Origin of the sequence: Bacteroides clarus YIT 12056, assembly GCF_900129655.1 — a bacterium.
Taxonomy (GTDB): domain Bacteria; phylum Bacteroidota; class Bacteroidia; order Bacteroidales; family Bacteroidaceae; genus Bacteroides; species Bacteroides clarus.
The window spans coordinates 230,686-346,028 of the sequence record NZ_FQWK01000001.1 but is presented as its reverse complement, the minus strand read 5'-3'; the positions used below and the strand labels follow the sequence as shown (position 1 = coordinate 346,028).

At 46.1% G+C, this 115,343-nt stretch carries 87 protein-coding genes and 1 tRNA gene (1 of these 88 running past the window's edge); 51 read left to right on the top strand and 37 right to left on the bottom strand.

From position 1 onward, the window contains the following. Positions 1–155: 155 nt before the first annotated feature. The 3 genes from BUB52_RS01325 to BUB52_RS01315 all read right to left on the bottom strand — a co-directional run bounded on the left by BUB52_RS01325 (position 156) and on the right by BUB52_RS01315 (position 874). Positions 156–428 carry a hypothetical protein gene (locus tag BUB52_RS01325; protein WP_009123100.1) on the bottom strand — a complete coding sequence of 91 codons (273 nt, stop codon included), beginning with the start codon at positions 426–428 and terminating at the stop codon, positions 156–158. Next, the gene (locus BUB52_RS01320; RefSeq protein ID WP_009123099.1) at positions 425–673 is read right to left on the bottom strand and encodes a hypothetical protein; all 249 of its coding nucleotides are present in this window, start codon (positions 671–673) and stop codon (positions 425–427) included. Before BUB52_RS01320 ends, BUB52_RS01325 begins: the two co-directional genes overlap by 4 nt. A 128-nt stretch (positions 674–801) precedes the next feature. Then, a tRNA-Arg gene (locus tag BUB52_RS01315) sits at positions 802–874 on the bottom strand. 217 nt (positions 875–1,091) lie between these two features. Between BUB52_RS01315 and asnA the strand changes: the two genes are divergently transcribed. Both asnA and ung read left to right on the top strand, forming a co-directional pair. Continuing rightward, entirely contained in the window at positions 1,092–2,129 is a 1,038-nt protein-coding gene (gene asnA, locus BUB52_RS01310) for an aspartate--ammonia ligase (protein WP_022218330.1), read from the top strand. Between the two features lie 128 nt (positions 2,130–2,257). Next, positions 2,258–2,920, top strand: a complete 663-nt coding sequence (gene ung, locus BUB52_RS01305) for a uracil-DNA glycosylase (RefSeq protein WP_009123097.1) — start codon at positions 2,258–2,260, stop codon at positions 2,918–2,920. A 119-nt stretch (positions 2,921–3,039) separates the two neighbouring features. On the opposite strand, the gene BUB52_RS01300 is transcribed toward ung, so the two are convergent. The 3 genes from BUB52_RS01300 to BUB52_RS01290 all read right to left on the bottom strand — a co-directional run bounded on the left by BUB52_RS01300 (position 3,040) and on the right by BUB52_RS01290 (position 8,174). Beyond that, positions 3,040–5,841: a putative LPS assembly protein LptD gene (locus tag BUB52_RS01300; RefSeq protein WP_009123096.1), complete on the bottom strand. Its 2,802-nt coding sequence runs from the start codon at positions 5,839–5,841 to the stop codon at positions 3,040–3,042. Positions 5,842–5,920: 79 nt separating this feature from the next. Next, complete coding sequence (locus BUB52_RS01295; RefSeq protein ID WP_009123095.1) at positions 5,921–6,457, bottom strand: HD domain-containing protein; 537 nt, start codon at positions 6,455–6,457, stop codon at positions 5,921–5,923. A 1-nt stretch (position 6,458) separates the two neighbouring features. Then, positions 6,459–8,174 (bottom strand): ArnT family glycosyltransferase, encoded by a 1,716-nt coding sequence (locus tag BUB52_RS01290; RefSeq protein WP_009123094.1) that lies wholly within the window; start codon positions 8,172–8,174, stop codon positions 6,459–6,461. A 93-nt stretch (positions 8,175–8,267) separates the two neighbouring features. Here BUB52_RS01290 and BUB52_RS01285 point away from each other — a divergent pair, with 93 nt between their 5' ends. Both BUB52_RS01285 and BUB52_RS01280 read left to right on the top strand, forming a co-directional pair. Further along, entirely contained in the window at positions 8,268–8,645 is a 378-nt protein-coding gene (locus tag BUB52_RS01285; protein WP_009123093.1) for a GtrA family protein, read from the top strand. Between the two features lie 92 nt (positions 8,646–8,737). Then, positions 8,738–9,685, top strand: coding sequence for a glycosyltransferase family 2 protein (locus BUB52_RS01280; protein ID WP_009123092.1), 948 nt, complete (start codon positions 8,738–8,740; stop codon positions 9,683–9,685). A 29-nt stretch (positions 9,686–9,714) separates the two neighbouring features. Here the strand turns inward: BUB52_RS01280 and BUB52_RS01275 are convergent, their stop codons facing one another. Next, entirely contained in the window at positions 9,715–10,665 is a 951-nt protein-coding gene (locus BUB52_RS01275; RefSeq protein ID WP_009123091.1) for a transporter, read from the bottom strand. Positions 10,666–11,066: 401 nt separating this feature from the next. Here BUB52_RS01275 and BUB52_RS01270 point away from each other — a divergent pair, with 401 nt between their 5' ends. The 3 genes from BUB52_RS01270 to dnaA all read left to right on the top strand — a co-directional run bounded on the left by BUB52_RS01270 (position 11,067) and on the right by dnaA (position 14,945). Continuing rightward, positions 11,067–12,293 carry an N-acetylmuramoyl-L-alanine amidase family protein gene (locus tag BUB52_RS01270; protein WP_009123090.1) on the top strand — a complete coding sequence of 409 codons (1,227 nt, stop codon included), beginning with the start codon at positions 11,067–11,069 and terminating at the stop codon, positions 12,291–12,293. 12 nt (positions 12,294–12,305) lie between these two features. Continuing rightward, complete coding sequence (locus BUB52_RS01265) at positions 12,306–13,199, top strand: MlaD family protein (RefSeq protein ID WP_009123089.1); 894 nt, start codon at positions 12,306–12,308, stop codon at positions 13,197–13,199. A gap of 351 nt (positions 13,200–13,550) precedes the next feature. Then, complete coding sequence (dnaA, locus tag BUB52_RS01260; RefSeq protein WP_009123087.1) at positions 13,551–14,945, top strand: chromosomal replication initiator protein DnaA; 1,395 nt, start codon at positions 13,551–13,553, stop codon at positions 14,943–14,945. Positions 14,946–15,152: 207 nt separating this feature from the next. Here dnaA and BUB52_RS01255 read toward each other — a convergent pair whose 3' ends face one another. Then, a complete protein-coding gene (locus tag BUB52_RS01255) occupies positions 15,153–15,887 on the bottom strand; it encodes an NADPH-dependent oxidoreductase (RefSeq protein ID WP_009123086.1) in 735 nt (244 codons plus the stop codon). A 341-nt stretch (positions 15,888–16,228) separates the two neighbouring features. Here BUB52_RS01255 and BUB52_RS01250 point away from each other — a divergent pair, with 341 nt between their 5' ends. Together BUB52_RS01250 and BUB52_RS01245 are read left to right on the top strand one after the other, a co-directional pair. Then, positions 16,229–18,766, top strand: coding sequence for an adenosylcobalamin-dependent ribonucleoside-diphosphate reductase (locus BUB52_RS01250; RefSeq protein WP_009123084.1), 2,538 nt, complete (start codon positions 16,229–16,231; stop codon positions 18,764–18,766). A 130-nt stretch (positions 18,767–18,896) separates the two neighbouring features. Then, on the top strand, positions 18,897–21,587 hold the full coding sequence (locus tag BUB52_RS01245) for a 4-alpha-glucanotransferase (protein WP_009123083.1): 2,691 nt from the start codon (positions 18,897–18,899) through the stop codon (positions 21,585–21,587). A gap of 174 nt (positions 21,588–21,761) precedes the next feature. Here the strand turns inward: BUB52_RS01245 and BUB52_RS01240 are convergent, their stop codons facing one another. Beyond that, a complete protein-coding gene (locus BUB52_RS01240) occupies positions 21,762–22,538 on the bottom strand; it encodes a class I SAM-dependent methyltransferase (protein WP_009123082.1) in 777 nt (258 codons plus the stop codon). A 335-nt stretch (positions 22,539–22,873) separates the two neighbouring features. Between BUB52_RS01240 and folB the strand changes: the two genes are divergently transcribed. Continuing rightward, on the top strand, positions 22,874–23,233 hold the full coding sequence (gene folB, locus BUB52_RS01235; RefSeq protein WP_022219022.1) for a dihydroneopterin aldolase: 360 nt from the start codon (positions 22,874–22,876) through the stop codon (positions 23,231–23,233). Between the two features lie 8 nt (positions 23,234–23,241). Here the strand turns inward: folB and BUB52_RS01230 are convergent, their stop codons facing one another. Genes BUB52_RS01230 through mtaB form a run of 4 tightly spaced genes read right to left on the bottom strand, consistent with a single transcriptional unit; the run spans position 23,242 to position 27,076 of the window. Further along, positions 23,242–23,760 (bottom strand): methylglyoxal synthase, encoded by a 519-nt coding sequence (locus BUB52_RS01230; RefSeq protein ID WP_009123080.1) that lies wholly within the window; start codon positions 23,758–23,760, stop codon positions 23,242–23,244. Positions 23,761–23,807: 47 nt separating this feature from the next. Further along, positions 23,808–24,824 (bottom strand): glycosyltransferase family 2 protein, encoded by a 1,017-nt coding sequence (locus BUB52_RS01225; protein WP_009123079.1) that lies wholly within the window; start codon positions 24,822–24,824, stop codon positions 23,808–23,810. Next, on the bottom strand, positions 24,817–25,716 hold the full coding sequence (locus tag BUB52_RS01220) for a lysophospholipid acyltransferase family protein (RefSeq protein ID WP_039951083.1): 900 nt from the start codon (positions 25,714–25,716) through the stop codon (positions 24,817–24,819). The genes BUB52_RS01225 and BUB52_RS01220 overlap by 8 nt, the downstream gene beginning before the upstream one ends. Before the next feature lie 22 nt (positions 25,717–25,738). Next, entirely contained in the window at positions 25,739–27,076 is a 1,338-nt protein-coding gene (gene mtaB, locus BUB52_RS01215; RefSeq protein ID WP_009123077.1) for a tRNA (N(6)-L-threonylcarbamoyladenosine(37)-C(2))-methylthiotransferase MtaB, read from the bottom strand. 84 nt (positions 27,077–27,160) lie between these two features. Between mtaB and BUB52_RS01210 the strand changes: the two genes are divergently transcribed. Both BUB52_RS01210 and BUB52_RS01200 read left to right on the top strand, forming a co-directional pair. Then, entirely contained in the window at positions 27,161–28,834 is a 1,674-nt protein-coding gene (locus tag BUB52_RS01210; RefSeq protein WP_039951082.1) for a long-chain fatty acid--CoA ligase, read from the top strand. Positions 28,835–28,991: 157 nt separating this feature from the next. Then, positions 28,992–29,198 (top strand): hypothetical protein, encoded by a 207-nt coding sequence (locus tag BUB52_RS01200; protein WP_009123074.1) that lies wholly within the window; start codon positions 28,992–28,994, stop codon positions 29,196–29,198. A 235-nt stretch (positions 29,199–29,433) separates the two neighbouring features. Here BUB52_RS01200 and rplI read toward each other — a convergent pair whose 3' ends face one another. Genes rplI through rpsF form a run of 3 tightly spaced genes read right to left on the bottom strand, consistent with a single transcriptional unit; the run spans position 29,434 to position 30,518 of the window. Continuing rightward, positions 29,434–29,883 (bottom strand): 50S ribosomal protein L9, encoded by a 450-nt coding sequence (rplI, locus tag BUB52_RS01195; RefSeq protein WP_009123073.1) that lies wholly within the window; start codon positions 29,881–29,883, stop codon positions 29,434–29,436. A 15-nt stretch (positions 29,884–29,898) separates the two neighbouring features. Next, positions 29,899–30,171, bottom strand: coding sequence for a 30S ribosomal protein S18 (gene rpsR / locus BUB52_RS01190; protein ID WP_004288442.1), 273 nt, complete (start codon positions 30,169–30,171; stop codon positions 29,899–29,901). A 2-nt stretch (positions 30,172–30,173) separates the two neighbouring features. Next, a complete protein-coding gene (gene rpsF / locus BUB52_RS01185) occupies positions 30,174–30,518 on the bottom strand; it encodes a 30S ribosomal protein S6 (protein WP_004288441.1) in 345 nt (114 codons plus the stop codon). 148 nt (positions 30,519–30,666) lie between these two features. On the opposite strand from rpsF, the gene BUB52_RS01180 reads away from it, so the two are divergent. Then, the gene (locus BUB52_RS01180) at positions 30,667–31,113 is read left to right on the top strand and encodes a MarR family winged helix-turn-helix transcriptional regulator (protein ID WP_009123072.1); all 447 of its coding nucleotides are present in this window, start codon (positions 30,667–30,669) and stop codon (positions 31,111–31,113) included. A 247-nt stretch (positions 31,114–31,360) separates the two neighbouring features. Further along, complete coding sequence (locus tag BUB52_RS15690) at positions 31,361–31,537, top strand: hypothetical protein (protein WP_005657360.1); 177 nt, start codon at positions 31,361–31,363, stop codon at positions 31,535–31,537. Positions 31,538–31,619: 82 nt separating this feature from the next. Here BUB52_RS15690 and rprY read toward each other — a convergent pair whose 3' ends face one another. From rprY to BUB52_RS01150, 6 genes are all read right to left on the bottom strand, one after another. Further along, a complete protein-coding gene (gene rprY / locus BUB52_RS01175; protein ID WP_009123069.1) occupies positions 31,620–32,321 on the bottom strand; it encodes a response regulator transcription factor RprY in 702 nt (233 codons plus the stop codon). A 5-nt stretch (positions 32,322–32,326) separates the two neighbouring features. Then, a complete protein-coding gene (locus BUB52_RS01170; protein ID WP_009123068.1) occupies positions 32,327–33,868 on the bottom strand; it encodes a sensor histidine kinase in 1,542 nt (513 codons plus the stop codon). 261 nt (positions 33,869–34,129) lie between these two features. After that, positions 34,130–36,286: an elongation factor G gene (locus tag BUB52_RS01165; RefSeq protein WP_009123067.1), complete on the bottom strand. Its 2,157-nt coding sequence runs from the start codon at positions 36,284–36,286 to the stop codon at positions 34,130–34,132. Between the two features lie 639 nt (positions 36,287–36,925). Beyond that, the gene (nagB, locus tag BUB52_RS01160; RefSeq protein ID WP_009123066.1) at positions 36,926–37,738 is read right to left on the bottom strand and encodes a glucosamine-6-phosphate deaminase; all 813 of its coding nucleotides are present in this window, start codon (positions 37,736–37,738) and stop codon (positions 36,926–36,928) included. A 40-nt stretch (positions 37,739–37,778) separates the two neighbouring features. Next, entirely contained in the window at positions 37,779–38,978 is a 1,200-nt protein-coding gene (locus BUB52_RS01155) for an FprA family A-type flavoprotein (protein WP_039951079.1), read from the bottom strand. A 63-nt stretch (positions 38,979–39,041) separates the two neighbouring features. Then, positions 39,042–39,968 (bottom strand): tRNA modification radical SAM protein MnmL/YtqA, encoded by a 927-nt coding sequence (locus tag BUB52_RS01150; RefSeq protein ID WP_009123064.1) that lies wholly within the window; start codon positions 39,966–39,968, stop codon positions 39,042–39,044. A gap of 335 nt (positions 39,969–40,303) precedes the next feature. On the opposite strand from BUB52_RS01150, the gene BUB52_RS01145 reads away from it, so the two are divergent. The 6 genes from BUB52_RS01145 (at position 40,304) to BUB52_RS01120 (ending at position 47,637) form a co-directional block, all read left to right on the top strand. Continuing rightward, complete coding sequence (locus BUB52_RS01145; RefSeq protein WP_009123062.1) at positions 40,304–41,263, top strand: ROK family protein; 960 nt, start codon at positions 40,304–40,306, stop codon at positions 41,261–41,263. Further along, on the top strand, positions 41,256–42,407 hold the full coding sequence (locus tag BUB52_RS01140; protein ID WP_009123061.1) for an MFS transporter: 1,152 nt from the start codon (positions 41,256–41,258) through the stop codon (positions 42,405–42,407). Before BUB52_RS01145 ends, BUB52_RS01140 begins: the two co-directional genes overlap by 8 nt. A 23-nt stretch (positions 42,408–42,430) precedes the next feature. Then, entirely contained in the window at positions 42,431–43,192 is a 762-nt protein-coding gene (locus tag BUB52_RS01135; protein ID WP_009123060.1) for a sugar isomerase domain-containing protein, read from the top strand. A 185-nt stretch (positions 43,193–43,377) separates the two neighbouring features. Further along, positions 43,378–45,594, top strand: coding sequence for a S9 family peptidase (locus BUB52_RS01130; RefSeq protein ID WP_009123059.1), 2,217 nt, complete (start codon positions 43,378–43,380; stop codon positions 45,592–45,594). Beyond that, positions 45,595–46,464 carry a lipoyl synthase gene (gene lipA, locus BUB52_RS01125; RefSeq protein ID WP_009123058.1) on the top strand — a complete coding sequence of 290 codons (870 nt, stop codon included), beginning with the start codon at positions 45,595–45,597 and terminating at the stop codon, positions 46,462–46,464. 54 nt (positions 46,465–46,518) lie between these two features. Beyond that, on the top strand, positions 46,519–47,637 hold the full coding sequence (locus tag BUB52_RS01120) for a hypothetical protein (protein WP_009123057.1): 1,119 nt from the start codon (positions 46,519–46,521) through the stop codon (positions 47,635–47,637). Here BUB52_RS01120 and BUB52_RS01115 read toward each other — a convergent pair. Beyond that, the gene (locus BUB52_RS01115) at positions 47,603–48,307 is read right to left on the bottom strand and encodes an SAM-dependent methyltransferase (protein WP_009123056.1); all 705 of its coding nucleotides are present in this window, start codon (positions 48,305–48,307) and stop codon (positions 47,603–47,605) included. The two genes, BUB52_RS01120 and BUB52_RS01115, sit on opposite strands and share 35 nt — an antisense overlap. Before the next feature lie 139 nt (positions 48,308–48,446). Next, a complete protein-coding gene (locus BUB52_RS01110; protein ID WP_022218190.1) occupies positions 48,447–49,304 on the bottom strand; it encodes an enoyl-ACP reductase FabI in 858 nt (285 codons plus the stop codon). A 334-nt stretch (positions 49,305–49,638) separates the two neighbouring features. Here BUB52_RS01110 and BUB52_RS01105 point away from each other — a divergent pair, with 334 nt between their 5' ends. From BUB52_RS01105 to BUB52_RS01090, 4 genes are all read left to right on the top strand, one after another. Continuing rightward, entirely contained in the window at positions 49,639–51,240 is a 1,602-nt protein-coding gene (locus tag BUB52_RS01105) for a glycoside hydrolase family 28 protein (RefSeq protein ID WP_009123054.1), read from the top strand. A gap of 108 nt (positions 51,241–51,348) precedes the next feature. Continuing rightward, on the top strand, positions 51,349–52,578 hold the full coding sequence (locus tag BUB52_RS01100; RefSeq protein ID WP_009123053.1) for a DUF4861 domain-containing protein: 1,230 nt from the start codon (positions 51,349–51,351) through the stop codon (positions 52,576–52,578). A 23-nt stretch (positions 52,579–52,601) separates the two neighbouring features. Then, positions 52,602–54,278: a glycoside hydrolase family 43 protein gene (locus BUB52_RS01095; protein ID WP_009123052.1), complete on the top strand. Its 1,677-nt coding sequence runs from the start codon at positions 52,602–52,604 to the stop codon at positions 54,276–54,278. A gap of 54 nt (positions 54,279–54,332) precedes the next feature. Beyond that, the gene (locus tag BUB52_RS01090; protein ID WP_009123051.1) at positions 54,333–54,986 is read left to right on the top strand and encodes an HAD family hydrolase; all 654 of its coding nucleotides are present in this window, start codon (positions 54,333–54,335) and stop codon (positions 54,984–54,986) included. A gap of 73 nt (positions 54,987–55,059) precedes the next feature. Here BUB52_RS01090 and BUB52_RS01085 read toward each other — a convergent pair whose 3' ends face one another. Next, positions 55,060–56,745: a pectate lyase family protein gene (locus BUB52_RS01085; RefSeq protein ID WP_009123050.1), complete on the bottom strand. Its 1,686-nt coding sequence runs from the start codon at positions 56,743–56,745 to the stop codon at positions 55,060–55,062. Between the two features lie 189 nt (positions 56,746–56,934). Here BUB52_RS01085 and BUB52_RS01080 point away from each other — a divergent pair, with 189 nt between their 5' ends. From BUB52_RS01080 to BUB52_RS01065, 4 genes are all read left to right on the top strand, one after another. Continuing rightward, complete coding sequence (locus BUB52_RS01080) at positions 56,935–59,418, top strand: glycoside hydrolase family 95 protein (protein ID WP_009123049.1); 2,484 nt, start codon at positions 56,935–56,937, stop codon at positions 59,416–59,418. A 214-nt stretch (positions 59,419–59,632) separates the two neighbouring features. Next, on the top strand, positions 59,633–62,866 hold the full coding sequence (locus tag BUB52_RS01075; RefSeq protein WP_009123048.1) for a SusC/RagA family TonB-linked outer membrane protein: 3,234 nt from the start codon (positions 59,633–59,635) through the stop codon (positions 62,864–62,866). A gap of 20 nt (positions 62,867–62,886) precedes the next feature. Then, positions 62,887–64,794: a RagB/SusD family nutrient uptake outer membrane protein gene (locus tag BUB52_RS01070; RefSeq protein WP_009123047.1), complete on the top strand. Its 1,908-nt coding sequence runs from the start codon at positions 62,887–62,889 to the stop codon at positions 64,792–64,794. 21 nt (positions 64,795–64,815) lie between these two features. Further along, positions 64,816–66,480 carry a DUF5123 domain-containing protein gene (locus BUB52_RS01065; RefSeq protein WP_009123046.1) on the top strand — a complete coding sequence of 555 codons (1,665 nt, stop codon included), beginning with the start codon at positions 64,816–64,818 and terminating at the stop codon, positions 66,478–66,480. A 121-nt stretch (positions 66,481–66,601) separates the two neighbouring features. On the opposite strand, the gene BUB52_RS01060 is transcribed toward BUB52_RS01065, so the two are convergent. Then, complete coding sequence (locus BUB52_RS01060) at positions 66,602–67,240, bottom strand: HU family DNA-binding protein (protein WP_009123045.1); 639 nt, start codon at positions 67,238–67,240, stop codon at positions 66,602–66,604. Positions 67,241–67,569: 329 nt separating this feature from the next. On the opposite strand from BUB52_RS01060, the gene BUB52_RS01050 reads away from it, so the two are divergent. The 4 genes from BUB52_RS01050 to pelA all read left to right on the top strand — a co-directional run bounded on the left by BUB52_RS01050 (position 67,570) and on the right by pelA (position 75,089). Further along, complete coding sequence (locus BUB52_RS01050; RefSeq protein ID WP_009123043.1) at positions 67,570–68,790, top strand: VapE domain-containing protein; 1,221 nt, start codon at positions 67,570–67,572, stop codon at positions 68,788–68,790. Between the two features lie 309 nt (positions 68,791–69,099). Then, positions 69,100–72,258: a SusC/RagA family TonB-linked outer membrane protein gene (locus BUB52_RS01045; RefSeq protein ID WP_229097161.1), complete on the top strand. Its 3,159-nt coding sequence runs from the start codon at positions 69,100–69,102 to the stop codon at positions 72,256–72,258. Between the two features lie 12 nt (positions 72,259–72,270). Beyond that, positions 72,271–73,983 carry a RagB/SusD family nutrient uptake outer membrane protein gene (locus tag BUB52_RS01040; RefSeq protein WP_009123041.1) on the top strand — a complete coding sequence of 571 codons (1,713 nt, stop codon included), beginning with the start codon at positions 72,271–72,273 and terminating at the stop codon, positions 73,981–73,983. An 11-nt stretch (positions 73,984–73,994) separates the two neighbouring features. Continuing rightward, positions 73,995–75,089 (top strand): pectate lyase, encoded by a 1,095-nt coding sequence (gene pelA, locus BUB52_RS01035; RefSeq protein ID WP_009123040.1) that lies wholly within the window; start codon positions 73,995–73,997, stop codon positions 75,087–75,089. 302 nt (positions 75,090–75,391) lie between these two features. Here pelA and BUB52_RS01030 read toward each other — a convergent pair whose 3' ends face one another. After that, positions 75,392–79,870, bottom strand: coding sequence for a hybrid sensor histidine kinase/response regulator transcription factor (locus BUB52_RS01030; RefSeq protein ID WP_009123038.1), 4,479 nt, complete (start codon positions 79,868–79,870; stop codon positions 75,392–75,394). 78 nt (positions 79,871–79,948) lie between these two features. Here BUB52_RS01030 and BUB52_RS01025 point away from each other — a divergent pair, with 78 nt between their 5' ends. Further along, positions 79,949–81,112, top strand: coding sequence for a dienelactone hydrolase family protein (locus BUB52_RS01025; protein WP_009123037.1), 1,164 nt, complete (start codon positions 79,949–79,951; stop codon positions 81,110–81,112). 46 nt (positions 81,113–81,158) lie between these two features. Here BUB52_RS01025 and BUB52_RS01020 read toward each other — a convergent pair whose 3' ends face one another. Continuing rightward, positions 81,159–82,481, bottom strand: coding sequence for an acetylxylan esterase (locus tag BUB52_RS01020; RefSeq protein ID WP_009123036.1), 1,323 nt, complete (start codon positions 82,479–82,481; stop codon positions 81,159–81,161). Positions 82,482–82,500: 19 nt separating this feature from the next. Further along, positions 82,501–84,267 carry a pectinesterase family protein gene (locus BUB52_RS01015; RefSeq protein ID WP_009123035.1) on the bottom strand — a complete coding sequence of 589 codons (1,767 nt, stop codon included), beginning with the start codon at positions 84,265–84,267 and terminating at the stop codon, positions 82,501–82,503. A 59-nt stretch (positions 84,268–84,326) separates the two neighbouring features. On the opposite strand from BUB52_RS01015, the gene BUB52_RS01010 reads away from it, so the two are divergent. After that, positions 84,327–84,674 carry a cupin domain-containing protein gene (locus BUB52_RS01010; RefSeq protein ID WP_009123034.1) on the top strand — a complete coding sequence of 116 codons (348 nt, stop codon included), beginning with the start codon at positions 84,327–84,329 and terminating at the stop codon, positions 84,672–84,674. Positions 84,675–84,681: 7 nt separating this feature from the next. On the opposite strand, the gene BUB52_RS01005 is transcribed toward BUB52_RS01010, so the two are convergent. Both BUB52_RS01005 and BUB52_RS01000 read right to left on the bottom strand, forming a co-directional pair. Continuing rightward, entirely contained in the window at positions 84,682–85,650 is a 969-nt protein-coding gene (locus BUB52_RS01005; RefSeq protein ID WP_009123033.1) for a pectinesterase family protein, read from the bottom strand. Further along, a complete protein-coding gene (locus BUB52_RS01000; protein ID WP_039951076.1) occupies positions 85,650–86,873 on the bottom strand; it encodes a glycoside hydrolase family 88/105 protein in 1,224 nt (407 codons plus the stop codon). Before BUB52_RS01000 ends, BUB52_RS01005 begins: the two co-directional genes overlap by 1 nt. A gap of 291 nt (positions 86,874–87,164) precedes the next feature. Here BUB52_RS01000 and BUB52_RS00995 point away from each other — a divergent pair, with 291 nt between their 5' ends. The 3 genes from BUB52_RS00995 to BUB52_RS00985 all read left to right on the top strand — a co-directional run bounded on the left by BUB52_RS00995 (position 87,165) and on the right by BUB52_RS00985 (position 91,127). Beyond that, positions 87,165–88,538, top strand: coding sequence for a PTS galactitol transporter subunit IIC (locus BUB52_RS00995; RefSeq protein WP_009123030.1), 1,374 nt, complete (start codon positions 87,165–87,167; stop codon positions 88,536–88,538). Between the two features lie 47 nt (positions 88,539–88,585). Beyond that, a complete protein-coding gene (kduI, locus tag BUB52_RS00990; RefSeq protein ID WP_009123029.1) occupies positions 88,586–89,542 on the top strand; it encodes a 5-dehydro-4-deoxy-D-glucuronate isomerase in 957 nt (318 codons plus the stop codon). 142 nt (positions 89,543–89,684) lie between these two features. After that, positions 89,685–91,127 (top strand): MFS transporter, encoded by a 1,443-nt coding sequence (locus tag BUB52_RS00985; RefSeq protein WP_009123028.1) that lies wholly within the window; start codon positions 89,685–89,687, stop codon positions 91,125–91,127. Positions 91,128–91,424: 297 nt separating this feature from the next. On the opposite strand, the gene BUB52_RS00980 is transcribed toward BUB52_RS00985, so the two are convergent. The 5 genes from BUB52_RS00980 to BUB52_RS00960 form a co-directional block, all read right to left on the bottom strand. Beyond that, the gene (locus BUB52_RS00980) at positions 91,425–94,847 is read right to left on the bottom strand and encodes an AAA domain-containing protein (protein ID WP_009123027.1); all 3,423 of its coding nucleotides are present in this window, start codon (positions 94,845–94,847) and stop codon (positions 91,425–91,427) included. Further along, positions 94,844–95,668: a twin-arginine translocase subunit TatC gene (gene tatC, locus BUB52_RS00975; protein ID WP_009123026.1), complete on the bottom strand. Its 825-nt coding sequence runs from the start codon at positions 95,666–95,668 to the stop codon at positions 94,844–94,846. Before tatC ends, BUB52_RS00980 begins: the two co-directional genes overlap by 4 nt. Before the next feature lie 62 nt (positions 95,669–95,730). Beyond that, positions 95,731–95,943: a Sec-independent protein translocase subunit TatA/TatB gene (locus BUB52_RS00970; RefSeq protein WP_039951075.1), complete on the bottom strand. Its 213-nt coding sequence runs from the start codon at positions 95,941–95,943 to the stop codon at positions 95,731–95,733. A 133-nt stretch (positions 95,944–96,076) separates the two neighbouring features. Next, the gene (locus BUB52_RS00965; protein ID WP_009123024.1) at positions 96,077–98,563 is read right to left on the bottom strand and encodes a bifunctional UDP-N-acetylmuramoyl-tripeptide:D-alanyl-D-alanine ligase/alanine racemase; all 2,487 of its coding nucleotides are present in this window, start codon (positions 98,561–98,563) and stop codon (positions 96,077–96,079) included. After that, positions 98,539–99,528: a GSCFA domain-containing protein gene (locus BUB52_RS00960; RefSeq protein WP_039951074.1), complete on the bottom strand. Its 990-nt coding sequence runs from the start codon at positions 99,526–99,528 to the stop codon at positions 98,539–98,541. The genes BUB52_RS00965 and BUB52_RS00960 overlap by 25 nt, the downstream gene beginning before the upstream one ends. A gap of 169 nt (positions 99,529–99,697) precedes the next feature. Here BUB52_RS00960 and dxs point away from each other — a divergent pair, with 169 nt between their 5' ends. From dxs to BUB52_RS00890, 14 genes are all read left to right on the top strand, one after another. Beyond that, positions 99,698–101,605, top strand: a complete 1,908-nt coding sequence (gene dxs / locus BUB52_RS00955; protein ID WP_039951156.1) for a 1-deoxy-D-xylulose-5-phosphate synthase — start codon at positions 99,698–99,700, stop codon at positions 101,603–101,605. A 91-nt stretch (positions 101,606–101,696) separates the two neighbouring features. Then, complete coding sequence (gene trkA, locus BUB52_RS00950; protein ID WP_009123021.1) at positions 101,697–103,037, top strand: Trk system potassium transporter TrkA; 1,341 nt, start codon at positions 101,697–101,699, stop codon at positions 103,035–103,037. Positions 103,038–103,042: 5 nt separating this feature from the next. Further along, entirely contained in the window at positions 103,043–104,494 is a 1,452-nt protein-coding gene (locus tag BUB52_RS00945) for a TrkH family potassium uptake protein (RefSeq protein ID WP_009123020.1), read from the top strand. A 102-nt stretch (positions 104,495–104,596) separates the two neighbouring features. Next, positions 104,597–104,968, top strand: a complete 372-nt coding sequence (locus BUB52_RS00940) for a hypothetical protein (RefSeq protein ID WP_022218226.1) — start codon at positions 104,597–104,599, stop codon at positions 104,966–104,968. 75 nt (positions 104,969–105,043) lie between these two features. Then, complete coding sequence (locus BUB52_RS00935) at positions 105,044–105,394, top strand: NADH-quinone oxidoreductase subunit A (protein WP_009123018.1); 351 nt, start codon at positions 105,044–105,046, stop codon at positions 105,392–105,394. Then, on the top strand, positions 105,385–105,972 hold the full coding sequence (locus BUB52_RS00930) for an NADH-quinone oxidoreductase subunit B (protein WP_009123017.1): 588 nt from the start codon (positions 105,385–105,387) through the stop codon (positions 105,970–105,972). Before BUB52_RS00935 ends, BUB52_RS00930 begins: the two co-directional genes overlap by 10 nt. A gap of 2 nt (positions 105,973–105,974) precedes the next feature. Continuing rightward, positions 105,975–107,570 carry an NADH-quinone oxidoreductase subunit D gene (locus BUB52_RS00925; protein WP_039951154.1) on the top strand — a complete coding sequence of 532 codons (1,596 nt, stop codon included), beginning with the start codon at positions 105,975–105,977 and terminating at the stop codon, positions 107,568–107,570. Between the two features lie 64 nt (positions 107,571–107,634). Then, positions 107,635–108,711 carry an NADH-quinone oxidoreductase subunit NuoH gene (nuoH, locus tag BUB52_RS00920; RefSeq protein ID WP_009123015.1) on the top strand — a complete coding sequence of 359 codons (1,077 nt, stop codon included), beginning with the start codon at positions 107,635–107,637 and terminating at the stop codon, positions 108,709–108,711. After that, positions 108,711–109,214, top strand: a complete 504-nt coding sequence (locus BUB52_RS00915) for a NuoI/complex I 23 kDa subunit family protein (RefSeq protein WP_009123014.1) — start codon at positions 108,711–108,713, stop codon at positions 109,212–109,214. Before nuoH ends, BUB52_RS00915 begins: the two co-directional genes overlap by 1 nt. 29 nt (positions 109,215–109,243) lie before the next feature. Next, the gene (locus tag BUB52_RS00910) at positions 109,244–109,756 is read left to right on the top strand and encodes an NADH-quinone oxidoreductase subunit J family protein (protein WP_009123013.1); all 513 of its coding nucleotides are present in this window, start codon (positions 109,244–109,246) and stop codon (positions 109,754–109,756) included. A 5-nt stretch (positions 109,757–109,761) separates the two neighbouring features. Then, positions 109,762–110,070 (top strand): NADH-quinone oxidoreductase subunit NuoK, encoded by a 309-nt coding sequence (gene nuoK / locus BUB52_RS00905; RefSeq protein WP_009123012.1) that lies wholly within the window; start codon positions 109,762–109,764, stop codon positions 110,068–110,070. A gap of 76 nt (positions 110,071–110,146) precedes the next feature. Next, positions 110,147–112,063 (top strand): NADH-quinone oxidoreductase subunit L, encoded by a 1,917-nt coding sequence (gene nuoL / locus BUB52_RS00900; RefSeq protein WP_009123011.1) that lies wholly within the window; start codon positions 110,147–110,149, stop codon positions 112,061–112,063. 69 nt (positions 112,064–112,132) lie between these two features. Next, a complete protein-coding gene (locus BUB52_RS00895) occupies positions 112,133–113,620 on the top strand; it encodes a complex I subunit 4 family protein (RefSeq protein ID WP_009123010.1) in 1,488 nt (495 codons plus the stop codon). Positions 113,621–113,654: 34 nt separating this feature from the next. Continuing rightward, positions 113,655–115,094 carry an NADH-quinone oxidoreductase subunit N gene (locus BUB52_RS00890; RefSeq protein WP_009123009.1) on the top strand — a complete coding sequence of 480 codons (1,440 nt, stop codon included), beginning with the start codon at positions 113,655–113,657 and terminating at the stop codon, positions 115,092–115,094. 150 nt (positions 115,095–115,244) lie between these two features. On the opposite strand, the gene BUB52_RS00885 is transcribed toward BUB52_RS00890, so the two are convergent. Next, positions 115,245–115,343, bottom strand: the 3' portion of a protein-coding gene (locus tag BUB52_RS00885) for an AraC family transcriptional regulator (protein ID WP_050792291.1). The gene runs 771 nt beyond the window's last position; only the last 99 of its 870 coding nucleotides appear in the window; its start codon lies off the right edge, out of view — the gene reads right to left on this strand; the stop codon is at positions 115,245–115,247.

Here is a 115,343-nt window from a genome sequence, read left to right as displayed (position 1 = left end):
TATCTTAGTTATTTTTATAGCAATAACTAATAAACCAAAGTAGTATAAAGGTTTCTGAATCTCCTAATGAGCGCAATTTGGTGTAAGAATTGAATCCATAAACCTAAATACAGACTTTGGTTAAAAGAAAAAGAGCCTACTATAAAAGTAAGCCCTCAAATATTCTCCTTCATCCAATCAAGTATGTTACCTTGAATTTTATATGTAGCCCAAGCAGAATCTGTTATGTTTATCACAACTATTTTCCCCTTCCCTTCAATCGCGTCAGACAATTCATCCCTAACCTTTTTGGAAGAATGTGATGTTTTTATCATCCACACACGGGCGAACAACTTTGCCCAATTTGGATAACGCTTCAACCGAGAGCTTATTTTATTATAAGATTCTGTTGAATCATCTAATGTATATGTGACTAAAAATGTACTCATTCTTTTGATGCCTTAAAATAGTAACCGACAATAAAACCAAGAGGTCCAGATAAAACACCCGAAACGGTCACGAGCATATCCTTAAACTCATCAACCTTAAAGCATTTATATACCCCTACCGCAAAAACGATTAGAATAACTCCGAAGAATGCACAAACATATATCATTGCAATCCAACTTCGTGTATTCTCTTTAGGGTCGGAACTAACCTTTGAGCTTACCTCTGACTTATCATTCTCTGCCATATATTCGAATTTTATTTGCAAAAATAAGCAGAAAATCTCATCTATCAGTTATCTTTATTAAAATAACTAATTATACGCCTAATTTGTTTAGGTTATAATTGTATATAATTACGGAGTTTTTTATTTAGTGACCCCGGTGCGATTCAAACGCACGACCTTCAGAACCGGAATCTGACGCTCTATTCACTAAGCTACGGAGCCTTAATTCGGATGCAAAAGTAGAAAAAATCTCCGCATATTCCTAATCTTCACGCGTTTTTTCTATCTGTTTCACACAGAATGCTCTCGATATTATTTTGAGAGCAGCAAAGCAACATACACATACATTTTGTTATTTTTTCACTCAAAATAGAAGCAAGTATCAATATTATTCCTATCTTTGCCGAACAAATTAATAGAAGTTATAGAGATTAAACCTATGAGCTACCTGATAAAACCCGAAGGATATAAACCTTTATTGGACTTAAAACAAACGGAATTAGGTATTAAACAGATTAAAGAATTCTTCCAGTTGAACCTTTCTTCCGAGCTTCGCCTGCGTCGTGTCACCGCCCCTCTTTTTGTATTGAAAGGCATGGGTATCAACGATGATTTAAACGGTGTGGAACGGGCGGTATCTTTTCCCATCAAGGATTTAGGCGATGCGCAAGCAGAAGTGGTACATTCGCTTGCCAAGTGGAAACGTCTGACACTTGCCGAATACCATATAGAGCCGGGATACGGAATCTATACCGATATGAACGCCATCCGCGCGGACGAAGAATTAGGCAACTTACATTCTTTATATGTAGACCAATGGGATTGGGAGCGTGTTATCACCGAACAAGACCGTAATATAGACTTTCTGAAAGAGATAGTCACCCGTATTTATGCGGCGATGGTTCGTACAGAGTACATGGTATACGAAATGTATCCGCAAATCAAGCCTTGCCTGCCACAGAAACTGCACTTTATCCATGCGGAAGAACTCCGGCAGATGTATCCCAATCTAGAACCGAAATGCCGGGAGCATGCCATCGCCAAGAAGTTCGGAGCCGTATTCATCATCGGTATCGGTTGCAAACTGAGCGACGGTAAAAAACACGACGGACGCGCCCCGGACTATGATGACTACACAACTCCCGGCTTGAACGGCCTGCCCGGCCTAAACGGCGACTTACTGCTATGGGACGATGTGCTTCAGCGCAGTGTGGAATTATCCTCAATGGGTATCCGCGTAGACAAAGAAGCCCTCCAGCGTCAGCTCAAACAGGAAGGTGAAGAAAAACGTTTGGAACTCTACTTCCACAAACGCCTGATGGGAGACGCTCTGCCCCTGTCTATCGGCGGCGGTATCGGCCAGTCCCGGCTGTGTATGTTCTACTTGCGCAAAGCGCATATCGGAGAGATACAAGCCAGCATCTGGCCTGAAGACATGCGCGCGGAATGCAAGGCGCACAACATACATCTAATCTGAATATAGCCTGTAAACGATATAAAGTCCCGCAGAGTCTCAAAGGAAAAAGCAAAAACTCTGCGGGACTCTTTGTATACTATGGTGAAATATTTGTATCTTAGCATCGTAAACCACTAACACTTCCTATTATGAACGTTCAAATCGAAGATAGCTGGAAAGCCCATTTGCAGCCTGAATTTGACAAAGATTACTTTTATACATTAACGAACTTCGTTCGTGAGGAATATGGTAAATATGCCATATATCCACCGGGAAAATTGATATTCAACGCTTTCAACTTATGTCCTTTCGATAAAGTAAAAGTTGTGATTATCGGCCAAGACCCATATCACGGTCCCGGACAAGCCCACGGATTGTGTTTCTCCGTAAATGACGGCGTACCCTTTCCGCCTTCTTTAGTCAACATCTTCAAAGAAATCAAAGAAGATATCGGAACGGACGCGCCACCCACCGGTAACCTGACCCGCTGGGCGGAACAAGGCGTATTATTGCTCAATGCCACCCTCACAGTACGTGCCCATCAGGCCGGCTCCCATCAAAACCACGGCTGGGAAACATTTACGGATGCCGCCATCCGCATCCTTGCCGAGGAACGTGAACATTTGGTCTTCATATTATGGGGAGCTTATGCGCAACGAAAAGGCGCCTTTATAGATCGCAACAAGCACCTGGTATTGACATCCGCACACCCTTCTCCCCTTTCCGCATACAACGGCTTTTTTGGAAACAAGCATTTCAGCAAAGCCAATGAATATTTGAAAGCGCACGGAGAGGAAGAGATAAAATGGTAAAGCGGCACCCGTAAATGGAGTTGCGTCAAAATGTATTTGATGATTTTTCAGGTACGGACGACACGGATTGCACGGAAAAAGAATAAAATGAATCCGTGTCATCCGTACCTAAATTATAATTAGTACCACTGGATATTACTCTGCGTCTGGCTTCTCTGCTCCCATTTCAAGTCTTGCAAGATACTTGCGTTGGCGCGGATAGTGAAATTATAATATTTCCACTGCCCGAAAGGAGACAAACTGGCCGACATGCTGAAACAGTGCAGGTCGCGCGTGATATTAAAGGTGGTCTGTACTATCTTCTTAGCTTCAAAATCGTAACCGGAATTAAAGCTGACCGCCCACTTATTGGAAAGTTTTATATTACCGGAAGCGCTCAGGTTATGAGTATAGCGATAGGGATAACGCATCGTTTTCCGGTTGATAGGCTTTGAGGTATCCTCAGATATATTAAAACTATAATTAAAGTTCAGAGACCACGGCATTTTGAATACTTGATAGCCGTCGGAATCGACAGCGGCTTTTTCAACTTTCTTCTTAGGAATACCGGTATCATCGGAACCGTCTTCCGTGCCCTCTCCTTCTTCAGAGGCCGCTTCGTCTTTTTTCTCCTTATCGGAATCGCCGGTACCGCTCAGTTTCTCTTTCCACTTTTTCCACGTATCATTATTAAATGTATAGCTGAAAGAAGAACCGTACCCCTGGAATATACCAAAACGTCCATACGACCATTCCGTACGGTCATTAGGCACCACATTACCATTCTTATCGAATTTATAACCGTATGTTTTGAATGAAGAGCTCATACTGAATGTATAGTTCTTACTCAACTTCAAACGTAAATTCAAACCGAGGTCACTCCAAGGACGCGTTGCGGCAGCCATATTATAACTGATATTGGCGCCCAATTCATCAATCAAGCTAACCTTCTTTACAGTATCTTTCTTACTGCTGTAATATTTCATTTCCAAGTTATTGGATATGCTAAAGGTTATATTTCCCTGTTTGCCTCTTCCCGGCACATCAAATGCTTGTCCCGAATAGGGAGAATACGTCACGGTATCCCGTCTTCCGTCCGCATAATTCCTGATGTAAGACTCGTAATACCCATAGCGTGAAGAACCGAAATCCGGAGCGGCGCTTATGCTCACCGACGGAGTTATGACATGACGAATCTGTATCTTCTTTTTAGGCAGGAATATAGGATTATACATACCGTATATCTTCGTATTGATACCCAAACTGGCATTGTAATTATATACGCGATGGAAACCGTAAATCGTATCGGTAGCCACTTCTTTGCCGCTGCCACCGGCGGCATTGGGATCCCAATCTTTCATCACCTTACGCGTGTACCAACGCTCCGTATAGCTGACAGAAGGAGTTACATTAAAGTATTTGAATAATGTAAAAGTAGCGCTGACCGGTATTTCATGCTTCATACCGTTCTTCCAGTCCTTTATCAGATTGGACTTAAACAGAAGATTGTCTTTTGTCTGAATACTGTTGGTCAAACGTCCCGTATACCGAATCGAGATTTTCTCATACCATCTTTCCTCGCCTGCCGCTTTCTTGCGTTTAAAAGGATAAAGCGTAGACAAAGAGATATTTAAGTCGGGCAAAGTGACATTGACCGAGGAGTCCCTCATGGTCTGTGCAATATTGGTGGTTGCCGCAACCGTCAGTTTCCTGTCAAAGAAATAGCGGGAATAGCTGACACTTGAGGTCTTCGTATTCTGCGACATGGCATTCGAGTTGTACATGTTTCCGATATTGGTACGTTCATAACTGCTGGTCGCAAAATTCACGCTGGCAGAGAACGTCTGATTCGGATTGGCCTTCGCGTCCTGTCTGTGAGACCAGACAATCTTGAAGTCTTTTGCAACGGAATAATCCGGTAATCCTTTATCACCGGTCTTGGTTACCTGATAGCTTGCCTGGAACAAGCCGGAATATTTGTATCTCTTGATATAATTAGACTCTGCATTCAACGCCCAGGAACCTTTCGTAAAGATATCGGCCCGCAGCTTCAAATCCATCTTGTCACTGATAGCAAAATAATACCCGCCATCCGTCAAACCGAAACCGCGGCTGGAGTCATCCATGTATGTAGGCATAAGGAAACCGGACGAATAGCTGCTCGAGAACGGAAAAAAGAAGAACGGCACGGCCAGCGGCAAAGGAACGTCCTCAACCACCAGATAGGCAGGACCCGTCACAACATTCTTTTTAGGGCGTACTTTCGCGTAAGTCATCTGCATATAAAAGTGGGGATGCTCGTGGTGGTCACAAGTCGTATATCGGCCGCTCTTCATATACAGCTCGTCATTAGTGCCTTTCTTCGCATTGTTTCCGGTCACATATCCCTCTCCCTGCTGACTGACCACATTACTTATAATACCCTTCTTGCTCTTGAAGTTATAGCGAATCGTATTAGTCTCATACGGAGTTTCCCCGTCCTTAAAAACCGGAGTTCCCTTCTTCACCCCCAACGAATCCTCTACCCCATGGGCATATACCGTGCTGCTATCCATATTCATGGTAATAACATCGGCCGCCAATTCTATCTGCTGATAATTTACTTTTCCCTGGCCATACAGATGCGCATATCCGCCTTGGGCAAACACAATAGAGTCGTTGGCTTCATAGGTCACCGGAGCATCCAGAGGCTGCTTTTTCTTGCCGGGGGCAGCCAGCGTATCCATCTGCAAAGAATCGGCTTGCAAGGTATCGCGCACGCCTCTCCTGTGAGAAGACGCAATCCTCTGTCCGAGCGAATCGCCCCGCAAAGAGTCCGCTTGCTGTCTTTCGGGCGGCACAACACCTCGCCGACGACGTTGCGAAGCAGCCTCACCGGAAAGAAGAAGTAAGACGAATAGTAGTATGAATGATATGAATGTATTTGCTTTCAATGGCGTCATTAACTAACAGTTTACGCTTGAAAGGGCAAAAGTACGTAATTTATACGGATAATCTCCCTTTTTAAAGAAATTTAGATTGCTACAAAAACAGTTCGCACCAATGGTCAAAGCGTTGCAGACCGGCTTCGCCATAGCGCTGTAAACTCTTCCGCGCTTTCTCCACGCTTTTTTCCCGTTCCAGATGCGTCTTGGAGTAAAACTTATCGGCAAAACAGACAACCTGCTCCTCCATGCTTACCGGAAGCATATCACGGTGGGGAACAGGCAGATTTTGCGCAATGATATCTTCCAGCGAAAGCCCTGCTCCCGTATGCCTTTCACATACCAAAGCATGACGCGGGTAACCTTCCGAACGCACCAAATCCGCTCCTAAATAGCCATGGCAGATATAAGGTTTATCGCCGAAGCAACAGATACCGTCGGCATCCGTCAGGAATATGCCTATATCATGCAGCATGGCCGCTTCATACAGAAAGTCTCTGTCTAAAGACAATTCCGGATGATTGTCGGCAATCCATAAAGCCTTATCAGCCACCGAACGGCTGTGCGTCAGCAGAATATGTTTCAGTTCATCCGCTTCCGGATAATATTTGTCAATCAACTCGCGAGGGCACATTTTATTTCTTGCTGAATTTATAAACGATGACTTTCCTACGCAAATCACAACTGCGCAAAGGAGTACGATGCACTTCTTCCAACCGGTAGGAATCTTTATTCTCCTGCAAGAACTTTTCCTGTAGCTCATCCGTCACCAATACATACCCCTCGGCAGGCCGCATTCTATCAAAGATACGTACGCGGTCGCCCAAATAATAGTTTATGCCATAGAATTTCACCCAGTCGCCATACGAATATACCGTGCCCTGAGGCTCCAATTCATTCAAGCGTACAGCCAGATGCTTGTCCGACTTCACCGCCAGTATATTGGGTTGGTAAACTCCGTCCAATGACACAAAAATACATAATACGCATCCCGCCGTACCATATAACAGCGAACGCGTATCCGCACGCTTCACCAGCATGTACAGCAGGCAGACAGCAGCCACAAGCGGCAAGAACACAATCAGCCATTTCGGTAATGAAAGCTGTACGGTCTGCAACGCATGCGTAAACGCTATATTCTCGGCGGCGTGCCTGCCTGTGCCCCAAATGCTTTCGGGAATCATTCCCAGACGTACCGCAAAGAAAGTAACGGTAAGCAATATAGCCAATGAAGCAAAAATCCAGGCGGAAATCCTAAACACTTTCGCGCCCCGTTGCACCAATGCCAGCAGGTATTCGGCAAGCAACATTCCCATAAACGGGTAGATAGGCAGTAAATATACGCTGCGTTTACTCTTGGGGATACAGTAAAAGATGAAAATCGTTAAGATTACCACCCACGCAAAAAGCTGCAACGGCGACTGAGAACGGAATTTATTCCACCCTTTCTTCAAACGTTCACCCACGGAAGCCCCTTCCGGCAGGATATGCATCTTTTTCCATTTCAGCCCGAACAAGGAAATAAGCAGTACCAAAGTCCAGGGAATCCATCCCCAAATAATAGTCAGGAAGTTATACCATATCGGGTTCTCATGTGACGCATAGGACATTTTCCGGAAAAAGCGTCCGGTATTCTCTTCCAGCATCAAATTGACAAACGACTCCCCGCCTTGCTGATAAGCCGCCCAAAACCAGACGCCCAAAGGAATGAGGGATAACAATCCGATACCCAGCAGCGAAAAGAAAGTCTTTCCGAACGAACGTCCGCGCAATAACTGATACACACCGATACCCAGGCAAGGAAAGATGGAGCCGACCGGCCCCTTCGTCAATGTAGCGCATGCCATCAACAACACGGCCAGCCAGGGGATTCCTTTGCAGTTCTTCTCGTCCCACCGGAAAAGCAGGCACAATGAAATCACGATGAGGGAAACTTGCAACATATCCAGCCGGCAAGCTACCGCCGCGCGGTGTACTTCAAAAGAAGACAACAGAAGGATAGAGGTCAGGAACGCCGTCTTTACGTCCTTACGTTTGGCAACGAAACTAAAGAAAACCAACTGCATAGCCAGAAAAGCGAGCGCCGACGGCATACGTGCCGAAAACTCCGAGACTCCCCCCAAGACGGATGAAATAACGGCTATCGTCCAATAAAGAAAAGGCGGTTTATAAGCTATTTCCACTCCATAGTTCATCGGAAGTATCCAGTTACCGCTTTCCAGCATGGTATACGCAACTATCGCTTCACGAGGTTCCCCTTTCGAATAAAAAATGGTTTCTCCTAAAAAGGGAACCAATACGAGCACACTTAACAGTGCAATAAACCAGAACGCTATCTTTCTGTCTGACATATATTTTCGTTTTTACATTTTCACGCTGCAAAAATACGAATTATTCTATAACAATACCTAACTTTGCCGCCTCAATGATAGTGTAAACCTAAAATGAAGCAATTAAAAAGACTTCCCGAATTCATACGTTTTGTCATGGTGGGCGTTTTTGCGACCGCCCTGCACTACGGAATATACTTCTTACTGCAAAAATTCATCAATGTAAATATAGCTTACACCCTCGGTTACGTCCTCAGCTTTATCGCCAATTTTTACCTTACCGCCTACTTTACGTTCGGCAAAAAGCCGTCATGGAGCAAAGCGTTCGGTTTCGGCGGGGCTCATTTATTCAATTACCTGTTGCACATCGGACTGCTGAACACCTTCCTGTGGCTGGGACTTTCCAAGGCTATCGCTCCCATTCCGGTATTCGCCATAGCCATTCCGGTCAATTTCTTATTGGTGCGCTTCGTTTTCAAACGAAAAGGTTGATGTACTCAAATCGATGTTTTTTTAAGTAATATTGTTCAAAGCTTCCTTAAATATAATATATTTGCGAAGTATTTATCATACCCACTTGTGAAATGAAGAAAGTAACCTTACTGATTCCGGTCTACAACGAAGAGGCTATGCTCCCCGCTCTCTATCAACGTTTGATAGAGCTTATCAACCGCAACGATACCTATGAGTGGGAAATCTTGTTTATAAATGACGGCAGCAGCGACCAGACGCTCGACGTCATCCGCCAACTCAGACAAACGGACAACAGGGTGAACTTCGTAAATCTTTCACGCAACTTCGGCAAAGAAATCGCCATGCTGGCAGGATTCGACTACACGACCGGAGACTGCTGCGTAATAATGGATGCCGACCTGCAAGACCCGCCCGAGCTCGTAGACCGGATGTTGCAATATTGGGAAGAAGGCTATGACGACATTTACGCCAAGCGCCGCAGCCGTGGAGAAGAGAGCTGGTTGCGCCGCCGGCTGTCGCTTGCTTTCTACAAAATTCTGCAGAACATGAGCCGGATAGACATCCTGCCGAACGTAGGTGATTTCCGCCTGCTCGACCGCCGCTGCGTATTGACGTTAAGGCGTCTGCGGGAACAAGAGCGATACACCAAAGGATTATTCTGCTGGATAGGCTACCAAAAGAAAAGCATAGAGTTCGACCGGGGCGACCGCCTCGCCGGACATTCATCCTGGAGTTTCTTCAAACTATTGAACCTGGCCATCGAAGGGATCACCTCATCTTCCACCGCTCCCTTACGTATCGCCACCGTATGCGGGATTCTCTGCTCTATTTCCAGCTTTATCTACGCCATCTATTTCCTGATAAAGACTATTATATACGGTGACCAGGCTGCCGGCTTCCCCACTTTGATAGTCGTTATCCTATTCTTGGGCGGTATTCAGCTGTTCTCATTGGGTGTCATAGGAGAATACATCGGACGTATCTTCAAAGAAACCAAAAGGCGCCCCGCCTATATCGCATCGGATTATAACGAGAAGAAACTGGGGTACGACGAATAATGTCTTGACATGCTCCTTACCCTGAGGGCTTAGGATTCTCTCTTTCTCTTTTTCCAGAGCTGATAACTGTTAATGATATTCTGCCACAGTACATACGACCCCGGCCCCACGGAGGACAACGGATTCAAATAAGTATAGGACATCCAGATGGCAAGTACCGTATTTTTCTGCCCCAACGCCTGTCCGCCACTGATACGGTCATTGTAGTGCCCGCCGATTCTCTTCCCCAGATAGAATTGGACACAGCAGGCTATCAAACCTGCTAAAGCAATCAGGACTTCCACAAACACCGGCGCATCGCTATTCACCAACGAGCGCACCGTCTGCCCCGACACAATGGCAAGCGCCACCGCCCACAAATAAAAAGCCGCATCATGAAACTCCAATAAATACCGGTGCACCTTCTTGACAAACACCCGCAGAAACCATGCTATAAAGAAAGGCAGGAGCAACAGCGGAAACACCTTGCTCAGTATTTTCAGGAAAGCCGCAAAGAAAGTTATGTCGGCATGCGGCTCTACCCAAGGAAACACCAACGGCACAGCCACAGCAGCCAGAAGATTGGATAACAAAGTATACGTGGTAAGGCTCGACGCACTTCCGCCCAGTTTGCCGGTAATCACCGCAGCAGCAGTAGCCGTAGGACAGATAAGACATACCATAGCCCCTTCAAAGACTTCCCGATACATCTCTTTCATGGGGCAGCACACCAGCAAAGCCGCAACAGCCAGACACGAAACCGTCTGAAACAGCAACAGCCAACCGTGCCATGCCTTCGGTTTCAGCTCGTGCACCTCCACTTTACAAAAAGTCAGTAGCAATTGCGCAAAAATCAAAGCCGGAGTAAGGAGAGCTATCAGCCCGTTCAGACAGGGCTTTGCCGGCGCAAGCAAAGGAATTCTTGCAAAGAAAAAGTACCCTGCGGTACCCGCAAGCATTGCCAAAGGCAATGTCCAATTCTTTATAAAACGAAGAAGCATACCTGTATCTACCTATTAATATTTGCGCGCAAAGTTACGGATATTATCAACAAGTAGGCTCATCGCAGAAAATAAAAGGGAAAAAAGAGTTGAATAAACGGGAAATCCGGCACTTTTAATTCGTTAGACAATTGTCATCCTTACGTCAGACAGCCGTTGCCCTTTCGTTAGACAGTTGTCTAACGAAAGGGCAACGGCTGTCTGACGAATTATTCGCTACTGACCGTAAACCAAACGCAGGCATAGAAAAACTATAAATTTTGCAAACGTAAAGACTAAATCTCCCTAAAAAGAAGCTGTTACAAATAAAACTTGAAAGCAAAGTGTGAGTTTTCTATAAAATTACACTACATTTGCGGAGCGAAAATAGACCTTTGCACTATCTTTGCAATGTTTTTTATATGAAACTGTATAGACGATACATATTATATATAGGTATTTGCTTGGGGCTGCTCACCTCTCCTTTTTGTAGCGGCAGTGCTGAAGCGAAGGATTTTGTCGTCGTTATCGATGCCGGACACGGGGGACATGACCCCGGCGCTATCGGTAAGATTTCCAAAGAAAAGAACATTAATTTGAATGTAGCGCTCAAACTCGGCAAACAGATACAAAAGAATTGTCCGGATGTAAAAGTCGTCTATACCCGTACGCGGGATGTCTTTATCCCATTAAACCGACGTGCGGAGATAGCCAACGACGCCAAAGCAGACCTTTTTATTTCAATCCACACCAATGCGCTTGCCAACAATCGTACCGCCAAAGGCGCATCCACCTGGACATTAGGTCTTGCAAAATCGGACGCCAACCTCGAAGTGGCCAAGCGGGAAAACTCGGTTATTCTCTATGAAAGCGACTATAAAACACGCTATGCGGGGTTTAATCCCAATTCCGCCGAGTCCTATATCATCTTCGAGTTTATGCAGGATAAGTATATGTCGCAAAGTGTACATCTGGCGTCGCTCGTACAGAAGCATTTCCGTAATACGTGCCGACGGGTAGACCGGGGGGTGCATCAGGCAGGTTTTCTGGTACTGAAAGCCAGTGCCATGCCAAGCATTCTGGTGGAACTCGGCTTCATCTCCACTCCGGAAGAAGAACGCTATTTAAATACGGATGCGGGAACCACCACCCTTGCCAACGGCATCTTCCGCGCTTTTCTCACCTATAAGCGCGAGCAGGAAATCCGATTGAACGGAAGTAGCCAGACCATTCTGCCGGAAGACATACCGCAACCGGAAGAAGAGGCAACCGCATCTACCGGCGCGGCATCCAAAACAGAAAAAAAAGCAGCCGGCCAAAGCGGCAAGCCGACACCTCAACGTTCGGAAAAAGCCGCCGTTGCGCAAACAGAAGACAATGCCCCCGTGTTCAAGATACAGATACTCACCTCTTCCCGTCCGTTGGCAAAGAACGACAAACGATTGAAAGGGCTGAAAAATGTGGATTATTACAAGGAAGGCGGTTTATACAAATACACCTATGGCGCATCTTCCGATTATAACAAGGTGTTACGTACCAAACGCTCCATTACGGCACAATTCAAGGATGCTTTCATCATAGCTTTCAAGAATGGTAAAAAGGTGAACGTCAACGCTGCCGTCAACGAATTTAAAAACAAAAAGAAATAAATAAAATACATCATGAAGTATATTACCAAAGAAGTCAGAATAGGAATTGCAGGAATAGCCGCGCTCTGCATATTAGTATATGGCATCAATTATCTGAAAGGCATCAACATGTTCAAGCCTTCCAGCTATTTCTATGTCAAATTTCACAATGTCAACGGACTCACCAAATCAAGCCCCGTCTTTGCCGACGGTTTCCGCGTAGGTATCGTACGCGACCTGTATTACGATTATACCCAACCCGGAAAGGTTATTGCCGAAATAGATGTCAATACCGACCTGCGTATTCCCAAAGGAAGTACGGCAGAATTGGCCGCAGAAATGTTAGGAGGCGTCAAGATGAACCTTCTCCTTGCCAACAACCCCCGCGAGAAATATCAGATTGGAGATACGATTCCCGGCACCCTCAACAACGGAATGATGGAAAAGGTAGCTTCCATGATGCCGCAACTGGAAAAGATGCTGCCCAAGCTGGACTCCATCCTCGGCTCTTTAAACACAGTATTGGCAGACCCGGCCATACCGGCCACCCTGCACAATGTGCAGAACCTGACAGCCAACCTGGCCGTAACCAGCGGGCAGCTGCAAACATTAATGAACAAGGATATTCCTCAGCTCACCGGAAAGCTGAACACCATCGGAGATAACTTCGTGCTTATTTCCAATAATCTGAAAGAGATAGACTACGCAACAGCCATGCAAAGCATAGACTCTACATTGGCTAACGTAAAAATGATTACAGACAAATTAAACCGTAAAGACAATACCGTCGGATTGTTATTGAACGACCCGTCACTTTACAATAATCTAAATGCCACAACGGCGAATGCGGCGAGCTTGTTGGAAGACCTGAAATCGCATCCTAAACGCTACGTTCACTTCTCGTTGTTCGGCAAAAAAGATAAGTAGATTTTTCGCTTATATAGATTTTGTCTAAATAATAAGACTTATCTGTTTGGGGAAAGAAAGCCCTTGATAAGTCTATGTATAAAGTAAAAAAGAGGTTTATATTCACTCTGCCCGCAGAGGATATAAAGGCCCGCAAACAGACGATAATCCACTACATTACAGGCTATTATATAAAAGCAAGAGCTCCTATAAAGGCATAGGTTTCATGTATTCCGATAAGTAGCTGAAAGTAAAGAGATTATTATTTTCTTGAGAAACACAAGAAAAAAGAGATTTGTTTTTTTCAAATAAGATTGCCAATTTTGCAAACGTAGAAGTTTTGCTTAAATAATAAATGTATTAGTAGCCGTTATGAGTGAACAGGATCATGTCGGATTATGGAACCGCTGTCTTGAAATCATCAGAGACAATGTTCCGGAACAGACATATAAAACTTGGTTTCTCCCCATCATTCCCTTAAAATATGAGGACAAAACGCTCGTTGTACAAGTTCCCAGCCAGTTCTTTTACGAATTTCTGGAGGATAAATTTGTAGACTTGTTGCGTAAGACCCTTTATAAGGTAATCGGAGAGGGAACAAAGTTGATGTATAATGTTATGGTGGACAAAAGTTCACGGCCTGAAAAGACCGTAAACTACGAGTCTACCCACCGTACTATTATACCGCAAAAACAGACGATAGATAAAGCCATTCCGCAGATACCTGTTCCCGACCTGGATCCGCATCTGAATCCGGAATACAACTTCGACACATTTATCGAAGGATATAGCAACAAACTTTCTCGCAGCGTTGCAGAAGCGGTAGCGCTCAATCCGGCGAAAACCATCTTCAATCCGTTGTTTTTGTACGGGGCGTCAGGTGTGGGGAAAACTCACCTTGCCAATGCCATCGGTACAAAAATCAAGGAATTATATCCGGAGAAACGCGTATTGTACGTATCTGCGCATCTATTCCAGGTACAATATACCGATTCCGTACGCAACAACACAACCAACGACTTCATCAACTTCTACCAGACAATCGACATTTTGATTATTGACGATATCCAAGAATTTGCAGGCGTTACCAAAACGCAGAACACGTTCTTCCACATCTTCAATCATCTGCATCAAAACGGCAAACAACTCATCCTTACTTCCGACCGTGCTCCCGTACTGCTTCAAGGTATGGAAGAACGCCTGATTACACGTTTCAAATGGGGAATGGTAGCGGAACTGGAAAAGCCCACGGTGGAATTGCGCAAAAACATCCTGCGGAATAAGATACATCGTGACGGTTTACAATTTCCGCCGGAAGTTATTGACTATATAGCCGAGAATGTAGGCAACAGTGTGCGTGATTTGGAAGGCATCGTCATCTCCATCATGGCTCATTCCACCATATATAACAAGGAAATCGATCTGGAATTGGCGCAACGCATTGTACGCAAAGTCGTGAACAGCGAAAGCAAGGCCATAACCATCGATGATATAATCACCACCGTATGTAAGCACTTCGGTTTGGAAAATGCCGCCATACATACAAAATCGCGCAAACGCGAAGTGGTGCAGGCACGCCAAATAGCCATGTATTTAGCCAAAAATCATACGGACTTCTCTACTGCAAAAATAGGTACGTTAATCGGGAACAAAGACCATGCTACCGTACTGCACGCTTGCAAAACAATCAAGCAGCTGAAAGAAGTCGATAAATCATTCCGTGCTGAAATCAAAGAGATTCAGACCGCATTGAAAAAAGGAAACTGAAATACTGAAATTAAATATAAGGTATAAAAGCATAGGTAAATATTAAAAATTACTATCTGTCATTCAGAGCGAAGCGAAGAATCTCTTCTCTTTATGTATTTAAAAAGGGAGTAGGTTCTTCGCTTCGCTCTGAATGACAGGTAGCATAAGCCGATTATGTGTATTTACTTATGAAAAACGCAACATACGATTATATTTCATATTTCATCAAAACCCTTGCGCTTTCATCGCTTTCCAAAGCGTTTCGGACATGGCTTCGCTGTCTTTCTTCGTATAGCGCACATCTGTAAAGACCTGAGCCAGCGTTTCTTTATTATTTTCGACAATAAACCGTTTATTTTCGGGTAAAGATTCCTTGTATGCATAAAGGCGGTCGATATCCTCGGGAGTATAGTCATGGTAAGTTTCTTCATGGACAATGGCCTCCAAAGGCAGGCGGTCTACTTGCGCAGGCGTTTCCGCAGGCCAGCCCACGGTAACGGTGGTGATAGGAAAAACCAATTCGGGCAATTCCAACGCTTCAATAATCATTTGGGGATTGTAGGTGGTAGTACCCAAATAACAGATGCCCAGACCTTTTTCTTCGGCTGCCACACAGAATGTTTGCGCTGCCAATAAGGCATCCACAGACCCGGTAACGAACCATTCAAAATTGTTATATCCCGGCTCCGCCTTCCGCAGCTCACACCATTTGCTAAAACGACGCAAGTCAATGCAAAAAGTAAGGACTACCGGCGCTGTCTGCACCATAGGCTGATTGAAATGCGCCGGCGCCAACTTGGCCTTACGCTCAGCGTCACGAGTTACAACCACACTATAAACCTGCATATTTCCAACCGTAGAAGCACGAAAAGAGGTTTCAAGCAAATCATTTAACAAATCAGAAGAAATATCTTTCTGCTGATATTTACGGATTGTTCTCCTTTGTTTTAAGCTTTCCATTCTTTCTTTTTTCTGCAAATATATAAAAAGAAATACAGAGTATCATTTAATACCCCCGAATATGTGCACCCATATTTTCTAAAAAGAGCAAGCCACCTACGCAGCAATCATCTGTGCAATTTTCTTTTTGGAAAACTTTTTGTTCATTTTAAAAAGTTATTTTTATGTAAATCAAACTATTAACTAATAAAAACGGAAAACTTATACTCCGTTGATAAAAACATCTCTTTTTATTTTGCAATAACAAAAAACATTCATAGATTTGCAATCACATTTGTTAGCTGTAAGTACGACTTCTACACTTTTACTTATTTACAATTAAATCTAAGAGATATTGCATCGTGGAAAAGAAAATTTATTCTTATGACGAAGCCTACGAAGAATCTTTACGATACTTCCAAGGCGACGAACTGGCTGCAAGAGTTTGGGTGAACAAATATGCAGTCAAAGACTCTTTCGGAAATATTTACGAAAAGTCTCCGGAAGACATGCATTGGAGAATAGCCAATGAAGTAGCCCGTATTGAGGCCAAGTACCCTAACGCACTGACTTCCGAAGAGCTCTTCGACCTGCTGAACCACTTTAAATACATCGTTCCGCAAGGAAGTCCGATGACCGGAATCGGAAACAACTACCAGGTAGCTTCCCTCTCCAACTGCTTTGTAATAGGCGTGGATGGTGAAGCCGACTCTTACGGTGCAATCTTCAAAGTAGACGAAGAACAAGTACAGCTAATGAAACGTCGCGGCGGTGTGGGACACGACTTGTCTCATATCCGTCCGAAAGGTTCTCCCGTAAAGAACTCCGCTTTAACTTCAACCGGACTGGTTCCTTTCATGGAACGCTACTCCAACTCTACCCGCGAAGTGGCTCAAGACGGCCGTCGGGGCGCGTTGATGCTAAGCGTATCTATCAAGCATCCGGATTCGGAAGCCTTCATAGACGCAAAGATGACAGAAGGAAAAGTTACGGGCGCCAATGTTTCCGTTAAGCTGACCGACGCATTTATGCAAGCCGCCATCGATGGTACGCCATTCGTACAGCAATATCCCATTGACGCTACGGAGCCTGTATTCAAGAAAGAAATCAGCGCAGCCGATTTGTGGAAGAAAATCGTGCACAACGCATGGAAGTCCGCCGAACCCGGCGTACTCTTTTGGGACACTATCCTAAAAGAATCCGTGCCCGATTGCTATGCAGATTTGGGCTACCGTACGGTATCCACCAATCCCTGCGGTGAAATACCGTTGTGCCCCTACGACTCTTGCCGTTTGCTGGCCATCAACCTATATTCATACGTGGTCAATCCGTTCAAGCCGGACGCTTACTTCGACTTCGACCTGTTCAAGAAACACGTTGCACTGGCTCAACGCATCATGGACGACATCATCGACCTGGAGCTGGAGAAGATAGAGCGCATCATGGCCAAGATTGATTCCGACCCGGAAAACGAAGATGTAAAACATACTGAAAGCGTTTTGTGGCAGAAGATATATAAGAAGAGCGGTCAAGGCCGTCGTACCGGTGTGGGCATCACCGCCGAAGGCGATATGCTGGCAGCGTTAGGATTGCGTTACGGAACCGAAGAAGCAACCGAATTTGCTGAAAAAGTACATAAGACGGTAGCGCTGAGCGCCTACCGTTCTTCCGTGGAAATGGCAAAAGAGCGTGGCGCTTTCGAAGTGTACGACAGCGAACGCGAGAAGAACAACCCGTTCATCAACCGCCTGCGTGAAGCCGATCCCGAGTTGTACGAGGAAATGAAGAAATACGGACGTCGCAACATCGCCTGCCTCACCATTGCGCCGACAGGTACGACAAGCCTGATGACGCAGACCACCTCCGGCATCGAGCCCGTATTCCTGCCCGTCTACAAACGCCGCCGCAAAGTCAATCCGAACGACGCCAACGTACATATCGATTTCGTTGACGAAACCGGAGACGCTTTCGAAGAATACATCGTATTCCATCCCAAGTTCGTTACATGGATGGAAGCGGAAGGCTACGATCCCGCCAAACGCTATACACAAGACGAGATAGATGCGCTCGTTGAAAAGTCACCTTATTATAAAGCGACTTCCAACGACGTAGACTGGCTGATGAAAGTCAAGATGCAGGGACGTATCCAGAAATGGGTAGACCACTCTATCAGCGTTACCATCAACCTGCCGAACGATGTGGACGAAGAACTGGTAAACCGCCTGTACATCGAAGCGTGGAAATCCGGTTGCAAGGGCTGTACGGTTTATCGCGACGGTTCGCGTTCCGGCGTGCTGATTTCCGCCAAGAGCGAAAAGAAAGAAGAGCTTCCGCCGTGCAAGCCGCCTACGGTTGTCGAAACCCGTCCTAAGGTACTCGAAGCGGATGTGGTACGCTTCCAGAACAACAAGGAAAAATGGGTGGCATTCGTCGGTTTGCTGGACGGACATCCTTACGAAATATTCACCGGTCTTCAAGACGACGATGAAGGTATCATCCTTCCGAAGAATGTTTCAACAGGACACATCATCAAGAACGTCGATGAAAACGGAAACAAACGTTACGACTTCCAGTTCGAGAACAAACGCGGCTACAAAGTCACCATCGAGGGACTGTCCGAGAAGTTCAACAAAGAGTACTGGAACTACGCCAAACTCATCTCCGGCGTATTGCGCTACCGCATGCCTATCGAGCAGGTAATGAAGCTGGTAAGCTCACTGCAACTGGACAGCGAGAACATCAACACCTGGAAGAACGGCGTGGAACGCGCACTGAAGAAATACGTAACGGACGGAACGGAAGCCAAAGGCAAGAAATGCCCGAACTGCGGCAACGAAACGCTGGTGTATCAAGAAGGCTGCCTTATCTGTACCACTTGCGGCGCATCCCGTTGCGGATAAGTCTCAGGCAAACACAAACGTTTGCATAGGAATTTAAATGAGATAGCTGACAATAGCTGCATGATTATGAGGAATATTTTTTATACTTGCATAATCATTGCAGCTATTGTTATTTCTAAATCTAATATATATGACTTTATCATTTAATATCGAGTACAGAACCAATTGGGGTGAAGGAGTCAGAGTTTCAGGCTCCATACCTGAACTCGGAAACGAACATCCCGACCAAGCATTACCGTTACAAACCGTAGACGGTATTCACTGGACTGCGGAAGTCGACATCGCATTGCCGGAAAACGGATTTGTCCAATACAACTACTATATCTTCCGCGACGGCCGGCCTACACGCACAGAGTGGAACAGCCTACCCCGCACACTTTACCTTTCCGGCACCTCCAAGAAAGTCTACCGGATACAGGATTGCTGGAAAAACCTGCCGGAACAGCAGTATTTCTATACTTCCGCCTTTACGGAATCTCTCCTGGCACACCGCGAACGCAGCGCGGCACCCAAAGGCCACAAGAAGGGACTGTTGATAAAGGCGTATTCCCCCTGCATCGACAGCGACCACTGTCTGGGCATCTGCGGAAACCAACCGATGTTCGGAGACTGGAATCCGGACAAAGCCGTGCTTATGAGCGACGCCAATTTCCCGGAATGGCAGACAGAGGTAGATGCCGCCAAAATCAGCTTCCCGCTGGAATATAAATTCATTCTGTATAATAAGAAAGAACGCCGTGCCGTTTGCTGGGAAAACAACCCGAACCGCTATATGGCGGATCCGCAAACAGGTGCAAACGAGACGGTTGTCATCGGCGACCGCTACGTATATTTCAACCTTCCCGCCTGGAAAGGCGCAGGCGTTGCCGTACCCGTATTCTCGCTCCGTTCCGAGAAGAGCTTCGGCGTAGGTGACTTCGGCGATCTGAAACGCATGATTGACTGGGCAGTAAGTACCAAGCAGAAAGCCGTACAGATTCTGCCCATCAACGACACCACCATGACGCATACGTGGACGGACTCCTATCCTTATAACAGTATCTCCATCTACGCTTTCCACCCGATGTACACCGATTTGAAACAACTGGGTACATTGAAGGACAAAAAAGCCATGGCGGAATTCAACAAACGGCAGAAAGAGTTGAACGCCCTGTCCGCCGTCGATTACGAGGCAGTCAACAAAACCAAATGGGAATACTTCCACCTCATCTTCAAGCAAGAGGGAGAAAAGGTACTGGCCTCGGCGGCTTTCCGTGAATTCTTTGAAACAAACAAAGAATGGTTACAGCCTTATGCCGTTTTCAGCTACCTGCGCGACGCTTACAAAACGCCCGACTTCCGCGAGTGGCCCAAGTACGGCAGCTACGACGCCGCAGAAATTGAGAAGCTCTGCCAACCGGAATCTGCCGATTACCCGCACATCGCCATCTACTATTACATCCAGTTCAACCTGCATCTGCAATTGCTCGCCGCCACCGGACACGCGCGTGCCAACGGTGTCGTGCTGAAAGGCGATATACCTATCGGCATCAGCCGCAACAGCGTAGAGGCATGGACAGAGCCCCACTATTTCAACCTGAACGGACAAGCCGGCGCTCCGCCCGATGATTTCTCCGTCAACGGACAGAACTGGGGCTTCCCCACCTACAACTGGGATATCATGGAGAAAGACGGCTATGCATGGTGGATGAAGCGTTTCCGCAAAATGGCGGAATACTTCGACGCCTATCGCATCGACCACATCCTCGGTTTCTTCCGTATCTGGGAAATTCCCATGCATGCCGTGCATGGCTTGCTGGGACAATTCGTGCCCGCCCTGCCCATGACACGTGAGGAAATAGAGAGCTACGGCCTCTCCTTCCGCGAAGAATTCCTGAAACCGTACATACACGAGTATTTCCTGGGACAGATGTTCGGCCCGCATACCAACTACGTAAAGCAGACCTTCATCGAACCGACGGACACCTGGGAAATCTACCGGATGCGTCCCGAATTCGACACCCAGCGCAAGGTAGAAGCCTACTTTGCCGGTAAGACGGATGAGGACAGCATTTGGATACGCGACGGTTTGTACGCGCTTATCAGCGACGTACTGTTTGTACCCGACCGCAACGACCCGTACAAGTACCACCCGCGCATCGGCGTGCAGCACGACTACATCTACCGTTCCTTGAACGATTGGGAGAAAGCCGCTTTCAACCGCCTGTACGATCAGTATTACTACCACCGCCACAACGAGTTCTGGCGTGAGCAGGCCATGAACAAGTTACCGCAACTGACGCAATCCACCCGGATGCTGGTATGCGGTGAAGACCTGGGCATGATTCCCGATTGCGTGGCATGGGTGATGAACGATTTGCGCATCCTCTCTTTGGAGATACAGCGTATGCCCAAAGACCCGGCACAAGAGTTCGGACATCCGGACTGGTATCCGTACCGTTCCGTTTGCACCATATCCACACACGATATGTCCACGCTGCGCGGCTGGTGGGAAGAAGACTTCCTGCAAACGCAACGTTACTACAATACCATGCTCGGACATTACGGCGCCGCTCCGGCGGTGGCCACGCCCGAACTTTGCGAAGAGGTTGTACGCAAACACCTGTACAGCAACTCTATCCTCTGCATACTCTCCTTGCAGGACTGGATGTCGATGGACGGTAAATGGCGCAACCCGAATGTACAGGAAGAGCGCATCAATGTTCCCGCCAACCCGCGTCACTATTGGCGCTGGCGCATGCACCTGACACTGGAACAACTGATGAAAGCCGAAAGCCTGAACGAAAAGATTAAAGAACTTATCGCGCAAACCGGACGATAAGCCAATCACAACAAGACAAGTAAAATCATCTCGTGAGATAAAATTATTCATCCCGCGAGATGATTTTTTTCGTCTCACGGGATGAATCTATCCGTTCCGTAAGACGAATGTATTTGTCTTACGGAACGGTTTTGCCCTGTGCCTGCATCCGGTCACGGATATCTCAGGCAATCATCAATCCACTCTCTTTGCGATGAAGAATGTATAGCCGTAGAATCTTTTATATTTTCCGTACAGTTCTTCCTCATCGGCCTGAAGCGCACTGAACTCCTCGGCAATCTTATTTCCGGCATATTTGGAAAGAAAAACTTCCTGAGCCGCACGCTTGGGAATGAAGTAATGTTCCGTCCAGCAATTTTCCGGCAAAACAAACGTAGCGACAGGCAGATACCCTGCTCCGTGCACCTTAGCCACCTGATTAGGAATCGTATCTATTTCGGGATACGCATCCATCCAATAATCGTTAATCTCCGCAGGACGTTCGTCCGTAAACCACGAGCTCTCGGATACGGCGATATAGCCGCCCGGCTTCAGATACTTACGCCACTCGTTCAGCCCACGCTCAAAACCGATATTGTAGATAGCTCCTTCCGACCAAATCAAGTCCAGCTCCCCTTCTTGGAAAGGAAGATTATCCATCGAGCCGACAATCCCTTTCACCCGGTCTTGCAGAGCGGCCTGCCTTGCGTTGCGATTAAAGATATCGACAAAACCGGGGAGAAAATCAAGTCCCGTAATCTTCCCGGGCGCATGCTCTGCCAGTACCATTGTTTGGCCGCCTGTTCCGCAACCGAGGTCGGCAATGAGAGACTTATCCGTAAGATTATCGATAAAGCTCAATGCTTTCAGCGTTACTTCGGGACTTCCGGGCCCCTGACGTTTCATGGTGGAAAAGAAATCGCAGATTAAGTTAAGTTCGAAATCATGAATTGTTTTATTTTCATTACTCATTTTCGTAATATATTTCGCATACACGGAAAGCCTTGCAATGCTCCCGGCACCGTATGCAGATTAAACTTGAATTATAATCATAGGAAAACACTCCCGAAAGGAAATCATCCGAGAGTAAACGAAAGGACAATCCGCATCGATGATACAGATTGTTTACTACACCAAATCCGATTTAAACATTGTTGTCATGCCGCAAAGATACACAATATTCCGGCGTGCGGAAATATATAATGGACAAAAAGAAGATTTTCGTAAAGACAGACGGTTATTGCACTTCTGCAATTACAGAAGAAAGATTTTACCTATATTTGCACTCTAAAATATACCCATTGCGCATGACCAGCTACATATTCTTGAATCAGGTACACTTCTTTGCCCATCATGGTGTCGGCGGGCAAGAAACCATAGCAGGCAATGATTTTATCATTGATTTACGATTAAAGACCGACATCGCCCGTGCCGCAGAGACGGACGATGTGGCCAATACGGTGAGTTACGCCGATGTGTATGAAGCGGTAAAGGAAGAGATGGCCATCCCTTCCAAATTATTGGAGCACGTGTGCGGACGCATAGTTAAGCGTTTGTTTCACGACTTTCCTGCCGTTGAAAGTATAGACTTGAAACTATCCAAACGCAATCCGCCTATGGGTGCCGATTTGGACGCGGCAGGCGTGGAAGTGCATTGCGACAGATAGGCTTCCCGTCATTTCTTTTTCTTCCGTCTCTTTGCCGATTCAACAGCTTCGGCAACCACCTGCTTGTTCTCGAACCTCTTGGCGTAGTTGCTGTAATCGGGAACGGTACGTTCGTAAGCAGGATCAAGGAAGAGCGGACTCGAAATGATATGGTCTGCCGTGCTGCGGTTACAACAGAAAACGATGTTCTCCACACCGGCAAGACGGGTCAAAGCTTTGACGTCCGTGTCGTGCGGCTGCAGAGTCATGGGATCCGTAAAGAAGAAAAGATAATCAATCTCTCCGTCCACAATGCGCGACCCCATCTGCTGGTCGCCACCCAAAGGACCGGACTTGAGGATGGTAAAATCCCATTCCACATCGGGATGCTTCTCTTTCAGCGCCGCAAGAATAAGGGTTCCCGTAGTGCCCGTACAATAGAATTTATGTCCCATAAGCAGTTCCGAATTCCAAAGCACCCACTCGATGAGGTCTTTCTTCATGGCATCATGCGCCACCAAGCCAATCTTTCTAACCAATTTTTCCATAAGCTAATAACTTTAACAAATAAACAATCGGAAACAGATAACAGTTCTTACAATCGAGAGAAACGTTTCTTCCCGCGCAGATAAAACTGTACCAAGATACTGCTTTCTGTCCGTTCGGGAATCATCGGAAGGGATGTTTTTTTCAGGTTCTCCCTACGGGCGTCCGCAAACGAGGGACGAAGCAAACGGAATGCACGGCGTGCGCGAATCACCGCCCACATATTGGGAAACTGCCCTTTCAGCAGAAAACTCAGAGCTGCCACATAATCAAGAACCGCACGCACACGCATCACAAAGGCCAACTCTTCCTGCGGCAGATTCTTATAGAGCATTACAAGATTATTACGAAAATTAAGAAAGGTCTTATGAGGGTTCTCTTTCTTCAAGGTTGCACCGCCTACATGATAGACGGTACTTTGGGGCACGCAAACCAGCATCCGTCCACGGGCGCGAAGCCGCCAGCACAAGTCAATCTCCTCCATGTGGGCAAAGAAGCGGCCATCCAGTCCGCCGGCATCCCGATAGTCTTTCTGACGGATAAACAGGGCGGCTCCTGTAACCCAAAACACCGGAATGACAGTATCATACTGCCCGTTGTCCTTCTCCACTACACCCATTATCCGTCCCCGGCAGAAGGGATAACCGTAGCGGTCTATAAATCCGCCGGCTGCTCCCGCATATTCAAACAGTTCTTTTTGACGCCAACTCCGGATTTTAGGTTGGCACGCCGCAACCTCAGGATGAGCGTCCATATAGTTTATGAGTGGCGCCAACCAGTGTTCGGTCACTTCCACATCGGAATTAAGCAACACCACATATTCGGCGGATACTTGTTGCAAGGCAAGATTATATCCCTCGGCAAAACCGAGATTTTCTTTTAATATAATAAGGTGTACGGACGGGAATTCTTGTCGAAGCATATCGACGGAAGCATCCGTCGAACCGTTATCCGCCACATAAATTTCCGCGCCTTCCGTTTTGGAACAGCGTATTACGGAAGGAAGAAACGAACGAAGCATTTCACATCCGTTCCAGTTTAATATGACAACGGCTGTCTTATCCATGTTGTATGGTATCTTCACGCTTTAGTTTCCAACGCTTATGCGACCAGAACCAATAGGGCGGTTCCCTACGAATTGTCTGCTCCAAACGGCGGGCAAAACATTCCGTTATCTCACCGTCGGCAGTTGCCTTCGGCGTTTCGGTTATCAAGTCAAACCGGACACGGCAATAGCCCCTCCCCTGCTTCTTCAATTCGCAATAGAATACGGGGAAGTCCATGAGTTTCGCTATACGCTCGGCACCGTCCATAAAACCGGTATCCTGATTCAGGAAGGTTGTCCAATGATGCGCCTCGTTAGGATTGGGAGACTGATCGGTTATCATTCCCACCGCCACACGTTTATTGTCACGACGCAGTTTGATAATTTCACGCGCCGTAGAATGTTTGGGCACATTGTAACCGCCGAAGCGGGCACGGATGCGTTTAAACATCGCATCCATATATTTATTGTGCAGCGGTTTATAGATTTGTACCGGTATATCTCCCTCTTGCATAATACTGCTCATTCCCGTAATCCACTCGAAATTAGCGTAATGCGGTATGAGCAACACAATGCCGCCATGTTTCTCGATCATGGCAAGGTACTCTTCCTTATTGTCATATTCCATGCGCCGGCAGAGTTCCTTGAAAGACATGCGCAGCATCTTCACCTCTTCCAGCATATAATCGCAGATATAACGATAGAACCCGCGTTCTATATCCCGCAGTTCCGTCTCGGACTTTTCGGGAAATGCATGGCGCAAATTAGTGCGTACCACTCTGCGCCGATAGTGCACGACGTGATGCATCAAAAAGCAAAGCCCGTCGGATAGCGCATAAAGCGCCTTAAAAGGCAATAAGGCCAACAGCCACATGCCTGCATAAGTCAACCAATAAATCAATCTCGATTTCACCTTGTCAATTCCTTATTACTGATTACTTATCTGCCAATCCCTTATCGCCAAGCACTCCCAAAAGAGCCGTGCCTTCTTCATTAAAATTACCCATACGCGCCGGAATTACCTGATTATCCAACGCATCATCATGCGGTACTTCCACCCGGATATAATTCGGAGTAAAGCCGTGCATAGGTGTTCCCGGTTTAGAGCGCTCCAACAGAACCGGCATTGTCTGCCCGATATGGCGGGCGTAAAACGCGCGTGTCTTTTCGTCCGACAATTCCAGCAGAAGCTGGCTGCGTCTGTGCTTTTCCTCGGAGGATACCACATGGTCTATCTTCAAGGCCTGCGTGCCCGGACGTTCGGAATAGCTGAACACATGAAGCTGCGTCACATCCAGGCCTTGAATAAACCGGTAGGCCTGTTCAAAGTATTCTTCCGTTTCTCCACGGGTACCCACAATTACGTCCACGCCGATAAAGGCATCAGGCATCACTTCCTTTATCCGCCTCACTTTAGAAGCAAATAAAGCCGTATCATATCGCCTGCGCATCAGTTTCAACACTTCATCGCTACCCGATTGCAACGGGATATGGAAATGAGGCATGAACCGCTTGGAACGGGATACGAACTTAATGATTTCGTCCGTCAGCAAGTTAGGCTCGATAGAAGATATACGATAGCGTTCGATGCCTTCCACTTCGTCCAGCGCTTTCACCAAATCAAAAAAAGTTTCCCCTGTCGATTTGCCGAAATCACCGATGTTTACTCCTGTCAAGACAATCTCCTTACCGCCTTCGGCCGCCGCCTGACGAGCCTGCTCCACAAGAGAGGCAATACTTCCGTTACGACTGCGTCCGCGGGCAAAAGGAATGGTGCAATAAGAGCAGTAATAATCGCAACCGTCTTGCACTTTCAAGAAGAAACGGGTACGGTCGCCACGCGAGCACGACGGAGCGAACGAACGGATATCTTTCAAAGCGGAGGTATAAGCCTCACCGCTTTCATGCTTTTTCAAGTCACCCAGATATTGAAGCAGGTCTTTCTTCTGCTCCGCCCCCAGCACAACGTCCACGCCTTCTATCTTTGCCACAGCATCCGGCTTCAACTGGGCATAACACCCCGTTACCACCACAAAAGCTCCCGGATGCTGCTTCACCAAACGATGAATGGCCTGGCGGCACTTCTTATCCGCCACTTCGGTAACCGAACAGGTGTTTACCACACATATATCCGCTTTCTCTCCTTTGCGCGCCGTACGCACGCCTGCCTCCCGCAAAATCTTACCGATAGTCGAGGTCTCCGAGAAATTCAGCTTGCACCCCAACGTATAGTAAACCGCTGTCTTATCTTGAAATATATTGGTATCTATCATGAGCCTAAATCACATTTTCACGACAAAGGTACACATTATTATTATATTTTTCCTACTTTTGCACAATTCATCAAAAAACGTGCAATGATACAAGAAAACTTTATCAAGCTATACGAGCATAGTTTCCGCGAGAATTGGGACCTCCCCTGTTATACCGATTATGGAGAAAACGAAAGTTATACCTACGGAGAAGTTGCGCAAGAAATTGCCAAATTACACCTGTTATTCAAGCATTGCAGCCTGCGCCGCGGCGATAAGATAGCGGTTATCGGCAAGAATAATGCCCGCTGGTGCATCGCTTATATGGCGATTATCACTTATGGCGGTATCGTAGTTCCTATCCTGCAGGATTTCAACCCCAATGATGTACATCACATCGTTAATCATTCCGAATCTGTATTCCTCTTTACCAGCGATGCCATTTGGGAGCATCTGGAAGAAGAACGGCTTACCGGCTTGCGCGGAGTATTCTCTCTCAACGATTTCCGCTGCCTGTATCAGCGTGACGGAGAGACTATCCAGCGTTTCCTCAAGCATCTGGGCGATAAAATGGAAGAAACCTATCCGAATGGTTTCACACGGGAAGATGTGGCTTATACCGACCTTTCCAATGACAAAATAATGTTGTTGAACTATACTTCGGGTACGACGGGTTTCAGCAAAGGCGTTATGCTGACCGGAAACAACCTGGCAGGTAACGTAACTTTCGGCATCCGTACCGAATTGCTGAAGAAAGGTGATAAAGTGCTCTCTTTCCTGCCGTTGGCACATGCTTACGGTTGCGCTTTCGACTTCCTGACCGCTACGGCTGTGGGCACTCATGTCACGTTGTTGGGCAAAATTCCTTCTCCCAAAATCCTGATGAAGGCATTTGAAGAAGTAAAACCCAATCTGATTATAACCGTCCCCCTTGTGATTGAAAAGATATACAAGAATGTCATTCAGCCTATTATCAACAAAAAGTCCATGAAATGGGCGCTCAGCATTCCTTTGCTGGACGGACAGATATACGGGCAAATCCGCAAGAAACTGGTAGATGCGCTGGGTGGCCGGTTCAAGGAAGTCATCATCGGCGGCGCCGCCATGAACCCGGAAGTGGAGGAATTCTTTCATCGCATCAAATTCCCTTTCACCATCGGTTACGGCATGACGGAATGTGCCCCGCTTATCAGCTACGCCCCATGGAACGAATTCGTAACGACCTCTTCCGGACGGGTACTCGACATCATGGAAGCCCGCATCTATAAAGAAAATCCGGATGACCGACTGGGCGAGATACAGGTACGCGGTGAAAACGTAATGGTTGGTTATTATAAGAATCCGGAAGCCACCAAAGAAGTTTTTACCGAGGACGGCTGGCTGCGTACCGGTGACTTAGGTACTTTGGACGACAACAACAACCTTTATATCCGCGGACGCAGCAAAACCATGATTCTAAGCTCCAGCGGACAGAATATCTTTCCGGAAGAAATAGAGGCCCGCCTCAACAACATGCCGTTTGTCCTGGAAAGCCTTGTGATTGAACGTAATAAGAAATTGGTAGCTTTGGTTTATGCCGACTACGAAGCATTGGATTCCTTAGGATTGAATAATCCGGAAAACCTGAAGACCATTATGGACGAAAATCTCAAAAGCCTGAATAACAGCGTTGCCGCTTACGAAAAGGTCAGCCAGATACAGCTTTATCCTACAGAATTTGAGAAAACTCCCAAAAGAAGCATCAAAAGGTATTTATATAACAGTATCGCAGAAGATTAATATGTTATAGAACATGCTTAAAGCGGAAAAAACGGGCTTTCCTCAAAAAAAATTATAAAAAAAGTTGGGTTTTGGAGAACAACGTATCTAAAAAGTACATACCTTTGCATCGTTTTAATAAAGCAATTGATTGTATTACGTTTTAAAAGTAAAGAAAATGAAAAAATTAGTTTTGATGGCCGTAGCTATCGTAGCAGTATCTTTCGCATCTTGTGGTAACAAAGCAGCTAACGCTGAACAAGCAACAGCTGATTCAATCCGTATCGCTGACTCAATCGCAGCTGTAGAAGCAGCAGCAGCTGAAGCAGCAGCCGCAGTAGCTGACACAACTGCAGCAGATAGCGCAGCAGTTGTAGCTGAATAATTTCAGTACAACATTAGAGAGAATTGAAAGTCTGACGTACGAAAGTACGGACAGACTTTTTTTATATCTACAAGTATCTATTCCCACAAACATATTTGTCATTCAGAGCGAGCGAAGAATTCCTTTTCTTAAATGCAGAGAGAGGAGATTCTTCGCTCACTCTGAATGACAAGGAATCAAAAAAGCCCGGTTTCTTTTCAGAAACCGGGCTTTCCCTTTATATAGAATTCTATATTTATGCTTCTTCAGCAACTACTTCGAAAGGAATTTCTACAGAAACCTCTTTGTGCAGTTTAACGATAGCTTTGTAGTTACCAACTTCTTTCACTGCGTCTTTAACAACAATAATCTTACGATCGATGTTATGACCCAATTTAGCCAACTCTTCAGCAATCTGGATATTACCAACTGAACCGAAGATAGTGCCGGTTGCGCTAACCTTAGTAGCAATCTTCAAAGATACGCCTTCCAGCTTAGCAGCCAGTTCTTCAGCGTCCTTTTTGATTTTCTCCAACTTGTGAGCGCGTTGTTTCAGCTCTTCAGCCAGCATTTTCTTTGCAGCAGGAGAAGCGATGACAGCTTTTCCTGTCGGGATGAGGTAGTTACGACCATAACCGGATTTTACGGTTACGATATCGTTCTTATAACCCAAGTTTACTATGTCTTCTTTCAATATAATTTCCATACTTTCCTCCTCCTATTATTTCATCATGTCAGTTACATAAGGCAGCAACGCCAAGTGACGTGCTCTCTTCACAGCTTGAGCTACACGACGTTGGAACTTCAAAGAAGTACCTGTAATACGACGCGGAAGGATTTTACCTTGCTCATTCAAGAATTTCTTCAAGAATTCAGGATCTTTGTAGTCGATGTACTTAATACCGCTCTTTTTGAAACGGCAGTATTTTTTCTTCTTAACGTCTACTGAGGGCGGAGTTAAATATCTGATTTCTGATTGAACTTGTTGTGCCATGATTAATCCTCCTTTTTAGTTGATTTAACACTTCTTCTCTTCGCAGCGTATTCAGCAGCGTACTTGTCTTGCTTGAAAGTCAAGAAGCGGATAACGCGCTCGTCACGACGGAAATTTAATTCCAGTTTCTCAATGACAGTAGGTTCTGCATTGAACTCAATCAGCTGATAAAAACCGGTTGACTTCTTCTGGATCGGATAAGCCAGCTTTTTCAGTCCCCAGTTTTCTTCATTCACAATCTCGGCACCTTCAGCAGTAAGGATGCCTTTGAATTTTTCTACCGCTTCCTTCATCTGAACATCAGACAAAACGGGAGTCAAAATGAAAACGGTTTCGTATTGATTCATACTCGTTTAATTAAATAAATAAATTATTCGTTTATTAAATGCGGGTGCAAAGGTAGGCATTTTATTTTGAACTGCAAAAATAAGCGGACTTATTTTGTATTGTATCCAACTTATACTATATTTGCAAAGTTGTTTAAACAATAATTTCATGATAGAGCAATTTAACTTTGACATCCGGCTGATATTTGCCATCCTGAACGGCAAAGTATCTGCTGCCATTAACCGCAAATTATCACGTAACTTCAGGCAAAACGGTTTGGAAATCACTCCCGAGCAGTGGACTGTCCTCATCTTTTTATGGGAAAAAGACGGAGTGACGCAACAAGAGTTGTGTAATGCAACTTTTAAAGACAAACCCAGTATGACCCGCCTCATAGATAACATGGAACGCCAGCATCTTGTTGTACGCATATCCGATAAAAAAGACCGTCGTACCAACCTGATACACCTTACCAAAGACGGTAAGGAGTTGGAGGAGCGTGCCCGCGTCATAGCTAATCAGACGCTAAAGGAAGCATTACAAGATATCACCATTGAAGAGCTAAGCGTCAGCCAGGAAGTACTGAGAAAAATCTTTTTCAATACGAAAGATTAGAAGAATGAAGAACAAAGGATGAAGAATTATTTGATGGGATATTGGCGCGGTGCAGTCATATGACATAGCCAAACTTTCATTCCTCATTCTTCATCCTTCATTCTTCATTTTTCATCCTTTATTCCTCATTCTTCATTAAATTAGGTCGAATAATAGTTTTTTTGCAAAAATAATTTCGCTTGTTAAAGAATTATGCTTTTCTTTGTGACAAGAATATGAAAATAATAATCTATTAAAATACACACACATGAAAGGCTTATTAAAAAATCTGGGATTGATATTAATCTTGGTAGGAGCTGTAATTTTGGTTGCATGTTCTTTTACCGGCAATGTAAATAACAACGCGATTCTGGGTACCAGCGCTGTTTTAATTGTAATAGGATTGATTTCTTACATTCTTATCAACAAGAGAATTGCGGATTAATACCGAGAAAAAGAAATAAAAAAAGGCGATTGCACTGCAACCGCCTTTTTTTATTTTCCGTTGTCCGAAAACCAAGTCCTGTTTAGGACTCGGCTTCCGGAGTAATCAGTTTATATCCCTTTCCGTGAATATTGATAATCTCGATAGATTCATCTTCTTTCAGGTGCTTACGCAGTTTGGTGATATATACGTCCATGCTACGTGCATTGAAGTAGTTATCGTCAATCCAGATAGTCTTCAATGCAAAGTCACGTTGCAAAATCTCATTGGCATGCGCACAAAGCAAGCCCAATAATTCCGATTCTTTCGTAGTCAACTTAGTCTGCTTTTCAGGTGTTGACAGAATCTGCTTCTGGGTATCAAAGGTAAACTTACCAATCTTGTAGATACTGCTTTCCTTGTTCTTCTTGCCACGAACACGTCTCAAGATAGCTTCAATTCTGAAAGTCAGCTCTTCCATGCTGAACGGTTTGGTGATGTAATCGTCCGCACCGATTTTGAAACCTTCCAGAATATCTTCCTTCAAAGTTTTAGCCGTCAAGAAGATAACGGGGATTTCAGCATTTGCGGCACGAACTTCCTGCGCCAATGTAAAACCGTCTTTCTTCGGCATCATTACGTCAAACACACACAAGTCATATTTATTCTTCAGGAAAGCTTTGTATCCTGCTTCTCCATCGGGATATAACTCGGCAGCATAACCTTTGGCCTGTAAATATTCTCTTAAAAGCATGCCAAGATTCTCATCATCTTCGCACAATAAAATACGCAGTTTCTCATCCATATCAATCAATTTTTTAATAAAGGTAATGCAATAATAAATTTAGTTCCGACATTCAGTCCGCTTTCCGCCCGGATAGTTCCCTTATGGTCTTGAATAATCTTTCTTACATAAGCCAAACCAAGTCCGAAGCCTTTAACATCGTGCAGATTACCTGTATGCACGCGATAGAACTTGTCAAATATCTTTTTTAAGTTTTCTTTCTTAATACCTATACCGTTGTCTTGCACGGAAATCATCAGTTTGCCCGGTTCATTCCAGGTCTTCACCATTAATTGCAAGTCCACATCCGGTCTTTTATACTTCACCGCATTATCCATGAGATTGAAAATAACATTCGTGATATGCATTTCATCTGCAAAGATAATCGGGTCGGTCGCCGTCAAATCCGACTCAATTTTTCCATTGTACCGCTCCACTTTTAAAGCGAACGTATTGATTACTCCGGTAATCAGTTCATTGGCATCCAGTTCTTTCATTTTCAATGTCGCCTTCTGTCTGTCGAACATCGACATTTGGAGAACTTTCTCTACCTGGAACCTGAGTCGTTTCGTCTCATCATTAATGACGCCGGATATATGCTGGAACATTGCCGGCGATTTACCTACTGCCGGGTCCTTCAACATCTGCGCCGCCAACGAAATGGTTGAAATCGGCGTCTTGAACTCGTGCGTCATATTATTGATAAAGTCATTCTTCATCTCCGTCAGTTTCTTTTGGCGGAACACGATGTAAATCGTGAAGATGAACGTTATCAACAGAACGAAGGTAAATATCATCGACGGAATCATAAAGCTGACCGAATCGAAGATATAATCCCTTTTCCCCGGGAAATGTATCTTAACGATACTCATACGCGCAGGCGGATCGTTCAGGAATAAAGGCTGCGAGTAAGAACTCTCGCTACCGTCATCACTATAATCCGAACAGCGATAAACTTCCCTGCCGTCCCGGTCTATCACTTTGAAGTGATAGTTCAACTCGATACCGTTGTCAATCAGTCCCGATTTCAGATACTGGTCTAAATTCTTGAAATTCACCCGCTCCTCTATCGGCTTGTCACTGGCACGGTAAATCATCTGCCAAGCTACCTCATCCAGCAAAGCCCGTTGATACAGATAACGATTCTTGATGGCATCTGCCAGCGAACGTGACGTTTGAGGTATGGTTTTCGTTCCATGTTTACGCGAAATCATTGCCCTGGGCAGTTCCGACGCTTCGTTGGTAAATGTTTTCAGTTCGATAGCCGAATATCTGGTTCCGTCCGGCGATGTAACCGTAAAACGCTGCGTCTGCACCACTCCTTTACCTTGCGAGCTCTGCTCCCACGCTTTCTTCTCCGCTTCGGAGATATCCTCCCGCAACCAACGGTCAACCTCCGCGGACTCCACATCTTTTGAAGCAGCCATTAAAGCACGCTTCACCGATTCATCAAATTGCTCGTTACGCATCTTCACCATTTCCTCAATATAGCTGATCTGCAGATACAGCAAACTGATGAAAGAAAGGCCCATAACGACGCCTAATATCCATATTGTCGACTTTTTCATAGTCACAAAATTAACACTCCCTAATTAACACTCCTAACTAATTAACCTGATTTAACCGGGTGTTCTCGTTAATTAACCGTAGAAGGTTTTTTAAGTTGTATTACGAGCATTATAACAAAATGAGACACCTTTGGTTTGCAAATTTAATAAAAAATTAAATATTAACATTCACATTTCCCCATATTCTTAATCTGTGTTAATAAAAAAGCCGTCATTCCTCACGATGAGCGAACAACGGCTTCAACCATTTATTAAAAAATTCTATTCTTCAGCTTGTTTTGCTTCAAATTCCTTGATAAGTTTATCCTGTACATCACTCGGAACAAGCTCATAACTTGCAAACTTCATAATAAACGAAGCACGACCGCCTGTTAACGAACTCAATGCCGTAGAGTACGAGGACATTTCCTTCAAAGGCACTTTGGCAATCAGTTTTTCATAACCGGCTTCGCTGTTCATACCCATAATCATGGCACGGCGTCCTTGCAGGTCACCCATCACATCACCCATCTTATCGGAAGGAACAAACACCTCTACATCATATATAGGTTCCAAAATCTTCGGACCGGCATTCTTAAACGCCTCACTGAACGCATTACGTCCCGCCAGCATGAAAGAGATTTCATTGGAATCTACCGGGTGCATCTTACCGTCGTATACGATAACACGTACGTCACGGGCATACGAACCGGTCAGCGGACCTTGCTCCATACGCGACATGATACCTTTCAGAATAGCAGGCATAAAACGGGCATCGATGGAACCGCCCACAATACTGTTCACAAATACCAGTTTGCCGCCCCATTCCAATGGCACTTCCTCAACGCCTTTCACGTTCATCTTGAATTCCTGTCCGTTGAACTTATAAGTTTCCGGCATCGGCATACCTTCATAATAAGGTTCCACAATCAAGTGAACTTCACCGAACTGACCTGCTCCACCGGATTGTTTCTTATGGCGATAGTCGGCACGGGCAGCTTTCGTGATGGTTTCACGATACGGGATTCTCGGCTCTTCAAACTTAATCTGCAATTTCTCATTGTTCTCCAAACGCCACTTCAGTGTGCGCAGGTGGAATTCACCCTGCCCGTGCACAATGGTCTGACGCAGCTCCTTAGACTGGTCGATAACCCATGTCGGGTCTTCCTCACGCATACGGTTCAAGATAGCCATCATCTTTTCCGTATCGGCTTCATTCAGCGGTTTGATGGCACGGGAATATTTGGAATTCGGATATTTGATAAAATTGAAACGGTTTTCAGCGCCTTTGGCATTCAGCGTATTGCCCGTATGCACGTCTTTCAGCTTCACTGTACAGCCGATATCGCCGGCCACCATTTCTTCCACCTTGATACGGTTGGCTCCCGCACATGCGTAAATCTGCGCAATGCGTTCTTTCGAGCCGCGGTCGGCATTGGTAAAGTCATCTCCTTCGTGTACTTTGCCACTCATCACCTTGAAATACTGCACGTCACCGATATGCGGCTCAACGGCAGTCTTGAAGAAATACAAGGAAGTAGGTCCGTTGGAGTCGGGTTTCACCACTTCGCCGCGTGTATTGTGCACCGGAGGCATTTCGTCTACAAACGGAACAACATTACCCAGGAACTCCATCAAACGGCGCACACCCATGTCCTTTCCCGCACACACGCAGAATACGGGGAACATACCGCGAGAAGCCAACCCCTTGCGGATACCTTCACGCATTTCGTCTTCGGTCAGAGAATCCTGTTCGAAGAATTTCTCCATTAAAGTTTCATCGTGCTCGGCAGCAGCCTCTACCAATGCTTTATGCATGGCAGTCGCTTTTTCCATTTCCTCCGCGGGAACATCTTCTATAGTGGGCGCTCCGCCTTCCGGCCCCCACGAATATTTTTTCATCAGAAGTACATCAATCAACGAATTGAAATTCGGTCCGGTAGCCAACGGATATTGAACGGGAACTACCTTAGAACCGTAAATTGACTGCAACTGTTCCAGTACCATATCATAGTCGCACTTCTCATGGTCGAGCTGGTTTACAAGGAAAATAACCGGTTTGCCCAGCTTCTCCGTATAGCGGAAATGATTTTGAGTACCTACTTCAGGACCGTATTGCCCGTTCAGCAGCAGAATAGCCGTATCGGTTACATTGAGAGCCGTCATGGCCGCTCCCACAAAGTCGTCACTACCCGGACAGTCTATAATATTCAATTTCTTACCGTTCCACTCCACATGATAAACGGTGGAAAACACAGAATAGCCATATTCCTGTTCCACCGGAAAGTAATCGCTGACCGTATTCTTGGCAGTAATTCTGCCGCGACGTTTTATAATACCACTCTCAAAGAGCAGCGCTTCCGTGAGAGTGGTTTTACCCGAGCCGTCATTGCCAAGGAGGGCAATGTTCTTAATTTCATTCGTCTGATATACTTTCATGATATATAAGATTTAAAGTGAATACTCAGCATGCTTCCGTATGCCATTATTTTAGTGAGCCGCAAATTAGAAATTAATCAAAAGAAAAGCAATAAAACGTCTGTGTTACTAAACAATGTTATGTAACACATCAGCCATACGGATCTTTTTAATGAAGAATGAAGAATTATGAATGAAGAATTGCCATGCGGTGTAATCGCGCAGCTGATTCTTCATTCATAATTCTTCATTCTTCATTAAAAAAGGTTCACTGACATTGGTTGTCTCGGACAGAAGGCGGGATGACTGGTGAAGCAAGGAACCGCAAAGCATGTATAAGGCAGGAGTTTTGTGTGTTCTATCCCGATTGTATAAATGACAATGATTATTCTCCGGGATGAGTCGGGATGAGCCTACGGGGGAGATATCATTAAAAGCCTTTTAATATCCTATTAAAAGGCTTTTAATGATAGTTTAATAGGCTTTTAATTATAGTTCAACTTAGGAAAGAGATAAACAGACTCGGCAGAGGAAGGGGGATAAAGCGTACGATTTATCAATCAAGGGTATAAAGGCGGATAATCACATATATAAAAAGACTGCCCGTTCTTCCCATGGTGAGAGGAACGGGCAGCCGTCTGTCTATATCATATCTCTTTGTTATTTCAGCAAAGAAGCCGGGTCAAGATGCTCTGCTTCGATATCTTTGAAGTAACGATATGTACCTACTTTCAGTTCTGCGGTAGCAGCATCGTCGCAAACGATGATTCCTTTTTCATGCATTTGCAGCGCGCTGATTGTCCACATCTGCATCACAGGTCCTTCCACTGCATGATAAAGAGCGCGAGCCTTGTTGTGGCCGTTTACAATAATCATGACTTCTCTTGCGCTGAGCACGGTACCTACACCTACAGTCAAAGACGTTTTGGGAACTTTGTTGACATCGTTGTCAAAGAAGCGGGAGTTGGCGATGATAGTATCGGTAGTCAGAGTTTTCTGACGGGTACGTGACGACAAAGAAGAACCCGGTTCGTTGAAAGCGATGTGTCCGTCGGGACCGATACCACCCATAAAGAGGTCGATACCGCCGTAAGACTTAATCTTTTCCTCATAACGTGCACATTCGGCATCGAGGTCGGCAGCGTTACCGTTCAGGATGTTGGTATTCTCCGGCTTGATATCGATGTGACTGAAGAAGTTATTCCACATAAAAGAATAGTAGCTTTCGGGATGTTCCTTTGGCAAGCCTACATATTCGTCCATGTTGAAAGTCACCACGTTCTGGAAAGATACGATGCCTTTCTTGTTCAGGTCAATCAAGGCCTTGTACATACCCAGAGGCGAAGAGCCGGTAGGGCATCCCAATACAAACGGTTTTTCAGGTGTCGGATTAGCGGCTTTGATTTTGGCAGCTACATAATGTGCCGCCCACTGTGATACGGATTGATAATCCGGTTGAATGATTAGTCTCATTACGATTATTTTATTAGGTTAATAAATTGGAGGTTTATTATCATTTTCTATCTTTTTTCAAACGCTCCGCCATGGCGCACGCCAGATTTTCGCATTGTTCATAGGTAATGTCCTTCATGGCCTGCTTCATTTCCACCGGATCGCCTACGATTTCAAATTTGCTCTTCTCGGCAAATTCACCCATACGCTTTACGGCTGCGCCCGCCCAGCAGAACGAACCGAAATAACCCAGATAACGGCCCTTCACCTCGCGCACCAATATCTTGGAGAGCAATGCCTCTATCTCCGGATAAATCTGGTTGCTATAAGTGGGGCTTCCGATTATCAGACCCCGGTATTTGAATATATCGGCTATGATGTAAGACGGATTGCTCTTGCTGACGTTGTGCATCACGATGTTTTTGATGCCTTGAGCGGAAAGTTCCGCAGCGATTGCTTCCGCCATCTGTTCGGTATTGCCGTACATGGAGCCGTAGGCTATTACAACACCCTCTTCGGCGGCATAACGGCTCAGGCGGTCGTAGATACCGATAACTTTGGAAATGTTGTCCGTCCACACCGGTCCGTGCGTAGAGCAAATGGTGGAGATGGGCAGCCCGCCCAGCTTTGCCAACGCCTTCTGCACGGGAGAGCCGTACTTGCCTACGATGTTGGAGTAGTAACGCACCATTTCGTCCCAATACTTATCCAGGTTGATACGCGTATCGAGGAAACCGCCGTCGAGCGTACCGAAACAACCGAATCCGTCGCCGGAGAAGAGCACGCCCTCCGTTTCGTCAAAAGTCATCATCGTTTCGGGCCAATGCACCATCGGGGTCATATAGAAACGGAGCTTGTGGTGGCCTAAAGCAAGGAAATCCTCATCCTTTACCATATATTGTTCGCCCGTCACGCCGTAGAAACCTTCTATCATGCCAAACGTCTGCTTGTTGCCCACGATGACGATGTCGGGGTAATGCTGCTTGATTAAGCGGATAGAGCCGGAATGGTCCGGTTCCATATGGTTGATGATAAGATACTGGATGGGGCGTTCGCCTATGATGCTTTTTATCTTCCGAAGGTATATCTCAAAGTAGCAGATATCCACGGTATCCACCAGCGCCACCATTTCATCGTCTATCAGGTAGGAGTTGTAAGACACTCCGTAGGGCAAGGGCCACATGCCTTCAAACAAATGCTTGTTACGGTCATTCACTCCCACGTAATGGATTTTTCCTTTTATCGCTGTTTTTGAGTTCATTGTCATTGTCCTCTAATTTAGATTGATTCCATATTTATCAGCGGCAAAAATAAGTTTTTTTTCTCACATTTCATACTTCTTCCCTTGATATGCATCAAGTTCTTTCATTCTTTTTTGAACCCGGTGGTTAAATTCATAATTTTTCAGTCCCCAGTCGGGCGCGATAAGCAGGTCTTTGGGAGACTGAGAGACAAAACGTTCCAAAACGATATCCGGACGAAGATGTTCTACATAATCTATCACAAGGTCGATATACTCTTCGACACCGAAAAGATGGAAATCTTCGGGATGCCGCTCATACTCCAAGGCCATACGGGTACCGCGTATCAGTTGCAACTGATGCATTTTCAGCGTAGTAAGCGGCAAGTGTGACAACTCTCGTGCCTGCGCCACAATGGTTGGATGAGTTTCGCCCGGCAGTCCCAGGATTACATGCCCGCCTGTCAATATTCCGCAAGCGGCAGTCCGCTGTACCGCATCGACGGTAGTTTGAAAAGTATGCCCTCGGTTAATGCGGCGGAGCGTTTCGTCACAGGTGCTCTCGATACCGTATTCCACTAAAAGAAAAGTATGCTTATTGATATTTTCCAGATATCGGAGCAGGTCGTCCGGCATACAGTCCGGGCGGGTACCGATAACCAGCCCCACCACACCGTCTACGGACAACGCCTCTTCGTACTTTCGCTTCAAGGATTCCAACTCTCCGTACGTGTTGGTATAAGCCTGAAAGTATGCCAGATACCTCATTTCAGGGTATTTGCGGGCAAAGAAACGCTTACCTTCTTCCAGTTGCAGGCTTATCGGCTTTTCCGTACGGCAATAGTCTGGATTAAAAGTCTGGTTATTACAGTAGGTACAGCCGCCATATCCCTTGTTCCCGTCACGGTTGGGACAGGTAAACCCGGCATTCAACGAGATTTTCTGTACCTTATACGGAAAATAACGTTTCAGAAACGAAGGGAATTCATTATAAAGAGGTGTCACACTCATAAGTTTATGTTATTTAGAAACAAAAATAAGACTTTTCTTCGGTTTTTGCTAATGGAAAACGGTTCAGATGGCTTAATAACTGCCATAGGCAAACTTTGTATTTGTTAATAAACATAAACACATTCATTTTAGGCTGCACTAAAAAATGTTACGTCAGTTGATTTTAAAGCAATTATGATATTAATCATACATCCAGCCACCATTAAAGCAAACATATTTTAGTGATTAGTTACACTTTTTACATACAAATTTATAGTTTTAAAAGCATGGAGATTGAAATAAATTCATAGCTTTGCATACGACCTTAGTGAATCAACCTATAAATACTATACGCCATGGCAACAATTGCACTCGACATAGGCGGCACCAAAATAGCCAGCGCCATTTTTCTTTCTGACGGAAGTATGATGTTCAACAGGAAACGTCTTCTAAAAGGCAGAACAGGGCACGAAGTCGGCAAACTCGCAGCAGATATTCTGGCCAAGCTACTCACGGTGGCACGTAAGAGCCGCATACAAATCGACGGTGTGGGCGTATGCATTCCGGGAATCGTCTATTCCCAAACCAACCGCGTATGGGCCCCCAACATACCCGGCTGGGACAATTATCCGCTGTACGAAGAGTTGCGCTGTGTCACTCCCCCTGAAGTAGACATCTATATCGATAGCGACCGTACTTGCTATATGTATGGTGAAATGTGGCAAGGCGCCGCAAAAAACTGTCACAGCGCGGTATTCATCGCCGTAGGTACGGGCATCGGCGCCGGTATCATTATTGATGGTCATGTGCTGCACGGCGCCAGCGATATTATCGGAGCAACGGGCTGGATGGCTCTTCAGCCGCCTTATAAAGAAGATTATAAGGCTTGCGGATGTTTCGAGTATTACGCATCGGGCAACGGAATCGGAGCACGGGTTCGCGATGCCGTACGAGCCAACAAGGCCTATAAAGGAAAATTACGCCAGAAACCTATTTGCCGCATCTCCGCCTATGATGTATTCAGCGCCTATAACGAGGGAGACCCCATTGCCGTATCGGTACTGCAAAAGGCCGTTGAGATGTGGGGTATGGGAGCAGCCAACCTTGTCAGTTTATTGAATCCTCAAAAGGTTATATGGGGTGGCGGCGTATTCGGCCCTGCCGGCATATTCATAGACGACATTTACAAAGAAGCTTGCAAATGGGCGCAGCCCATCAGCATCAGGCAAGCCGAATTTGTACCTTCTCAATTGTCCGGAAACGCCGGATTGATAGGAGCAGCATTTCTTGCCATCAAAAACCATTTGTATGAATAACGGTTATCATAAAAATCTCGTATTCACGGCAGCGTGTATCGGAATGTGTTTCTTCGGCGTTTCAATGATTACGCTGGGTTCGGTACTGCCCTCTCTCGTCACCAAGCTGGGATTAAGCGGATTACAAACGACATCACTGGTAACGTTCCTTCCTCTCGGCATGCTGATAGGCTCGCTGATTTTCGGTCCTATTGTCGATCGTTTCGGACACAAGGCCTTGCTGGTACCCAGTTGTATCATTGTATTATCGGGACTGGAAGGATTGATATTTTTTGAGAGCATCCCGCTCCTGCAACTCTCCATAGTAGGTATAGGCCTGGGCGGCGGTATCCTTAATGGAGAAACCAATGCTTTGGTGTCTGATATTTCCGGTGAATCGGAAAAAGGTTCCCGACTTAGCTTTTTGGGGATGTTCTACGGATTGGGAGCATTGGGTATACCAAGCCTGCTGGGAGTATTGTCCGAACACTATTCTTTTGAAACAATCCTGCAAGGCATAGGTATCATTATGCTGGCAGGCATATTGTTCTGTATTCCCGTACGTTTTCCCGCGCCCAAACAAGCGCAAGGCTTTCCCGTAAAAGAGGGATTGGGATTGCTGAAAGAGAGCAGCTTACTATTGCTCAGCTCCATTCTCTTCTTCCAAAGCGGCATCGAAGGAGTATGCAACAACTGGTCTACAAGCTATTTCGGACAGGCGACCGACATCCCCGCCAATCAGGCGTTAATAGCGCTTACCTGTATGGTCGTGGGGCTTACCGCGGCGCGTATGCTGCAAATCGTGATTTTCAAAAAGATAAAACCGGCAACCGTACTTCCCTACAGTCTTATCCTCACTGCGATAGGCTTTGGCCTGCTGACAGCGTCTCCGGGATTTATACGGGCCGCAACGGGTATGGTCTTGGTAGGAATGGGATTGTCATCCACTTATCCGGTCATCTTGAGTATTCTCGGCACCCGCTATCCCGCATTGTCAGGAACGGCATTCAGCATAGCGCTCGCCATAGCTCTTGTAGGACAGGCTGCCATGAACGGGCTTATGGGAATGGTTTCCGTATATGCCGGCGGCATAGTATTTTATCCTTATATGATGATAGGTTCGCTCATTATCATGCTTATATTGTTTAAACGTTCACTCAAATAATTAACCCCCTAAAACAAAACATTATGTTAGCACTTGAATGGTTAAAAAATGCCCACGGCATCATGGAAAAGCTGGAAGCTACTCAGTTGGAGAACATTAAAAAAGCAGCTACCGTTATGGCGGATGCTATTGAAGCAGGCCGTTGGGTTCACACCTTTGGTTGCGGTCACGCCACTATCCCCGTTGAAGAGATGTATCCGCGCATCGGCAGTTTCGTAGGCTTCCACCCGCTTTGCGAACTCCCTTTGACGTTCTTTACGCAAATCATCGGTCAGATGGGTATCCACCAGTTCCTTTTCTTGGAAAGAGCAGAGGGTTACGGACAGGAAATCATGAAGAACTATGACTTCGATTCCAAGGATTGTATCTGGATATTCTCTCATACCGGCATCAACGCCGTGAACATCGACGTAGCGTTGGAAGCCAAGAAGCGTGGAATGAAAGTTATCGTGTACGGTTCAGCAGGTGAAACCGGAGACAAACCCAGCCGCCATTCCGGAGGTAAGAACCTCTTTCAAATTGCCGACATCGTAGTTGACTCCTGCGTACCTTTGGTAGACGCTTCCGTTCCTTTGAAAAACCATTTTGACAAGGTGGGTCCTTTGTCTACCCTGAGTTTCGTAACAATGGTGTGGATGACTATCACCACCGTTGCCGAGATTCTTGCCGACCGTGGCGTGAAGTTGTATATACATCCTTCGCACAACGTACCCGGTGATACTACCGCACACGAACGCCTCGATGCCGCCATCGCCGAATACCAACGAAAAGTAAAGTGCCTCTAATATGTACTGATTCCAATCATCACCTATTCTAATCATCATCTTTGAATGACAGCAACCCGTTCTGCTCTAAAAAGGCAGAGCGGGTTTTCTTTTTACATCCATGTAAAATGGAATTTATCATTTATTAATTAGATTAGATTTCCGCTTTATCGTATCTTTGCAAAAAACAACCGAATTAAAAAGATATGAAAAAGATAAGTTTTGCACTTCTTTTCTGCCTTTACACACTGGCAAGTCTTGCCCAAAGCGGCAAACCGCTCGATTTAAAAGAAATCATATCCGGAGAATTTACTCCTCAAAGCATTTCAGGCGTCATCCCTATCCCCGGAGATGGTGAACACTATTCACAAATGAATGCGGATAAGACGCAAATCATCAAGTACTCCTTCAAAACAGGTAAACCGGTAGAAGTGCTGTTCGATGCCGCTACCGCCCGCGAATGCCCGTTCAAGAAATTCGACAGTTACAGTTTTGCTCCGGACGGCAGCAAGCTGCTTATCGCGACAGAAACAACTCCTATCTACCGCCACTCTTATACGGCGGTACATTATATATATAGCTTAAAGCGAAATCTCGACGGTAAGATAAACAATGTAGTAGAGAAACTGTCGGATGGCGGACCACAACAGGTGCCTGTATTCTCACCCGACGGGTATCAGGTGGCGTTCGTGCGTGACAACAACATCTTCCTCGTCAAATTACTTTACGGCAACAGCGAAAGCCAAGTGACCGAAGACGGCAAACGCAATGAAGTACTGAACGGAATCCCCGACTGGGTGTACGAAGAGGAATTTTCCTTTAATCGCGCATTGGAGTTCAGTCCCGACAGCAAGATGCTGGCATTCATCCGTTTCGACGAGCGGGAAGTACCCTCTTATACATTTCCTGTATTCGCCGGAGAAGCCCCCCATATTACTCCTTATGAGAAATACCCGGGAGAATATACTTACAAGTATCCCAAGACAGGCGAAAAGAACTCGAAAGTATCCGTACATACTTTTGACATCAAATCCAAAGTAACCCGCAAAATCAATCTTCCGTTGGAAGAGGGGGGATATATTCCGCGTATCCGTTTCACACAAGACCCTGGCAAACTTGCCATAATGACGCTGAACCGTCACCAAAACCGGTTCGACCTGTACTTTGCCGATCCCCGCAGTACCGTCTGCAAGTTAGCGGTACGTGACGAAAGCGACACTTATATCCGTGAGAATGTATTCGATAATATCATTTTCTATCCGGAGAACTTCAGCTTTGTCAGCGAAAAGAGCGGATACAACCACTTGTACTGGTATAGCATCGGCGGAAACCTTATCAAGCAAGTCACTTCCGGCCCTTACGAAATACAAGACTTTTTAGGTTATGACCCCGAAGACGGCAGTTTCTATTACAGCAGTAACGAAGAAAGCCCGCTACGCAGTGCTATCTACAAGATAGACCGTAAAGGCAAAAAGATTAAATTATCATCGCAAGCCGGCACAAACAGCGCGCAGTTCAGTACAAATATGAAGTATTTCATGAACCGCTATTCAAGTTCGGACACTCCGACCGTCATTACTCTGAACGACAATACCGGCAAGGCGCTGACTACGCTTGTTGATAACTCCGCTTTAAAACAGAAATTAAAAGGATATGCTATACCTAAGAAAGAGTTCTTCTCTTTCCAAACCTCTGACGGTATTACGCTGAATGGCTGGATGATGAAACCCGCAGACTTCTCCGCCGGTAAGAAATATCCGGTTTTGATGTATCAGTACAGCGGCCCCGGTTCGCAACAGGTGCTTGACAAATTCGGCGTGAGTTGGGAAACCTACATGGCATCCCAAGGCTATATCGTAGCGTGCGTAGACGGACGAGGCACAGGTGGACGCGGCGCGGAATTCGCCAAAAGCACTTATCTGAATCTCGGCATCAAAGAAGCCAAAGATCAAGTGGAAACCGCTCTGTATTTAGGACGCCAACCTTATGTAGACAAAGGCCGCATCGGAATCTGGGGGTGGAGCTATGGCGGATATATGACCATTATGAGTATGAGCGAAGGAACTCCGGTATTCAAAGCAGGAGTTGCCGTTGCCCCGGTTACCGACTGGAACTATTACGATACCGTATACGGCGAACGTTTCATGCGTACTCCGAAAGAAAACGCCGAAGGCTACAAAGCCTCATCAGCCTTTACCCGTGCCAATAATTTGCATGGCAATCTGTTGTTGGTACATGGCATGGCGGATGATAACGTCCACTTTCAGAATTGCGTGGAATATGCCGAGCACCTCGTACAACTTGGCAAGCAGTTCGACATGCAGGTCTACACCAATCGCAACCACAGTATATTCGGTGGTAATACCCGCCTGCATCTGTATACCAAATTGACGAATTTCTTTAATCGGGAATTGAAAAAGTAAATGAGTGAAAGAGTACGTAAGCCGGAATGGCTTAAAATAAGTATCGGCGCCAACGAACGTTACACCGAAACAAAACGTATCGTGGAATCCCACTGCCTGCATACCATCTGTAGCAGTGGGCGCTGCCCCAATATGGGAGAATGTTGGGGAAGAGGTACGGCTACCTTTATGATAGGCGGAGACATTTGTACCCGTTGCTGCAAATTCTGCAATACGCAAACAGGCAAGCCCATGCCTTTAGACCCGCAAGAACCTGTACATGTAGCCGAGTCCATCGCCTTAATGAAACTCTCCCACGCCGTTATCACCTCTGTGGACAGGGACGATTTGCCGGATTTGGGCGCTGCCCATTGGGCGCAAACGATTCGCGAAATCAAACGCCTCAATCCGGAAACAACCGTCGAAGTGTTGATTCCCGACTTTCAAGGCAAAAAGAAACTTATAGACATGGTTATCGAAGCCCGGCCGGAAATCATCTCCCACAATATGGAAACGGTGAAACGTATCAGTCCGCTGGTACGAAGCGCCGCCCGTTATGAAACAAGCCTTGAAGTGTTGCGGCAGATAGCCGGAAGCGGTACTACCACCAAATCCGGCATCATGGTCGGCCTTGGAGAAACTCCGGATGAAGTGGCGGAACTAATGGACGACTTACGCAATGCCGGTTGCCAAATACTCACCATCGGACAATATTTACAGCCTACACATAAGCATTATGCTGTGGCCGAATATGTTACTCCCGCCCAATTTGCCGCTTACAAAGAGCTTGGATTGAAGAAAGGGTTCACTCAAGTAGAAAGCGCACCTTTGGTTCGTTCGTCTTATCATGCAGAAAAATCAACCCAGTATCTACAAAAAAGGATGAAATAAAGAACATTTTATACAAGCCGTTTGTTAAAAAGGAAACGGCAAAATAGCGTAGTAATGGGCAAGCAAAGAGTTCTATCATCCAAGTTCAATATGTCGCTGGGATATATCCCCGTCATTATATCCATTATATTATGTGAATTCATAATACAAGACATAGCCATCTACATCGGTACAGGTGTGGGATTATTATCAAGTATTTACATGTGGCGGCGTAAAGGCTCGCATATCCCCCAGATTATACTGTACTGTACAACAGGAATGTTATTATTATTAACAATAACCTCTTTATTTTCCACCGATTATTGTCCGAAAGCCATGTTTCCATTCACATTGGAAATCAGTGCGATTATACCGCCGCTCATCATCTTCCTGAATAGAAGACGCTTTTTAAACTACCATACCGCCCAAACCCATAAATGCTGCAAACAATTCTTTGCACAAGGCGCCGAAGCCGCCATTGTATCGGCACGCGTACTATTACTCATCGGCTTTTTACATTTCCTTATCATATCGCTTGCCATATTGCTCAGCCACCCGCTGAGTGATACGATGCGTCATGTCTTATTCCACGTCATACCGCCTTGCGTATTTATATTGAGCATCTTATTCAATCAATTCGGTATCTACTACTTCAATAAAGTAATGAAACATACCGTATTCGTACCTATCGTGACAAAAAAAGGAGATGTTATCGGAAAAGCAATAGCATCCGAAGCCATCAACCGTAAAAACGAATATATCAACCCGGTTATCCGCGTTACCGTAGCCTCGCACGGCATGCTGTTTTTATTGCCGCGCCCCCAATGCAGCCTGCTCGAAAAAGGAAAGACGGATGTGTTAATGGAGAGCTACTTATTGTATGGAGAAACTCTGGAACAGGGCGTAGAAAGAATTTTACTGAGAACGTTGCCGACAGCACCACTGCAGAATCTTCATTTCAGTTTCATGTACCATTTTGAGAATGAGTCCACCAACCGTTTGATTTATCTCTTTACCCTTGACCTGGATGATGATTCCATCTTATGCAATAAAAAGTTTAAGGGCGGAAAGCTTTGGACATTCCAGCAAATAGAACATAATCTCCATCGAAACTTTTTCAGCGGTTGTTTCGAATGTGAATATGAGCATATAAAGGAGATTATTTATACAAGAGAAAAATACAAGGAATTTTAGACAAATCGGGAACCTTACCCTGCCATTCCTTCACCGTTTTCGTTTTAATATATTCTCCCTCACATGTGATATTGGCAGCAATACAAAGTTTGGTCTGAGGGCGGCAGTTATGCAGAATATCCTCTATCATTTTATTGTTGCGATAAGGAGTTTCTATAAAAAGCTGGGTCTGATGCTCATTATACACACGCTGCTCCAACACTTTCAGTTTCTTGGCACGCTCACCGGGCTCGATCGGCAGATAACCATGAAAAGCAAAACTTTGCCCGTTGAAACCGGAACCCATAACCGATAATATAATGGAAGAAGGTCCGACCAAAGGAATAACCCTCAGGTTCTTACGTTGGGCTATCGCCACTACATCCGCTCCCGGGTCGGCAATAGCCGGACATCCTGCCTCAGAAATCACTCCCATTGAGTCTCCTGCTTCAAGCGGCTTCAAATATCCGGAAATATCTTCCGGTGACGTATGTTTATTGAGCGTATAAAACGTAAGCGAATCGATATCTGTCTCCCTATCCACCTTCTTTAGGAAACGGCGTGCCGAACGCACATCCTCCACTATAAAATGACGGATACCCAAAATCACTTCTTTATTATAAGAAGGTAACACGGTTTCAACAGGAGTATCGCCTAAAGTAACAGGCAATAGATAAAGAGCAGTTTCCATGTGAATCAACTAAAGTGATAAAGCAAAATAGAGCGGTAAGATTATAAAGGGATAAAATAAAGCGATAAAGCGGTAAGGTGATAAGGCTATGAGCCTAAATTACGATCACCCCATCACTTTACCGCTTCATCATCCTTTTTTATCCGTAGATTATATTTCCGTTTTCGTCTTTGTACTCATCCAGACCTTTTTCATAAGTAGCCATAGCGCGCAAGCTCATACCTACACTGGAGAATCCACCGTCGTGGAACAGGTTCTGCATAGTAACCTTACGGGTTAAGTCGGAGAACATAACGATGCAATAATCCGCACATTCGTCAGCCGAAGCATTACCCAGCGGAGACATACGGTTGGCAAAGTCAAACAATTTGTCCATTCCCTTTACGCCCGAACCGGCAGTAGTCATTGTAGGAGACTGAGATATTGTATTGACACGTACATTGTGCTCACGTCCGTAAATGTAGCCAAAACTACGTGCAATAGACTCCAACAGCGCTTTTGCATCTGCCATGTCATTGTAACCGTAGAACGTGCGTTGCGCTGCTACATAACTCAAAGCCAAGATGGAACCGTATTCTGCGATGGCGTTCATCTTCTTGGCAGCCTGTATCATCTTATGGAAAGAAACCGCCGAAATATCCAGCGTCTTACCCAACATATCGTAATCGAGATCATCGTATGTACGCTTCTTGCGCACATTCGGAGACATACCGATAGAATGAAGAACGAAATCCACCTGGCCGCCCAATACTTCCATAGAACGTTTGAACACATTCTCCAAATCTTCCACACTGGTAGCATCCGCTGCTATGACTTCGCAATTCAGTTTTTCAGCCAATGCCGAAACTTCACCCATACGCACAGCGACAGGTGTATTGGACAAGGTGATCGTCGCACCTTCTTCTACTGCTTTTTCTGCAACTTTCCAGGCAATGGATTGCTCATTCAGAGCACCGAAAATAATGCCTCTTTTTCCTTTCAACAAATTGTAACTCATACCTTTTTTACTAAGTTTTGAGCTGCAAAGATAGTGCAAAAACCCCGAAAGCATGCAAAGAAAAGGCTAAAACCACAAAAAATACACTAAAACCAACAATTAGTACACATATTTTCAGCCAAAGCCCGATACTTTTGCAATTGGTAATTAAGAGGTTTTTTCATAATATTTATTTAAGGTTAGAATTAGGTTAACATGAATCAATTTATTATTTCTTTCGTAGGCCACTCGTGAGAGCAGCTTACGGGGAAGTAATAAAAAGGGAAGTAAAAATTAAGGAATACCGCTTAATCCATAAATCAGAATTCATAAATTCATTAACATAGTATCACGAATGAACACATTATTCAAAAAGCTATTTACGCTTACCGCATTTTCTTTTGCATTACTGCCTGTACAGTATGCCGTTCATGCCCAATGCAAAAATTCCATAGATGAAAACATCTATAAAGAGTTGCCTTTCAATATGCCAAAGGTTGAGCAGCCGTCATTTCCGGATTATACAGTCAGTATCCTGCAATTCGGAGCAAAAGGAGACGGAACTACCTTAAACACAAAAGCGATTAATGACGCCATTAAAGCCGTCAACGCAAAAGGCGGCGGTAAAGTAGTCATCCCGGAAGGATTATGGCTGACAGGCCCTATCGAGTTATTAAGCAATGTCAACCTGTATACCGAAAAGAATGCCTTGGTGGTCTTTACAGATGATTTTAATGCCTATCCTATTCTCGAAACATCATTTGAGGGTCTGAACACCCGCCGTTGCCAGTCACCTATCTCCGCACGCAACACAGAAAACATAGCCATCACAGGTCATGGTGTATTCGACGGTTCGGGTGACAGCTGGCGTCCGGTGAAGAAAAGCAAACTGACCGCCAGTCAATGGGATGCGCTCGTTAAATCAGGTGGTGTGGTAGACAAATCGATATGGTATCCTACAGCCGGTTCGCTAAAGGGAGCATTGGCCTGCAAGAACTTCAACAATCCCGAAGGTATCGAAACAGACGAGGAATGGAATGAAATCCGTCCGTGGTTACGCCCCGTATTGCTCAATATCGTTAAGAGTAAAAAAGTCTTATTAGAAGGAGTCACATTCAAAAACTCACCGAGTTGGTGTCTGCATCCGCTATCATGCGAGCACATCACTATCAACCAAGTAAAGGTATTCAATCCCTGGTACTCTCAAAACGGTGATGCTTTAGATTTGGAATCCTGCAAGAATGCGTTGATAATCAATAATATCTTCGATGCCGGTGACGATGCCATCTGTATCAAATCCGGCAAAGACGAGGACGGACGTAAACGCGGTGAACCTTGCCAGAATGTTATCGTAAAGAATAACACAGTATTGCACGGCCATGGCGGCTTCGTTGTAGGCAGTGAAATGTCCGGCGGCGTAAAAAACATCTATGTAACAGACTGTACTTTCCTCGGCACAGACGTAGGCCTGCGCTTCAAGAGCACCAGAGGACGCGGCGGTGTTGTAGAGGGAATCTACATTCACAATATCCACATGATTGATATACCTCACGAACCGTTGCTCTTCGATTTGTTTTATGGTGGCAAAGCTGCCGGCGAAGAAACGGAAGAAGACCTGAAAGGCCGCATGAAGACAACGGTTCCCCAAGTAACCGTTGAAACACCTTCTTTCCGGGACATCCATATCTCCAATATTATTTGTAAGGGTTCGGGACGCGCCATGTTCTTCAACGGACTACCCGAAATGCCAATCAAAAATGTAACCGTAAAGGATGTAATCATCAACGATGCCAAAGAAGGCGTTGTCATCAGCCAGGCGGAAGGTGTAACGTTGGAAAACATACGTATAAAAACCAAGGGACACACATTGAACGTGAAAAACGCTAAAAATCTGAAAGTAGACGGAAAAGTGTATACCACTATCGGTACAGAAGGAAAAGTGTTGGATTTTAAGTAGAATTCGATAAGTTAAGAAGCTCAAAGCAGACAGTCTTTTTGCCAAAAGAAAGAGAGCTGTCTGCTCTTTTTAGTTTAATTTTGCCGCAATTAATTAAACACATTCCTTATGAAAACGACCTTTTTAACCGGTTTCCTGTTATTGTGCGCGTGTACTCTTACCGCACAATCTCAACCAAGTACCAAAACCATTTCGGTAGAAGTGAGCAACTCATGGAGCAAAGACAAAGCCGACGCTCCGGTAGTATTAAAAATCAAAGACCTGCAACCCGGTTTCCGTGTGCGTTCTGCCGTCGTAATGAACGGCAATGAAGAAATCCCTTCGCAGTTGGACGACCTGAACGGTGATTTGAAAGCCGATGAATTGGCCTTTGTCATGGATATTCCTGCCAAAAGCAAGAAAATGCTGACCATTACCTTGTCTTCCGCTAAAACGGATAAGACCTACCCGTCGCGTGTATTTGCCGAAATGCTGATACGCGATACAAAAAAACAGAAGCATGCCCCCATACAGTCGGTCACAGTGCCGGGAACTACCAACTTTTATAGTATGCTACATGGACACGGACCTATGTTTGAATCGGAATTAGTCGCTTACCGCGTCTATTTTAATCAAAAGCAAACCGTTGACCCGTACGGTAAATTCAAAAAGGGACTGGAAATCCAAGAAAGCCGGTTCTATCCTAACGACGAGCAGCTTGCGCGCGGATTCGGTGATGACGTGCTGATGGTTGGCAACAGTTGCGGTATCGGCGCCTTGAAAGGTTGGGACGGGACAAAAGCCACTCATATAGAGCCGATAGCGTTCCGTACAGAAAGCATTCTTGCCTACGGCCCCGTACGCACCATAGCCGATGTGACCGTCAAAGGCTGGGACTATCAGGGAAAAGAGCTGAATATGACCAACCGCTATATCCTTTATGCCGGACATCGTGACCTGTTGGTAGAAACGTTCTTTGACGCCCCCCTGCAAGATGAAGTGTTCTGCACCGGCGTACAAAACATTATGGGTAACGAAACCCTTTCGGAGTCCGATCATAAAGGCTTGGTAGGTAGTTGGGGAAGACACTGGCCGGTAAACGATACTGTAAAATATGCAAAAGAAACAGTAGGTATCGCCACCTATATTCCACAGAAATACATCCGCAAAGAAGTAAAAGACAAAGATAATTTCCTTTACACTCTTTCCGCACCGGGCAGCGACCGTTTCCACCATTACACCATGTTTACGTCATGTAAGGAAACGTTCGGCTATCCTACTCCCGAAGCATGGTTCGCTTATATGCGCGAGTGGAAAGAAGAACTGCAGCACCCGGTTCAGATAAAAATCAAGAATTAAAAATTAAAGAATTAAATCGTGACATGAAAACCAGAAACGCACTTTTAGGACTCAGCCTGCTGCTTGCATTACCGCTGGCGGCACAAGAAAAGAATTATGTTTCCGAGGTATGGGTAGCCGACCAAGGTAACGGTAAATACAAAAATCCGATACTCTATGCAGACTATTCCGATCCGGATGCCTGCCGTGTAGGAGATGACTTCTATATGACCTCTTCCAGTTTCAACTGCCTGCCGGGGTTACAGATTCTGCATTCCAAAGACCTCGTGAACTGGAGCATCATCGGAGCTGCCGTTCCTTATGCCCTCTCCCCCATTGAAACACCGGAACGTCCGGAGCATGGCAACCGTGTATGGGCGCCCGCTATCCGCCATCACAACGGTGAATTCTATATTTTCTGGGGCGATCCCGACCAGGGCGCTTTCATGGTAAAAGCCAAAGACCCCAAAGGTCCGTGGACAGAACCCGTACTCGTAAAACCGGGCAAGGGTATTATAGACACCTGTCCTTTCTGGGATGAAGACGGAAAAGTTTATATGGTACACGCCTATGCAGGAAGCCGTGCCGGATTGAAGAGTATCATATCCATTTGCGAGTTGAATGCGGATGCCACCAAAGCCATAACGCAGTCACGCATCATCTTCGACGGTCATGAAGCCCACCAGACTTGTGAAGGTCCCAAACTCTACAAAAGGGGGGAATATTACTATATCTTCCATCCGGCAGGCGGCGTACCCACCGGTTGGCAGGTTGTTCTCCGTTCCAAGAACATATACGGTCCTTACGAATGGAAAAAGGTGCTGGCGCAAGGTGACAGTCCCATCAACGGCCCTCACCAGGGAGCATGGGTAGATACTCCTACCGGTGAAGACTGGTTCCTGCATTTCCAGGATGTGGGCGCATACGGCCGTTTGGTACACTTACAACCCATGAAATGGGTCAACGACTGGCCTGTTATCGGCATCGACAAAGACGGTGACGGTTGTGGCGACCCGGTACTGGTTTATAAAAAGCCGAACGTAGGCAAGACATATCCTATCTGCACTCCGCAAGAAAGTGATGAGTTTGACGGCTATACCCTTTCTCCGCAATGGCAATGGCATGCCAACATCAACGAAAAATGGGCTTATTACGCAGGAGATCAAGGCATCGTACGTCTCTACTCCTATCCTGTTGTCAAAGACTGCAAAAACCTTTGGGACGTAGCCAACCTATTGTTACAGAAAACTCCCGCCGACAATTTTACCGCCACCATGAAACTGACTTTCAAACCGACGGAAAAGTACAAAGGAGAGCGCACCGGACTGGTAGTTATGGGACTCGACTATGCCGGACTTGTTTTGGAAAACACGGAAAAAGGCCTGGTATTGTCCCAGGTATCTTGCCCTAAAGCGGAAAAAGGTACTCTCGAAACAGTAAACGGTACAGTCGGTTTAAAAGACAATACCATCTACCTGCGTGCCAAGTTTACCTCTGACGGGAAAAAGATTTCCAAGAGCGAAGGCGGACACGACCTGTTGGTACTGTGCAACTTCAGTTACAGCTTCAACGGAAAGAAATTCCAGCCATTGGGCAAACCGTTCCAAGTGAAAGAAGGCAAGTGGATCGGCGCTAAAGTAGGTATGTTCTGTACCCGCCCGGCCATTGTTACCAACGACGGCGGCTGGACAGACGTAGACTGGTTCAGAATTACAAAATAACAAGTTCCCGGCGAATTGTTATATCTTTGTGCCGAAAACCAAAAGAAAAGAACAATGAAGAAGCTTGTTATATTTGACTTAGACGGAACGTTATTAAACACCATTGCCGATTTGGCGCAAAGCACCAATCATGCCTTGAGCGTACTGGGTTATCCCATGCACGAGGAGTCGGCCTATAACTTTATGGTAGGCAATGGAATTAACAAACTATTTGAAAGAGCTCTTCCCGAAGGCGAAAAGAGCGAGGAAAATGTACTCCGCGTCCGTAAGGAATTCGTTCCTCACTACGATAGGCACAATGCCGATAAGAGCCGTCCCTATCCCGGCATTCCCGAACTGTTGGAACAATTACAGTTACAGGGGCTACAAATTGCGGTTGCATCCAATAAGTATCAAGCTGCAACTCAAAAACTGATAGCCCACTATTTTCCGAAAATAGATTTCGTCGCCATATTCGGCCAGCGAGAAGGGGTAAACGTAAAACCCGACCCCACCATTGTAGAAGATATTCTATCCATTGCCAAAGTAGATAAAAAAGACGTGCTCTATGTAGGAGATTCCGGTGTGGATATGCAGACTGCAATCAATGCCGGAGTAACTTCCTGCGGGGTTACCTGGGGTTTCCGTCCACGGACTGAGTTAGAGGAATTTAATCCCGACTATATTGTGACCGGTGCGAAAGAAATTATTGATATCATAAAGAAATAAACCCTTCAAAATAAAAGCGGCCATCTCACACCTTTGTGAAGTGGCCGCTTTTATTCTTAGCATATTACTATTCTTATCTTACACCTTTCTCATTTTGCCGGTCAATAATATCCTGCACAAGATTATTGATATACATCTCCAGGTTAGTATAGTTTTTATTCGGATCTAATGTTTTATCATTACCATCCGATGCATCTTCAGGATTCAGACCGTATTTTTTCTCAAACTCATCCGGAATTCCATCCTTATCAGTGTCGGCAGGTACAAGCTCAGACTGCTTCAACACAGGCCAAGCACTCCAATCCGCTCCCGCATCGGCAGGTCTCAAATCTTCCTGGCTATCGATAATTCCCGGTTTAGGATAGTCTGTACTTTTCCAATCAATATCGCCTACCTTCCCTTGCCCGTTATGTTCATTCAGTCCCTCAAAATTAGCGACTCCGGTATTAGCTTCTTCCACGATGCGTTTATCATAAGTGTCTCTTGACAAAGAGCAACCCGCATATTTCAACACCTGTTCAAAAGCATCCCGGGCCGAGTGAGTTGTCACAGTTTCAGTAGCCACCGGTGCGGTACGTTTCAGTCTCTGTTTAACGTCATCAGTAATAGTATATTTCTTGTCAAACTGGTTATAAACCCCATAAGTCCAGTTATCATTTGTGGCTCGTACGCATCTCTGATAATCATCTTCGCCATTAATCCGGCCATCATCCACCACATTGCCATCGATAAAAAAATTCCCCCAAGTATCGAATATGGCAGGATAACTCTGTTTATCAGAATCTGATATTTTCTTATCAATAGCTATAATCCTTCCACGTTTGGATGTTCCGGTAGGAGTAGCCGGTCCCGGTTTATAATAGTTGTTCACAATATTCACATGCATAGCTTCACCGCCATAACAACTGTTTCCACACCAATTATAAATCACATTGTTGCGCATATCCACAATCTCATTATCTTTAGTAGATTTCGTACCCGGTCCTAAACGAGGATTACGACTATCGTGATTTGCCATTAAATTATGATGAAAAGACGCTTTCATTCCACCCCAAATTCCACCGTACCCATGAGGCCCTTTTGTGTGTCCCGACAAACGGAGACTTTCCGAAATGATGCACCACTGCAATGTAAAGTTCTCATTGTTATAGAAAGACACACACTCATCCGTACACCAGCTCATAGAACAATGGTCTATAATGATATTCTTACCATACCGTCCTCCAAAAGCATCCGCTCCATCGGCACTGATGCCTTTTTCCTTATCTCCCATGCGAAAACGCAAAAAACGTACTATCACATTATCCACATTATCTCCCAAAGAAACAGGCCAGCCGGCCAAACAAATGCCATCACCCGGTGCGGTCTGTCCGGCAATAGTCAGATCACCCTCTCTGATTTTCAACTCTTTCTTTAAATGAATGATACCCGATACCTGAAATACAATAGTACGAGCTCCTGAGACCTTTTCAATACCATACCGTAAAGTACCCTTTGTGCCGTCATCAGCAAGAGATGTTACAATATGCACTTTCCCACCGCGTCCACCGGTGGCGTTTCGTCCATGCCCTTCGGCACCCGGAAAAGCTGCAAATTCCACCGCTTCCATAGTTATAGGAGTAGTCGGTTCTCCGTTACCCTCCTCTTTATCCGCTCCTTGTTCCGTTTCATCCTCCTTATCCGATGCAATATCATCCGAACAGGATATTACACCTATGAAAAAGAGAAAACAGAAAGAAAAAAACAATTTCTTTTTCATTATATCATAATATTACAGTAATCTGTGCAAAAATAGGCAACAAGAGCTTCTTGAATATGCAATTTTTGGTTTCTGATTCGTATTTTTACATCAAAAAGGAAAAATGCATTAGTTTTTCTATCAAAAAATACCCCTAAAAATGCGAAAAAGCTTCTTAATATTGCAATGAAATAATAAAAGAGAAAAGAAATGACAAGAAAATGGTTGATATTAATCTTTATCTTCTGCTGTATCAGTGGTAAGATTACGGCACACGACAATAGCCTAAAGCTATGGTATGACAAACCCGCCAAACAATGGGTAGAAGCCCTACCCTTAGGTAACGGACGCATAGGAGCGATGGTTTTCGGCGATCCCGCACACGAACGGTTCCAACTCAATGAAGAAACCGTTTGGGGCGGCTCTCCTCATAACAATACTAATCCCAACGCTAAAGAAGCGTTGCCCCGCATACGCCGGTTGATATTCGAGGGGAAAAATAAAGAAGCGCAAGAATTATGCGGCCCCGCTATCTGCTCACAATCGGCCAACGGAATGCCGTATCAAACTGTCGGTACACTGCATCTTGATTTTGAAGGAATCAATCAATACGATGATTTTTATCGGGATTTGGATATTGAAAAGGCAATAGCTACCACCCGTTTCACAGCCAATGGCATTACATACATACGGGAAGCCTTTACCTCTTTTCCCGACCGGTTGCTCATTATCAAATTAACAGCATCAAAGAAGAAAAGTATTTCTTTCACGGCACATTATACCACACCATATACCGAAAATACAGAATTTTGTATTTCTCCCCGCAAAGAACTGCAACTAAACGGTAAAGCCAACGACCATGAGGGTATTGAAGGAAAGATACGATTCACCGCACTCACCCGGATTGACAATAACGGAGGTACGTTAAAAGTAACTTCGGACAGTACTTTGCAAGTCAAGAATGCCGACAGTGTTACTCTATATGTATCTATCGGTACAAACTTCATAAACTATAAAGACGTGTCGGGAGATGCATTGAAAGCAGCACGGCAATACATGAAACAAGCCGGTAAAAACTACACGAAAAGGAAAGAAGCCCACATTGCCGCCTATCAACAATACTTTAACCGTGTTTCACTGGACTTAGGCAGCAACGACCAAATCAAGAAACCGACAGACCGGCGTGTAAGGGAATTCAGCTCCGTCACCGACCCGCAAATGGCCGCCTTGTACTTCCAATTCGGACGTTACCTGTTAATATGCAGTTCGCAACCCGGCGGACAGGCCGCCAACCTGCAAGGTATTTGGAACTACCAGTTACGAGCTCCCTGGGACGGAAAATACACCACCGATATCAATGTAGAGATGAATTATTGGCCGGCCGAAACAACCGCCCTGTCCGAGATGCACGAACCGTTCCTGCAATTGGTAAAAGAAGTGGCCATACAAGGCCGCGAAAGCGCCTCCATGTATAGCTGCCGTGGATGGACTTTGCATCACAACACCGATATATGGCGTACCACCGGTGCCGTAGACGGCGCTAAATATGGTGTTTGGCCAACTTGTAACGCTTGGTTCTGCCAGCACCTGTGGGATCGGTACCTGTTCTCCGGCGATAAGAATTATTTAGCGGAAGTTTATCCGATTATGCGCGGCGCCTGCGAATTTTATCTGGACTTTTTAGTGCGCGAACCTAAAAATAACTGGCTGGTGGTAGCCCCTTCCTATTCACCGGAAAACAGTCCGTCTGTTAACGGTAAGCGCGGTTTTGTAATTGTCGCCGGTACCACCATGGACAATCAAATGGTCTACGACCTGTTTTACAATACCATTCAAGCCGCCAACTTAATGAATGAAAACACAGCTTTCACAGACAGCCTGCAAACCGTAGCCAACCATTTAGCCCCTATGCAGGTAGGACGCTGGGGGCAACTGCAAGAATGGATGGAAGACTGGGACAATCCTCAAGACCATCATCGACATGTATCCCACCTATGGGGATTATATCCAGGCCGTCAAATCAGCGCCTATCACTCCCCTGTCCTTTTTGAAGCCGCCAAGACATCACTGACCGCCCGCGGCGACCACTCTACCGGTTGGTCTATGGGATGGAAAGTCTGCTTATGGGCACGGCTGCTCGATGGCAATCATGCTTATAAACTGATTACCGAACAGCTTCACCCCACCACCGATGAACGCGGACAAAACGGTGGTACGTATCCTAATCTGTTCGACGCTCACCCGCCTTTCCAAATAGACGGCAACTTCGGCTGTACGGCCGGCATAACCGAGATGTTTGTACAGAGCCACGACGGTGCTGTCCATCTTCTGCCCGCGTTGCCCGATGTGTGGGAGCGTGGCGTTATAAAAGGAATTCGCTGTCGCGGCGGTTTCCTGCTGGAAGAAATGAAATGGGAAAAGGGGCAAATGCAAACAGCTACCATATGCTCCACCATCGGAGGTACCCTACGCATACGTACCGGCTCTCCCCTATATTTGAATGGAGAAAAACTGGAACCGGTGGAACAGGCACCGTGCAATAATCCGCTCCTTCAGCCGCAACCGATACGAAAGCCGCTAATCGCCGCCAATGCTCCGCTATCCATACCTCAATACAAAGAAACTTACATTTACGACATCACTACCGATGTCGGAAAGAAATATACGCTTTCCACCCGGCCTATGAATCATTAAGTGTAAAGGAGAATACGATGTATTCTCCTTTTTTCTGCTCTGCAACATACCTCAAGCTGATTTAGTACCACAAATCATTACAGAGAACAAAAAATACGTACCTAAAAACAAATATTCCACAAAGGACTTTTCACATTAATCTACATTTGCACCGATGAATTAACAGTGTGTATAACACACGACTAAGAGAATAATCACTTTTTAATAAACGAACATGCAAAGAATGTCTAAAATGAAAAACATGCGCACAGCGCTACTATTTTTATTAGTAGCCATGATATCGCTCAGTGTATCGGCGCAGAATGTAACCGTAAAAGGTACTGTGAAAGACAAGACGGGAGAAACCGTTATCGGTGCCTCTGTAGTACAAAAAGGAAATACCGGTAATGGTACGATTACCGATATTGACGGTAATTTCACTTTAAGTGTACCTGCCAATTCAACTTTGGTCATTTCTTATGTGGGAATGAAAACACAAGAAATTGCTCTGAAAGGACAGACAAAAATCAATGTAGTATTGGATGATGACTCACAAGCTTTGGATGAAGTAGTAGTTATCGGTTATGGAACAGTACAGAAAAAAGACCTGACCGGGTCTGTTGCTTCCGTAAGCGCCAAACAACTGTCGGCGGTGCCTGTTTCCAATGCATCGGAAGCATTACAGGGTAAGATGGCCGGTGTACAAATTACTCAAACGGAAGGTTCTCCGGATGCGGATATCCGTATTCGTGTACGCGGCGGCGGTTCTTTGTCACAAGACAACTCCCCCTTATATATCGTAGATGGTTTCCCTGTATCCAGCATTGGCGATATAGCTCCGTCAGACATCCAATCCGTAGATGTTTTGAAGGATGCTTCTTCCACAGCCATTTACGGTGCCCGCGGAGCCAACGGTGTAATCATCATTACGACAAAATCCGGTAAAGAGGGTAAGATAGAAGTTAACGCCGGCGTATCATTCGGTATCCGTAAAATGGCAAAACACATTGATGTAATGGACCCATACAATTATGTATTATATCAATATGAATTAGTTGGCGGACAAGATTGCAGCTATGGTGACTGGCAAGACTTGGACATCTACAAATCCATAAAGGGAACTGACTGGCAAGATGAGCTTTGGGGACGTACCGGTAACCAGCAAGCATACAATGTAAGTGTAAGCGGCGGTACAAAAGATACCAAGTTCAACATCAGCTACTCCCGCAACGATGAAAAAAGTATCATGCAGGGCTCCGGCTTTTCCAAGAATAATATCAATGCAAAAATCAATACTAAAATCAACAAATGGCTGAGCTTTGACTTCAACGCCCGACTGACACACCAAAAGATTGACGGCTTGAGCGGAGGTTCAGATAATGACACAAGCGCATCCAACTCGTTGGTAGCCCGTTCCATCATCTATGCACCCATCGAGGTGGTAGACACATCCGATGATGACGAAAATGCCACAAGTACACGTTACGACCCGTTACAACGTCTGAATGACACCTATAAACGCCAAACCCGTTTCCGCCAGAACTACAATGGAGGCATAAACTGGGAACCTGTCAAGGGATTAACTTTCCGTTCAGAGTTCGGATACGGCTGGAAGTTTGACAATACCGACCAAGTATGGGGAAGTATTGCTTCCGTCAATTCCAAGTACAAATACGATGGCGCTCCTCAAGCGTATATCAGTAAAGTAAATAATAAAAACTGGCGTATCGCAAATACCGTAACCTACGAAAACAAGTCACTGTTCAATAAAAGAGACCGCTTGAACGTAATGATCGGACAGGAAACATCTTCAAGCCAGGATAACAGTACTTATCTTACAGCCGTTAATTTTGAAAGTACCGCAACTCCCGGCGAAGTGTTGGCTAATTTAGGTAATGGTACCTCTCTGCCCACCAAAACATACATCGGAATTAAAGACAACTTAAACTCTTACTTCGGACGTATCAACTATACATTAATGGATAGATACCTGTTCACCTTTACAATGCGTGCCGACGGTTCGTCTAAATTTGCAAAAGGCAACCAATGGGGCTACTTCCCCTCAGGCGCATTTGCATGGCGTGTCTACGATGAATCATTTATGCAGGGTACACATGACTGGCTTTCTAATTTAAAGCTCCGTTTAAGTCTTGGTACGTCAGGTAACAACCGTATCCCGAGTGGCGCCATGTACACAACTTACTCGTTAGGCGGCACAAGCAGCAGTAACATTTACTTTAATGAACAGGCAAGTATTATTTTACAACCGGGTGATGCGCTTTCCAATCCTAACCTGAAATGGGAGACTACCATATCACGCAACTTAGGTCTTGACTTCGGGTTCCTGAACAATCGCCTTTCCGGTTCGTTGGATTTCTATTGGAACACCACCAAAGACTTGTTGATGAAGACAACCATCCCGGCAGGCTCCGGATACAGTTACCAATACAAGAATTTCGGGCAGACTTCCAATAAAGGTGTTGAATTACAACTCGATGCCACCTTACTTGACCATAAAGATTACGGATTGAATGTAAACTTCAATATCTCTTATAACCGCGGTAAAATTGACAAGCTGAACTCAGACGGAACGTCTAAATGGTGGCAAAGCAGTAAGTGGGCCGGCAGCGGCGCTGCAAGTACCGATGATTTCCTTATCGAAGAAGGCGGACGCTTGGGTGAAGTGTACGGCTACGTTACAGAAGGCATTTACACAGCTTCCGATTTCACATTCGACCAAAGCAAAGGCACTTATGCGCTGAAAGAAGGTGTGCCCAACAGTACAAGTATCACAGGAGTTGCCGCTCCCGGCGCAGTCAAACTTAAAGTAGGCGAGGATGGCAAACCCGTTAAACAGCGTCTCGGTAATACAATCGCTCCCTGGACCGGTGGTTTCGGCATCAATGGTAACTACAAAGGATTCGATTTAGGTGTATTCTGCAACTACTCTTTCGGAAACAAAATCGTGAATGCCGCAAAATTGGCTTCAAGCTACTATAACGATACTAAGCGCAACTGGAATCTGAACAGCAACTACAACTATGGCAACCGCTATACGGCCATCGATCCGTCAACAGGCCGTAACCTGCTCAGTTCGTCCGCAATCAAGGAAATGGGAGAAGAAGCCATTGTCTCACGCCTGAACGAAATCAATGCAGGAGTTACCAACTGGAACCCGGTATCCATCACCAAAATGCCCTTGATAGACCAAGCAGTGGAGAACGGTTCTTACCTGCGTATCAATACCGTTACTTTAGGGTATACCCTTCCGAAGAAATGGATTAACAAGTTCAACATTCAAAACTTACGCATATACGTAACAGGTTACAACTTGTATTGCTTTACAAGCTACTCCGGCGCAGATCCCGAAGTTGACTGCTGTACCAGCACTCCGATGACTCCGGGTATCGACTTTGCCGCATATCCCAAGAGCCGTTCATACGTAGGTGGCATCAACTTAACTTTCTAATCACATAAGAAGATACAATTATGAAAAAAATATATCAGACCATATTAATATGTTTAGGGGTAATGGGAATTACATCCTGTTCCGATTTCTTAGACCAGAAATCACCCTCTGAAATAGATCAAAGCGATTTGGCTCTAAAACCAGTCTACATACAACAAGTGATGAACAATATGTATGCCGGATTGACTTTAGACCATACATACGGTTGCCGTATGCCATTGAACTTTTCCACCAACAGCGACATCGAATTGGTAGATGCCACCAAATTGGAAGACTTCACCAACGCAGAAGACAGAGGCGCGTCCAACTATAATCCTTCTACTACATGGAGCCGCCTGGACAATAACTGGCAATCCATGTTCAAAATCATAGAAGGCGCCAACGTTGTGATTGAATCCGTAGACCAAAGTCCTATTATGGCCGATAAGAACAATTCTGACTACAACACATTACTTCACTATAAAGGCGAGGCGCTTACCATTCGCGCGATGGTTTATTATGACTTAATCAAAACCTACGGCGATATTCCCATGAAGTTTGAACCGACCAAAGAAGACGGGTCAAACTTATATCTGGAAAAGACAGACCGCGATGTTATCTATGAGCGCTTGTTAAGCGATTTGGAAACGGCTGCCGCCGCATTACCTTGGGCAGGAATGGATGGCTATACAACAGAACACGCCACTAAAGGATTTGCGCACGGCCTGTTGGCACGTATCGCCTTATCCTATGCCGGCTACTCTATCCGCGAAACAGCTAAAGAAGGATACGAAACCATGCCCGGCAGTGATCCGTCCTATCCTACCCAACGCCCCGATGCAGCCAAAAGAGAAGAACTTTACAAATTAGCGCTGACTCATCTGGACGTAATCATCAAAGACGGTCCTCATAAGCTGAACCCTTCTTTCGAAGACGAATGGTATAGAATCAATCAACGTACCTTAGACAACCAATATTACGAAAACCTTTATGAAGTTGCCCATGGACTGGGTACATCCGGTGAAATGGGATATACTATTGGCGTACGCCTCAACGCGAAAGATACCAACTCTGCAAGCTGGGGATATGGTAACTCAAGTGCAAAAGTACAATTGACAGCTCCATTCTTCTGGTCATTCGACCATAAAGACCTGCGTCGCGACATTACATGCGCCAACTATACCATTGAAGGTAATGATAAAGATACCCCGGACATCGAAAAAATGGCAGGTAACAAACCTTTCCAACTGTATGTAGCCAAGTGGGATGTGCGCAAAATGAGCGAAGAATGGCTGAAGCAGAACAAAAATGCCAGTGCCAAGAAAGGATATGGCATCAACTGGGTAGTAATGCGTTATTCGGATGTACTGTTGATGTATGCCGAAGTTATGAACGAATTGTTCGGTCCCGACGCTATCGGTACTGCCACTTGCGGAAAAACAGGCCGTGATGCCTTAATGGAGGTTCATTGCCGTGCGTTTGATACCGCCGATCAAGTCAATGCGCAAGCCTATGTCAACGGAATTTCTTCCGCAGACTTCTTTGATGCCGTTGTAGACGAACGTGCATGGGAGTTAGCGGGTGAAGCTGTCCGTAAATACGATTTGATTCGTTGGGGACTGTTGTCATCCAAAACACAAGAAATGCTGGATAACTACATAAATGTAGTAAAACCCAATGCACCCGCAAAATTGTATTACAATATGCGAAACGATGATCCGAAGAGTATAGATATGTCAAGCGTACAATGGTATGCAACTCCCGCCAACACCGGAGACTACAAAAAGAGTAGCGATTTCTGGGGAAAAGATGACAGCAAACTGGAAGTATTTACCGAGAATATCAGTTCCGGCTTGAATAAAACTGTTATCAATCGCCACCTCTTACCGTTAGGAAGCAGCGTTATCAGTGACTCTAAAGGTAAATTGAATAACTCGTATGGTTTTTAAGCCTTAAAACAACAATAGAATATGAAAATCTATAAATATATACATAATATATTGTCAGGAGCTTGCTTGCTCCTGACAACAATTGCCGCAACCAGTTGCGACAACGCCAACGATTGGACTGTTGATGCCGCTCATAACCGTTTGTTCAGTTGTGATCTCAGCGGTGTAACTCCCGAAGACATCGGTACAGAAGCCACTTTGGAATTTAAGACTGTAAAAGGTGCGGAGTACTATCTTATCGAAGTTAGTAAAGACACATTGTACAATGACATCGAAATGGGAAGTACCGCTACTTCCATCATATACGGTGAGGACAAATCCATCAAAGAATCGCCTTATACGATGACAGGTCTGGATAGTTCAACCAAATACTATCTTCGTGTGAAAGCAATGTCAGGCAATACACCCGAGTCCAAATGGAGTTATCTTTCCGATTACAGTTTCAAAACCAAGTCAGAGCAGATATTCGAAGAAATCTCTACCGCTGACCTCACAGAGAACAGTGTCGTTTTACATTGGCTTGCCAATGCAGAAGTTACCAAATTGGAAATTCTGAAAGGTGAAGAAGTAAAAGTAACCAAAGATTTGACAAACGATAACGAAGCTGTAACCAATGGTACAATCACCATTGACGGGTTGGAAGCACAAACCAATTATACAGCCAAGATATATAAAGACAATGTTGTAAGAGGTACAATCGGTTTTACAACCTTTGCAGCAGTTCCAAGTGCAGACCTTGTATATCGTATGACGGCCGATGAGAATCTTAGTAATGAACTTCTTGCGGAAATCACAGCCCAATGCGAAGGAACTTCTATCACGATAGCAATGCCGGCCGGTACAACCAATAAATATGGTGAAGCATTAGAATTAGCTGATGGTTATTCCTACACATTCTTCGGAATTGCCGGAGAAAAAAAGCCGGTAATAGCCATAAGTACAATAACACTTAAAAATAACGCATTGATTAAATTCCAAAATGTAGAGCTCAATGCTGACGGCATTAATGCTGAAGGTACAGCCAAAACTAACGAATACATTATCAATCAAAGCGCAGCAGCAGTTGTAGACAATATTACTTTTGAAGATTGTGATATTATCGGCTTTAAGAATTCTATTGTCCGTATCCAATCCTCATCAAGTATAGAATTTAAAAAAGTTGTATTTAACGGATGTTACATCAAAGGGCAAAATTTGGCAAGCAAATACTATGTTCTTCATAATAACAGCGGCAAATTCGGAGAAGTAGAATATAACAATACCACATTTGACTGCACCGGATATAGAGGCCTGTTTTATAGTGAAAACAAAGATTGTACAAGTATCAATATTACGGATTGTACAATATATAACATACCGGCATCAGGGCAATATGTTATAGACTTTAAGTCAACAGATAATGGTGCTACCAACGGTATTATAATCAACAATACAATCTTTGCAAAGGTTCAAGATGCAAGTGCCGCTAAGGGTATTCGAAGTAATAGTGTACAAACCTTTGATAATGTATGGACTACTAATGATTTTAAACTAACCGGCAATCAATTCAGTGGAACTGTTACAGCTTTTGACGGTACGTCAACTGATTTATTTGAAAATCCCGCAGCAGGGGACTTTACCATCAAGAGTTATAACTTTGGAGGTCGCCTAAACGCAGGCGCAATCAAATGGAGAATGACGGAATAAACATCCATCCTTACTAATAAAAAGAGTTGCTTTATAATAATAAAGCAACTCTTTTTATTTTCCCCTTCACCCTTCACATCCCCTGTTCATCAACCCTTGCGGGTGAAGTCCGCCATTACCGTCACTGCCGTACAATCCTATCCCTGCTCACCCCGTAATACCCCGCTACGGGCACATATACCGGTTGCGTAGGTATTCCGATATTCCGAATTTTCCCTTCCGCCCTCAGCCTGCGGATATGCTCCATCGCTTTCGACTTCATAAATCCGCAAATCTGCTGGAAGTCCGCACGGGTCATTAATTGATGTTCGGTAAAATAAGTTCGCAAACGCATATCTATTTCCACATCCGATAGTTTGCGGGAATGCCCGTTGTGCCTGATATTTTTAAGCTTCACGGCTCCCACTTCGTTCTTCAACGCTTGGTCGGCACGAAACTTGATACCTTTTAAACGGACTTTCGTATTTTTGCGTTTCGTTTCCGCCGTCACCCCTTCTATACATTTCAGCGTAGGATGAAAATAACCTATCCCGTCCAGGTGCACTTGGCGACCGTCACTCAGCTCCTGCCCCAATACATGCGACAGCGCATCGAGTACAGCCGTTACATCCGTTTCCGTCAGCGAGCAACGCTCCTGAATTTTACGCCTCACATAGTCCGTTCCTATCTTTCCATTGTACGTGATGCGTGCATGGAGCTTTTTCTCGTCCGGCTGGTTCGGCGGTACCGGATTCTCGTACCATTCAAAATGAATTGCCATAGTGCTGTATTTATTTATATTGTGTAAAGTTAGCGCTTTCCCATGAGATAATCTATTTTTCCTACGAGAATAAATGGGTGCCGGCAACTGCCGACAGAGCCGTTGACGATTGTCAACAGAACCGCCGACAGCTATAAACAGACCTGTTGACTACTGTCAACACCCTGTTTCGCTACAAGATAAAACGAATTATCCCGCATTGAAAACGCAATAATGCAAGGACTTGGCACGTTCAACGCCACAAGCGATAATAGTGTGAAAAAGGCTTGCGAAAGGCTGTTTCCCGATAGTAACTTCGCGGCACGAAACTATCAATAAAAACAACGTGTATGATGAAAAAATGTATTATGAAACTTATCTCCTTTTTATTAAGGAACAAGAAACGCAAGAGACAGTCCCGCATAAAGAAATGCAATCCGACAGAACAGGTTAACCACTTCCTGCAAACCGGCTATGCCTTCCGTTACAACCGACTGACAGAGGAAACAGAATACCGCCCCATTGGAATTGCAGACAAAGCGTTCCTCCCTGTCAGCAAACGGGAACTGAATTCCTTATGTCTCGAAGCCCATGCCCGGGGCATCCTATGCTGGGACAAAGATATCAGCCGCTTTCTTTTTTCCAAATACGTACCGGAATATCATCCTTTCCTGCTCTACTTTGAGCAACTTCCCGCTTGGGACGGTATCGACCGGATTGACAATTTGGCACACCGCGTATCGTCCGAACCCTTCTGGATAAGCGGTTTCCACACATGGATGCTCGCTCTTGCAGCCCAATGGACGGGACGGACAGGCAAACATGCCAACAGCGTGGCTCCCCTGCTTGTCAGTTCCCGGCAGGGTTGCCTGAAATCCACCTTCTGCAAAAGTCTGATGCCCGACAGCCTGTCCCGCTACTATTCGGACGAAATAGAGCTCACGTCACGAAGTAATGTCACCCGCAAAATGTCGGAAATGGGACTGCTAAACCTTGATGAGTTCGACAAATACTCCGCCAAGCAAATGCCGCTACTCAAAAGCCTGATGCAAATGGCTGATTTAAATCTTTGCAAAGCATATCAAAAGAACTTCCGTAATCTCCCCCGCATCGCTTCTTTCATCGGCACAAGCAACCGCTTCGACTTGCTTTCCGACACTACGGGCAGCCGGCGTTTCCTATGCGTAGAGGTAAAGGATAAAATTGATTGCAGCCACATCGAACATAAACAAATCTATGCGCAACTGAAACAAGAGCTTGCAGACGGAGCCCGCTACTGGTTTACCGCCGAAGAAGAGCAGGAGCTCCAAGAACACAACCTTGCCTTCCGACACCACAACCCGGCAGATGAAGTGCTGCACAGTTGCTTCCGCCCCGCAACGGCTGAGGACTCAAAAGAAGAGGTAATCCACCTCTCCGCCGCCGACATCTTCAAAGAACTGAAAAGGCAAAATCCCGCTGCCATGAGAGGGACAAATCCAAACAGTTTTTCACAGCGACTCGTGCCCGCCGGCTTCGTGCGGAAGCACGGACGCTATGGAAATTTCTATCCGGTAGTGCCGCTCGCATGAAGAAACAAACAACTTCCCAACTCAAGTTCACAAAACAGGGGTTCACCCGCAAACCCCGATGAATAGGAAGACATGAAGGGAGAAGGGGTGTCATGCACAAAAGAAATTCAGGGGTAAAAACTAATTTTTCCACAAAGAATACCAAAAAATACTATGGTGTTCACAGAGTATCACATATTTTTGTGTTCGATAACGGATGAAACCATCTCATTACAGTTGTCAGCCTTACTATATTTAATAACTATAAAAAACAAACTTATGAATCTAAAAAGACTTGCCAAAAGGGCATTAGCTACTCTATCATTGAGTATGTTGTGTTTAGTCGCTTTTGCACAAGGTCACCAAATCTCAGGTACCGTAATCGACGGTACGGGTGAACCAATTATCGGTGCAAACGTATTGGAAGTAGGCACTACTAACGGTGTAATTACTGACATCGACGGTAATTTTAAACTTAGCGTACAGCCCAACGCAAAAATCCAGGTATCATTTATCGGTTATATCACACAGACCGTTACAGTGGGTAGCCAGAGCAATATCAAGGTAACGCTGAAAGAAGATGCGCAAGCATTGGATGAAGTGGTGGTTGTAGGTTACGGTGTACAGAAGAAGTCGGATGTGACCGGTTCTGTCGGAAGTGTAAACAGCGATAAGATTATGGCTAAAGGTACCACTTCCGTTATGGAATCCTTGCAAGGTTCGGTTGCGGGTGTGGACATTTCGCAAAGCTCAAGCCGTGCCGGTGAAGGATTCAACATCTCTATCCGCGGTAAGAGTTCTATGGCCGGCGGTGAACCACTGTACGTTATCGACGGAGTGGTGTGCGACAATATGAACTTCCTGAACCCTGCCGATATAGAAAAAATCGACATCCTGAAAGACGCTTCTTCTACCGCTATCTATGGTTCGCGCGCAACAAACGGTGTCGTGATGATTACAACCAAGCAAGCCGGAACGAGCATTAAGGACGAAGCTAAGGTTCAAGTAACTTACGACGGATATTACGGTTATAAAACCGTGGCCAACATGCCGGAATTCATGAGTGGCGACGAATGGACCAACTATCGTTTCCAACGTTATACAACCCTGAAGTCCACAGACGAATTCGGACATCCTACTTATCAGATGAAAGATACGGATTGGAGCGCTTTCTGGGGAAATAACAGCGCCAAAATCAAAGATATTTATGCCACCAAAGGTTATTATGACTGGCCGGATTTGATAACCACGGACGGTCAGCAGCAAAACCATTACCTCAACATCGCCGGTAATACAAAGAATCTTTCTTACCGCGTCGGTTTGGGTTATCAGAAAGACGACGGTATCCTGCACGACTCCTATGAACGTTGGAATGTCAAGGCTGCGATAGACCACAAAATCAACGACCGTTTCTCTATCGGCGCGTTGGTAAACCTTTCTACCTCTCTGAAAGACTACGGCAGCAAGAATTCGGTTATTACCGGTTTCCGTGCAAATCCGTACTGGGTTCCTTACTATTGGGAAGGTGAAAATAAAGGAGAATTAATACTCCAGCCGGCCAAAGACGAAGTGATATTCCCCGATGGCGGCGGTTTCACCTCTACATTGAACCCATTGGTGGATAGAGCAAATTCCACTGACGAGACACGCAGTTACGATGTTATGGGTAACTTGTACTTACAGTACTCTCCTATCAAGGAAGTTATTCTGAAAACCACATTCTCTCCTACATACAACCGCAGCAAGCGAGGCGAATTCTATGGTGTGAATACAGACAGCCAGTTCTCTTCCAAGAACCCGAGCACGGGCGACCCTTACAATACGGCTACTATCACCAATGTTGATTATTTTACATATACTTGGGATACGCAAGCCAATTATACCAAAACATTCGGCGACCACAGTATCAACGCGTTGGCATTGTTCAGCGTATATAGCGCAACCAAAGAAGGGGATGCCATTACCGCCAACGATATGCCTTTCGATGTAGACTGGTATAATACAGGTTCTGCCGGCTTCCTGAGCAATGCAGACAGTTATTACGAGAAATTGACCATGCTCTCCTATGTGCTCCGCCTGAACTATGCTTATAAAGGACGTTATTTGGCAACCGTATCCAGCCGTTGGGACGGAAGCTCCAAATTCCAGAAAGATAACCGTTGGGGCGCTTTCCCGTCCATGGCATTGGCATGGCGTATCAGTGAAGAGGACTTTGCGAAAGAACTCTCATGGATCAGCAACCTGAAGTTAAGAGCAAGTATCGGTCTGACCGGTAACAACGCCAATGTGGGACCTTATGATACACAATCGCTGGCAGGAACCAAATATTGGTATAATTACGGTGGCGCACCGGCCTACGGATACGGCATCAACGGTATTACCAATACTTTGCTGACCTGGGAAAAGACAAGGGAAATCAACGTCGGTCTGGACTTCGGATTCCTCAACAATCGCATCAGCGGTAGCATCGACTGGTACAACAAGGTTTCAAGAGACTTGCTAATGGAACAATTAACGCCGCTGGAACTGGGTTCTTCAACAGGAGCCATGATGAACAACGTAGGTAAGGTAAAGAATACAGGTGTTGAAATCTCATTAAGCACAGTAAACGTACAGACCAAGGATTTCTACTGGAGCACTACTTTCTCTTTTGCCAAGAACAAAAACGAAATATTGGAATTGAACGGCGGCAAAGAAGACTTAGTAGCCAATAAATGGTTCATCGGCCAGCCTATCGACGTTATCTACGACTATGAATACGCCGGAGTTTGTACTGCCGAAGAGGCAAGGGCTTATGCCACAAACGACGCTATCAAGACTAAGTTCATCGAAGGTGAAATGAAGCTGAAAGACCAGCAGCAACCCGGTGAAGAGGGCTACGGAGTAATTGATGAAAACGACTTGGTTGTTTTAGGCCATGCATTACCGAAATGGACAGGTAGCGTTACCTCAAACATGACCTATAAGAACTTCGACTTCTCTTTCTCCATCTATACCAAACAAGGCGGTATGGTAGAAAGTCCGTTCATGGCCGAATTCACAAACTACAAAGACCGCGGACGTAACAAGCTGAAAATGGATTATTATATTCCCGCAGGCACTCCCGTGCTCAATGCCGACGGAAGCGGTTATACCTTAACTACGGAAGCTCACATGGGCGCATATCCTTATCCTACCAATACAGCCAACAACAACTATGGCGGCGGTATCGGTTGGGGTACCGACAAACAGACGACTTATGTAGGTAACTCTTACGTAGACAACTCTTTCGTGAAAATCAAGAACATCACTTTGGGTTACACATTCCCCAAAAGCTGGATGTCCAAGATTGGTGTAGACCATTTGCGTTTGTATGTCAATGTATTGAATCCGTTTACCTTTACAAGTTATAAGGGCTTTGATCCGGAATGGGCGGATGCCGCCTTAAATGACGGAACAGGCGGACCGAGTTCACGCACATACCAAGTTGGAGTCAATTTAAAATTTTAATACCTGATAACGATGAAAAAAGCAATATACATCGCAACCTGCCTGTTAGGGCTTAGCATAAGCAGTTGCTCAGACTTTTTGGAACAAGATAACAGATCGGATGTTCCCTCAAATGAATTCTATAATACCAAAACCGGTTTCAACAGCCTGTTGAACAGTACATATTCTTCTTTAAGAAGCATCTACGGCGGAGCTCCCTGGGTATTCAGCGCAGGAACGGACTTGTTTGCCGGCGGTAAACAAGGTGTGGACGCCATCGGTCTGTATGGCTCGTCTTACAATTCCGCCGACAAAGACGTGCAAGAGTTTTATACCGAATGCTACAAAGGAATACAACTGGCGAATTCCGTTATATATTATGGCGAATCGACAGAAGATTCTTCTGTAAGACTGCAATATGTAGACGAAGCGCGTTTCTTGAGAGCTTACTATTATTACTTACTGGTACAGCACTTCGGCGGGGTAGCTTTAAACACAACAATGTTTGAATCCGCAGTAATGAACCATGCACGCGAGAGCGCCGAAAACGTTTATCAGTTCGTTATAGATGAGTTCGCTTACCTGTCGTCCGACGACTCACAACTGCTGGAACGTTCGGAAGCTACCGGAGACAACTTCGGACGCGCCAACAAACGCGCCGCCATGCATTTCCTCGCCAAAACTTACCTGGCAAGAGGTTATGAAACTTTTGCAGACAGCAATGACTTTACCAATGCAGCCCAATATGCCGAGAAAGCCATAAACGGAGAAAAACCGACCATAGCTTTCAGTGATGTGTTCAGCATTAACAATGAAGAAAACGATGAAATCTTCTGGTCTGTACAGTACAGCAGCGCTACGTTGGAAGACTTGAGCAAAGACGGTAATATGCAACAATCGGTATTCGGCGTATACTTAGGCGGTGCCGAAGAAAAGAACAAATACAACGCCGGTTACCTTGCGCCGACCGTTCATCTGCACAATCTCTTTACGAAAGGTGACAAGCGTTATGAAGGTACATTCATGCTGGAACTGCATAAATTCTACTATGATTATTACACTGCTCCGACAACCTCTCCCATTAAGTATTTCTATGCTCCCGGCTGGATGTCGGATGCTGACATCACTGCTTGGAAGAACGAAGATCCGACTCTGCGTCAGAATGCGACTGTCATCAAAATGAGTGAGATGAGCGAGGACAGAAAAGGCAATATGACAGCATACGCCGATAAGTGTACGGATGATTACGGAGTGGCTTGTATAAGAAAATTCGACGACCCCACTTCCGCGTTCTCTATGACCGGCAGCACGCATGACATCATCTTAGCGCGTCTGGGAGAAACTTATCTGGTAGCCGCAGAAGCTTATGTAAAACTGAATCAGCCCGACAAGGCAAAGGTTAAGATTAACGAGCTGCGCGAACGTGCCACGGAAGCCGGATATGACCTCTCGGTACAGGAAAGTGATGTGACCGGAGAACAAGGCATCGACTTTATTCTGGACGAACGTGCACGTGAGTTGGCAGGAGAATATCACCGCTGGATGGACTTGAAACGTACCGGACGCTTAATTCAATATGTTGCCAATGGCACTTATGACGGACAAGCATGTTTCGCATATAATCACGATAACATCAAAGTCAGTGACTTTGTGGGCAATGACGGCAATTACAAAATACTCCGCCCCATCCCATTGGATGCCATCAACCGTAATAAAGAAACCGTAAAACAGAATCCCGGATTTTAATAAATTGCACTATGATGAAATTAAAGATATTCCTGATAGGCATTTTATTTCCCGCCGCTGTCTTTGCACAGAAAGCGCCTTCTTTAGATGCTTTGCAGGACGGAATACACCATTGGAACCTACTGCACCCTGACCGTACCTATGCCCGCTATGCCGAAAAGGATTACGAGAAGATTGCCGACAATCTGATTGCATATCAAAATGAAGACGGCGGCTGGCTGAAAAACATGGACTGGGCAGGCGTACTGAACATAGATTCCATAAAAGCCGGCCTGAAAGACGGGCAGAAGCGGAGTACGCTTGACAACCGGAATACATTCTCGCAAATAGAGTATCTGGCGGATGTATACACATTAACCAAGAAACAGAAATACAGAGCCGCCTCGGAAAAAGGTCTGCGCTATCTGCTCTCCACACAAAAGGACAATGGCGGCTGGAGAGGCTGGGATGTAGATGCCGTTACTTTTAATGATGATGTTACCACCGGTACTTTGGAACTGTTCAGAAACATACTGCAAGGAGACTCCAGCTTTTTATGGCTGGACTCCGGTATGCTCAATGCAATACAGAAGTCATACGATAAGGGGCTTGCCGTAGTACTGAAAACACAATATGTACAGAATGGTGTTAAAACGGCATGGGCACAACAATATGATAACGAAACCCTTGTTCCCGTAAAAGCCAGGACTTTTGAGTTACCGGGATTAACGGCATGGGAAAGTACTGCAATCACCATCTTTCTCATGGGAATAAAGAATCCCTCGGAAGAGGTTATCCAGGCGATAGAAGCGGCGATAGCATGGTTCAATAACTCTAAAATAGAAGGTATCCGGATTGAACGCGTTCCATTGCAGGGAAAAGATATCATAAACCATGAATATCCTTACGACAACGTAGTGGTTAAAGATGAAACCGCTCCCGCTATCTGGAGCCGTTTTTATGAACTGTCTGACAACAGGCCGTTTATGGCTAAACGTTCCGGTGAGAAAGTATGGAAACTGTCTGACGTAAACGCGGAAAGGCGAACCGGATATGACTGGTACGGTTATTGGCCGGTAGAAGCCTTGAAGATGTACAAGGAGTGGAAAAAGCAATTCAAGCATTAAGAAGTTTCCGATAAACCGAAAGGAAGATAATGCTATTTAAATCGAAAGATATTAGATAGGCATTCTTTGCAAGGAAGAGGGGCATCATTTGGATGATGTCCCTCTCGTTTTTACTCTTTTTCTTGTTCATCCTCTCCCCACAATTCCGTATCCGAAGGGGCTTTCTTCAGGCTCCAGGCTATTGCCGAGCCTATAACAAGCAGACTAATTAAATATATAATCATAGTTATGGTTTGGTTTCTAATTATTCAAAGAAAACATATTCAAACGGTTTATGTTCATTTTGAATACGAAATAGCGGTTTATCTCAGCGATTTATCCCGATACTCTGTCGGCGTCATGCCCATTTTCTGCTTGAAACATTTACTGAAATAGCGTGGGTCGTTGATACCGACCATATAGGATATTTGCGTCATGGAATACTCTCCGGTTTCTATCAGCTGGACTGCACGGTTGATACGCATTTCCTTGATAAACTCGATAGGCGCCAAACCCGTCAGGGTTTTCAGCTTCTTAAAGAAAACAGAACGGCTGACGGCCAGTTCCCGAACAAAATCATCCACCACCAAGTCACCATTATCCATATTCTTCTCCATAAGCTCTACAAGCTTATCCATAAACTTACGGTCGTTGGGCGACATCACCGGAGTTTTATCCGCTTCGGGAACATCCGTTATATTCTCGTCTTTCTGCTCTCCGGAAGCGGGAACGGGCGCTGCAACTCCTGCCGGCATCAAGTCCTGACGGTACAGAGCCTGCAACTTCTGCCGTTGGGCAAGCAGATTCTTTACACGCGCTTTCAGGTAGGTAGCGCTGAAAGGCTTGGTTATATAATCATCGGCACCGTATTCCAATCCTTCCAGCTTACTTTCGATGGACGACTTCGCCGTAAGCAACACAATGGGAATATGACTGGTAGTCATATCGGCACGCAGTTCACGGGTCATGGCGATACCGTCTTTTTCCGGCATCATCACGTCGCTGATAATAATATCCGGCAGGAACTTCAACGCTTTGTCCAGCCCCTCCACACCATTGGCAGCCTCTACAATGCGATACTCGGAAGCGAAGATACTGCGCAGGAAGATACGCAGTTCGGAATTATCTTCTACCAAAAGCATCAGGCCTTTGGATGTTTCCTCAGCCTCTTGCCCTTGCGGAGGCTCTTCTGCCGGCGGTTGCGGGGAAACGGTTTCTTCCGTACCCGCCATACTCTGCCGACGGATTTCCAGACCGGCCGTTGTATCATCCTGCATAAATTCCACCGCCTCGTCATAATGCTCCTTACCTTTCATAAAGTCTATCTTGAAGCAGCTTCCTTCGCCCAATTTACTGTCTACCGAAATCAGCGCCTTATGCATTTCCACCAGCTCCTTCACCAATGAAAGACCGATGCCCGTACTCGGATTGAACAAGTTACGGTCTACCAGATTCTCGAACCGGACAAAGATTGATTTCTTCTTATTCTCGGCAATACCGATGCCCTGGTCTTGCACGCCGATGGAAACCGTCTCCTCGTCCTCATGGATGAACAGCTTAATCATCTTTCCGTTCGGAGTATACTTGAAAGCATTGGAAAGCAGGTTGAAAATAATCTTTTCATACTTATCCGCATCTACCCACAGATAAAGCTCCGCCTTTTCCGTCTCAAACAAGAAGTCTATATGATGCTCCTCGGCCACAGAATCGAAGTTCTCCATAATCTTACGGGTAAAAGCCACCACATCGATGCGCTGCACCTGCATTTTCATCTTCTTGTTCTGAATCTTCCGGAAGTCGAGTATCTGATTGATAAGACGCAGCATGCGGTTCGTATTGCGTTCTACCACCTGTAACTGCTCGCGGGCATCCGCCGGTAATTGCGTATTCGCCAGCACGTACTCAACCGGACCGGAAATCAATGTCAAAGGAGTACGCAGTTCATGAGAAATATCCGTAAAGAAGCGCAGTTTCATGTTTGTCATTTGCTGCTCCACGGATACCTCATGCTTCAAGCGATAGATTGTAAACAGGATATAAACGGCTGTAACGATAATCAGCAATACGAACAAGACATACAGGAAATAGGCGAAAGGAGTTTCCCAGAAAGAAGGAAGCACCTCTATATCGAGCAAGCGCGTATTTTCCGTCCATATCCCTTCGGCATTGGTGGAGCGGACCTTAAACACATAATGGCCTTTGGGCAGGTTGGTATAGGTAGCCATCCGTTGCTTGCCTACGTAGTTCCACGCCTTTTCAAAACCTTCCAGAATATAGGCGTACTGTATTTCCGAAGGTTCCGTATAGTCGAGCGCCGCAAACTGAATGGTGAAAATATTCTCCTTGTGAGAGAGCGTCAACTTGCGGGTATCGTCCAGGCTCTGTCGCAGTATCGAATTCGTACCCGGTATCACATCTTCATTTGATATCAACAGTTTAGAAAAAACAATCGGCGGGACGTAGCCGCTTTTCCGGGTGGAGTCCGGATTGAAAAGAAAAATGCCGTCGCTCGTTCCATACATGAGGTCTCCCCATGAGGTATAAAGCGATGCCGCCTCGCTGAAACGTACACGGAACGAGATACGCTCGTCGGCGTAATTCTCGAACCGTTCTTCTCCCGGGATAAACTTACTGATACCGTTCTCGGTGCTCATCCAGAGATTTCCTCCGTTATCCTCACGAATGGAAAGCAATATATCCGAAGGCAGGCCATCCTCAACGCAGTATGACCGGAACCTTGCATGGCCGTCCGCGTTTACAGACAGCAACTTATTCAATCCCCCGCCAAAGGTGGCCAGATAGAGTTCTTTTTTACGGGTGGACAGAATCCAATGCACGTCATTGTTGCTCAAACTGTACATATCGTCCTGCACACGCAGATAATGATGGAATACGGCATCTTCCGGATTTTTGAAACTACCGTTGACCATCAGCGCCCCGACAGTAGTGGCAATCCATATATTACCCTGATGGTCGCCGGTTATGAAGCGCACCTTATGGCATTTGTCGATAGGAAAGCCTTTCAGGTTGTTGCGGTGATTGACAAATATCTCCTTACCGTCCCGGTTGCGGGTCAGATAATTTATCCCGCCGCCGAAAGTGGCAACCCAGATACGACCTTTATCATCCTCGTAGACGCAATACACATTATCATCGCTCAAACTGTAAATATCATCTTTCCGATGTTGATAACGTGTCAGTTTATAGCGCATCTCTCCCTGAGGTTCCGCTTTTACCAAGCCCTCTCCTTTGGTGGCAATCCAAAGGTTGTGTCCGCTGTCTTGAAAAATAAAATAGACATTCCCTCTTAGCGGAGTTCCCGTACGGGATACGACACCGGTTTCCGTCAGGTATCCGTATTCTGTACGGTTCTTATCATAAACCCTTAGCTTGCCGTCTTTTAATCCCACCCAGAGATTGTGCCGCACATCTTCACACAACGCACGTACCTCATTGCTCAACGACTCGTACCGATGAGGTTCGGGCGTTATCATGCTGAACAGAGACGGCTGGAAGGTAATCTTTTCCAATCCTTTGGAGTGGGTACACATCCACAGGTTACCCTGCCTGTCAGAAAAAGCCGAATGAATCTTATTGGAAAAACGCCAGTCGGCATCCGACAAACCGTTGTAGAAAGCTCGCAGGCTATTGCTCGCTCTGTCAAAACGCGAAAAGCCACCGCCATAGGGATGCACCCATACCGTACCGTAAATATCTTCGTGCACATGAAACGCCGGACGCGAACGGTCTGTGCTGGTAGGCTCCACACGTATCACTTCCGTTTTCAGGACCTTCGTTTTCGTATTGAAATGCGCGACGGTACCCGGCACTTCCTGCTCAAACCATATTTCCGAGTACTTATCCACATAGATGGAACGTACCGGCGCTTTTGGCAAACGGGACGCCTCATAATGCTCGGTTGCTCCGGACGGTATGTTGTAAGTGAAGAATCCATCGGTTTCCGTCACAATCACAAGGTCGTGCTCATCGATGTTCTTTATCGCCACGATACGGGAAGTACCGGGTAGCTGCAATAAAAGGAATTGCCCGCCTTTCTTTTGATAACGCCATACACGTCCGTTATCCGAACCGAAAAAGATTTCATTTCCGCACTCCCGGGCAGTATAAAAGACTTGGCCGGACGTTTCTTCCTTATTGGCTGTTTCCACAAAATAAGAAACGAGTTCACGGCTGCCTTCGGCAAGCATCCCCAACCCGTTATTGGTCAGCATCCACTCGTTTCCGGCAAGGTCTTCATAAATATCATATACATGGGTGGCCGGAAACAAGCCCGATTTGTCAGAATACCACTCCGAGGTGAGACGATAGGTGGCCGGATCCGTTTTCACACGGATAGCCCCCTCATTCTCCGAAAGCAGCCATACAGAACCGCATGGCAACACCTTGACGGAAGCTATGACCGCTTTGCCGCCTTTCTCCTCCGTAGCGGGAACGCTTTCAAAGGTTTCGGAACGGGTATCAAAGCGATAGACTTGATTATCATACGTCTGCAACCAAAGGAAGCCGTATTTGTCTTCATACATATGGTCGGCGCGATTATTCGTCAGGTTAATCCGGTTATCGAACTTTGCCTTATAGGTTCTGAAAACATATCCGTTAAATTTATTAATGCCGTCCCATGTGGCAAACCACATATTCCCTTTCCTGTCCTGCAAAATACACATTACCGTATTCTGGGAAAGGCCTTCTTCGGATGAATAATGGGTAAACAGGCAGTCCGGCTGCGACTTAACCGGCAGTGCGCATATCAAACCGACAATCAGATATAAGATTTTTCTCATAATATATTCATTCTGTGGCGTAAAGATACATATTTCGTTGAAAAATCTTGTATCTTTGTTTTTATTTTAAATATCGGCATGAGACTATTTGTTATTCTTTTTTCCTTTTTACTTTTCGCCAACCGGACTGTAAAAGCACAGACAGATACAATAAGCTACGGGGTGATAAAGAATATGCCCGCTTTTTACGAGCAACTGAAACAACAACTTACCTATCCCGAAGCATGGGGAAATTCCGCAACAAAAGACTTCGGAAAATGGAGAGCGGAAGCACGGAAAACGGTGATGGAATGTATGCAGAATCTGCCTCCCGCTCCCAAAGAGTACGATATGTCCGTTGTCGGAACGGAGCAACGGGCAGGATATGAAGCCCGCAAAATATGGTTCAATGTTTCGGAATGGTCTCGCATACCGGCCTATTTATTGGTTCCTGACGGAAAAGGGCCTTTTCCGGCCATAATAATGCTGCACGACCATGGAGCGCACTTTTCCATCGGCAAAGAGAAAATGGTGCGTCCTTTCGGTGTTTCACCGGAAATATCGGCCGATGCCGGAGACTGGGTGGTTCGTTGTTACGACGGGCAATATACAGGGGATTACTTTGCGCAAAACGGTTATGTGGTATTGTCCATTGACGCCTTGTTTTGGGGAGAACGCGGACGAAAGGAAGGGGTAAGTTATGACGGGCAACAGGCACTGGCTTCCAATTTTATGCAAATGGGGGCTTCTTGGGGAGCCTTTATCAATATAGATGATGTACGTAGCGCTGAATTTCTGGCTTCTCTGCCAATGGTGGATAAGGAAAAGGTCGGTTGCTTGGGATTCTCCATGGGAGCTTACCGTTCATGGATGTTGGCTGCGCTGACCGATTGTGTAAAGGCATCCGCTTCCATCTGCTGGATGAATACCACGGAACATCTGATGGCGCTGACCAATAATCAGAACAAAGGCGGTTCGGCCTACTCCATGCTTATTCCAAATTTAAGGCGTTATCTGGATTACCCGCATACGGCAAGTATCGCGTGCCCCAAACCCTCTCTTTTCTTCAACGGAGCTAAAGACAAGTTATTCCCGGTGGCAGGGGTGAAAGATGCGTATCAAGCGATGAGGGAAGTATGGGAAAGCCGGCACGCCGGCGACAGGCTTGTCACTAAAATATGGGAAGAGAAGCACTTCTTTAACAAAGAGATGCAAAAGGAGGCGCTGGAGTTTTTTAATAAAGAAATGAGAAACAATGATTAACGGCTGGGAGTGTTCAAATACATTTTGACACACTCCCAACCGTTAATCACTGTTTCAGATGTTTCTTTATCCAGACCAAATGTCCATACTCCGTATCTTCGGATGTCCAATGTTCGTTAACGGGAGTAATAAGCGCTTCTTTGGGACAATCCAATACATTGTATACAATATAACTGGTAGTAGGCGGACAGGTATCATCGTTGTACCCCCAAGTCATGTAAGTAGGGATTTTTATCCGGCGGGCAAAGTTTACTACATCATAATAGGCCATTGTATTCAGCTTGTCGGCAGTATCCATGCCGGCCACACGGAAGAAATGCGGATAACCGCCGGCTCTGCCAGCCTTATATCCTGCCATATCGCTTAAAGCCGGATGATTGGCAACGCATGCTGTCACACGGGTATCCAATCCGGCGGTAATCAGCGCCAAAGCGCCACCCTGGCTACCGCCTTGCACGATAACATTTCTGCCATCCCATTCCGGTAAGGAAGTCAGGAAATCAATACTGCGGACGCATGCCAGATACACACGCTTCATGTAATAATTGTCCTTGTTATCCAAGCCGTTGGACAGGTATCCGTTCTCTCTGCCGTTGAACGCATTGCTAATTTCCTTAAATTCGGCTTCGGGCATCTCCGGATTGAGTCCATGTATCTCTATCTCGAAACGGATGCAACCCTGTTCTGCATAGTATTTGTGGCGAAGAGGGGCTTTGATGGTTTTGATTCCTGCTCCCGGCGGGCAAAGTACTACCGGACAGGCACCTTTCCGCATATTCTTGGGACAAGTCAAATAACCATAGATACTCTGTCCGCGACCGTTAAGCCGGAGCTTAACCAAATAGCAATCTATCTCATCGGTGGAATACTTTTCAACCCGCTCTTTCGTATATGCCAAAGGGAAAGCCGCGGCTTCGGATTTATTCTTATCCCAAAACTCATCAAAATCGGCAGGTGTCTTCGTATAAGGTTGAAGCTTCTCGGGTGAGAAGCCTACCTTTACATGGTGCTTATAAGTCTTTCCGCCAATAGTGGCTTGCAGACGGCAATCCCGAAACCCGGGCTGCTTCATGCTACCGATAGTAACGACGGCCTTGCCGTTCTTCAATATAACGGAACCTTTTGTATCGGAAGGCATCATATCGTCTCCGAGTTCGTAATTGACTGTCACGCCGTCTTGCGGAATACCGTATTTGTAGAACTGCACCTCTACGGTAGCTTTCTCGCCTGTCCGATAGAGCCAATCGGCATGATTAGGAACGGTTACCCAAAGCACATCGCTCCTGTAAGGATAATTCTCTGCAGCGGCAGTCAATGCCATCCCCAGCAGCAGAGTGATAACTCCCAGAATTGTTTTATTCTTTACCATTTCAGACTTGTTTTATCAATCAACGTTTGATGTCTACCAGCGCATTACCGTTGGCAACCGGATTCCAACCGTCGCTACCGGCAAGAACTGTATCGATTTCATATCCTTCCGTGTCTTTCAACTGATGAGAGAAAGCGGCACGGGATTTAGGATTGGCTCCCGGACCATAGCTGTCATATTCAGCATAGAAAACCGTTTTCTCGGCATCTTTCTTGTTCCAATTGTGCCAACCGGCGGGAAGAATATGCTTTCCTAAATCACAATGAATAAACACGGCCCGGGCAAAAGGACGCCACGGACGGGATAGATAAACGTTCTTCACGTCTGCATCCGCAGTCAGTTTGCAGTCATAGAATACATAGCCGTATTTCTGCCCTTCATCGGTAGAAGGAGCCGTGACATAACCATCGCGTTTACTATGGATATGGCAGCGATTGAATACCGCCGTAGACCAACCGAATATAAAATCGACCGTACCTTCTACATAACAGTCCTCATAATACTGCCGCATTCCTTTTCCGTAGGTGTAGAGCGTATCTTGAAAACCGAGGAAACGGCAGTTCTTAAAATAAGCGCGGTCGGCGCTGATAAAACAGGCAACCGCCTGTCCTACCGGACCGGATGTATTTTCAAATGTAATATTCTCCGCATAAAAGTCGGGTGCATAGATATAGCAGGAAGACGAACCGGACGTACCTTTATTTTCACCAAAAACGTTCGGCTTGCCGGCATAATCGTCGTATGATATGACAGCCCCTTCCTGGCCTATCAAGGAGACGTTAATCTTGCTTTCGGGCACAATCAGCTTTTCTTTGTATACGCCTTTACGCACCAGTATCGTGGTACGGACATTCTTGCGGAAATCGGGTACGGCATTGATAGCCTCCTGTACGGTAAAAAAGTCGCCGCTACCGTCTTGCGCTACCACGAAATCATAATGGCGAACATATTTTGCCAACTCAGGCACTTCCCGGGCAATGACATCTACCGTAATACCGGCAATGACACGTGCGCCGTATATGTTGAGATGAGTATTGTCTTCGCGCCCTTTAGGCATGGCGGAGATAGTGTTGGCAGGTACCCACATGAAAAGCTTCTTCGATTCTTCCGGTCCCAGTCCCTCTACCAGATCGTGGGTGAGCTTATTCATATCGATAAAAGGAACATTCAGTTCCTTCGCTACATTACGCGGAGAATCCAGATAGGCTCCATGCGTATCAATCAGTTTGTCTCCTTCCACCACGCTGTGTTTTTGAGAAGCATCCTGTTTGGCATCAGGGTTGATTCCTTTACGGATATCATCCTGAAGAATAGCTTCTGCTACGGCTTTATTGTCGGCTGTGCCGAAGTTACGGCGTACGATGGAATTGAACAAAACGGGGATGCCGCCTTTCGCACGGGTTTCATTAACGAACTTACGCAGGTTGGCATCGAAAGTTGTTCCCGGATCTGTATGGCGGTCTGCTCTCGGCTTCTCGTCATTATGTCCGAACTGGATAAACACATAATCGCCTTTCTTCATCTGTGAAAGAACTTTGTCCCAGCGTCCCTCATCAATAAAACTCTTGGAACTGCGCCCGTTCATAGCATGATTATCCACCCGTATATCTTCTGAAAAGAAACCGGGCAATACATGCCCCCACCCTCTTTCAGGGTTACCGCCCGCCAACGACTTATTTGCCATTGTGGAATCACCAATCATAAATATCGTGATTACCGGCTTATCAGCCGTGAAAGCGGAACACAGAAAAAATGCTGCCAACAGCAGAATCAATTTATTTTTCATGGTTTTCAAACTTATTATTTAATATCGTATATTTGCCAAAATAAAATATCTTCCACACAATGAAAAAGACTAGAAGCAATACATTCGTTCTCGAAAACGAGAAAGTATGGGAACCCGCCGGTGAAGGCGTTGTTCGTCAGATTTTGGGGTATGACGGTCAGGTAATGCTCGTTAAGGTTAAATTTGAGCAAGGCGCCGTAGGCACACCGCACACCCATTATCATACCCAGACAACTTATGTGGCAAGCGGCAAATTTGAATTCACCGTTAATGGTGAAAAACAAATCGTGTCGGCAGGCGACGGAGTTTACATTGAACCGGACGCCGAACACGGATGCACTTGTCTGGAAGCCGGTATATTAATCGACTGTTTCAGCCCCATGAGAGCGGACTTTCTGAAACCGTAAGTTTAGCTTACGGTTTCCACTCACTGCATATCTTGAAAAGGTAGCTCATATCTTCATACTTTGCAACATCCTTTTGGGTCAGCCGCTTTATCCATTTCACCCGGTTGGTATCATCAGCTCCCTCTCCCGTATTGCCGAATTCGGCATAGCGGGCTGTCTTCTCATTTTCGGGATTACGCCAATTATTCCAGCCTGCCGGACAAATATGCCTGCCCAATTCACAGTTGATAAATACGGTAGCCGCATACGGGCGCCACGGACGTCCCAAATAAACCTTATCGACGCCCGGAGCAGCAGTCAGTCTGCAATTCTTAAACACATAACCCACTTCAATCTCCTTTGGAGTAGAGGCGGCCGTTATGTATGAATTGGATTTACTATGAATAATGCAATCCTTGAATAATGCGGTAGAAGGACCAAAGATGAAATCGGTAGTACCCTCGATATAACAATTCAGAAAATAGAGACGGGTACCTTTCGCACCGGTGTAAACGGTATCCTGGTTTCCCAGAAAACGACAATTGATAAAGACCAGACGGTCGCCTTCCGTATGAAGCGCAACAGCCTGCCCCAATCGTGCGGCGTTATTCTCTATCGTCAAGTTCCTAAAAGTAATGGAACTTCCCTCCACTTTTAAAGTATAGGTACGAAAAGTACCCATCTTGTTTATATTGGCATGGTCGTCATAGGTAATAATCGTATTCTCTACATTCTCACCGATAAAATCGACGTTTTCCAGCCAGGAAGGAAGAACGACCTTTTCTTTGTATACTCCCTTTTTAACCAATACCGTCACCTTATAATCCATGAAAGCACGGATACCTTCCATCGCTTCGGTCAGCGTACGGTAATCTCCCGTACCGTCACGTGCAACCACAATCGTGTCTTTCCATTGCTGTGCCGCAGATAAAGAACCGATTCCGCACAGCAAAGTCATCACAAAGCAACACAATGTTTTCACAGTAACTTTCATCATCACTTCTGATTAACGATTGCTTTCACGTCCTGAAGACGTTCCCACTCCAATGATGCAAGAATAAACGGACCCACGGCTTTAGGATCGTTGTTGCGGATTGTTTCATTGATGTAATAATCATAATCGCCCGAACGATACACTTTTCCACCAAGACCGGCTACGGCACAAGCTTTTGTGATACTTACCACACCGTTCTTATCCACTTCTATAAAGTTATCAAGAATGCCTTTATATCCTTTAACAGCCACTTCCAGATAGGATTTATCGATATATCCCTTACGTACGCCCTTAAACAGGGAATATACAAACATGGTAGAGCAGGAAGATTCCAGATAATTGCCCGGGGCCCCGCTCTTGTCCAATACCTGATACCACAAACCGGTCTTGGAATCTTGCAGACGTTTTATCTGAGAAGCTATTTTATTGAAGATAATCAACATGGAGTCACGTCCCGCTTCATGTTCCGGAATAAAATCCAAAGCATCGACAAATGCCATAGCGTACCAGCCCATAGCACGTCCCCAGCTATGTTTGGATTGTCCGGTAACCGGATCTGCCCAACGCTCTTTGCGGCTTACGTCGCAAGCATGACGATAAACATCGTTCTTCGGGTCGTAAGTATGGCGCGCAGCCATCAGGAATTGATTGATAACATCGGCATAATCATTTACCCGATTGTTACGGAAAGCATATTCCGCATAGAAAGGAGCTCCCATATAAATACCGTCCAGCCATACTTGGTTCGGGTAAATCTTCTTATGCCAAAAACCTCCGTCGGCATTTCGGGGATGCTCATCGAGCTGGCTTCTCATCAAAGCAAGCGCTTTCTTGTATTTCTCATCCTTTGTCTGTTCGTAAATACGGAACATAAATTTACCGGAGTTTATACGGTCAAGGCTGTATTCTTCACGTTTGTACATTTTGATAGTTCCGTCGGCATTTACCATCGTATCGGCATAGGCCAATGCATAATCATAGATTTTCTGATCACCGTAACGGTCATATACATCCAGCATAGATTGCAGCTCCAGACCGTGGCAATAGTCCCATTTCAGCTTCGGCTGAAAATCCAGCTGCCAGGATTCCGGGCAGCGAATCATTTCGGATTCCACCATACGTACCGACCACGGCAGGTTTGTGCTTACACCCTGCGCAAACATACTCAAAGGAGAAAACAACAATAAACCGGATACAATAAAATTACAAATAGAGTTCTTTTTCATGAAGTTGTTCTTTTTTGGTATTAGACCTTATAATTTTTCACGAAACAAAAGTAGAGGTTTCTTTTCAAACACCTGTGCACTTTTTGGCGCAGAGGGTGTATTTTTTGATTTTCGTGTACGGAAACAAACAAAATTGTGCACGATAACGACAAATTTGTCCAAAATCATCCTTATTTACTATTTATTATGCCTTTACAGTTTGATTAATTGGGAAAAGGTCTTATTTTTGACCCCGATTTTCAATTCATACTATTGTAAAACATAATCATTTATCAATTAAATCACAAAAGAATGGAACAAGTTTTCGGTTACATCATCGCTTTGGGAGCGTCTGTAATGATGCCTATTATTTTTACAATCATAGGCATGTGCATCGGAATGAAATTTGGAAAGGCTCTGAAATCAGGTCTCTTCGTCGGAGTCGGATTCGTAGGTTTAGGTGTAGTCACCGCCCTGCTGACAACAAACTTTGATACTCCCTTGAAAGCCATATCCGATTTGTATCACCTGCAACTGAATGTATTCGACATGGGATGGCCTGCAGCCGCCGCCGTAGCTTACAATACCGCCGTTGGTGCACTCATCATTCCTATCTGCTTAGGCGTTAATTTCCTGATGCTTATCACTAAGACCACACGTACGGTAAACATAGACTTGTGGAACTACTGGCATTTCGCTTTCATCGGCGCTGTGGCCTATTTTGTTACCGGCCAAAACTTGGCATGGGGTTACTTCGCAGCCATCATCTGCTACGTTATTACACTGGTTTGCGCAGACCTCACTGCAGAAAAATTCCAAAAGTTCTATGATTTGGACGGAATCTCCATTCCTCAGCCTTTCTGCCAGAGCTTTACACCGTTTGCCATACTTATCAACAAGGCGTTAGACAAAATCCCCGGTTTCTCCAAACTGGAAATCGATGCAGAAGGCATGAAGAAAAAGTTCGGCGTAATAGGCGAACCGTTGGTATTGGGAGTTATCGTAGGTATGCTGATAGGTTGGGCTGCGCAGCTCGACATCAAGAAAGTACTCTTCCTGGGTATTACAATGGGAGCCGTAATGGAACTTATTCCCCGCATAACTTCTCTGTTTATCGAAGGATTGAAACCTATCTCCGAAAAGACTTCGGAGCTGGTAAAAGCTAAATTCAACGGTAAGAAAGTACATATCGGCATGAGCCCTGCATTGGTTATCGGTCATCCCGCTACACTGGTGGCGTCGGTTATCCTGATTCCCGTTATTCTGGCGCTTGCCGTATTCCTGCCGGGTAACCAGTTCCTGCCATTGGCTTCACTTGCAGGTATGTTCTACTTGTTCCCCATGATATTGCCCTTTACCAAAGGTAATGTGTTAAAAACTCTCATCATCGGTCTTATTACTTTGATATTGGGTCTGTACTTCGTAACGGACATGGCGCCCGACTTCACATTGGCCGCCAATCAGGTATATGCCGAAACACACGATCCTACGGCACACATTCCCGAAGGTTTCGATGGTGGAGCCATTGACTTTGCCGCTTCTTTCTTCGGTTGGACCATATACAGAGGTATAAAACTCTCGTATGCAGGTGCTGCAATTCTGGTTGTGATAGCAATCGCCATGATGCTTATCAACCGCCGCATCATCATCCGTAGCGAAAAAGAAGCCCAAGCAAGTGCTAAATAAAAGAAAATTCAATCACAGCATATTAATATTTAAAGTTTATATCAGACATGAAAAAATTAGCAATTGCCCTGATGTTGGGTGCCGCCGCAATTACGGCTTCCGCCCAAGTAAATTACACTGTGCAGACTGCCTGCCATCCGTTGGACGTAAAGCACTATGATACAGAACGTCTTCGTAGCGCCTTTATGATGAGTAAAGTAATGGCTCCGGATGAAATCAACGTTACTTATACTCTCTATGACCGTTTGATTTACGGAGGTGCAATGCCTGTAAATAAAGTTTTGAAACTGGAAACCTTCCGTGAACTGGGTCCTGAAATCACTTACTTCCTTGAACGCCGCGAACTGGGTGTTATCAACACCGGTGGTGACGGAGTAGTTACCGTAGACGGTAAAGAATACCCAATGAAATATAAAGAAGCGCTTTATGTAGGTTGCGGTAACAAAGAAGTTACTTTCAAAAGCAACGATGCCGCCAACCCTGCTAAATTTTATATCAACTCGGCTCCGGCTTACAAACCGTACGTTACTCAGTTGATTACAACCGATGCCAAACTTCAAAAAGCCAATCCTAAGAAATATGCTCTGGGTATCTCCGATCATTACGGAAAAATGGAGGACAGCAACGACCGTATCGTAAACCAGCTGATTGTAAAAGATGTTTTAGAAAGAGTAAAAGACGGCGGTACAAACCAATTACAGATGGGACTTACCGAACTTGCTCCGGGTTCTGTATGGAATACTATGCCTGCTCATACTCACACACGCCGTATGGAAGCATATTATTACTTCAACCTGGCTCCGGGAAATGCAATCTGCCACTTAATGGGTGAACCTCAAGAAGAACGCCTCGTTTGGTTGCACAATGAGCAAGCCATCACTTCTCCTGAATGGAGCATCCACGCTGCCGCAGGTACCAGCAACTATACTTTCATTTGGGGTATGGGAGGTGAAAACCTGAAGTATAGTGATAAAGATGAAATCAAATACACAGATATGAAATAATATCCGTAGACAAGGAAATAGGCATGGTTGTTCGCAACTATGCCTATTTTTGTCATTTTCTCCATGATTTCTACCAAATATTACACACACACATAACACGAGAACGCGTATTTTTGCAACATTAAATAATAAATCTATTATCATGAGTACAATTCAGAACACACTGGGCAAGATGTCCAATTATCGTTGGACCATTTGCGCCATGTTATTCTTTGCGACAACAGTTAACTATCTCGACCGCCAGGTACTATCACTTACCTGGGATGAATTTATCAAACCGGAGTTTCACTGGGACGAATCACATTACGGTACAATTACAGCAGTCTTTTCATTTGTATATGCAGCTTGCATGTTGTTCGCAGGCCGTTTTGTAGACTGGATGGGGTCTAAAAAAGGATATTTATGGGCCATCGGTATATGGTCTTTAGGAGCTTGTCTCCACGCTTTCTGCGGTATTATCACAGAACATTTCGTAGGGCTGCACAGCGCGGCCGAATTAATGGGCGCCACAGGTGATGTAGTTGTAACCATTGCTACAATCAGTATGTACTGTTTCCTTGCAGCACGATGCGTACTCGCATTGGGAGAAGCAGGAAACTTCCCCGCAGCCATCAAAGTTACGGCTGAGTACTTCCCTAAAAAAGACCGTGCGTACGCAACTTCCATCTTCAATGCAGGCGCGTCCATCGGAGCTTTGATCGCACCTCTCTCTATTCCTTTGCTGGCAAAAGCCTGGGGTTGGGAAATGGCATTTATCGTAATCGGTGTGCTTGGTTTCATCTGGATGGGTTTCTGGATATTTATGTACACAGCGCCGGCTAAGAGTAAACATGTGAACAAGGCTGAATTAGAGTACATTGAACAAGATAATTATGAAGAAGAAGGAAACGCGGTACCGCAAACAGAAGAAAAGAAAATGAGTTTTCTGCAGTGTTTCAGCTATAAACAGACTTGGGCATTTGCCATTGGTAAATTTATGACTGACGGTGTATGGTGGTTCTTCCTTTTCTGGACTCCTTCCTATTTGAACACGCAGTTCGGTATCAAAACTTCCGATGGCTTGGGTATAGCTTTGATTTTCACATTGTATGCTATCACGATGCTCTCAATTTACGGCGGAAAACTACCTACTATCATTATCAAGAAAACAGGTCTGAATCCTTATGCGGCACGTATGCGCGCCATGTTGATTTTTGCTTTCTTCCCTCTGTTGGTATTGCTGGCACAGCCTTTGGGCACTATCTCTCCCTGGTTCCCGGTTATACTGATCGGTATCGGTGGTGCAGCTCACCAGTCATGGTCGGCTAATATCTTCTCTACCGTAGGCGATATGTTCCCGAAAACCGCTATTGCAACGGTTACCGGTATCGGTGGCATGGCAGGTGGCATAGGTTGCATGGTACTTCAATACGTTGCCGGCGAACTTTTCGTTTATGCCGGAGAAACCAATATGGCATTTATGGGCTTTGAAGGAAAACCTGCCGGATATTTCGTTATCTTCTGTGTATGCGCTGTAGCATACCTGATCGGATGGTGTATTATGAAAGCATTAGTTCCGAAGTACAAGCCTATCGTACTGAACTGATACGAAGAAAATATATAGATACAAAAAAAGCTCTTTCACATGAAAGAGCTTTTTTTTGCCCTCTACTGCAAATTATAATAGTGAAGGCAATCTTAAAGATTAAAAAAAGGGAAGTCTCACGACTTCCACAATTCTTCTAACCTTAAATCTAAATCTCTATGAAAAAAACGTGCTGCAAATATAAAGCTTTATTAAACACCTTGTTATTAATAAAGTATATAAAGAGAAAGAAAATATTTAAGATTTATTAAATGAAGAACTGATAACGGGCCATGAGAAAAAACACAGCTTTAGTCCTTATGATTCACAACTTTGCAATAATCGGGAATAGATTGAATTCTGCTTCAACAATTGGGGAACTCCGGTTATGAACATCTGTTTACGGGCTCTGGTCAAAGCTACATTAAGTTTACGGTCTATTTGTACCCCGTTCTCTTCTGTCAGATTAGCGAGAAGTTTCAACTGGGATACTCTGTTCACACAGAAAGAATAAATGATGACATCACGCTCGCTTCCTTGAAATCGTTCCACCGTATCTATCAGAACATCATTCAGTTCTTTAATTCCTAAATCTGCGATTTCTTTCTTTATCAAAGCTATTTGGCTACGATAAGGGGTTATTATTCCCAAAGTGGAAGCGGCATTGAAACAACCCGTGGCAAAAATATATTGTCGATAGACAGCAGCAGCCAATCGGGCCACAATCTTCGCTTCCGAATGATTGATTTTTGCCGACTGCATAGGCTGCTCCGGAGTAGACGGAATGAAAGCGACACGACGTGTCAGCAAAGCAGCAAATTCATTAGTAGAGAGCTCCGGAGACAGCTCAATAGTACCTGTTTGATGCTCCAGCCCTACCGGTTGTAGTAATCCGCCATAGAAGGCATGGTTCGGAAAGGCGGCAACTTCCACATTCATGCGCCCTTGACGACAAAGGATATCAAAGGAGTTGAAAGCGGAAAGTTGAGAGTTGAAAGTTGAGGTTTCTTCTCCACAGGCCAAAGGTTGCTTAATGGCATTCCGATAAAGGCGTTCAAAAAGAGAGTCCTTTAAATTACACAAACCGATAGCCCGTAAACTTTCATCCTGAACTTCCGACTGTTCCGATGATTGAAGTACTACGGCCGGAAGCTGTTTATGGTCGCCTATCAAAACAAACTTTCCGATAGCATTCCCACCGGCAACGCTACGCATGCACAACAGTCCCAACAGTTGCGGTTCCAAGATTTGAGTGGCCTCATCTATCAGGGCTACATCAAAAGTCTTTAAACGGAACAGTTCGGTCTTGGCGGAGAGCGTAGCGACCGTCCCCACAAAAATCCGGCAACATGCCATGCGCTCCTGCACTTCACGGCGGGTAGAACAACTCTCCAACATATTCTCTATCAAATGCGGACGGTAAACCTCATCACAGGAAAGTTCACTGCCGATACGTATAAAATCGACTTCCGGTGTAATAGCTGTCAGCATTTTACATATCTCATCCACTGCCCGATTGGTATATGAAAGTAACAGAATTTCCTTACCTTCCCGATAAAAGGTTTCCACCATACTACGCAAAGCACGAGAGGTCTTACCGGTACCCGGCGGGCCTATCAGCAAGAAATAATCTTTAGCTGCCTGCGCTTTCAAGGTAATACGCACAAAGTCATTGTCAGCAGCTGCTATGGCACCATTAAAAGCGCTATCGAATTCCGGCTCACGCCGATTCAGCAATAAATCCCGACGGTCTTTCGTAGCAGATAAGAAAGCGGACAATCCCCAATACATACAACGAAAAGAGGTATCCATATAATCATGCTCTATTGCATAGCGGCTATTCATTGGCAGAACCTCGACATTCTGTTGTGCAGCACGAAGTCTGACTCGAATATCAGAATCGGAAATCGTCTCGATATTTCCCTTAAACACCATCTTGTTGGTAACATTATCTTCACTGATATTCCGTTCGTACAGAACAATGGCATCTCCTTGCCTAAAATTAGGCAAAGTATTGGTATCCGTATGCGTACGTTCCAATAACAAATAGGGTTTGTGAATATCCGCCGCACAATTCTGCCGTATCACCAAATCATATAAAATCTCCCCGTTCTCGTTTTTCTCCTCCAAAGTAGCAAGCCATAAAGCGGCTGCGCCGGCACGTCCTTCATACTCTATATCACCGGATTTTGAAGTGTAGAGTTCTTTGGTTATAAAATTGTACAAGGCATAAAAATACGACTGTTCCAACGGTGACAGCGCATGAAGCTTTTGCGTCACTGCATCAATGGAAGGATATAAATAACGCTTCCACAATATATTATCTAGTTGCCGTTCGTTCAAGGTTTCAGGATTAATATCACGCAAGCGCTCTGCCGTATATTGCGGGGTATTACGCAACTGAATGCCATATTCGTTCGCCACGATACGGTTTCGGACATCCATTACCCGACGTAACATCGCCCATGAAGGACGTGCCGGATAAAGCAACGGATAACGCGTATAAAGCAAATACGATTTCACCCGACGGTGATCCTTTCCCATAGCATACTCCAAGACAGCCTGGTACAGTAACATCTGTACCTTATTATTCTCTTTGGGTTCTATCTTGCCCCGTATAGTATATTCATCCGCTTTACCCGACTTCATTTCGATGAAAGACGACATATCACGCTGCATATAGTCCAAACGTCCTTGCAGGCCTAATGCCTCACAAATATAAGACGGTTCCAGTACAGCGTCCGTTTTATCCAGTTCGTAGCCCGAATCCCGGAAAGTTTCCGTAACAGTCTGCCGAATATTGTCAAAATGCCGTCTGCAATCGGCAAAAAACTCACGCTCCTTTTCGCGGTCGCGCAAATCAGCGCAAGCAGCCAGCTCAATGGGATACGAACGGAACGCTTTTTTCATGCATGCCAAATAGTCGGGCTCACTTTCCGCATGAATCCATTCATCTAAAAAGAGGTTGGCGATATTACCCAATAGAAGCGGACGGGTATTATCGGGTGCCTGCAATCTCGCCAGCATATAGTTTGCCGGATGATGTCCGTATTCTCTGAAACACTCTGCCAGCGAACTGATGTCGAGCAGATAGTCAGGTTCCAGAATAATAAAAGAAGGCGTAAGAGTACCAGACTCATCTACAGCCACATCCAGTAAATTAATCTGGGCATGCCGCCACAGCAAACCACATGTTCCGGCAAACTCATCATTAACTTGAGGCACATTGTAACGTACACGTAGCGGTTCATCCGCCACAGTATCTACCGGCAGGACATATAGATAATCCGTATCGGCATACTGAAAACTGACACGCATACGTCGTACTCGCTCCTTTGCCATAGGAGCTGCAATATACGTAGCATCGGCTTGCGGTAACAGGCGATACAACTCGGTCGGAATATCTTCACCCGTCAAACGCTTTATAAAGAAAGATAAAGTCTTGGCATCACGCAACAGTTCGTCCCGAGAAGGGATTATCCGATGATTGAGGACTGCATTAGAAGTAAGCCGGAAAGTATGCAGGCGGTTTTGCTCCGTAACAGTCAGTCCGAGTTTGGAAGATACAAAATTGATACGAGCGGAGAGGTCTGTCATTTGCAGGCTACTATCCGTCATTTGCGTACGGCACAAATGCTCAAGCAATCCCCTCAACTGACGGTAAGCGATTCCCAAAGAAGGATATTCCGCACGGCATACTTCCTTCAATAAATGAAAATATTCCTTTATTTCAGCGTTCATTCCTCTTCCGTCTCTACTATCTCTTCGGTCTCATCGGTTTTCTTATCCTTAATCATCAGGATACTCATTTCATAAAGAAGGTAAAGCGGAACAGCAACTACGGTCAGCGTAAACGGGTCGCCCGTAGGTGTTATGACAGCGGCGGCAATAACGATGATTACCACTGCGTGACGGCGATACTTGCGTAAGAATGTTTTATGTACCAGCCCCAATAACGAAAGCAGCCACGTCACCAGCGGAAGTTCAAAGGCAAGTCCCATACAGAGTACCAGCATCATAAAGTTATCGATGTACGAATTGAGAGAAATCTGATTCTCTATCGCCGCACTAAGTTGATAAGTGGAGAGAAAACGTAATGTAAGCGGATAGACCATGAAATACCCCAGCAACACTCCGACAAAGAACATCACCGTACCTAAGCCGAGCGCCTTCTGTACCCCCCTGCGTTCACCCGGATAGAGCGCGGGACTGATGAACCGCCATATTTCGAAGAATATATACGGTGCAGCCGTCACTACCGACATCCAGAAAGCCGTAGATATATGGATAAAAAATGGTGCGGCCAGATTAATATTTATCAGTTTTATTTGAAACTCTTGCGTAAAGAACTCATCGTGCAAGTCGAATTTATTACCGATATAACGCAACAAATCATAGAAAATGAAATCATTATGGCAAGGAGCCAACACTACATTATCAAATAGATAAGGCATTGCAATGAAATAACCCACAGCCAATACAAACCATACGCCGAGAACGCGAAACAGCACCCGGCGCAGCTCATCCAAATGGTCCCAAAAGGTTAATTCTTTATCTGCCATGATTATAAACAGTGATAGGATGATAAGATGGTAGGATATCACTCCATCACGTTATCGCCTCATTACTTATCTGCAGGTTTATCTACCTCTTCCTTGGCTTTATTGATTTCGTCTTTAGCCTCGTTCACCCCTTCTTTGAAGCTCTTTACGCCTTTACCCAAGCCACGCATCAATTCTGGGATTTTTTTACCGCCAAACAACAGCAAGATAACCAGTGCGATAACAATCCATTCGGAACCGCTGGGCAGGAAACCTAATAAAAGTAAGTTTGTCATAGTCATATCGGATTAAATTTGATTGCAAAGATAAGAAGATTTATGAAATATGAAGTATAAAGTATAAGGTATAAAATGTAACTCATTATAGTAAGTGTTGAAATATTTTAGACCTTATACTTCATACTTCTTCTCAGTCCTGATAATATACTCTCTTCACACGTGTCGAAACACTTGTCAGTACTTCGTATGGAATGGTACCAAGCACATCGGAAAGAACGGTTATAGGAAGATGATCTCCGAAAATTTCCACACTGTCACCTTCTTTACAATCAATATCCGTAACGTCAATCATGCAGACATCCATACAAATATTCCCCACATAAGGAGCGCGCTGCCCGTTCACCAGACAATAGGCATGACCGTTACCCAAATGCCTGTTCAATCCGTCGGCATAACCGATAGGAATGGCTGCAATACGGGAAGGACGCACTAAATGTCCCTTACGGCTATATCCCACCGTATCTTCTTCGGGTACATCACGTATTTGCAGAATAGTAGTCTTCAGCGTACTGACATTATTCATTATAGAATTATCTATCGGACTGACACCATACAGCCCGATTCCCAATCGTACCATATCAAACTGTGCTCCCGGAAAACGCTCTATACCTGCCGAATTGCAGATATGGCGAAGTATTTTATGCGGAAACGCCTCCTGCAACTGCATGGATGCCTTCTCAAAAATCTCTATCTGTCTGCGTGTAAAGGCATCGAACTGCGGAGCGTCGCTTCCTACAAAATGGGAGAATACCGAACGGGGAATGACTGCATTCTGTCCTTTCAGACGTTCTATAAGCAGGGGCATATCATCCGGAGCGAACCCCAACCGATGCATACCGGTATCCAGCTTTACATGAATGGGGAAATTGGTGATACCTTCTTTCTCGGCTTCCTTAATCAACGCCTCCAGTAAGTGGAAGCTGTAAACTTCCGGTTCCAGTTTATAATCGAACATCGTCTTGAATGCTGTCATTTCCGGATTCATAATGATGATGCTTGCCGTAATTCCCGCCTTGCGCAAGTCCGAACCTTCATCGGCAACGGCAACAGCCAAGTAATCCGCATGATGTTCCTGCAAGGTTTTGGCAATCTCATACGATCCTGCGCCATAAGCGGAAGCCTTCACCATACATACCATTTTTGTTTCAGGCCTCAGTTTACCGCGATAATAATTCAAATTGGCAATCATCGCACCGAGATTCACCTCCAATATCGTTTCGTGCACCTTCTTCTCCAGAACCTCTGTCAACTCATCAAAGCCGAACTTGCGCGCACCTTTAATCAGGATTATTTCATTCTCCAAGCGGAGTTCGCCTTTTCCAATGGCTTCAGTCAGTGCAGCCGTATCCGGATAAAAAGCTTTCTCGATATTAAACCGTGCGGCACACGAAGATATTTCACTTCCCACACCGATAATACGTTCTATTCCCCGGCTGTTTACCAATTGCGCCACCTGCCGGTAAAGAGTAGGCGTATTCTGTCCCGTCTCCAGTATATCCGAAAGAATCAGTGTCCGTTTCAAGCCCTTGCTCTGTGAGCGGCGATACAAGAAATCAAGCGCTATATCCAGCGAACCGAGGTCAGAATTGTAACTGTCGTTTATAAGCAAGCATCCGTTTTTGCCCTCTTTCACCTCCAGGCGCATCGCTATCGGTTCCAGTTTTGCCATACGCTCCGTAATCTGTTCGGCAGGCAGCATCAGATACAGACAGGCCGCCAAACAATTCAACGAATTCTCGATAGAAGCATCATCAATGAACGGCAGTGTAAATGTATTGTCCATATCCAGATAACGATAAGAAACAACAGTGGAATCCTCTTGCTTTTCCACCTTATTTATATATAACGGACGCTCCATATCTTTCCTACTCCATGCTATCTCACGGGCGGAAAGCATGGATTTGCCCACGCAATTATTGATAAACTCGTCGTCACCGTTATAAATCACTACATCGCAATTCTTAAAGAGCGCCAGTTTCTCCATACATTTCTCCTGCAAAGAGAAGAAATTCTCCTGATGCGCGCCTCCTATATTTGTCAGGATACCGATTGTAGGTTTGATAATATTCTGCAAGGCACGCATTTCTCCCGGTTCCGAAATGCCCGCCTCCAATATGGCAAGCTCCGTTTGCCCATTCATCTGCCATACGGACAAAGGCACTCCAATCTGCGAATTGTAACTGCGGGGCGAACGGGTGATTACACGCTCCGGACTCAACAACTGATGCAACCACTCCTTCACAATGGTTTTTCCATTACTGCCCGTTATGCCGATAACAGGTATTTGAAAGCGGTCGCGATGTTGTTCCGCCAACTTCTGCAATGCTTTCAGCGGATTTGGCACGACTAATAAGTTAAAAGTCGAAGGTTGAAAGTTGAACGTTTCAACTTCCTTCAAGCCTTCTTCGCTGACGACAAAATTACGAACGCCGCGCGTATATAAATCACGGATATAACGTGTTCCGTCATTCCGTTTGGTAGTCAAAGCAAAAAACAAGGTTTCCTCCGGGAAACTCAGGGAACGGCTATCTGTAAGCAGCCAGTCAATAGCGGCCGGCGTATCGCCTATCCGCCGCGCACCAATTATTCGGGCTATATCTTCAATCGTATATGACATAATTCTCTCTCCTTTTGGAAGTCTAAGTACGGGTATTTTCCGTTAAGTCGGTCTATTTTTAACACAATTTGTCCTAAAAAACGCTTATACTCTTCAGAATCCGGGTGAAAAGGCTTATGAGCTAATCCTCTACGGATATTTTCACTTTCCTCTATTATCTGTAACGTCTCCTCCGAGAAACACGCAGACGAAAAACGCTCCCACACATATTGCACAGCCATATCGGAAGGATGTACCATATCTTCAGCATAGAAACGATAATCGCGTAATTCATCCAAAATCAATTCATAGGCGGGAAAATAGAATACACTTTCCTGAAAAGCGGCTTGCAGCCTGTCTATAGCCAGCAACAAGGTAGCTTTACTGAGTTGGTTGGCGTGCATACCATCCCTCGCATGACGAATGGGACTGACTGTAAGTATCACTTTCAGTCCGGAATTTCGCGCCAACAACCCGGACAACAATGAAGTATAATCCGATACGATTTCATCGACCGTCAATCGTCGGAGGATAAATTCTTTTCCCGGCAGCTTATGACAATTTCCTACGATGCGTCCTGTATTCTTTTGCTCGTACACCCACGATGTACCGAAAGTCAACAACAAACAGTCCGAACGAAAAATCCACTCATGTGCGCGGGCAATCCGTTCATTTATCTTCTTCAACGTTTCATCTGCTGACAGTGATGAGAAATCCCCGTGATGCATGGGGCTGTGCCAACAGTCACGAAAGAAAAAGAGATCTTCCTTTCCGTACACCTTTCCGAGTATGATTTCGCGCAAAGCGGCAGATATGGATAGAGGGTTGTAAAGTACACCGTAAGGATTGATGTCACACGAGAATTTAGCATCCGCAAGCCTTGTACCCATATTAGTCGCAAAACAAGAGCCGAGCAGCAACAAACGGTCCGTGTGCCGCAATCGGGGCAGGTTGGCAGGGAGTTCAACAGGGGTAGTGAAGTTCATACACAAACTTTATTCAAATCTTTGCAAAGATACAAAGAAATACCATAAACGGGGAAACTGCAACTTTAAAATCCCGTAAAAGGCGGACGACGGAACAAAAAACAGACAAAATGATACAGCCATCCGTTTTCTTTTGCTATTTTTGCATTTTGTAATCTTCAGTACAATGATGAAAACAGAACCAACAACATATAACTTGTTAGACTCCATTTCCTATCCGGAAGACCTGCGTAAATTAAGCGTGGAACAGCTCCCGGAAGTTTGTGAAGAATTAAGACAAGACATCATTCAAGAACTTTCGTGCAACCCGGGGCACTTTGCAGCAAGTCTGGGTACAGTGGAACTTACCGTCGCGCTGCATTACGTCTACAATACCCCTTACGACCGTATAGTATGGGACGTAGGGCATCAAGCCTACGGTCACAAGATGCTGACCGGACGTCGCGAGTCTTTTTGCACCAACCGGAAGTTCAAGGGCATACGCCCCTTCCCCACTCCTGTGGAAAGCGATTACGACACCTTCACCTGCGGACATGCCTCAAACTCCATTTCGGCAGCCTTAGGCATGGCTGTTGCTGCAGCCAAAAAAGGTGAGAAAGACCGTCATGTAGTAGCCGTCATCGGCGACGGAAGCATGAGTGGCGGACTGGCCTTTGAGGGCTTGAACAATGCCTCGTCCACCGCCAACAATCTGTTGATTATCCTTAACGACAACGACATGGCAATAGACCGCAGTGTAGGCGGCATGAAACAATACCTTTTCAATCTGACAACCTCCAACCGCTACAACCAGCTGCGTTTCAAAGCCTCCAAGATGTTATTTAAAATGGGCGTACTGAATGAAGACCGGCGTAAAGCGCTAATCCGCTTTTCCAACAGTCTGAAATCAATGGCGGCCCAGCAACAGAACATCTTCGAAGGGATGAACATCCGATACTTCGGTCCGATAAACGGACATGACGTAAAGAACTTGGCCCGTATTCTGCGGGATATAAAAGATATGCAAGGACCTAAAATCCTTCATTTGCACACTGTAAAGGGTAAAGGCTTCGAACCGGCCGAGAAAGAGCCGGGCATCTGGCACGCACCCGGCAAATTCGACCCCGAAACCGGAGAGCGCATCACTGCAGACACCAGCAATCTGCCTCCTCTATACCAAACCGTATTCGGCGAGACGTTAGTGGAATTGGCAGAGAAGAATCCGAAAATCGTCGGGGTGACGCCCGCCATGCCCACCGGATGTTCCATGAACATATTGATGCAAGCCATGCCCGACCGGGCTTTCGACGTAGGCATCGCCGAAGGACACGCCGCCACATTCTCCGGCGGTATGGCAAAAGAAGGTCTGCAACCTTTCTGCAACATATATTCGTCCTTCATGCAGCGGGCTTATGACAACGTGATACATGACATTGCCATCCTGCGGTTGCCTGTAGTGCTCTGCCTGGACCGCGCCGGATTGGTAGGTGAAGACGGACCGACACATCATGGCGTATACGACCTCGCTTATTTCCGTCCTATCCCGAACCTGACCATATCCTCACCCATGGACGAGCACGAACTGCGTCGCCTGATGTACACGGCACAGCTGCCGGACAAAGGTCCGTTCGTAATCCGTTATCCGCGCGGACGTGGCGTGTTGGTGGACTGGAAATGTCCGCTGGAAGAAATCCCCGTAGGTAAAGGTCGGAAACTGAAAGACGGGAAAGACCTTGCGGTCATCACCCTCGGTCCGATAGGAAACATTGCCGCGCGCGCCATCAAACGGGCGGAAACAGAGAAAGGACTCTCCATAGCCCACTACGACCTGCGTTTCCTCAAACCACTGGACGAAACACTGTTACACGAAGCGGGACGCAACTTCAAACGCATCATCACCATAGAAGACGGTGCGCGAAAAGGCGGTATGGGAAGCGCCGTACTGGAGTTTATGGCAGACAACAGCTACACCCCGCACATAGAGCGCATCGGTGTACCCGACACATTTATAGAGCATGGTACGGTACAGGAGTTGTATCAGTTGTGCGGAATGGATGAGGAAGGAATCTATAATATATTAATTAAGAATGATGAATGATGAATGAAGAATCGGGTTGCGCTCGCTACGCAAACCATCCGCAAGGAAATTCTTCATTCATCCTTCTTAATTCTTCATTTCTAAAAGCATTGTGAAGATAATCATTGCTGGTGCCGGCGCAGTAGGCACACATTTAGCCAAGCTATTGTCTCGCGAGAAGCAAGACATTATATTAATGGACGACAACGAAGAAAGAATGAGTACACTCAGCTCCAACTTCGACTTGATGACTGTCACTGCCTCTCCCACTTCCATTAAAGGATTGAAAGAAGTAGGGGTGGGAGAAGCCGACCTCTTTATCGCCGTTACTCCCGATGAAAGCCGTAACATCACTGCCTGCATGCTTGCTACCAATCTGGGTGCGGTAAAGACCGTAGGCCGCATTGACAACTACGAATACCTGTTGCCCAAGAACAAGGAATTCTTCCAGAAGCTGGGGGTGGACTCGCTTATCTACCCGGAAATGCTTGCGGCAAAAGAGATTGTATCTTCTATCCGTATGAGCTGGGTACGCCAATGGTGGGAATTCTGCGGCGGCGCGCTGATTCTGATAGGCGCCAAGATGCGTGAGAAAGCAGAGATTCTGGATATTCCTCTGCATCAACTGGGCGGACCTGAACTGCCTTATCACGTGGTAGCCATCAAACGCGGCAACGAAACACTGATTCCCCGCGGTGACGATGTCATCAAACTGCATGATATTGTTTATTTTACAACTACCCGCAAATTCGTTCCGTACATCCGTAAGATAGCCGGCAAGGAAGATTATGCCGATGTGCGCAATGTCATGATTATGGGTGGAAGCCGCATTGCAGTACGTACCGCACAATATGTTCCCGACTATATGCAAGTGAAGATCGTGGACAACGACTTGAACCGCTGCAACCGCTTGACCGAACTACTGGATGATAAAACTATGATTATCAACGGAGACGGACGGGACATGGACTTACTTGTAGAAGAAGGATTAAAGAACACCGAAGCCTTTGTGGCGCTAACCGGAAACTCGGAAACAAATATCCTCGCCTGTCTGGCGGCAAAGCGCATGGGAGTAAGCAAGACAGTGGCGGAAGTAGAAAACATAGATTACATAGGCATGGCGGAAAGCCTCGATATCGGTACGGTTATCAACAAAAAGATGATTGCCGCCAGCCACATTTACCAGATGATGCTGGACGCCGATGTCAGTAACGTAAAATGCCTGACCTTTGCCAACGCCGATGTAGCGGAATTCACCGTCAAACCCGGCTCGAAGATAACCAAACACCAGGTAAAAGACCTCGGTCTGCCTAAAGGAACGACCATCGGCGGACTGATACGTAACGGCGAAGGCGTTGTGGTTATGGGTAGCACGCAAATATTACCCGGAGACCACGTGGTAGTATTCTGCCTGAACATGATGATTAAGAAAATCGAAAAATACTTTAATTAGCGAACGTGATTAACTTTAAGACAATTATACGGATTATCGGTATCCTGCTATTACTGGAAACAGTCATGCTGCTGGCATGTTCGGCAATATCGTATTACTATAATGACGAAGCCCTGCTCGACTTCTGGAAATCGGCAGGTATCACTGCCGGAGCCGGCCTGCTCATGGCTATTGCCGGAAAAGGCGGTGAAAAACAGCTGACCCGCCGTGACGGTTACGTACTGGTCAGCCTTGCCTGGGTGGCTTTTTCCCTTTTCGGCATGCTGCCTTTCTATATCAGCGGATACGTTCCCGACATTACGAACGCTTTCTTCGAAACCATGTCCGGTTTTACAAGTACGGGAGCCACCGTACTGGATAATATAGAATCGCTTCCTCACGGATTACTGTTCTGGCGCGGCATGACGCAATGGATCGGCGGTTTGGGAATTATCATGTTTACGATTGCGGTATTGCCAATCTTCGGGGTCAGCGGCCTGCAGGTATTTGCCGCCGAAGCCAGTGGTCCCACGCACGACAAAGTGCATCCGCGCATCGGCATCACCGCCAAATGGATATGGAGTATCTATACCGGCCTTACCCTGATTCTCGTAGTCCTGTTAATGCTGGGCGGTATGGACTGGTTCGACAGTGTGTGTCACGCCTTTGCCACCACAGGAACGGGAGGATTCTCTACCAAACAGGCAAGTGTGGCCTATTACAACTCCCCCTATATAGAGTATGTCATCTCTATTTTCATGTTCATTTCCGGTATCAACTTTACACTGTTACTATTCTTCGTCAACCGGAAATTCAAAAAGGTCATCGACAACGCCGAGTTAAAATGGTACTTCTGGTCGGTAGTCGGTTTTACCACCGTCATAGCCGTTGTCCTCTACTATACCAGTTCGACGGGCGTGGAAGAGGCTTTTCGTAAATCATTGTTCCAGGTTATATCTCTGCAGACCTCTACGGGCTTTGCCACAGATGATTACATGCTGTGGACACCTATGCTTTGGGGATTGCTAACCGTCGTCATGATCATGGGAGCTTGCGCAGGCAGTACCACCGGAGGACTGAAATGCATCCGGATGGTAATCCTTGCCAAAGTATCACGTAATGAGTTCAAACATATTCTGCATCCCAATGCCGTACTGCCGGTACGCGTAAACAAACAGGTAATATCTCCTTCCATCGTTTCCACGGTGCTGGCATTCTTCTTTTTATACATCATCATCATCATCGTCGGCATATTAATCATGATGGGAATGGGGATAGGAGCCGAAGAGTCCATCGGTTGCGTCATATCCAGCATCGGTAATATGGGCCCCGGATTAGGTGATACAGGTCCGGCCTATTCATGGAACGCCCTGCCTGATGCAGCCAAATGGTTACTGTCATTCCTCATGTTATTGGGACGTTTGGAATTATTCACCGTCTTACTTTTGTTCACCCCGGAATTCTGGAAACGGAATTGATTTAGGATAAAAAGTGTAAAAATAGTCATTTTTTGTTATGCAGAGATAGCAAAATGAGAGATACTTATTATATCTTTGCGCCCTGAAAAGAGATATGGAGATATGAAACAGTGCATAAAATATTGTATAATAGCCATACTCGCAGTTTTATTACACAACGGTGCAATAGGGGCTGCGGATTTTTTGTGCACTCCGGTCAACTGTAAAGCAGAAAGTTGCGTCTTAACTCAGGCGCCTACCGCCCAACAAGCTATCCAGAACTATTACAACCATTTATCGTCTACATCTTCCTGTCTGGAATATGTGGAACATATGCAAGTGCCAAGTAATAAAGGTTCTCTGCTGCGTGTCGATATTATCCGTATGCAACAATTGCTGCGCGCACAAAGTTACGACCCTATGCCGGACTTACATTACCCTCCCGTTCCCGACCCGCATTACTACGTATTCGGGCTTAGAAAGATTATCAGATAAAAGGGTGGTCTCTGCCACTTTATTGCCTTTATTCAGCATATCTATATATTATATATCTAAAATCTTATCAGATTTATGAACTTTACTTTGTTAGTAGTCGTCTTGCTGACGGCAATTGCTTTCGTGGGTATTGTTATCGCGCTGTCCAATGCGATAGCCCCCCGTTCGTACAATGCACAGAAAATGGAGCCGTACGAGTGTGGTATTCCCACCCGCGGTAAATCATGGATGCAGTTCCGGGTAGGTTACTATCTGTTCGCCATCCTGTTTCTGATGTTTGAAGTGGAGACCGTATTCCTGTTTCCGTGGGCAGTCATTGCACGCGAGCTTGGAGTAGCCGGACTTTTCAGTATTTTGTTTTTCCTTATTATATTAATTCTGGGTCTTGCTTATGCCTGGAGGAAAGGAGCTTTGGAATGGAAGTAACGAAGAAACCCAACATAAAATCCATCCCTTATGAGGAGTTTACAGACAACGAAACGTTGGAGAAATTGGTTTGGGAACTCAACGCGGGAGGCGCTAATGTGGCTCTCGGCGTACTGGACGATTTCGTCAACTGGGGACGCAGCAATTCGCTGTGGCCGCTTACGTTTGCAACAAGCTGTTGCGGTATCGAATTCATGGCCCTCGGCGCAGCCCGCTATGACATGGCGCGCTTCGGGTTTGAAGTAGCCCGTGCCAGTCCGCGCCAGGCAGATATGATTATGGTGTGCGGAACAATCACGAACAAAATGGCGCCGGTACTGAAACGTTTGTACGACCAGATGGCCGACCCTAAGTACGTGATAGCCGTAGGCGGTTGCGCTGTCAGCGGCGGCCCGTTCAAGAAATCTTATCACGTTGTCAACGGAGTGGATAAGATTCTGCCGGTAGACGTATATATCCCGGGATGTCCTCCCCGCCCCGAAGCATTCTACTACGGAATGATGCAATTGCAACGTAAGGTAAAAATAGAGAAGTACTTTGGTGGTGTAAATCAAAAAGAAGAAAAACCGGAAGAATGAATATGAATGCAATAAGATATATAGAGCCCGCGGCTTTGCATGACGAGATGCTGCGCCTGCGGCAAGAAGAGCAGATGGACTTTCTGGAATGCCTCACCGGTATGGACTGGGGCGAACCGGATACCGCCAAAGATACTCCCGATACTCCGCGCGGACTTGGCGTAGTGTATCAGTTGGAGTCCACCGTTACCGGCAAACGGGTTGCGGTTCGCACCGCCACTCTCGACCGGGAACATCCCGAACTCCCTTCCGTTTGCGACATCTGGAAGGCCGCAGACTTCCTGGAACGTGAAGTGTTCGACTTCTATGGCGTAGTGTTCATCGGACACCCCGATATGAGACGCCTCTATCTGCGCAATGACTGGATAGGCTATCCGATGCGTAAAGACGATGACCCGGAGGCACAGAACCCTCTGCGCATGGATAACGAAGAAACCATTGATACCACCACCGAGCTGGAACTTAACCCGGACGGAACCGTAAAGAACAAAGAGTCACAACTCTTCGGCGACGACGAATATGTGGTAAACATCGGTCCCCAGCACCCTGCCACCCACGGCGTAATGCGTTTCCGCGTATCGTTGGAAGGTGAAATCATCGAAAAGATAGATGCCAACTGCGGATATATCCACCGTGGTATCGAGAAAATGTGCGAAAGCCTTACATACCCGCAGACACTGGCTCTGACCGACCGTCTGGACTATCTGGGCGCTCACCAGAACCGCCATGCCCTGTGTATGTGTATCGAAAAGGCCATGGGCATAGAGGTAAGCGAGCGCGTACAATACATCCGCACCATCATGGACGAGCTGCAGCGTATCGATTCGCACCTGCTTTTCTACTCCTGTCTGGCAATGGACCTCGGTGCGCTGACCGCTTTCTTCTACGGCTTCCGTGACCGTGAAAAGATTTTGGACATCTTTGAAGGCACTTGCGGCGGGCGCCTCATCATGAACTACAACACGATTGGCGGCGTGCAAGCCGATATCGCTCCCGACTTCCAGAAGAAAGTGAAAGAATTCATCCCTTACCTGCGCGGCATCCTGCACGAATACCACGACGTGTTTACGGGAAATATCATTGCGCAGCAACGTCTGAAAGGCGTAGGCGTACTGTCCCGCGAAGACGCCATAGCTTTCGGCGCCACCGGCGGCACAGGGCGCGCCAGCGGTTGGGCGTGCGACGTACGTAAACGTATGCCTTACAGTGTATATGATAAGGTGGACTTCAAAGAGATTGTCCGCACCGAAGGAGACTCCTGGGCACGCTACCTCATCCGTATGGATGAAATCATGGAAAGCTTGAAAATCATCGAACAGCTGATAGACAATATCCCCGAAGGCGCATACCAGGAGAAGATGAAACCGATTATCCGTGTGCCGGAAGGCACTTACTATGCCGCCGTAGAAGGCAGCCGCGGTGAGTTCGGCGTATTCCTCGAGAGCCATGGCGACAAAACTCCCTACCGTTTGCACTTCCGCAGTACGGGTCTTCCGCTGGTATCTACCATAGATACGATTTGCCGCGGCGCAAAGATTGCCGACCTTATTGCCATCGGTGGAACACTGGACTATGTAGTACCGGATATCGATAGATAAAGGAGTAGATAGCAAACATACACCAAACTATCAAATAGTAAATCGTAAAATCGTAAATAAACAGATGTTTGACTTTAGTATAGTAACCAATTGGATTCACCAGATGCTGACCTCCTTCATGCCGGAAGGTCTGGCGGTGTTTCTCGAATGTGTAGTGATAGGCGTATGCATCATCCTGATGTATGCAGTGCTTGCCATTATCCTGATTTATATGGAGCGCAAGATATGCGCCTTTTTCCAATGCCGCCTCGGACCGATGCGTGTGGGAAAGTGGGGATTGCTCCAAGTGCCCTGCGACGTTATCAAGATGTTGACTAAAGAAATCATTGACCTGAAGTTCTCCGACAGATTCCTCTACAACCTGGCGCCGTTCATGGTCATTATAGCCTCGTTCCTCACTTTCGCCTGTCTGCCCATCAGCAAAGGGCTGGAAGTGCTTGACTTCAACGTGGGCGTGTTCTTCCTGCTTGCCGCTTCAAGTATCGGCGTGGTAGGTATCCTACTTGCCGGCTGGAGTTCCAACAACAAGTTCTCGCTTATCGGAGCCATGCGAAGCGGCGCGCAAATCATCAGTTACGAACTTTCCTGCGGGCTGAGTATCCTGACAATGGTAGTCCTGATGGGCACGATGCAGTTCTCCGAAATCGTAGCCGGACAAGCCGACGGCTGGTTTATATTCAAAGGACACATCCCGGCAGTTATAGCGTTCGTCATCTATCTTATTGCGGGTAATGCGGAAACCAACCGCGGCCCGTTCGACTTGCCCGAAGCCGAAAGCGAGCTGACCGCCGGTTATCATACGGAATACTCCGGTATGGGTTTCGGCTTCTTCTATCTGGCAGAGTACCTGAACCTGTTCATCGTAGCCGGTATAGCCGCCACTATTTTCCTGGGTGGCTGGATGCCGTTGCACATCGTCGGTCTGGACGGTTTCAATGCGGTCATGGATTACATTCCGGGCTTTGTGTGGTTCTTCGGCAAGGCATTCTTCGTAGTATTCCTGCTGATGTGGATTAAATGGACATTCCCGCGCCTGCGCATCGACCAGATTCTGAACCTCGAATGGAAATATCTGGTTCCTATCAGCATGGTGAACCTGATTCTAATGGTATTAATCGTAGTATTTAAATTACATTTCTGATGAAAGATAATAACTCCTACATAGGCAGCCTCATCAATGGTATCACTTCCCTGCTCACGGGTATGAAAACCACTATGACCGTTTTCTGCCGTAAGAAGACTACCGAACAATATCCGGAAAACCGGAAGACGCTGAAACTCTCCGAACGTTTCCGGGGTACGCTGACAATGCCCCACAATGAGCGGAACGAGCACCATTGCATCGCGTGCGGCCTGTGCCAGATGGCTTGTCCCAACGACACCATCAAGGTGACGAGCGAAACCGTAGAAACGGAAGACGGAAAGAAAAAGAAGATACTGGCGAAATACGAATACGACCTCGGCTCCTGTATATTCTGCCAGCTTTGCGTCAATGCCTGTCCGCACGATGCCATCACATTCGACCAGAACTTTGAGCATGCCGTATTCGACCGCAGCAAACTGGTACTGACGCTGAATCATCCGGGCAGTCACGTAGAAGAGAAGAAGAAACCCGCCGCTCCCCAACCCGAAGTAGCGAAGTAATTAGTAATTCATAATTAGTAATCAATAACATGGAATTTAATCTTGAAACAATAGTATTTTACTTCCTTGCGGCTTTTATTACCGTATTCTCCATACTGACGGTAACCACCAAACGTATGGTACGTTCGGCCACATACCTGCTGTTTGTGCTGTTCGGTACAGCCGGCATCTACTTCCTGCTGGGATACACATTCCTCGGTTCGGTACAGATTATGGTATACGCGGGCGGTATCGTCGTGCTTTACGTCTTCTCCATCCTGCTCACCAGCGGTGAAGGCGACATGGCGGGAAAGCTGAAACGCAGCAAGTTCCTCGCCGGACTGGGCACTACCGTAGCCGGAGCTGTCATTGTACTGTTCATAACCCTGAAACATAAATTCATCGCCACCACCGACGTAGCGCCTCTTGAAGTCAACATCAAGACTATCGGCCACCACATGCTGAGCGGTGACAAGTACGGTTACCTGTTGCCTTTCGAAGCCGTCAGTATTCTGCTGCTGGCATGTATCGTAGGCGGATTATTAATAGCACGTAAAAGATAAGAATTATGATACACATGGAATATTACCTGATAGTCTCGGCTATCATGTTTTTCGCCGGTATCTACGGGTTCTTCACCCGCCGCAATACCTTGGCGATATTGATTTCAATCGAGTTGATACTGAACGCTACGGACATCAACTTCGCGGTATTCAACCGTTTTCTGTTTCCCGGCGGGCTGGAAGGCTATTTCTTCGCCCTGTTCTCCATCGCCATCTCGGCGGCCGAGACAGCTGTGGCCATCGCTATCATGATTAACATCTATCGCAACATACGTTCTATCCAGGTGAACAAGCTGGACGAACTCAAATGGTAATCACTAAATTTAAAATTAAAAGAGAAATGGAGTTTCATTTTTTAATTCTCAACTCTTAATTCTCAATTTAGAAATTATGGAATATACGATTCTAATCCTTCTTCTTCCCTTGCTCTCGTTCCTTGTGTTGGGATTGGGCGGCAAATGGATGTCGCACCGCACCGCCGGAATCATCGGCACGGCGGTACTGGGTGCAGTGGCGATACTCTCCTACCTCACCGCAATACAATATTTCGCCTCTCCCCGGCTGGCAGACGGCACATACGCCACGCTGACGCCTTACAACTGTACATGGCTGCCGTTCACACCGTCGCTCAGCATTGACCTGGGCATCTTGCTCGATCCCATATCGGTGATGATGCTGATTGTCATAAGTACCGTATCATTCATGGTACACCTCTACTCTTTCGGCTATATGAAAGGGGAACGCGGTTTCCAACGCTATTATGCTTTCCTCTCGCTTTTCACCATGTCCATGCTGGGGCTGGTGGTAGCGACCAATATCTTCCAGATGTATCTGTTCTGGGAGCTGGTGGGTGTATCTTCCTACCTGCTGATCGGCTTCTACTATACGAAACCCGCGGCAATCGCCGCCAGCAAGAAAGCGTTTATCGTGACCCGTTTTGCCGACCTTGGCTTCCTTATCGGTATTCTGGTTTACGGTTACTATGCCGGAACCTATACTTTCCAGCCCAATGAAATGGCACTGCTGAAAGGCGGCGCAACAATGATTCCGCTGGCGCTGGGACTGATGTTCATCGGTGGAGCCGGCAAGAGCGCCATGTTCCCGCTGCACATCTGGCTGCCCGACGCCATGGAAGGCCCTACTCCGGTCAGCGCGTTGATTCATGCCGCTACCATGGTCGTCGCAGGCGTCTATCTGGTGGCACGCATGTTCCCGCTGTTCATCGACTATGCACCCCATGTGCTGCACCTCGTTGCCTATGTAGGCGCATTCACAGCGTTCTACGCCGCCAGCGTAGCCTGTGTGCAAAGCGACATCAAGCGTGTGCTCGCCTTCTCCACCATCTCTCAGATAGGCTTTATGATGGTGGCTCTCGGCGTATGTACTTCCATGAACCCGCACGAAGGCGGGCTGGGCTATATGGCAGGTATGTTCCATTTGTTTACGCACGCCATGTTCAAGGCATTGCTGTTCCTCGGCGCAGGCAGCATCATCCATGCGGTGCACAGCAACGAGATGTCCGCTATGGGCGGGCTGCGCAAATATATGCCGATTACGCATATCACTTTCCTGATAGCCTGCCTTGCCATCGCCGGCATTCCCCCGTTCTCCGGATTCTTCTCCAAGGACGAGATATTGACGGCCTGCTTCCAATTCAGCCCTGCCATGGGTTGGATAATGACAGTGATTGCCGCAATGACCGCATTCTATATGTTCCGCCTCTACTACGGCATTTTCTGGAGCGACAGGAAGTCGGCGGTTAGCGACGAGCACGCGCAAGACACTGAGCACGCGCACCACACTCCCCACGAAAGCCCGTTGACGATGACCGTCCCGTTGATGTTCCTCGCCGTTGTTACAGTGGTTGCCGGATTCATTCCTTTCGGACACTTCGTCAGTTCAAACGGCGAAGCCTATACCATTCATCTGGACTGGGGCGTGGCAGGTACAAGCATAGCCATCGCCGTTATTTCCATAGCTTTGGCAACCTATATGTATAAAAGCGGAAAGCAACCCGTCGCCAATGCGCTTGCCCGCCGCTTCAACGGTTTGTGGACGGCAGCCTACCACCGCTTCTATATCGATGAAGTTTACCAGTTTATCACCCACCGCATCATTTTCGGCTGCATCAGCCGTCCCATTGCCTGGTGGGACCGTCATGTGGTAGACGGCTTCTTCGACTTTCTGGCCTGGGGCGCCAATGCCACCAGCGACGAGATACGAGGCCTGCAAAGCGGACGCATCCAGCAATACACCTTCGTATTCCTGCTGGGTACGCTCATACTGATATTGCTGCTGTTGCTGTAAACGAGAAACGGACATTGATATCGATGTATCAATCCATAGAACAATAACAATTAATACAATACTATAAAGATGAATTTCTTATCCATATTCGTACTCATCCCTTTGCTGATGCTGCTGGGTCTTTGGCTCAGCCGTAACATAGCACAGATACGCGCGGTGATGACAACCGGCGCTTCGGCACTGCTCATCGCTGCCGTCGGACTGACTATCGTCTATCTGCAAGCCCGTCATGGCGGCGCTACGGATGAAATGCTGTTCCGTGCCGACGTAGCCTGGTATCCCGCCCTCAACATTCACTATTCCGTAGGTGTGGACGGCATCTCGGTAGCCATGCTGCTGCTCTCGGCCGTCATTGTCTTTACGGGAACATTCGCCTCCTGGCGTCTGCAACCGCTGACCAAAGAATATTTCCTGTGGTTCACCCTGCTGTCAATGGGTGTGTTCGGCTTCTTTATCTCCACCGACCTGTTCACCATGTTCATGTTCTACGAGGTAGCGCTTATCCCGATGTACCTGCTGATTGGCGTATGGGGCTCGGGACGCAAGGAATATGCCGCCATGAAACTGACACTGATGCTTATGGGCGGTTCCGCTTTCCTGCTGATCGGTATCCTGGGTATCTACTTCGGCAGCGGCGCCACCACCATGAACCTGCTGGAAATAGCCCAACTGCACAATATCCCTATCGAGCAACAACGCATCTGGTTCCCGCTTACCTTCCTTGGTTTCGGTGTGCTGGGCGCTCTGTTCCCTTTCCACACATGGAGCCCCGACGGTCACGCATCCGCACCGACTGCCGTTTCCATGCTGCATGCGGGCGTACTGATGAAACTGGGCGGTTACGGATGTTTCCGCATCGCCATGTATCTGATGCCCGAAGCCGCGCAGGAACTCGGCTGGATATTCCTCGTACTGACAGGTATCTCCGTTGTATACGGCGCATTCTCCGCCTGCGTGCAAACCGACCTGAAATATATCAACGCCTACTCTTCCGTATCGCACTGCGGTCTGGTGCTTTTCGCCATTCTGATGATGAACCGGACGGCCTGTACGGGCGCCGTGCTGCAAATGCTTTCCCACGGATTGATGACCGCCCTGTTCTTCGCCCTTATCGGTATGATTTACGGACGTACGCACACACGTGACGTACGCGAGCTTAGCGGACTGATGAAGATTATGCCTTTCCTGGCCGTATCCTACGTCATCGCCGGTCTTGCCAACCTCGGTTTGCCGGGACTCAGCGGCTTCATCGCCGAAATGACAATCTTCAACGGCGCTTTCCAGCATCCCGATACATTCCACCGCGTATGGACCGTCATTGCCTGCACAAGCATCGTGATTACCGCGGTCTACATTCTGCGCCTTGTCGGTAAAATCCTTTACGGAACCTGCACCAACAAGCACCACCTGACATTGACCGATGCCACGTGGGACGAACGTACCGCCGTAATCATCCTTATCGCTTGCGTAGCCGGCCTCGGTCTTGCCCCGCTGTGGATAAGCAACATGATTGGAGACAGCGTGCTGCCGGTAGTCAACCTATTAGCCACTCACTAATCATTAATCACTAAACAGTTAATCACTAAATAACATGGATTACTCCCAATTTCTCTTAATGAAGGAAGAGCTGTCGCTGATAGCGGTTATCGTTATCCTCTTCATAGCCGACCTCTTCATGAGTCCGGATGCGCACAAAAACGACGGCAAGCCGATGTTGAACACCATGCTGCCCGTTGTTCTGCTCATTATCCATACGCTTATAACCATCATTCCCGGCCCGGCAGCCGACGCTTTCGGCGGGATGTACCATAACCAGCCGATACAGAGCATCGTCAAATCCATTCTCAGCGTAGGTACGCTTATCGTATTCCTCATGGCGCACGAATGGATGCGCCGCCCCGATACGGCAATCAAGCAAGGCGAGTTTTATGTGCTGACACTCTCCACGCTGCTGGGTATGTATTTTATGATTTCCGCCGGCCATTTCCTGATGTTCTTCATCGGACTGGAAACCGCCAGTATCCCGATGGCCGCACTGGTGGCTTTCGACAAGTACCGCCACCACTCCGCCGAGGCAGGAGCCAAATACATTCTTACCGCACTCTTTTCCAGCGGCCTGCTGCTTTACGGCCTTTCGCTGATATACGGTTCGGTAGGTACGCTCTACTTCGCTGATATTCCGGCACGTCTGGACGGAAACCCGTTACAGATTATGGCGTTCGTATTCTTTTTCTCCGGCATGGGATTCAAGATTTCATTGGTGCCCTTCCACTTGTGGACGGCCGACGTATACGAAGGCGCCCCGAGTACGGTAACCGCTTACCTGAGCGTTATCTCCAAAGGCGCGGCGGCATTCGTGCTGATGACCATACTTTATAAAGTGTTTGCCCCGATGGTGGCGCAATGGCAGGAAGTGCTTTACTGGGTTATCATCGCCTCCATCACGCTTGCCAACCTCTTCGCGCTGCGCCAGGAAAACCTGAAACGACTGATGGCGTTCTCCAGTATCTCACAGGCCGGTTACATCATGCTGGGTGTCATCAGCGGAACGTCACTGGGTATGACGTCACTGGTGTACTACGTATTGATTTACCTGTTTGCCAACCTCGCGGTCTTTACCGTTATCACGATTGTGGCATTACGTGCCAATAAGTTTACGCTGGAAGATTACAACGGATTGTACACCACCAATCCCAAGCTGGCTTTCCTCATGACATTGGCGCTGTTCTCACTGGCGGGTATCCCGCCGTTTGCGGGCTTCTTCTCGAAGTTCTTCATCTTTGCGGCAGCCTTCCAGAGCGGTTTCCATCTGCTGGTATTCATTGCGCTGATCAACACAATCCTGTCACTTTACTATTATCTGAAGATTGTAAAGGCAATGTACATCAACAAGAGCGACGAGCCGATTACCGCTTTCCGCAGCGACAACTACACGCGCGCCAGCCTTGTCATCTGTACGCTGGGCATCGTGGCGCTGAGCATTGCAAGCGTGGTATACCAGTCCATCGACAAGTTCTCGTTCGGCATGTAGCGGTTGGTTTTCCGTAAAACAACGTTTATCACATATCCCCCTTCACCTTCCACGCTCCCCTTTCCACGGGAGATAGAGGGTGAAGGGGGATTAATATGTCAAGGAAGTTGAGGAGCCAGGAGCTTATCAACGCTTCGACAGCCCTTAATTCTACTTCATGATTTGGTTTCTGTACTGCGTCGGCGTCAGCCCCGTCAGTTGCTTAAAGGTACGGTTGAAATGCGAGATAGAGTCGAAGCCGCACTCCAC

Coding starts and splice junctions, on each gene's coding strand:
- nuoK (WP_009123012.1), top strand. CDS start 109,762: ATGATACACATGGAATATTACCTGATAGTCTCGGCTATCATGTTTTTC.
- rpsR (WP_004288442.1), bottom strand. CDS start 30,171: ATGGCACAACAAGTTCAATCAGAAATCAGATATTTAACTCCGCCCTCA.
- BUB52_RS00930 (WP_009123017.1), top strand. CDS start 105,385: ATGGAAGTAACGAAGAAACCCAACATAAAATCCATCCCTTATGAGGAG.
- kduI (WP_009123029.1), top strand. CDS start 88,586: ATGAAAAAATTAGCAATTGCCCTGATGTTGGGTGCCGCCGCAATTACG.
- BUB52_RS00910 (WP_009123013.1), top strand. CDS start 109,244: ATGGAATTTAATCTTGAAACAATAGTATTTTACTTCCTTGCGGCTTTT.
- BUB52_RS01200 (WP_009123074.1), top strand. CDS start 28,992: ATGAAAAAATTAGTTTTGATGGCCGTAGCTATCGTAGCAGTATCTTTC.
- BUB52_RS00915 (WP_009123014.1), top strand. CDS start 108,711: ATGAAAGATAATAACTCCTACATAGGCAGCCTCATCAATGGTATCACT.
- BUB52_RS00995 (WP_009123030.1), top strand. CDS start 87,165: ATGGAACAAGTTTTCGGTTACATCATCGCTTTGGGAGCGTCTGTAATG.
- BUB52_RS01155 (WP_039951079.1), bottom strand. CDS start 38,978: ATGAACTCAAAAACAGCGATAAAAGGAAAAATCCATTACGTGGGAGTG.
- BUB52_RS01025 (WP_009123037.1), top strand. CDS start 79,949: ATGAGACTATTTGTTATTCTTTTTTCCTTTTTACTTTTCGCCAACCGG.
- BUB52_RS01295 (WP_009123095.1), bottom strand. CDS start 6,457: ATGTGCCCTCGCGAGTTGATTGACAAATATTATCCGGAAGCGGATGAA.
- BUB52_RS01100 (WP_009123053.1), top strand. CDS start 51,349: ATGAAAACGACCTTTTTAACCGGTTTCCTGTTATTGTGCGCGTGTACT.
- BUB52_RS00895 (WP_009123010.1), top strand. CDS start 112,133: ATGAATTTCTTATCCATATTCGTACTCATCCCTTTGCTGATGCTGCTG.
- BUB52_RS01065 (WP_009123046.1), top strand. CDS start 64,816: ATGAAAATCTATAAATATATACATAATATATTGTCAGGAGCTTGCTTG.
- BUB52_RS01150 (WP_009123064.1), bottom strand. CDS start 39,968: ATGAGTGTGACACCTCTTTATAATGAATTCCCTTCGTTTCTGAAACGT.
- BUB52_RS15690 (WP_005657360.1), top strand. CDS start 31,361: ATGAAAGGCTTATTAAAAAATCTGGGATTGATATTAATCTTGGTAGGA.
- BUB52_RS01080 (WP_009123049.1), top strand. CDS start 56,935: ATGACAAGAAAATGGTTGATATTAATCTTTATCTTCTGCTGTATCAGT.
- BUB52_RS01110 (WP_022218190.1), bottom strand. CDS start 49,304: ATGAGTTACAATTTGTTGAAAGGAAAAAGAGGCATTATTTTCGGTGCT.
- BUB52_RS00935 (WP_009123018.1), top strand. CDS start 105,044: ATGAACTTTACTTTGTTAGTAGTCGTCTTGCTGACGGCAATTGCTTTC.
- BUB52_RS01265 (WP_009123089.1), top strand. CDS start 12,306: ATGAAGTATATTACCAAAGAAGTCAGAATAGGAATTGCAGGAATAGCC.
- BUB52_RS01045 (WP_229097161.1), top strand. CDS start 69,100: ATGTTGTGTTTAGTCGCTTTTGCACAAGGTCACCAAATCTCAGGTACC.
- BUB52_RS01105 (WP_009123054.1), top strand. CDS start 49,639: ATGAACACATTATTCAAAAAGCTATTTACGCTTACCGCATTTTCTTTT.
- BUB52_RS01255 (WP_009123086.1), bottom strand. CDS start 15,887: ATGGAAAGCTTAAAACAAAGGAGAACAATCCGTAAATATCAGCAGAAA.
- BUB52_RS01285 (WP_009123093.1), top strand. CDS start 8,268: ATGAAGCAATTAAAAAGACTTCCCGAATTCATACGTTTTGTCATGGTG.
- BUB52_RS01225 (WP_009123079.1), bottom strand. CDS start 24,824: ATGGATAAGACAGCCGTTGTCATATTAAACTGGAACGGATGTGAAATG.
- BUB52_RS01145 (WP_009123062.1), top strand. CDS start 40,304: ATGGCAACAATTGCACTCGACATAGGCGGCACCAAAATAGCCAGCGCC.
- BUB52_RS01050 (WP_009123043.1), top strand. CDS start 67,570: ATGATGAAAAAATGTATTATGAAACTTATCTCCTTTTTATTAAGGAAC.
- BUB52_RS01240 (WP_009123082.1), bottom strand. CDS start 22,538: ATGAGTAATGAAAATAAAACAATTCATGATTTCGAACTTAACTTAATC.
- rplI (WP_009123073.1), bottom strand. CDS start 29,883: ATGGAAATTATATTGAAAGAAGACATAGTAAACTTGGGTTATAAGAAC.
- nuoH (WP_009123015.1), top strand. CDS start 107,635: ATGTTTGACTTTAGTATAGTAACCAATTGGATTCACCAGATGCTGACC.
- BUB52_RS01070 (WP_009123047.1), top strand. CDS start 62,887: ATGAAAAAAATATATCAGACCATATTAATATGTTTAGGGGTAATGGGA.
- BUB52_RS01120 (WP_009123057.1), top strand. CDS start 46,519: ATGGGCAAGCAAAGAGTTCTATCATCCAAGTTCAATATGTCGCTGGGA.
- BUB52_RS01005 (WP_009123033.1), bottom strand. CDS start 85,650: ATGATGAAAGTTACTGTGAAAACATTGTGTTGCTTTGTGATGACTTTG.
- BUB52_RS01075 (WP_009123048.1), top strand. CDS start 59,633: ATGCAAAGAATGTCTAAAATGAAAAACATGCGCACAGCGCTACTATTT.
- BUB52_RS01325 (WP_009123100.1), bottom strand. CDS start 428: ATGAGTACATTTTTAGTCACATATACATTAGATGATTCAACAGAATCT.
- folB (WP_022219022.1), top strand. CDS start 22,874: ATGACCAGCTACATATTCTTGAATCAGGTACACTTCTTTGCCCATCAT.
- BUB52_RS00965 (WP_009123024.1), bottom strand. CDS start 98,563: ATGTCATATACGATTGAAGATATAGCCCGAATAATTGGTGCGCGGCGG.
- rprY (WP_009123069.1), bottom strand. CDS start 32,321: ATGGATGAGAAACTGCGTATTTTATTGTGCGAAGATGATGAGAATCTT.
- BUB52_RS01020 (WP_009123036.1), bottom strand. CDS start 82,481: ATGGTAAAGAATAAAACAATTCTGGGAGTTATCACTCTGCTGCTGGGG.
- BUB52_RS01320 (WP_009123099.1), bottom strand. CDS start 673: ATGGCAGAGAATGATAAGTCAGAGGTAAGCTCAAAGGTTAGTTCCGAC.
- tatC (WP_009123026.1), bottom strand. CDS start 95,668: ATGGCAGATAAAGAATTAACCTTTTGGGACCATTTGGATGAGCTGCGC.
- BUB52_RS01210 (WP_039951082.1), top strand. CDS start 27,161: ATGATACAAGAAAACTTTATCAAGCTATACGAGCATAGTTTCCGCGAG.
- BUB52_RS01085 (WP_009123050.1), bottom strand. CDS start 56,745: ATGAAAAAGAAATTGTTTTTTTCTTTCTGTTTTCTCTTTTTCATAGGT.
- BUB52_RS00890 (WP_009123009.1), top strand. CDS start 113,655: ATGGATTACTCCCAATTTCTCTTAATGAAGGAAGAGCTGTCGCTGATA.
- BUB52_RS00925 (WP_039951154.1), top strand. CDS start 105,975: ATGAATGCAATAAGATATATAGAGCCCGCGGCTTTGCATGACGAGATG.
- BUB52_RS00985 (WP_009123028.1), top strand. CDS start 89,685: ATGAGTACAATTCAGAACACACTGGGCAAGATGTCCAATTATCGTTGG.
- BUB52_RS01170 (WP_009123068.1), bottom strand. CDS start 33,868: ATGAAAAAGTCGACAATATGGATATTAGGCGTCGTTATGGGCCTTTCT.
- BUB52_RS01115 (WP_009123056.1), bottom strand. CDS start 48,307: ATGGAAACTGCTCTTTATCTATTGCCTGTTACTTTAGGCGATACTCCT.
- BUB52_RS01140 (WP_009123061.1), top strand. CDS start 41,256: ATGAATAACGGTTATCATAAAAATCTCGTATTCACGGCAGCGTGTATC.
- nuoL (WP_009123011.1), top strand. CDS start 110,147: ATGGAATATACGATTCTAATCCTTCTTCTTCCCTTGCTCTCGTTCCTT.
- BUB52_RS01090 (WP_009123051.1), top strand. CDS start 54,333: ATGAAGAAGCTTGTTATATTTGACTTAGACGGAACGTTATTAAACACC.
- dnaA (WP_009123087.1), top strand. CDS start 13,551: ATGAGTGAACAGGATCATGTCGGATTATGGAACCGCTGTCTTGAAATC.
- BUB52_RS01010 (WP_009123034.1), top strand. CDS start 84,327: ATGAAAAAGACTAGAAGCAATACATTCGTTCTCGAAAACGAGAAAGTA.
- mtaB (WP_009123077.1), bottom strand. CDS start 27,076: ATGATAGATACCAATATATTTCAAGATAAGACAGCGGTTTACTATACG.
- BUB52_RS01245 (WP_009123083.1), top strand. CDS start 18,897: ATGACTTTATCATTTAATATCGAGTACAGAACCAATTGGGGTGAAGGA.
- BUB52_RS01165 (WP_009123067.1), bottom strand. CDS start 36,286: ATGAAAGTATATCAGACGAATGAAATTAAGAACATTGCCCTCCTTGGC.
- BUB52_RS01000 (WP_039951076.1), bottom strand. CDS start 86,873: ATGAAAAAGAACTCTATTTGTAATTTTATTGTATCCGGTTTATTGTTG.
- BUB52_RS01280 (WP_009123092.1), top strand. CDS start 8,738: ATGAAGAAAGTAACCTTACTGATTCCGGTCTACAACGAAGAGGCTATG.
- pelA (WP_009123040.1), top strand. CDS start 73,995: ATGATGAAATTAAAGATATTCCTGATAGGCATTTTATTTCCCGCCGCT.
- rpsF (WP_004288441.1), bottom strand. CDS start 30,518: ATGAATCAATACGAAACCGTTTTCATTTTGACTCCCGTTTTGTCTGAT.
- BUB52_RS00970 (WP_039951075.1), bottom strand. CDS start 95,943: ATGACAAACTTACTTTTATTAGGTTTCCTGCCCAGCGGTTCCGAATGG.
- BUB52_RS01135 (WP_009123060.1), top strand. CDS start 42,431: ATGTTAGCACTTGAATGGTTAAAAAATGCCCACGGCATCATGGAAAAG.
- BUB52_RS01290 (WP_009123094.1), bottom strand. CDS start 8,174: ATGTCAGACAGAAAGATAGCGTTCTGGTTTATTGCACTGTTAAGTGTG.
- BUB52_RS00980 (WP_009123027.1), bottom strand. CDS start 94,847: ATGAACGCTGAAATAAAGGAATATTTTCATTTATTGAAGGAAGTATGC.
- dxs (WP_039951156.1), top strand. CDS start 99,698: ATGAAAACAGAACCAACAACATATAACTTGTTAGACTCCATTTCCTAT.
- BUB52_RS01275 (WP_009123091.1), bottom strand. CDS start 10,665: ATGCTTCTTCGTTTTATAAAGAATTGGACATTGCCTTTGGCAATGCTT.
- BUB52_RS01060 (WP_009123045.1), bottom strand. CDS start 67,240: ATGGCAATTCATTTTGAATGGTACGAGAATCCGGTACCGCCGAACCAG.
- ung (WP_009123097.1), top strand. CDS start 2,258: ATGAACGTTCAAATCGAAGATAGCTGGAAAGCCCATTTGCAGCCTGAA.
- BUB52_RS01180 (WP_009123072.1), top strand. CDS start 30,667: ATGATAGAGCAATTTAACTTTGACATCCGGCTGATATTTGCCATCCTG.
- BUB52_RS01040 (WP_009123041.1), top strand. CDS start 72,271: ATGAAAAAAGCAATATACATCGCAACCTGCCTGTTAGGGCTTAGCATA.
- BUB52_RS01270 (WP_009123090.1), top strand. CDS start 11,067: ATGAAACTGTATAGACGATACATATTATATATAGGTATTTGCTTGGGG.
- asnA (WP_022218330.1), top strand. CDS start 1,092: ATGAGCTACCTGATAAAACCCGAAGGATATAAACCTTTATTGGACTTA.
- BUB52_RS01230 (WP_009123080.1), bottom strand. CDS start 23,760: ATGGAAAAATTGGTTAGAAAGATTGGCTTGGTGGCGCATGATGCCATG.
- BUB52_RS01030 (WP_009123038.1), bottom strand. CDS start 79,870: ATGAGAAAAATCTTATATCTGATTGTCGGTTTGATATGCGCACTGCCG.
- lipA (WP_009123058.1), top strand. CDS start 45,595: ATGAGTGAAAGAGTACGTAAGCCGGAATGGCTTAAAATAAGTATCGGC.
- BUB52_RS00960 (WP_039951074.1), bottom strand. CDS start 99,528: ATGAACTTCACTACCCCTGTTGAACTCCCTGCCAACCTGCCCCGATTG.
- BUB52_RS01095 (WP_009123052.1), top strand. CDS start 52,602: ATGAAAACCAGAAACGCACTTTTAGGACTCAGCCTGCTGCTTGCATTA.
- nagB (WP_009123066.1), bottom strand. CDS start 37,738: ATGAGACTAATCATTCAACCGGATTATCAATCCGTATCACAGTGGGCG.
- BUB52_RS01300 (WP_009123096.1), bottom strand. CDS start 5,841: ATGACGCCATTGAAAGCAAATACATTCATATCATTCATACTACTATTC.
- BUB52_RS01130 (WP_009123059.1), top strand. CDS start 43,378: ATGAAAAAGATAAGTTTTGCACTTCTTTTCTGCCTTTACACACTGGCA.
- BUB52_RS00940 (WP_022218226.1), top strand. CDS start 104,597: ATGAAACAGTGCATAAAATATTGTATAATAGCCATACTCGCAGTTTTA.
- BUB52_RS01015 (WP_009123035.1), bottom strand. CDS start 84,267: ATGAAAAATAAATTGATTCTGCTGTTGGCAGCATTTTTTCTGTGTTCC.